Below are 115343 nucleotides of genomic sequence, written 5' to 3' on the forward strand. Positions count from 1 at the left end.
CTCAAAGCGAGCCCGCTGCCGTTCCAGATGCCGCAATTCGGCCTGATCAAGGATGAACACTACGCGCCGGCGTTTGCCGAAGGCATGAAGCGCCAGCTGGCCGAAGTCAACGCGATCGCCAGCAACCGCCAGCCGGCCACGTTCGAGAACACCATCGTGGCCCTGGAGCGCACGGGACAGCTGCTGCACCGCGTACAAAGCATCTTCAGCAACATGACGTCGACCAACACGAACAGCGTGCTGGAAGCGGTGGAAGTGGACGTGTCGCCGAAACTGGCCGCGCATGGCGATGCCATCACCCTGAACCCGAAATTGTTTACCCGCATCGACACCCTGTATGCCAAGCGCGACAAGCTGGGCCTCGATGCGGAATCCCTGCGCCTGCTCGAGCGCTATCACACGGATTTCGTGCGCGCCGGCGCCAAGCTGTCCGATGCGGACAAGGAAAAACTGAAAGCCTATAACGCCGAGCAGGCGGGCCTGGAAACGGCCTTCGCGCAAAACGTGCTGAAGGAAACGAATGCCAAGAGCATCATCGTCGACACGCGTGCCGAACTGGCGGGCATGACGGACAGCGATATCGATACGGCCGCCACGGCAGCCAAGGAACGGGGCTTGACGGGCAAGTTCGTCATTGCCCTGGTGAACACCAGCGGCCAGCCGCCATTGGCCGTATTGACGGATCGCAAGACGCGTCAGCGCCTGATGGATGCGTCGCTGAACCGCGGCAGCCAGGGCGGCGAGTTCGACAACCGCGCCATCGTGCTGAAGCTGGCCAAACTGCGCGCCGAACGGGCGACTTTGCTCGGTTACGCCAACTACGCCGCGTATTCGCTGGAAGACCAGACGGCCAAGACCACCACGGCCGTCAACACCCTGCTGTCGGAACTGGCGAAACCGGCCGTCGCCAACGCGCGCCGCGAAGCGGCCGACCTGCAGCAAGTGGTCGATGCGGAAAAAGGCGGTTTCCAGGTGGCGGCGGCCGACTGGGCCATCTACACGGACAAGCTGCGCAAGCAGCGTTTCAATTTCGATGAAAACGAGCTGAAACCGTACCTGGAACTGAATAGCGTGCTGAACAACGGCGTCTTCTTTGCCGCCAATAAACTGTATGGCATCAGCTTCAAGGAACGGAAGGACTTGCCGGTGTACAACCCGGACGTGCGCGTCTACGACGTTCTGGATGCCAACGGCAAGCCGCTGGCCCTGTTCATTGCCGATTTCTATGCGCGCGGCAACAAGCATGGCGGCGCGTGGATGAATGAATATGTGTCGCAATCGTCCTTGATGGGCACGCATCCCGTCGTCGCCAACCAATTGAACATTCCGAAGCCGCCCGCCGGCCAGCCGACCTTGCTGACGTTCGATGAAGTGACGACCATGTTCCACGAATTCGGCCATGCGCTGCACGGCATGTTTTCGAACGTGAAATATCCGCGCTTTGCCGGCACCAGCGTGCCGAGCGACTTCGTCGAGTATCCATCGCAAGTCAATGAAATGTGGGCCGTCTGGCCGGAAGTGCTGCAAAACTATGCCAAGCACTACCAGAGCGGTGCGGCCATGCCGCAGGAATTGCTCGACAAGGTCACTGCGGCGAAGAAATTCAACCAGGGCTTCATGACGACGGAATACCTGTCGGCGGCCCTGCTGGACCAGCGCTGGCACCAGTTGGCGCCGAGCCAGATTCCGACGGACGTGCTGGCCTTTGAAGCGGCATCGCTGAAAGATGCGGGCGTCGATTACGCGCCCGTGCCGCCGCGCTACCGCACCGCGTATTTCTCGCACAGCTTCTCGGGCGGCTACTCGGCGGCGTATTACGCCTACCTGTGGTCGGAAAAGCTGGACGCGGAATCGGTCAACTGGTTCAAGGAAAACGGCGGCCTGACGCGCAAGAATGGCGACTGGTTCCGCAGCAAATTGCTGTCGCGCGGCGGCAGCGTCGATGCGCTGCAGCTGTTCCGCGACTTCCGCGGCCGCGATGCTACCGTGGAACCGCTGCTGGAACGCCGCGGCTTGAACGCGAAGTAAGCCGTTCTCATCAGAAGCTTGCGTTGCGTTGACCTGGCGCACGCAAGCTTTCTGTGCCGGCGGCGTAGAATTGAGTAAGATGTAAATGAAGACGTAACCAAGGCAGTCGAAAGAGTATATGAGTCAGCAAGATTTGAATGGCATTACCCTGGAAGGTATCGTGACGCGCCTGCACGCCCACTACGGCTGGGACGGCCTGGCCAAGCATATCGATATCAATTGCTTCATCAGCGATCCCAGCATCAAGTCGAGCCTGAAGTTTTTGCGCAAGACCCCGTGGGCCAGGAGCAAGGTGGAACAATTGTTCCTGGACACGCAATTTACTGACTGACAGGAAAAAACATGGATAGCAAACTCAAGGAATCGCTGCAACAACTGCATTCGACCCTCGCAAGCAGCGGCCCCGTCGATGAAGAACTGCATGGTTTGCTGCAAAAACTCGATGTCGACATCAAGTTGCTGATGGAAAAGCGCGCCGCGCAGGAACAGGAAGAAGAGTCGACCACGTATGGACTGGCCGAGCGCAGCCAGGAATTGTCGGCCAAGTTTGCCGTCAAGCATCCGAAACTGGAGCCAGCGCTGCGCGAACTTGGCGAGATTTTGGCAAATATGGGGATCTGATGTAACCCGGGGAAAAGCTGGGGTCAGACCCCCGAAGGGTCTGACCCCAAGAGCCTTCTTTCCCCAAGTGTTTGAAAATTAAACGTTTTTTGTACTGAAATCCAACAGTAAAAAGCAGGCCGTCAGGTTGGAAATGGCCAATTCCGGTACAATCCGTACCCTATGAGCTCCCCTACCAATTTATTTGCGACCGTTCCCAAGCGGTCTGCCCGCGCTGCCGTGGCGCCTTTCCTGCCGATGTCGCGTGCCGAGATGGACGCGCTGGGCTGGGACCAGTGCGACGTCATCCTCGTCACGGGCGACGCCTACATCGACCATCCGAGCTTCGGCATGGCCCTGGTCGGCCGCCTGCTCGAAGCGCAAGGTTACCGCGTCGGCATCATCAGCCAGCCCGACTGGCTGTCGGCCGACGCCTTCCGTATCCTCGGCAAGCCGCGTTTGTACTACGGCATTACCGCCGGCAACATGGATTCCATGGTCAACCAGTACACGGCCGACCGCAAGATCCGCTCCGACGACGCCTACACGGCCAATGCCGAACCAAATAAACGCCCGGACCGCGCCGTCACCGTGTACGCCCAGCGCGCGCGCGAAGCGTATTCCGACGTGCCCATCGTTATCGGCAGCATCGAGGCGTCCTTGCGCCGCATCGCCCATTACGATTACTGGTCGGACAAGGTCCGCCGTTCCGTCTTGCCCGATTCCAAGGCCGATTTGTTGATTTTCGGCAATGCCGAGCGCGCGCTGGTCGACCTGACCCACCGTCTGGCCGCCGGCGAAAACATCAAGGATATCCGCGACTTGCGCGGCACGGCCTTCATGGTGCCGGCCGGCTGGCTGCCCGGCGACGACTGGGGCGTGCACAATTCCACCCGCGTCGACGTGCCCGGCAAGATCGATCCGCACTACAGCCCCTACGAAATGGTGCAGGAAGACAAGACCGCCTGCGCCACGGAAAATGCGTCGAAATCGGCCGAAGTCATCAAGCCGATCCGCATCATGAGCCGCGAAGAGCGCCTGGCCATGGCCAAGGAAAAGCACGACAAGACGGTGGTGCGCCTGCCCGCCTACGATGTCGTCAAGGATGACCCTGTCATGTATGCACACGCTTCGCGCGTGTTCCACCTGGAATCGAATCCCGGCAATGCGCGCGCCATGGTGCAGGCGCACGGCGAACGCGACGTGTGGCTCAACCCGCCGCCGCTGCCGCTGGCCATGGACGAGATGGATGGCGTGTACGACATGAACTACGCGCGCGCCCCGCATCCGAGCTATGGCAAGGCGCACATCCCCGCGTGGGAAATGATCCGCTTTTCCGTCAACATCATGCGCGGCTGCTTCGGCGGCTGCACCTTCTGCTCGATCACGGAGCATGAAGGACGCATCATCCAGAGCCGTTCGGAACCGTCGATCCTGCGCGAAATCGAGCATATCCGCGATAAAACCAAAGGCTTTACGGGCACCATTTCCGATATGGGCGGTCCGACGGCGAATATGTACCGCCTGGCCTGCAAGGAAAAAGAGATCGAAGTGTCGTGCCGCCGCCTGTCCTGCGTGTATCCGTCCATCTGCGTGAACCTGGGCACGGACCACAGCAAGCTTATTTCCCTGTACCGCAAGGCGCGCGCCATTCCCGGCATCAAGAAAGTCTTGATCAGCTCGGGCCTGCGCTACGATCTGGCCGTGCGTTCGCCCGAGTACGTCAAAGAGCTGGTGACGCACCACGTGGGCGGCTTGCTGAAGATCGCGCCCGAGCACACGGAAGAGGGGACGTTATCGAAGATGATGAAGCCTGGCATCGGCGCGTATGACGAATTCAAGGAAATGTTCGACCGTTTCTCGCTGGAAGCGGGCAAGAAGCAGTATTTGATCCCGTACTTCATCGCCGCCCATCCGGGTACGACGGACACGGACATGCTGAACCTGGCCCTGTGGCTGAAGAAAAACAATTTCAAGCTGGACCAGGTGCAAACCTTCATGCCCACGCCGATGGCGATGGCGACGACCATGTATCACACGCGCAAGAATCCTTTGCGCAAGGTCACGGCAGACTCGGAAGTGGTGGAAACGGCCCGCAGCGGCAAGATCCGCCGCACCCATAAAGCGTTCCTGCGCTACCAGGACCCGGCCAACTGGCCGATTTTGCGCGAAGCGCTGGTCAACATGGGCCGAGGCGACTTGATCGGCAATGGCGACAAGCATTTGATCCCCGCCTGGACGTCGTCCGAGTCGGGCGGCCTGGCCGCCGGCGAACGCAGCCGCCAGACGCATGGCGCCGGCACGCCGGACAAGTTCAAGGTCACGCCGGGCAAGAACCGTATCGCCCTGGGCGGCACGGCCGCGGCGCCGAAGGCGACGGCGGTCGAGTCGAAAGTGCGTCCGTCAATCTTGTCGACGATCAAGACCAAGGCCAAGCCGGCCGCCGTGCCGATGGGCCGTGGCGGCAAGCCGCCCGCCAAGGGCGGCCATGCCGCGCCGGCACGGGGCGGACGCAAGTAAACGGTCTTCGGCCCTCGGGCATAGCCTGAAAACCCGGCAACGCGCCCTGCGTTGCCGGGTTTTTTGTTATTTGCGCACCAACATGAGGCATGGCCCGCCATGGCGGCATAATTTTTACCAATATTTAAAAATTGAATAGAGCAAAAGGCAATTTTCCCTTGTGGCAACTTGGTGTTTGAAAATATACTCGTCGGATATTTAGCCGTACGGCAACAAAGCTGCCTTTCTGGCAATCGCCAGCGTACGCGACTCCCTGCGTTGATATGAAAAGAGATGCCAATTGAAATGCCTTTCCTGCCAGGCCGAGAATAAGCCGGGCGCCAAATTCTGTTCCTCCTGCGGCACCACGTTTGCTATTGCCCCTGCCGCCGCCCCGGTACCAGGCAAATCCTGCGGCCAGTGCGGCCATGATTGCAAGCCCGATGCCAGGTTCTGCCCCAAGTGCGCGTTCAGCTTTGCCGTGGCACCCCTTGCCGCAGCGGTGCCGCCGCCGCTGCCGGAGCCGGTTATCGAGTCGGTTATCGAGCCGATGATTGAGCCTGTCATTGAACCCGTGCCTGAGCCTGTCCCGGCACCGGTGGCGGAACCGGTCGCGCCACCTGCGCCGCCGCCCGTGCTGGAAAAGCGCCGTGCCGACCCCATCCCCGCGACAGCAGCGGCAGCAGAAACGTCACCCTCGCCCGATGTGCCGGCGGACAGCCAGCCGGCTGGCAGCCGCATGAAATTGATCGCCGCGGCCGTCGCGGCAGTAGTGGTAGTGGGTGCGGCAGGGGGATACTATTACCTGTCAGGCAAGCCTGCCGTGCCCGCGCCAGTCCCCGCACCGACGGTTCCTGCCGAGGAGACGGTTGCCGCCGAGCAGCCGCTGGCCATCAGCGACCCTGCGCTCGATGGCGGCACGTCGGCCGACCTGGCCGCGACACCTGCTGCCGAGCCTGAGCCTGAGCCAGTGCCAGCGGCAGCTCCTGCACCTGCGCCGGCACCGGCTCCTGCGCCGGCACCGGCACCTGTCGTGGAAAAACCCGCCAAGCCCGTCAAGGCGGCACCGCCGCCACCGGCGCCTGTCAAACAGACTACCGGCCTGGAAAGCGTGATCACGGAGAGCCTGTCGGAAGCGAGCCATTGCATGAGCCAGCGCAAATACGACTGCGCCATCGCCAACGCGAATGCCGTGTTGCGCATGGATACGGGCAACCGCCATGCGCAGGACATCAAGCGCAAGGCGAAGGAAGCGCAAGACAAGGCGCTGTCGCAAATCCAGATCGAGTAAGCCGCGCGGCTGGCCTTCCCCTTATTTTGATCTTCCTGGAGAATAACGTGAAAAAAATGAAACAAATTGCCAAGCCCATGGTGGCGCTGCTGGTCGTGTCCTCGATGCTGGCCGGCTGTGCCGCGCCGGGCGGCCCTGGCGCCACCGGCACCAATACCGCCGGCACGGAAGCGGCCAGCGGCGAATGCAACACGGCCATGCTGGCCGGCATTGGCGCCGTCGTCGGCGGCTTGCTGGGCGGCGGCAACAACACGGTGCGCGGCGCGGCCCTGGGCGCCAGCCTGGGCGCGCTCGCCTGCGTGGCCCTGAATTATCAAAGCCAGCAAGTCAAGACGGCGCAGCAGGTGCAGACCGACTACAAGGTGGCCAACAAGGGCAAGCTGCCCGAGCAGTCGACCCTGGTGAAATACGAGACGGGCTTTACGCCATCCTCCGTGCGTCCGGGCCAGAAGGCGCAGACCAATTCGTATATCGAAGTGGCGGCCGGCACGCGCGATCCGAACCCGCTGGTGGAAGAGGAATTGAGCCTGTACAAGCCGAATGGCGACTTGATCAAGACGGTGCGCAAGGTGGTCAGCAGCAATAACGGCAGCGGCGCCTACAAGGGCGGCTTCTCGATTCCCATGCCGGAAGGCGTGCCGCAGGGCATTTACCCGGTGCGCACGGCCCTGTACCTGAATAGCAAGCGCGTCGGCGGCCAGGACGTCAAGCTGCAGATCGTCCAGCGCCAGGCGCCCGCGTCCGACCTGCAGCTGGCCCGCGCTTACTGACATTGATTACCACGGGGCGGCCATGCCGGCCGTTCCGTTCCCCGATTTACCCCCATCCAGGCTAGACATGACCATTTCCACTGAAGCAGCAAAACCTCTTCCCTTTTCCTCCGCCGTGGGCTCGCTGATCGAAGCGACCGACGCCATCAGGAACTTCCGCGCGATTGCCCTGCTGGCCCTGACCTTCATCGGCGCCGTGCTCGTCGGCGGCGTGCTGACCGTGCTCGCCGGCAGCATGAAAAGTGTCGTGCTGGTCTTCCTGGGCGGCCTGATGGCCTTCCTCGTGATGTTTTACGGTTCCAACGCCGTGGGCATCATGCTGATGCGCGACGCGCAAGGCCAGCCTGGCATGAGTCTGGTTGATGCCGTGCTCGTTTCGCTGGTCACAAGCCACCGCCTGATCGCGGTGGTCTTCCTTGAATTTTTGATCGTGCTGGCGGCCATGATCGCCATCGCCATTATCTTGTTCGTCTGCAAGATTCCCGTGCTGGGCCCCGTGCTGTACACGGTGGTCTTCCCGCTCTCGGCCATCGTGCTGGGCGTGCTGGTGTTTGCGTTGTTTTACGTGATGCTGCCGCTGGCCGGCCCTGCCGCCTGGTCGGGCGCCACCGTGTTCCAGATCATTGCCCGCCTGAACCAGATCGTGCGCACCAAGCTGGTGTCGGTGATCCTGCTGGAAGTGCTGCTGTTCCTGATCACCGCGTTTGTGACGCTGCTGATCTTTGGCGTCGTCGGCACGGGCGTGTCGCTGACGACGGGCATGTCGGCCACCATACTCGGCCTGGGTAGCCAGCTGAACATGTATTCCCTGGCCTCGGGCCTGGGCGGCGGTTCCGGCTACATCATCGCTGCCGGCCTGGGCGGCGGCTTGCTGATGGCGGCCGCGGCCGTGGTGCCAAGTTTGATCTTTACCAAGGGCGTATGCATCATTTACCTGAACGCCACGCGCAACGTCGATTTCAGCGCGTCGGAAGCGAGCCTGAACGACGGCCTGGCTACGGTCAAGAAGAAAGCCGAAGAAGCGCGCGAACGCGCGCGTGCCTTGGCCGAGCAGGCGGCGGCACCCGCCGCTCCCGCCGCCCCGGCAGCGGCAGCTGAGAATCTGCACTGCCCCAGCTGCAAGGCACCGGTTGCGTCCGATGACGTGTTCTGCGGCGAATGCGCGCATAAACTCAAATAAGGCTGACCATGGCTCACTTCTGCACCCAATGCGGCACCGCCCATACGCCCGACGCGCGCTTCTGCGATGAATGCGGCAAGGCCGTGAACGCCGCGCCGGCACCGGCACCGGCACCGGCACCGGCCGCGGCGCCGGCGCTGTCCCGCGTGAAGCGGCGCCACGTCATCATCGCCGGCAGCGCGCTGGCGGTGCTCATCGTGGCAGGCGGCGCCCTGGCGTGGCTGCTGGCGCCAGAGGCGGCCTCGGCCAACAGTTTCAGCCGCGCCATCGATGCCCACCTGGCGGCCGACGAGGCGGCACGCGACAAGTTGCTCTGCTTGAGCAACTTGCCGTACCAGAAGGAAGAGATCCGCGTGGCCTCGTACGACAGTTCCACTCGGCAATGGCTGGATATCCTCGTGCGTAGCGGACTGTACGCCGCCCCCGTGGAACAAGGCAGCGGCGGTTGGGTTGCGCAATCGCAATTTGTCTACGCGCTGGCCGCGCCGGGCAAGGCAGCCTTGCGCGGCGACAAGCTGTGCGTGGCCACGGGCGTGAAAGTGGCCAAGGTCAGCGGCTACGATCAGGTGCGCGACCTGGGCGCACAGCAAGTGGCGATGGCCAAGGCTACCCTGACGCTGACCGATGAGGCGGCGTGGTTCGCCAAATCGCCGGACCGCGCGCTGATCCTGCAACGCTTGCCGGATGGCGACCTGGAAGTACGGCTGCCGCTGGCGCTGGTCGACAAGCGATGGCAAGTCATCGATCAAGAGCAGATGAGCCTGGGGGGCGTGGCCGCTGCGATGGGCAGATCGCCGGCCGTGCAGGGCGCGGGCCTGCTGGACAAGCTGAAAAGCGTGTTCAGCTTTGGCGGTCACCCGGCGATGGGGAAATGGCAGGCGGCGATGGGCAATGTCCTGGAATTTACACGCGACAGCGTGATCAATAACGGAACCTCGACCAAGGCCACCTTCACCACCAACGGCAATACCGTGACGATCGCGCCGGAAGGCGCGGGCGAAGCGGCCATGGACATTATCGTCAGCGATGATGGCAGCACGGCGCAGATCAGCATGGGCGGCATGCGGGTGACAACCCTGCGGCGCGTGCGCGATTAAGCATCCGGCAGGTGGCGCAGCTTGCCGCCTTGCCTCATTCCCGAAGCCCGGCCGTGCCGGGTTTTTTTACGCCCGCCCGCAGCGGCGCGTCCGCCAATTTATCTTGACATCAAGATAGTTCGCGCCCACACTGGAATTATCTTAACGTCGAGATAGTTCATGTCCACCTCCATTCTCCGTCCCGCCTGGGGCGATATCGTGCTCACGGCGCTGGCGCCCCTGATCTGGGGTTCCACCTACATCGTCACGTCCGAACTGCTGCCGCCGCACCGGCCCTACACGGCGGCCCTGATTCGCGTGCTGCCGGCCGGCCTGCTGTTGCTGCTGATCATGCGGCGCCTGCCCGCGCGGCGCGACTGGGGCCGCGTGCTGATTCTTTCCGCGCTGAATATCGGCGTGTTCCAGGCCCTGCTGTTCGTGGCCGCCTACCGTTTGCCGGGCGGCTTGGCGGCCGTGGTGGGCGCCATCCAGCCGCTCTTGGTGATGGGCCTGGCCTGGGGCGTGGAAGGGCGCCGTCCGGCCCGCCTGGCACTGGGTGCCAGCGTGCTGGGCGTGGCCGGCATGGGCGTGTTGCTGTTGTCGCCGCGCACCGTGTGGGAACCCGTCGGCATCGCGGCCGCGCTGGGCGGCACGGCCTGCATGGCGGCCGGCACCTACCTGACGCGGCGCTGGAAGCCGGACTTGCCCGTGCTGGCGCTGACGGGCTGGCAATTGCTGCTCGGCGGCCTGATGCTGGCGCCCGTCGCCTGGCTGGCCGACGCGCCGTTGCCGGCACTGTCCGTGCAGCAAGTATTGGCTTACGCCTACCTGTGCCTGGCAGGCGCCCTGCTCGCGTATGCCTTGTGGTTTCGCGGCATCAGCCGCCTGTCGCCCGTGGCCGTCTCCTCGCTGGGACTGCTCAGTCCCCTGATGGCCGTCGTCCTGGGCTGGGCCTTGCTGGGGCAAGCCATGACGGGCTGGTCGATGCTGGGCTTGCTGCTGGTGCTGGCCAGCGTGCTGGCCGTGCAGTGGGCCGTAACAAAGTCCTGACTTGCGCGTATTTCCCCTCGGCAGGCTGATCATACCGGCCTGCCCGTTTCCCTCTGGGCGTGCCCTTTTTGCTGCACCGCACATACAGTTTTGCTTGCACTGATATGGGGCATTGAGGCACTATTCGCTTCGCGCAAACGTTTGCGCGCAACGAATTTCCTAAAAAGCATGCAGTACACGTGCTTGACCAACCACTCTGGAGACGCCCATGACATCCCGTATTCGCCTGAAAATGATTGCCGCCGCTGTCCTCGCGTGTGCCTTGCCCGCCGTGCCGGCGATGGCGCAGACGCCAGCCAAACCAAAGGTGGCATTGGTGATGAAGTCGCTCGCTAATGAATTTTTCCTGACCATGGAAAATGGCGCCAAGGCGCATCAGAAGGCCAATGCCGCCAAGTACGACCTGCTGTCGAACGGCATCAAGGATGAAACGGATACGTCGAGCCAGATCAAGCTGGTCGAGCAAATGATCGTCTCGCGCGTCAACGCGCTGGTGATTGCCCCGGCCGACTCGAAGGCGCTGGTGCCGGTGCTGAAAAAAGCCATCGACGCGGGCATCATCGTCGTCAATATCGACAACAAGCTCGACGATGGCGCCCTGAAAGAGAAGGGCATCACCGTGCCCTTCGTCGGTCCGGACAACCGCAAGGGCGCCAAGGTCGTCGGCGACTTCCTGGCCAAGCAGATCAAGAAGGGCGACCCCGTCGGCATCATCGAAGGCGTGTCGACTACCTACAACGCGCAGCAGCGCACCCTGGGCTTCCAGGACGCCATGAGCGCGGCCGGTGCGAAAGTGGTCAGCGTACAGTCGGGCCAGTGGGAAATCGCCCCCGCCAATACGGTGGCGGCCGCCATGCTGAATGCCAACCCGAATATCAAGGCCTTGCTGTGCGGTAACGACAACATGGCCATCGGCGCCGTGTCCGCCATCAAGGCGGCCGGCAAGACGGGCAAAGTGCTCGTCGTCGGCTACGACAACATCAACGCCATCAAGCCGATGCTGGCCGATGGCCGCGTGCTGGCCACCGCCGACCAGTTCGGTTCGCAGCAAGCCGTGTTCGGCATCGAGACCGTGCTGAAAGCCCTGGCGCAGAAGAAGAAACAGGCCGATCTCGGCGGCGTCATCGAAACCAAGGTCGAACTGGTCGCCAAGGGCGCCAAGTCCTGATCGTCTGATCCCGCCGGGGCCAGCGTCCGCGTCTCTGCCTGAGACTGCGGCGCCGGCCCCGCCGCCTTTTTCCGCGGAGTTTTATCATGCCTAACGACATCCCCCCGGCGCCATCAGCCGCCATCCCTCTATTGACCCTGGACAACATCGGTAAGTCCTATGTCGGCCCCGTGCTGGGTGGCGTGGGCTTGCGCTTCGCCCCTGGCCAGGTGCTGGCGCTGACGGGAGAGAACGGCGCGGGCAAGAGTACCCTGTCGAAGATCATCTGCGGCCTGGAGCAAGCCACCACGGGCACGATGCTGCTTGACGGCAAGCCCTACCAGCCCGCCTCGCGCGGCGCCGCCGAGGCGTTGGGCATCCGCATGGTGATGCAGGAATTGAATTTGATTCCCACCCTGTCGATCGCGGAAAACCTGTATTTGAAAAATTTGCCGCAGCGCTTCGGCTTCATCGACCGCACCCGTCTCGAGCGCGATGCGCGCGAACAGATGGAGAAAGTGGGCCTGGGCGGCCTCGACCCGTGGACCCTGGTCGGCGAACTGGGCATCGGCCACCAGCAAATGATCGAAATCGCGCGCAACCTGATCGGCGCCTGCCGCCTGCTGGTGTTAGATGAGCCGACGGCCATGCTGACGCACCGCGAAGTGGAATTGCTGTTCCTGCAGATCGAACGCCTGAAAGCCGACGGCGTGTGCATCATCTATATTTCCCACCGCCTGGAAGAACTCAAGCGCGTGGCCGACCGCATCGCCGTGCTGCGCGACGGCCAGCTGGTGTGCGACGACGACATCGCGGGCCATTCCGCCGCCGACCTGGTCAGCCTGATGGTGGGCCGTTCGGCCGACGACGCCGTCGACCTGAGCGGGCGGACCATCGGCGCGCCGCTGCTGCGCGTGCGGGGCCTGGCGCGCGGCAAGGTGGTCAATCCGACCTCGTTTGACTTGCGCGCCGGCGAAATCCTCGGCATTGCCGGCCTGATCGGCTCGGGCCGCACGGAATTGCTGCGCCTGATCTTCGGCGCCGACCGCGCCGACGCCGGCGACGTGTTCCTCGGCGACAGCGAAATACCCGCCGCCTTGCACTCGCCGCAGGCAGCCGTGAAAGCGGGCATCGCCATGATCACGGAAGACCGCAAGGGACAAGGTTTGTTGTTGCGCCAGTCCATCGCCGTCAACACGACCCTGGCTTCGCTCGATACCGTCAGTGGCGCCGGCTGGCTCAACGACGCGGCCGAAGCGACGGTGGCCGACGATTACATTCAGCGCCTGGGCATCCGCTCGCGCAACAGCGCGCAAACGGTGGCGGAGTTGTCCGGCGGCAACCAGCAAAAGGTGGTGATCGCCCGCTGGCTGTACCGCGACTGCCCCGTGATGCTGTTCGACGAGCCCACGCGCGGCATCGATATCGGCGCCAAGTTTGATATTTATCAGGTGCTGGCCGAACAGGCACGCCAGGGCAAGGGCCTCGTCATCGTGTCGAGCGATTTGCGCGAACTGATGCTGATCTGCGACCGCATCGCCGTCATGAGCGCGGGCAGCATCGTCGACACCTTCGAGCGCGGCGCCTGGAGCCAGGACGCGCTGCTGTCGGCCGCCTTCTCCGGCTATTTGACCCCCAACTCCACTCCAGCTGCGGCCTGATCCGCCGGAAAGATTCCCATGACCTCCAACTCCTCTCCTTCGTATCTGCAGCGCAGCCTGGCCGACCTGAAAAACTATGCGGGCCTGATCGGCGCCTTGCTGGCCATGTGCGTGCTGTTCTCGTTTGCCAGCGAAAACTTTTTTACTTTGGCGACCTTGAGTACCCTGTCGAACAACATCCCGACCCTGGTCGTGATGGCCGTCGGCATGACGTTCGTGCTGATCATCGGCGGCATCGACCTGTCCGTCGGTTCCGTGATGGCGCTGGCCGCTTCCGTGCTGTCGCTGGCCGTCGTGCACTGGGGCTGGCCCGTGTGGAGCGCGGCCCTGCTGGGCATGTTCGTCGCCGCCCTGTGCGGCGCCACGACGGGCCTGATTTCCGTCGGCTGGCGCATTCCCTCGTTCATCGTGTCCTTGGGCGTGCTGGAAATGGCGCGCGGCATGGCGTATCAAGTGACGAACTCGCGCACGGAATACATCGGCAGCGCCGTGGACGGCATCAGCTCGCCCATCGCGTTTGGCCTGTCGCCCGCCTTCATCGCCTCGATCGCCATCGTCGTCATCGGCCACCTGGTACTCACGCGCACGGTGCTGGGACGCCACTGGATCGGCATCGGCACGAATGAAGAAGCCGTGCGTTTGTCCGGCATCAATACAAAACCGTCGAAAGTACTGGTGTTTGCCTTGATGGGCTTTCTGGCCGGCGTGGGCGCCCTGTTCCAGGTGTCACGCCTGGAAGCGGCCGACCCGAATGGCGGCGTGGGCATGGAGTTGCAAGTGATCGCCGCCGTCGTGATCGGCGGCACGAGCCTGATGGGCGGGCGCGGTTCCGTCATCAGCACGTTTATCGGCGTGTTGATCATTTCCGTGCTGGAAGCGGGCCTGGCGCAAGTGGGCGTGTCCGAACCCGTGAAACGCATCGTTACGGGCCTGGTGATCGTTGCCGCCGTCGTGCTCGACACCTACCGCCGCCGCGGCGAGCGTTCATAATACTGGCCCATGGCAACCATCAAGCAAGTGGCGCAGGCGGCGGGGGTATCGTTTACCACCGTGTCGCACGTCCTCAACAATACCCGCCCCGTCAGCGACGAGGCGCGCCGCGCCGTGCTGGCGGCGGCGGAGGCACTGCATTACGTGCCCAGCGCGCTGGCGCGTTCCTTGCGCAGCCGCAGCACGGGCACCATCGGCCTGATCATTCCGAACAATACGAACCCGTATTTCTCGGAAGTGGCGCGCGGCATCGAGGACAGCTGCTACGCGGCCGGCTACAGCGTGATTTTGTGCAACTCCGATGACGATCCCGTCAAGCAGCGCGATTACCTGAACGTGCTGCTGACCAAGCGCTGCGACGGCCTGATTTTGTCCGCGCTGGCCGACAGCGATGGCGAATTGCTGCGCAAGATGAAGGTGCCGGCCGTGCTGCTCGACCGCGCGCCCAGCGACCTGGCCATCGATGCGGTGGCCGTCGATAACCGCGCCGGCGGCGCCCTGGCCGCGCGCCATCTGCTGGGACTGGGACGCCGGCGCCTCGCCTGCATCGCCGGTCCCCGCGAAGTGAGCATTTCCAACGAGCGCATCGCCGGCGCGCGCAGCGCCATGGCGGACGCGGGCGTGACCCTGGCCGACGCCCTGTGCGTGCATGGCGATTTTACGAGCGCGGGCGGTTATGCGGCCGCGCTGGACTTGCTGGCGCTGCCCCAGGGCCAGCGTCCGGACGCCTTGTTCTGCTGCAATGATTTGATGGCTTTTGGCGCCCTGCGCGCCGCCGCCGAGCGCGGCATTGCCGTGCCGGGCGAACTGGCCGTCGTCGGCTTCGACGATATCGACCTGGCCAGCTTCGTGCATCCGGCCTTGAGCAGCGTGGCGCAAAATACGCGCGAGCTGGGCCGCATCACGGCCGCCTGCCTGCTGGCGCGCATCGCCGACCCCGCCTTGCCGCGCCAGCAGCGCAGCATCGCGCCCGAGCTGCACGTGCGCGGCTCCAGCGTGGCCGCCACCGTACCTCCTGCTGTACCTACTTCTTCTCCTGCAACTGAACTGATGGGAATGACATCATGATCGTGGTTATCGGCAGCATCAATATGGACCTGGTCTTGCGCGTGCCGCGCATGCCCCTCCCCGGCGAAACCCTGACGGGCGGCGCATTTAGAACTATTCCTGGCGGCAAGGGCGCCAACCAGGCTGTGGCCTGCGCGCGCCTGAGCGGCAAAGTGGCGGGCGCCCAGCAAGTGGCCATGGTCGGCTGCGTGGGCGACGACGCGTTCGGCGCCACCTTGCGCGCGGCGCTGGTGGGCGACGGCATCATCGACAGCCACATCACCACCTTGCCGGGCGTCGCGTCCGGCATCGCTTCCATCCTCGTCGACGACCATGGCCAGAACAGCATCGTGATCGCCGGCGGCGCCAACGATCTGTTGAGCCCCGCGCACATTGACGCTGCGCAAGGTTTGATCGAGCAGGCCGATATCGTCGTGCTGCAGCTGGAAACGCCGATGGCCACCGTCGTGCACGCGATTCAACTGGCCCGCTCGCTGGGCAAGACCGTGGTGCTGAACCCGGCGCCGGCCGCCAGCTTGCCGGAAGGCGTGCTGGAACTGGTCGACTACCTGATTCCGAATGAAATCGAAGCGGCCATGCTGGCCGGCGTCAGCCCGGAAGGCGCGGACGCCAAGGCGCTGGCGGCCGCGCTGCAAAAGCTGGGCAGCGACAACGTCATCATCACCCTCGGCTCCAAGGGCGTGCATGCGGCCCTGTATGGCGGCGATTACACGTTTCCGGCCGAAGCGGTGCAAGCGGTCGACACGACGGCGGCCGGCGACACTTTCATCGGCGGTTTTGTGGCGGGCCTGGCGTCCGGCATGGACGAGGCGGAAGCGATAGGTCAAGGCCAGCGCGCGGCTGCCTGGAGCGTCACCAAGCCCGGCGCGCAAACCTCGATCCCCCACTTGCACGAGTTGTTTTGAGACCATGAAAAAATCACCGCTGCTGAATATCGCACTGTCGCAACTGATCGCCTCGCTGGGCCATGGCGACATGCTCGTCATCGGCGACGCGGGCTTGCCGTCGCAGCCGGGCGTGCCCCTGATCGACCTGGCCCTGACGCGCGGCATTCCCGGCTTCATCGATACCGTGAACACGGTATTGAGCGAAATGCAGGTGGAATACCATTTGCTCGCCAGCGAGTTGCCGCAGCACAATCCGGCCATGGCGGCGCAGGTGGCGGCCCTGGCCTTGCCCGATGCGCGCCAGGTGACGCATGATGAGTTCAAGCAATTGAGCAAGGGCGCGCGCGCCATCGTGCGCACGGGCGAGTGCAGTCCGTATGCCAACATCATTTTGGTGGCCGGCGTCGTGTTCTAGCGCAAACAAACGCCAGATTGTTTGCCAAAAACATTAACGCTATTGTCCTCACTGAAATAGTTATCCTTCGGCAAAAGGGGCGGCTACAATAGCCGTATCCCTGCCAGCCCGGCAGCTTCCTGTGGTGTGCCGCCATGCCGATGAAAGCCCGCGACGCTTTCCGCTTTGTCTTGCCGCTCGCCGGCAGGCTGGCGCGCGGCTGGCGCGGCCTGTTCTTCCTGCTGCTGTGCCTGGCCACACAAGCCCGGGCGCTGGAGCCCGTCTCCCTGCAGCTCAATTTCACGCACCAGTTCCAGTTCGCCGGCTATTACGCGGCCATCGAGCAGGGTTATTACCGCGAGGCGGGCCTCGACGTGACGCTGCTCGAAGGCAGCGGCGCGCCGCGCGCCGAGGCGGCCGTGCTGGCGGGTCAGGCCGAGTATGGCGTGGGCAACAGCACCCTGCTGCTCAGCCGCCTGGCCGGCAAACCCCTGGTGGTACTGGCCGTCGTGTTCCAGCATTCGCCCAGCGTGCTGCTGATGCGCCAGCAAGGCGGCGCGCCCGACGTGCGCAAGCTGGTGGGGGCGCCCGTGATGATAGGCGCGCCCACCGACGTGGCGGCCGCATCCGATGAAGTGTCGCTGTTCCTGCGGAAAATGGGTGTCGCGCCGCAGCAGATGCGTCACTTGCCGCCCAGCTACAGAATCGAGGATTTGATCAATGGCAAGGTCGATGCGATTGCCGCGTATTCCACCAACGAACCCGATTACCTGGACCGGGCGGGATTTCCCTATTACCAGTTTACGCCGCGCACGGCCGGCATCGATTTTTACGGCGACAACCTGTTTACCAGCGAGCACGAACTGCGCCGCCATCCCGAGCGCGTGAAAGCATTCCGCGCTGCCAGCCTGCGCGGCTGGCAATACGCAATGGCGCACCGCGAGGAAATGGCGCAGCTGATCCACGTCAAATACAGCCAGCGCCACGACCATGCCCACCTGCTGTACGAGGCGCAGCAGATGGAGCTGCTGCTGCAGCCCACACTGGTGGAACCGGGCTACATGAATCCCCAGCGCTGGCAGCATATCGCCGATACCTATGCCGCCATGGGCGTGCTGCCGCGCAATGCCACGGACAGCCGCGCCTACCAGGGCTTTTTGTATCGCCCCGTGCCGGGCGCGGATCTCGGCTGGCTGTACCTGTCGCTGGGCGTGGCGGGCAGCTTGCTGGCCGTGTCGGCGGCCTTTCACTTCAGCAATCTGGCGCGCGAGCGCCGCCGCACGGAAGAAACCATCCGCCAGGGAGAACTGCGCTTTCGCACCATGTTCGAGGAAGCACCCATGGGCATCGCCCTGATCGATACCCTGAGCGGGCGTTTTCTCGATATCAATCCCCGCTACCTGGCCATCAGCGGCCGCAGCCTGGAGCACATGAAGCAATCGAGCTGGATGGAGATCAGCCATCCCGACGACGTGGCGGGCGAGCAGGAACAGGTGGCGCAATTGCTGGCGCGCAGCCTGCCCGGCTTTCGCCACTCGAAACGCATCGTGCGGCCCGATGGCGGCGTGGTGTGGGTCGATGCCTCGGTGACGGCCATCGACACGGCGCGCCACCGTGGCCCGCACCACCTGTGCATGCTGGAAGACGTGACGGACAAGCGGCAAACGGAAGCGCTGATCTGGCAGCAAGCCAATTTCGATACCCTGACGCAATTGCCGAACCGCCGCATGTTCCACGAGCGCCTGCGCCAGGCGCTGGCCCAGGGCCGGCGCGATACGAGCCGCGTAGCCATCCTGTTCATCGACCTCGACCATTTCAAGGAAGTCAACGACACCCTGGGCCACCACCAGGGTGATATCCTGCTGATCGAGGCGGCGCGGCGCATCCGCGTGGGCGTGCGCGAAACGGACACGGTGGCGCGCCTGGGCGGCGATGAATTCACGGTAATCCTGTCCGACCTTGATGATCTGCAGCAAGTCGACCGCATCGCGCGGCAGATACTCGACGGCTTGCTGGCGCCGTTCCTGCTGGGCCAGGAGCAGGCCTTCGTCTCCGCCTCGATCGGCATCACCCTGTACCCTGACGACGCGGGCAATATCGAAGACTTGCTCAAGCATGCGGACCAGGCCATGTATGTCTCGAAGGGCGCGGGGCGCAACCGCTACAGTTATTTCACGCCCGCCATGCAGGTGGCGGCCGTCAACCGCATGCGCATGGGGGCGGACTTGCGCACGGCCCTGCGCGAACAGCAGATGCGGCTGCATTACCAGCCCATCGTCGAGCTGCATAGCGGCAATATTGCCAAAGTGGAAGCCTTGCTGCGCTGGCACCATCCGCAGCGGGGCATCATCTGTCCATCCGATTTCCTGGCGCTGGCCGAAAGCAGCGGGCTGATCGTCGACATCGGCGACTGGGTGCTGCGCACGGCGGCCGCGCAATTGCTGCGCTGGCGCGCGCAGGGCCAGGCCATCGGCTTGCCGGGGCTGCAACTGTGCCTGAACCAGTCGCCGCTGGAGCTGCAGCGCGAAGCGGAGGCGCCCGGCACCTGGCTGCGCCAGCTGCTGGCGCTCGATGTGCCGCCTTCGGCCATCGTGCTCGACATGCGCGAAGATGTGCTTTTACCTAGCGGCAATAGCATGGCGCCACGCCTGCAGCACCTGCGCGAGGCGGGCTTGCAGATCGCCCTCGACGACTTTGGCAGCGGCCAGGCTTCGCTGACGCAATTGCAGCATTGCGGCATCGATTACCTGAAGCTCGACGGCGTGCTGGTGCGCAAGCTGGCCCCCGGCGCCAGCGAGCTGGCGCTGTGCGAAGCCATCGTCACCATGGCGCACAAGCTGGGTTTGCAGGTGATTGCCGAAGGGGTGGAGACGCCGGAGCAGCGCGTGCTGCTGCAGGACATCGGCTGCGATTTTGCGCAAGGCGATCTGTTTGCGCCCCCGCTGGCCATCGAAGCGTTCGATGCGCTGCTGCATGCCCGGCGGCCCTTGCACCCTTGAAACAGACGTAGCCCGCCACCAGATTTGACGCAAGCCTGCGGGACAGGGCTCCCGGCCCGAACGGGCTTATACTCGATGGGCTGGCGCCTGCGCCCGGCTCCAGCTGTCACCGGTTCGCGTCATGTGAACCGGGCGCGCAGGCAACTCTTCTTCCATTCACTCAACTCGAGGTGACCTCATGGGCATTTTCAGCAATATCTACAACAAGATCTTCCACCATTCGTCCGACGCTGCCCCGGCAGCCACGCCAGCTGCCGCCACCGACGCGCCAGCGGCAGCCGCACCGGCGGCCGCACCTGCCGCTGCCGTGCCGGTGGTGGACGTGGAAGTGGTGCTGGTCGACCTGGCCAGCAAAAACGCGGAAAAACTCAATTGGCGCACGTCCATCGTCGACCTGATGAAATTGCTTCAACTCGACAGCAGCCTGGCGTCGCGCAAGGAACTGGCGCAAGAGCTGCACTTCACGGGCGACACCAATGATTCGGCCAGCATGAATATCTGGCTGCATCGCCAGGTGATGATCAAGCTGGCGGAAAACGGCGGCAAAGTACCGGAAGAACTCAAAAATTAAAGACCCGGCGGCAGGAAGGGAAACCCTTGTTGTCGCTGTTCAATCCCGTGGGAACTGCCTATCATGGAGTTCCCATGGCGTCATGATAGTTAAAACCAATTGAAACTATTGTGACAATCAATTTTGCATATGGGTTAAAACCCCTTACACTAGAGTCTTACTGATTCACCACACGAGAGGAAATGACTATGTCGCTGATCAATACCCAAGTTAAACCATTCAAGGCAACCGCATACCACAATGGCAAATTCGTCGATCTGACGGAAGCGTCGCTGAAAGGCAAGTGGTCGGTATTCGTCTTCTACCCAGCCGACTTCACCTTCGTTTGCCCAACCGAACTGGAAGATCTGGCCGATCACCACGCCGAGTTCCAGAAGCTGGGCGTCGACGTGTACGGCATCTCGACCGATACCCACTTCGCGCACAAAGCATGGCACGACACCTCGGACGCGATCAAGAAAGTGCAATACGCACTGATCGGCGACCCGACGGGCGCCCTGTCGCGCAACTTCGAAGTCATGATCGAAGAAGAAGGCCTGGCACTGCGCGGCACCTTCGTCATCAATCCGGACGGCTTCATCAAAGTGCTGGAAGTGCATGACAACGGCATCGGCCGTGACGCCGCAGAACTGTTGCGCAAAGTCAAAGCCGCCCAGTACGTGGCTTCCCACCCAGGCGAAGTGTGCCCGGCAAAATGGACGGAAGGCGCAGCAACGCTGACCCCATCGCTGGACCTGGTCGGCAAGATCTAAGTCTCGATGCACGATGTAGCAAACAAGTAGTTACCGCGATGCCGGACCGGGCGTCCGGCCCGGCATTCGCCTAAATATTTGTAAAGGAAGAAAAAATCATGTTAGATGCAACCCTCAAAACCCAACTGAAATCCTACCTGGAAAAAGTGGTGTATCCGCTTGAGCTGGTCGCTTCTCTCGATGACAGCGCAAAAGCCCGCGAGATGAAGGAATTGCTCCAGGAGATAGTCCTGTTGAGCGACAAGATCACGCTGGTCGAGCGCCTTGACGCTGGCGTACGGGTTCCGTCGTTCAGCATCAACCGTACCGGCTCCGACATCGGCGTGCGTTTCGCCGGTGTGCCGCTGGGCCACGAATTTACCTCGCTGGTGCTGGCGCTGCTGCAAGTGGGCGGCCACACCATCAAGTTCGACGATGCCGTGATCGAGCAGATCCGCAACCTCGACGGCGATTACGAATTTGAAACGTTTATTTCTCTGAGTTGCCATAACTGCCCGGAAGTGGTGCAGGCCTTGAATGCCATGGCCGTGATCAACCCGCGCATCAAGGTCACCACCATCGATGGCGGCGTGTTCCCGAAGGAAGTGGAAGAACGCCAGATCATGGCCGTGCCGATGATGTTCCTGAATGGCCAACACTTTGGCCAGGGACGCACGAATGTCGAGGAAATCCTCGCCAAGCTCGACACCAACGCCGGCGCACGCCAGGCGGCAGCGTTGAACAAGAAAGACGTGTTTGATGTGCTGATCGTCGGCGGCGGCCCTGCCGGCGCGGCAGCAGCCATCTACGCGGCCCGCAAAGGCATCAACACGGGCGTGCTGGCCGAGCGTTTCGGCGGCCAGGTGCTCGATACCCTGGCCATCGAGAATTTTATTTCCGTCAAGGAAACCGATGGTCCGAAGTTCGCCGTGGCGCTGGAACAGCACGTCAAGGAATACGACGTCGACATCATGAACACGCAGCGCGCCGCGAAATTGACGCCAGGCAAGCTGATCGAGATTGAAACGGCGAATGGCGCCGTGCTGAAAGCCAAGACCGTCATCCTGGCCACCGGCGCCCGCTGGCGCGAAATCAACGTGCCGGGCGAGAAGGAATACCGCAACCACGGTGTCGCCTACTGCCCGCACTGCGACGGTCCTTTGTTCAAGGGCAAGCGCGTGGCCGTGATCGGCGGCGGCAACTCGGGTGTGGAAGCGGCGATCGACCTGGCCGGCCTCGTGAAACACGTGACCCTGATCGAGTTCGGCGCGGAATTGCGTGCCGATGCGGTGCTGCAGCGCAAGCTGCACAGTCTGCCTAACGTGACCGTGATTACGTCGGCGCAAACCACCGAGATCCACGGCGACGGCAAGATCGTCAATGGCCTTTCCTACACGGACCGGGTCAGCGGCGAGTCGAAGAAGGTCGAACTGGAAGGCGTTTTCGTGCAAATCGGCCTGGTGCCGAACACGGAATGGCTGAAAGGCACGGTAGCCCTGTCGCGCCACGGCGAAATCGAAGTGGACGCACGCGGCCAGACCTCGATCCCCGGCGTGTTTGCGGCCGGCGACGTCACCACGGTGCCGTACAAGCAGATCATCATCGCCACCGGCGAAGGCGCCAAGGCAGCCCTGTCCGCCTTTGACCACCTGATCCGCTCGGACGACGAGGAAGTGGTTGACGAGTCCGCAGCGAAAGAAGCACTGACGGCCTAACTATTGAGCCTTATCAAGAAAAAACCGGAACTGCCGCAAGGTGGTTCCGGTTTTTTTATGCGCGCAGGAAACTTAACTGCCCGCGTACAGGGGATTGGCGGCCACATACACTTGAATGCCGTCAACGGGCATGTCCTTCGGCGCGATGTCGCTCAGGGCAAAGGCGGTCCTGTTGTTAAAAGTCTGCACGTGCCACGTAAAACGCTGGCCGGCGCGCGCGATGGTGACGGTTTCACCGCGCGTGACGTTGATGTGGCGGGTATCGGCCTGCAGTTCGATGCTGCGCTGGGCGGCGGCGTGGGGCGCGCTGCTGCCATAGTCGGCGGCCGTGCCCGTGGGACCGGCGGCGAGGGCCGAGGCGGCACAGGTGGTGATAGCGGCGCACAGGATGGCCAGGGCGCTGCGGTGGGTGTTCAACATGATTTCTCCAAGAATAAGCCTGGCGCGCCGAATAAGCGCGCCGTGTTGTCGTCGTGGCTGCACCGGGATCGCCGGTTTTTGCAACACGGCATCGTAAGCTGTCCTTGGCCGATCTGCAAAGCTGTATTTCCTGTCTATATTTCCACCGTCGCCGCCAGCGGCACGTCCGGCGCCAGGTGGCTGGTCAGCACGATGCACTGGCGCGCCAGGCGGGATGGTTCGGCCAGTCGCTGGCGCAAGTACGCCATGGCGGCCGCGTCGAGGCCGTTGAGCGGCTCGTCGATCAGCAGCAGGCGCACGGGCAAGGCCAGTGCCAGTGCCAGTTGCAGTTTTTTATGCTGGCCCAGCGAGAGGGCGTTGATGCTTTGCTGCAAGGTTGGCAGCAGGGCAAACGCGCTCAGCTCATCGTTCAGCAGGGCTTCGTCGCTGCCCGGGTACAGGGCCAGGTGCAGGTCGAGAAATTCGTGCACCTGCAGCCAGGGCAGGGCGGGCGCATCGCCGCCGCAATAGAACGTGTGCGCGCGGTAGGCCAGCGGCATGCGAGCGCTGTCGATGTCGTCCAGGCGGATGCTGCCGCGCGCGGGCAGCAGGGCGCCGCCCGCCAGCTTCAGCAGGGTCGTCTTGCCGGCCCCGTTCGCGCCGCGCAGCCAGGTCACGCCGGGGCCGAATTGCTGCTTGAACCCCTGGAAGACGCTGTGCGTGGGGAAGTGAAAATCGAGGTGCTCGATGTGCAGGGTGGGGGAACAGGCATTCAATTCCATAATTCGCTTCCGATGGCGCTCAAGGCAAGGATGGACAGGACCACGAGGGCGACACGCCCGCGTGCCGTCAGGCGGGGCAGGCCGACGATGGCCAGCAGGGCGACGCTGGCCGTGATGGCGTACACCGTGGTCACGCGCTGCTGCAGGGCGGCGGGATCGGTGGCGTACAGCAAGGCGCCCGCGCCCAGCAGCACGGCAAACGCCGGCAGCAGGCTGGCCGCGCAGGCCAGGCGCAGCAAGGGCGCGCTGGCCAGGGGCCAGGCGTTCAGCACGGGGCGCAGCACGGCGATCTGCTCGCGCACGGCCTTGTCGCCGCGGTCCGTCACGATGACCAGGCTGGCGCTGGCCAGCAAGCCCAGCAGCGGCGCGGGCACGAGGGGCATGCGCAGCAGCCAGGCCAGCATGCTGGCGCCGGCCGTGGCCAGCAGCACGCTTTGCTGCAGGCCGATCACATTCTCGTTGCGCCAGAACGGCAGCCAGAACAGCTGGCGCCACAGGAAGACGCTGCGCCAGCGGGGGTGCTGCGGCACATAGGTGCTCATCGTGGCCGGGCGCGCCGTTTGTGCGGGGCGTGGCGCGCGCAGGCGCCGGGCCACGATGAGCGTCGTCAGCAGCCAGGCCAGCAGCCATGCGCCAATGGTGGCAATAGTGCCTGGCGCGGCAACCGGGCGCAGCCAGGGCGGCGACTGCAGCAGCCAGATGGCGGCCGAGACGGCATAGGCAAGGCCCAGCGGCAGCATCAGCAGGCCGGCCACGGCGATATCGGCTTGCCAGCGCAGGCGCGGCGGCAAGGGCAGCTGGCGCAGCCAGGCGGCGGTATGCGCCGGCAGCAATCGCTTGCGCAGCAGCCAGGCGGGCAGGCAGGTGAGCAGGGCTTGCGTGCCGATGATGGCCAGGGCGGCGGGCCAGGGCTGGTTCACGGCGAGAAAGCCGGGCAGGGCGATGACGCTGAGCAGGCCCAGCAGGACGGGACCGGCCAGGAAAAAGAAGATTTCCACGGAACTGGTCACGCTGGCGGCAAATTGCAGCAAAGCATGATGGGCCAGGCGCAAGCGCAGGGCGAGGTAGGGGGAAAAGCTGCGGGGCAGGCGCATCAAGGCGTGGACTGAGTCAGGGTAGCGCTGATTCTAGTGCATTTGCTGCCCGGAAATGGGAAAAGCCCTTCGGTTCCAGGAACCAAAGGGCTTTTCTTTTATTGGCGGAGCGGACGGGACTCGAACCCGCGACCCCCGACGTGACAGGCCGGTATTCTAACCAACTGAACTACCACTCCAAGCTCGTATGATCTGTGTTGCTGATCCATGAAGCACTGGATAATTTTCTGTTTGGTGGGTGCTGAGAGGCTCGAACTCCCGACCTACGCCTTGTAAGGGCGCCGCTCTACCAACTGAGCTAAGCACCCGCATACCCAGAAAACTATCCCGACGTTTGTCACCACGTCTGGAAGAGGCACTATTATAGGGGGCGCTTTCACGCTTGTGCAACTATTCTTATGGGATAAAAGCAGTTTTTTTGCTGAAAAGCGCAAAAATGCTCAAAGGAGGGGGGGCTGGCGTGTTTTTGGCTGCTGAAATGGGAAAAGCCCTTCGGTTCCAGGAACCAAAGGGCTTTTCTTTTATTGGCGGAGCGGACGGGACTCGAACCCGCGACCCCCGACGTGACAGGCCGGTATTCTAACCAACTGAACTACCACTCCAAGCTCGTATGATCTGTGTTGCTGATCCATGAAGCACTGGACAGTTTTCTGATTTGGTGGGTGCTGAGAGGCTCGAACTCCCGACCTACGCCTTGTAAGGGCGCCGCTCTACCAACTGAGCTAAGCACCCGTTGCTTGTCTCAGAAAACCATCCCGACGTTTGTCACCACGTCTGGAAGAGGCGCTATTATAAGATGGCTAAAATCCTTCTGCAAGCGCTTTTTCACATTATTCCGTGATATTCCACTGCGACAGCATCCACGCCATATTAAACGCGTTCTCGGCGATGGCGTTATAGCGGCCCGACGCGCCGCCGTGGCCGGCGCCCATATTCGTTTTCAGCAGCAAGGGATTGCCGTCCGTTTTATGCGCGCGCAGCTTGGCCACGTACTTGGCCGGTTCCCAGTACATGACCTGGCTGTCGTTCAGGCCCGTCGTCACCAGCATGGCAGGATAATTCTTGCGGGCAATGTTGTCGTAGGGCGAGTAGCTGAGCATGTAGTCGTAGGCCGCCTTCTGGTTCGGGTCGCCCCATTCCAGGTACTCTCCCGTGGTCAGCGGCAGGCTGGCGTCCATCATGGTGTTCATCACGTCGACAAAGGGCACGGCCGCGTGCACGGCGTGGAACAGCTCGGGGCGCATGTTGACGACGGCGCCCATCAGCAGGCCGCCCGCGCTGCCGCCTTGGATGATCAGGCGGTTCGGACTCGTCCATTTTTCGCGCACCAGGTAGTCGGCGCTGTCGATGAAGTCGTTGAAGGTGTTTTTCTTCTTCATCAGCATGCCGTCTTCATGCCACGCTTCGCCCATGTCCGTGCCGCCGCGGATGTGCGCCTGCGCGTAGATGACGCCCCGCTCCAGCAGGCTGATGCGGCTGATGGCAAAACTGGCTTCCGTCGAGATGCCGTAGGAACCATATGAATACAGCAGCAGCGGCGCGGAACCGTCGAGCTTGACGCCCTTCTTGTAGACGATCCACAGCGGCACTTGCACGCCGTCGCGCGCCTTCACCCACAGGCGCTGCGTCGTGTAGCGGCTGCCGTCAAAGCCGCCGACGATTTCCTGCTGCTTCAGCACCGTGCGCTTGCCATCCTGCATGCTGACGTCGATGACGGTGGGCGGCGTGACGGGCGACTGGTAGGACATGCGAAATTGTGTGGCGGAAAATTCCGGCGTACCGACGGATGTCGCCAGGTAGACGGGGTCGTCGAACTGCACGGTTTTCCAGTTCTTTTGCGCAAAATCAAGGATGCGCGCGCGGTTCAGGGCGCGGGCCTTTTCCATCACCACCAGGTAGCCCTGGAAGACGTCGATGGACTGGATCACGGCGTCCTTGTTGTGCGGCACGACGGGTTTCCAGTGCTTCGGCTGCGGCGCGGTGACCGGCGCGCTGACGACGCGGAAATTCTTCGCATCCTTGTTGGTCAGAATATACAGCTGGCCGTCGCGGTGCTCGATGCCGTAGCGGTGGCCCTTCTCGCGTGGCAGCACGCTTTGGAAACTGCCTTCCGGCTTGTTCGTTGGCAACAGCAGCACTTCGCTCGTGTCCGTGCTGCGCGCCGTGAGCACAAAGTAGCGCTGGTCGCGCGTGCGGCTCACGCCGATGGCGAATTGCTCCACCGGCTCGTGGTAGACCTGCTGCGGCGTGCCGCCCAGCGCCAGGCGGAACAAGCGGTCAGCGCGCTTGGTGGTGGCGTCTTCCTGCGTCAGCATCAGGGTGGCATTGTCCGCCGCCCAGGCCAGCGAGGTCACGCGCGGCATGCTGTCCGAGAGCAACTTGCCCGTCTTCAAATCCTTGACATGCAGCTCGTACTGGCGGAAACCCGTCGTGTCCGTGGTGTAGGCCAGCAATTGTTCATTCGGGCTGACGCTGAAGGCGCGCACGGCAAAGAATTTGTGGCCTTCGGCCAGTTGATTCTGGTCAAGCAAAATCTCTTCGACCGCCTGGGCGTCATACGCGCCCTTCGCGCCCACGGGGCGGCGGCAATGGATCGGATATTGCTTGCCCGCTTCCACGCGCGTGTAATAGTAGAAATTGCCCTGGCGCGCGGGAACGGACAGGTCCACTTCCTGCATGCGGCCCTTGATTTCCGCATACACCTTGTCGGCCAGCGGCTGGATCGGGGCCGTGACGGCGGCCGTGTAGGCGTTTTCCGCATTCAGGTAGTCGATCACGGCAGGGTCGGTCTTCTTTTGCAGCCAGCGGTAGTCGTCCGTGACGACCGTGCCGTGGCGCGTTTCCTGCCAGGCCGTCTTGGCGGCGACGGGCGCGGTGGCAGCGGTGGCGTCGGCGGCCAGCGCGGATGGCGCCAGCGTGGACAGCAGCAGGGCCGGCACGATGGATGAGCAGGCGGCAATGCGGCGCAAGGCGTGATGTGCTGTGGACAAGGCAACTCCTTCGGTTCGTTGTTGTGCAGCAATTCTATTCTTGCTAAATAGAAAAGCCAATCATGATTTCAGTCAACACGGCGCGGTACTTGCATCCACAGGCATTTCCAGCGATACTGTATATAACAACAGTATTTAACTGCATTCCGCCGCGAGGTGCCCTTGACCACATCTGCCTCCCCCCTTCTCGAGCCGCCCGCCCGCCGCTGGATAGCCCACCTGGACATGGACGCCTTCTTTGCCTCCGTGGAATTGCTGAAATATCCCGAATTGCGCGGCGAGCCGGTGGTGATCGGCGGCGGCCGGCTGCAGCAGCCCGTGCTGCAGGAAGACGGCACGCGGCAATTTGCGCGCATGCGCGACTACGTGGGGCGCGGCGTCGTCACCACCTCGACCTATGCGGCGCGCGCGTTCGGCGTGTTTTCCGCCATGGGCATCATGAAGGCGGCGAAACTGGCGCCCGACAGCATCCTGCTGCCCGCCGATTTCGAGGCTTACCGCGAGTATTCCGCCCGTTTCAAGCAAGCCGTGGCGCAGTTGTGTCCCATCATCCAGAACGTGGGCATCGATGAAATCTATGTCGACCTGACGGAATACGGCGAGCAGGCGCCTATCATGGCGGCGCGCCTGAAGGCGGCCGTGTCCGAGGCGACGGGCCTGTCGTGCTCGATCGGCCTGGCGCCGAACAAATTGCTGGCGAAAATTTGTTCCGACCTGGAAAAACCCGACGGTCTGACCATTTTGTCGCCCGAGGACATTGAAACGCGCGTGTGGCCCTTGCCGGCAAAAAAGATCAACGGCATCGGCCCGAAGGCGACGGCCAAGCTGGAAGCCTTGGGTGTCAATACCATCGGCGAGCTGGCGCGGGCCGACATGGCCATGCTGCGCACGCAGTTCGGCGACCTGTACACGGGCTGGCTGCGCCAGGCGGCGCTGGGCATCGACGAGCGGCCCGTACAGACGAGCCGGGAAACCAAGTCCGTCAGCCGCGAAACGACGTTCGAGCGCGACTTGCAGGTGGTGCGCGACCGCGCCACCCTGTCGGAAAAGCTGGAAAGCCTGTGCACGCGCGTGGCGGGCGACCTCGATAAACAGTCGCTGGCGGGGCGCACGGTGGGCATCAAGCTGCGCTTCGAGGATTTCAGCACCGTCACGCGCGACGTCACCCTGCCCAGCGCCACGGCGGACGCCGCCGCCATCCTGCGCGCCAGCCGCGACTGCTTGCGGCGCGTGCCGTTCGAGAAAAAAATCCGCCTGCTGGGCGTGCGCATCTCGACCTTGTCCGATCCGGCCGTCGTGACGCGGCAGATACCCGCCCAGGCGGAGCTGTTTCCCGCCCTGTAGCGGCGTTTCCTACAAGATACATACCGCGCCAGACCGCGCTTTTGACGGCATTTTCATGTCGAAAGTGTAGAATGGCGTTCCCCTGGCACTACTGAAACAAACGGAAGACAAAAACTATGTGGTTCAAGAATCTTCAGATTTACCGCCTGCCCGCACCATGGGCCTATACGCCAGAACAACTGGAAGAGGCCTTGTCCTCGAACAAATTTACGCCGGCGACCAGCATGGATCTGATGCGCCAGGGCTGGGATACGCCGCGCCCGAACGGCGGCCTGGTCCATGTTGTCAACAAGCAAATGCTGATCCTGCTGGGCACGGAAAAGAAATTGCTGCCAGCGACCGTCATCAACCAGGTGGCCAAGGCCCGCGCCGCCGAGATGGAAGAAGCGCAAGGCTTTGCGCCTGGTAAGAAGGCCATGAAGGAATTGAAGGAGCGCGTGGCCGACGAACTGCTGCCGCGCGCCTTCAGCATCCGCAGCAACGTCTGGACGTGGATCGATCCCGTCAATGGCTGGCTGGTGGTCGATGCCGCCAGCCCGGCGAAAGCCGATGAAGTGATCAAGCTGCTGCTCAAAGCCGTCGACAAATTGCCGCTGGAAAGCCTGCGCGTGCAGCGCTCGCCCGTGGCGGTGATGACGGAATGGCTGCAGGCCGACGATGCGCCGGCCGGCTTCACGGTCGACATGGACACGGAATTGCGCGCCACGGGCGAAAGCAAGGCCACCGTGCGCTACGTGCGCCACACGCTGGAAGCGGACGACGTGCGCCGCCACATTGCGGCCGGCAAGCAATGCACGCGCCTGGCCATGACGTGGAACGACAAGATCTCGTTCGTGCTGACGGAGTCCCTGGCCATCAAGAGTGTCAAGCCGCTGGACGTGATCAAGGAAACGGAATCGAGCACGAAGAACGACGAAGAGCGTTTCGACGGCGACGTGATGCTGATGACGGGCGAGCTCTCCAAGCTGATGGCCGACGTGGTCGAAGCATTGGGCGGCGAAGCGACTGCATAAAAGCAGATATATCGGTACGAAAAAGGAGCTGCGGCTCCTTTTTTTTCGTCCTTCGCCTGGCATGGCGGTCTTGGGACGAAAAAAAAGGGCCTTGCGTTTGCAAGGCCCTTGGTCGGCTCAGACTAGGTTGACGAGGTCAGCTTAGAACTTGTACTGGGCCGTGAAGTAGAACGAACGCATCATTGGGTCGGCGTAGCGTGGATCGTAGCCAACCTGGTGACCACGCGAGCTGCGCAGCGACAGCGGCGGTTCGCGGTCGAACAGGTTTTTGATACCTGCGCGCAAGGTCACTGCTTTGCTGTACGCATAGCGGCCCTGGAAGTCAACCGTCGTGTACGAAGGTACGTGCAGACGGATATTTTCCTTCGTGCTGGTGGCCAGGTTTACCACTTCGGCCGAAGCGTCGGTATAGCCATTACGGTAGCTTACGACGACAGTGTTGGTCAGCTTGCCCGATTCCAGGCTCATGTTGAGCTTCATCAGGTTACGGAACGTCACGGCATCGGAAATGCCGTAGAAGTTCATGTTGTTGGTCCACTGATCCTTGGTGCCTGGTACGGTGTAGTCGGCCTTGAGCATATGGGTGCCGCTCAGGTTAGCCGTGAAGTTACCGATATCAAACTTCTTGCGTGCCGTCATGTCCCAGTCGATACCGCGGTTGTGTGTCTGGCCGATGTTCATCGACAGCGACTTGAACGCAAAGTACGGCTTGCCGGTCGTCGGTTCGATATAGGTGCCGAACAGGTCGCGGTACATGCCTGGGTTGTTGAACGCTTGCGCTTCGCTCACGGCCGAAACCGCGTCGGTGATTTTCACGTCCCACAGATCGGCGCCGAACGAGAATGCCGAGCTAGGCTCGATACGGAAACCGACGGTGAACTGTTTCGATTTTTCCGGCTTCAGGTTTTCGTTACCGCCAGCCATTTTATTGTACTGGGTGTTAGGCGCACGGCACAGCGCATCGCCTGGGAATGGGCAATTCCAGTTAGCACCGGTAAAGCCGTTGTTGACCAGCGGCTGACCAATGCTCAGCATGTCCGGAGCCTTGAAGCCCGTGCCGTAGGAGCCGCGCAGCAGTACTTGCTGTATCGGCTGCCAGCGTGCCGTAACCTTGTAGGTATTGGCATTGGCATCTTTGCCGATGGTCTTGTTGATGACGCCATTGTCGATCGCCGATACGGAGTCATAGCGGCCAGCCAGGCTCACTTCCACCGTTTTGGTGATCGGTGCCAGCAATTCGGCGAAGACGCCGTAGGTTGAACGGCTCAGGTCGTAACGTGGCGAGGTGTTGAAACCGTAGATGGTGCTGGTGTTTGCACCCGCATCCGGCGTCTGGCCGTAGTTGTACTCGCGGTAGTCGGCGCCGATGCCGATGTTGGCTTTGCCGCCTGGCAAGGTGAACAGTTCGCGGGAGCCGTGCGCATCAATGCCGCGCATGGTGGTCGATGCCGTGCGGATCGAACCTGTGAATTGCGAATTGTTGATCAGTGCTTGCATTTCCGGCGATGGCGTGCCGGCCGGCAGGAACGGGTTGAACGCCGGATTTTTCAGCAGGGCCTTCATATCGGCCGTTTTCGCATAGCCACCGACGTAGTGTTCGTTGATGGCATTTTGCGACCAGGTCAGGCCCGCATCAATGTTCCACGCGCCAATTTCGCCTTCGACGCCGATGACGAAGTGCTTGGTCTCGGTGATGGTGTTGGTGTCGCGGGTACCCCAGTCGCTCATGCGATAGTTGGCTGACACGGAGGTGATGTCCTTGACTTGCTCTGGTGTCAGGTAAGGCAGGACATACTTGTTGTACTGCTCACCGTTAAGCGCAATCGGGATTGCCACCGGATTGGCCGAGATGCGCGCGGTCAGGTCATAACGCGAGTAGGCGACTTCGGCAAACGCATTCAGCGAATCGTTGAGTTTGTAGGTGGCGCGGGTAAACAGGCTGTCGCGCTTCGATTCAGGCACGATTTCCACCGTCGAACCGCCATCGTAGCCGCAAGCCAGCCGATTGGCTGCCAGTGGGGCATTGGTCACGGCGCCACAATTATTATTTTTCGCCAGGTATGGATTGAAGAGGTAATCGTCTTTGCCTTTGACGGACACGGTGGCGTTGGCTGGTGCCGTGCCTATGGCGGTCTTGTCGTAGACGTATTGTTTGCCGTTATGGCTCACTGGAATACGCGACGAACGGGCGAACGTGCGGTCGGTAGCGCGCAAGTTCGATTGCTCGTCATGGCGGTACGATACCAGCACGTTGAAACGGTCTTCGTCGATGTCGCCGAAGCCATAGGTCACGTTGGTGTTCCAGGCGTTGCCGCCCTTGTCTTCCGGACCGCCATAGGTGGCTTCCAGGGAGCCGCCTTGCTGGTTTTTCTTCAGAATGAAGTTAATCACGCCGGCGATGGCGTCCGAGCCGTACAGTGCCGAAGCGCCGTCGGTCAGCACTTCGACGCGTTCAACGGCGCTCATCGGAATGGCGTTCAGGTTGACGGAAGTGCCCGAGCCTTGTGGCGCGATGCGGCGGCCGTTCAGCAGGACCAGGGTGTAGTCTTCGCCGATATCGTGGATCGATGCGCTGGTGCGGCCGCCGGAGTTGGTGCCTGCCGCGGCGGCGCCGACGGTAAAGCCTTGCATGGCGGGCAGGGCCTGGAGCAGGTCGGCAACTGTGGTGGCGCCGGTCTTGGCAATTGCTTCTTGCGTCAGGCGCTGCACAGGCAGTGCGCCTTCGACAGCGATACGCTTGATACTCGAACCGGTAATTTCAACTTTTTGAATTGCTTCGTCCGCCATGGATTGGCCAGAGAACAAGACGCTGCCTGCCAGGACGGTCAGGGCCAGGCGTACGCTGCGCACGCCAATTTTTTCTTTAAATGCCATTGTAACAATTACTCCGTAGTAGTTTTAATAACGACAAGCGGTACACGAGCACCGATAAAGCCATCGGATAGACGGCTTGCGGTGCTCGTGTACGGTAGGCGGAACCACGTCGGTGGGAGGTGGAAGACTACTTAGCGCAATATTGTTATAAATGCACTTATAACTTGTCGAGGCGAACATTATGTCGTCTCAGCAAGAAAAAATGCATGTCAACCGTGTCGGATTTGGCAATAAATTGTAGATACAGAAGAATGTTTAAATTAATTGTTAAATTGCAGTTTTATATTCAATAATATCGGTGTTTTTAAAAATGATAGATGGCGTTTTTTTACAACATAAAATTATTCTATTGGCAATTCTATGTTTTACCTACAATAATTCGAGAAAAACTGTCGCTTTGCAGAATTTATGAAAGGTCAAAAAACGTAAAAAAAGCCCGCTAAAGCGGGCTGCTAGAATTGTGACAGAGTGTCAGTCGACCGCTTCCCGGTCTGTTGTGCGCACCCTGCCCGCCATCGGCGCCCTTACAAGGGCTGGAACACGCCGGCGGCGCGGTTCTTTTGCACATTGTCCCATGCAAAAATCTGGCCATTCATGGCCACGTACACGCCGGCTGGCAGGGTTTGCGCCACGCCGCAGGCAAAGCCCAGGTTGAACAGGGCGTCGGAGTTGTCGATTTCGTAGGGGATCATGGCGCCCGTGAGAATCACCGTTTGCTGCAGGTTCGCCGCGCCCAGCACTTGCGCCGTTTCGCGCATGGTGTCGGTGCCGTGGATGATGACGATGGCTTTTTCCTGTGCCGCGCGGCACGAGGCCAGCACGCGCTGGCGGTCCGCATCCTGCATGTCGAGCGAGTCGAGCAGGGGCAATTGCTCCAGCGCCACGGGCGCCGTCATGCGCGCGCGGGCAATCGCTGCCGGCAAATGACTGTCGGAAAAGCCCAGGGTACCGTTCAATTCGTTGTAGTGTTTGTCGAAAGTGCCGCCAGTGGCGAGTATGCGCAAAGTCATGATGTGGTCACGATGTCAGTGGAGAATGACGCGCATGATAGCGTGGATTGTGTGCCTTGCGTGAATGGCGGGCCCGCTGCGGGCCGTTGCGGATCGCATCTGGAAAATTTGGCCATCTGTGAGTACACTGGTTTCTTTGTTTGCCTGCCACCCCGACTCCGTATGAAAGCGCTCGCTCCCGGCACCGTCATTTTTCACCGCCACCGCGGTTACGGGGTGATCACGTCCGTCAATTTGCTGACGGGCTGGATCGCCGCCCGTTTCGGCAGCGAAGCGCGGACCCTGGACCTGAACCTGTCGACCGACGACGTGCAGTTTGCCGACGGCGAAGCGATCCTGTTTCGGCGCGCGCCGCCGGACCGCATGCCGCACGCGCGCCTGATGGCCATGGTGCGCGAGCTGCACCAGGCCGGCTATCAGAAACTGTATCTGTATTCCTGGCCGAAACCGTCCGGCCTGCACTGGCGCTGGCATTTGTTTACGGGACCGCGCGACTGGATGCAGCGGCCGTGGCGCGAAGGCTGGTACGGCTCGGGCGCCGATTACAACGTCAACCCGGTGATGGGCTGGGGCGACACGCCCGGCGCCACCACTGGCGAGCTGATCGATGCCCTGGCCCGTTTCGATCCGCAAGGCCTGGCGCAGGCGCTGGGACGCGACGACGACCACACCGACTGGTTTGGCCGCGTCTGCGACGCCTTGTTGCCCAATTACATGTACAGCCTGGACATGCCGCGCACCCCGGGCGAGCCCTTGCCCGACATGCCGCCCGTGCCGGTCGTGGCCGTGCGCGCTGGCGTGGCGCCGTATGCCGGCCAGGACATCGCCTGGCCGCCCGGCTGGGCCGGCCTGTGGCGCGGCCGGCACGTGCTGCCCGCGCCCGCCATCCGCCTCACGGGCGAGCCCGACCTGATCAAGGGCTTTCAGCGCTCCTGAGGGGCTTGGCGTGCATGCTGCAATGCCTCGGGATTGAGCAGGCGCGTGCATTGACCTTGCGCAAAATCAACGATGTTTTGCAAGGCGTAGCGGAAATACAGTTCATAGCTGTCACGCTCGACGTAGCCCAGGTGCGGCGTGGCCAGCACGTTCGGCAGCAGCAGCAATGGCGAGCCGGGCGGCAAGGGTTCATCCGTAAACACGTCCAGCGCCGCGGCGCCCGGGCGCCCCTGCGGCAGCGCCGCTTCCAGCGCGCCCTCGGCCACCAGTTCGGCGCGGCTGGTGTTGACGAACAGGGACGTTGGTTTCATGCGCGCCAGGTCTTCTGCCGTTACCAGGCCCCGCGTGGCGTCGGACAGACGCAGGTGCAAGGTCAGCACGTCGGCCTGTTCAAAGAAGGCTTCCCGCGACGTGGCCGCCGTATCGCCGGCCGCCACGGCCGCGGCGCGGCTCGCTTCGCTGCCCCACACGAGGATGGTCATGCCGAAGGCGCGGCCATAGCCGGCGATCAATTGGCCGATCTTGCCGTAGCCCCAGATCGCCAGGGTGCGCCCTTTCAATACCGTACCGAGCGTGTTGCGCGCCGGCTCGATTGACGACGTTTGCCACAGCCCTTCCTGTAAATGTTGCGCGTACGGCACGATCTTGCGTTGCGCCGCCATGATCAGCGCCCACGTCAGTTCGGCCGGCGCCGTGGGCGAGCCAATGCCTTCCGCGATGGCGATGCCCAGTTCCGTGGCGGCCGCCACATCGATGTGTCCGCTGACCTTGCCCGTTTGCGATATCAGTTTCAGGTTCGGCAGTTTCGACAGCAAGGCCCGGTTGAAACTGCTGCGTTCGCGGATCAGCACCAGCGCATCGAACGGCGCCAGGCGGATGGCCAGCTGGCCCAGTCCCCGCGCCGTATTGCTGAACACTTTGACCTCGTGGCCATCGAGCAATTTGAAGCAATCGAGGCCGCGCACGGCATCCTGGTAATCATCGAGTATGGCAATTTTCATGGTGGATGGCCGATTTTAGTGAAGATTTGGTAGGGAAATAACAGGATACGGGAAATGCTGAATAGCCTACTACATTAGTCAAGCTATTCTCCTACATTTTTGCGAGAATAGCCGTTAGGCGGGTGTACAATCGCCGGCACTTTTAAAGCTTCCTGATTATAGTTATAGCGCAAACTGTTCCTGCAGCCTGGGTGCATGATCCAGGTAAACGACGCCAGAGCCCTGCCCGCGTGAGCACCCCGCCCGCAGTGAGCCGCAGCCACCTCTCAACGATGCTGCCTGTCTTGCCGGAATGACCAGAATTTCTTTTATTGGTATTGGAGGTAATATGAATCAGCCCGTCATGGGTGGCGTCGCCGCACTCAACGTCCCAGCTTATATTAAACAACAGAAACTGATCAACTGGGTGGCCGATATTGCCGCGCTGACCAAGCCAGACCGCATCTACTGGTGCGATGGCTCGCAAGAAGAGTACGAGCGCCTGTGCGCTGAAATGGTTGCCAGCGGCACCATGAAAAAACTGAATGCCGAAAAGCGCCCGAATTCCTACCTGGCCTGCTCCGATCCGAGCGACGTGGCCCGCGTCGAAGACCGCACGTATATCTGCTCGGCAACGAAAGAAGCGGCCGGCCCGACGAATAACTGGACCGAGCCTGGCGAGATGCGCCACACCTTGAACGGTCTGTTCGACGGCTGCATGCGCGGCCGCACCATGTACGTGGTGCCATTCTCGATGGGTCCGCTGGGTTCGCCGATCGCGCACATCGGCGTGGAACTGTCCGATTCGCCGTATGTCGCCGTCAACATGAAGATCATGACCCGCATGGGCCGTGCCGTGTACGACGTGCTGGGCACCGATGGCGAGTTCGTGCCGTGCGTGCACAGCGTGGGCGCGCCGCTGGCCGCCGGCCAGCAAGATGTGAAATGGCCGTGCAACAGCACTAAATACATCGTGCATTTCCCGGAAACGCGCGAAATCTGGTCTTTCGGTTCCGGCTACGGCGGCAACGCCTTGCTGGGCAAGAAATGTTTCGCCCTGCGCATCGCCTCGAACATGGGCTACCAGGAAGCGCAAGCCTCGGACAACAACCCGGGCTGGCTGGCCGAACACATGCTGATCCTCGGCGTGGAATCTCCGGAAGGCAAGAAACACTACGTGGCGGCAGCGTTCCCGTCCGCTTGCGGCAAGACCAACTTCGCCATGCTGATCCCGCCAGCAAGTTTTAACGGCTGGAAAGTGACGACCATCGGCGACGATATCGCCTGGATCAAGCCCGGCGCCGACGGCCGTCTGTACGCCATCAACCCGGAAGCCGGTTATTTTGGCGTGGCGCCGGGCACCAACGAAAAAACCAATTACAACTGCATGGCGTCCATGCGCGACAACACGATCTTCACCAACGTGGCGCTGACGGACGACGGCGACGTCTGGTGGGAGGGCTTGACGAAAGAAGCGCCAAGCCACCTGATCGACTGGCAGGGCAAGGACTGGACGCCGGCGTCCGGCACCAAGGCGGCGCACCCGAATGCGCGCTTCACTGTTGCTGCAACGCAAAACCCCGTCATCGATGCGGCCTGGGACGATCCGGCCGGCGTGCCGATCTCGGCCTTCATCTTCGGCGGCCGCCGCTCGACCACCGTGCCGCTCGTCACCGAAGCGCGCAACTGGGTCGAAGGCGTCTACATGGCCGCCACCATGGGTTCCGAAACGACGGCCGCCGCCGTGGGCCAGATGGGCGTCGTGCGCCGCGATCCATTTGCCATGTTGCCGTTTATCGGCTATAACATGAGCGATTACTTCCAGCACTGGCTGGACATGGGCGTCAAGGTGGGCAAGGTCAACCCGGCTGCCCTGCCGAAGATCTATTGCGTCAACTGGTTCCGTACGGACGAGGCTGGCAAATTCGTCTGGCCTGGCTTTGGCGACAACATGCGCGTGCTCAAGTGGATGCTGGAGCGTATCGAAGGCAAGGCGGGCGGCGTGGAAAACCTGTTCGGCACGACGCCGCAGTATGGCGACCTGAACTGGGATGGCTTGCCATTCACACAAGAACAGTTCGACACCATCACCTCGATCGACAAGGCCGCGTGGGTGGAAGAATTGAAATTGCATACGGAGTTGTTTGAAAAACTCGCGTATCATCTGCCGCAGGAATTGGCAGGTCACAAGGCTGCGCTGGAAAAGCGGCTGAGTGCATAAGGTTTAGTAGTGGGGGAGAACACGCCGGCAAAGACTGGCGTGCGATAAATGACACGCCGGCAATGACTGGGGTGCTAGCAAAAAGAGAAACGGCGCGGATTGCATGAGCAATCCGCGCCGTTTTTTATGGCGAGTACGATATGTCTAGCCGGCCTTGGCCGGCACGACATAAATAGGGTAGACCCTGTCCATCATTTTGGGACATTGCCCAGGCTTTTCTGCGGGAAAGGTAATGGCCAGCGGCGCCGTCTCATGCAGGTTGTCTTCCACTTCCAGTACGCCTGCGTACGCCTTGACCTGGCGTGGTGCCGGCGCCTGGCAATCGCCGATCGCCAGTTCGCGTCCCTGGCCATGGAAACTGCTGCCATAGGGAATCTTGGTGCAGACTGTCGGCCAATAGCGGAATGCCGTAAAACCTTGTGTCGCAGAGAATTGCTGCTGGTCCCGCTGCTCCAGTTTTTCCTGCATGAAGTACATCAGCAGTGCTGGATAGGCCTCGTACGCCGGAGGCAGCGCCAGGCGCAATGGCTGGCTGGCCAGCGTGATCAGAATGTCGCAACTGCCGCCGCGGGCCATGCGGAGCTTTTCGCGCCTGGCGGCACCGTCCGCGCCGACCGTGAAGGGTGTCTGGCCGTCCAGATTCAGCGACGTTCTTGCCATGCGCAGCTCGGCCTTCACGCGCCGCCCGCCTTCGCGATAGACAATATCGTACACCTTGCCAGGCTTGAATCCTTCACGTGCCTCGATCCGGTACAGGCCGTAGGCTGCATCGACTTCTTCGCTGACATCGCGCAAGCCATTCTGTAAGGCAAATCGCTTCACCTTGTCGCTGGGGCCGTCCTGTTCCTGTTTTGACCAGTCCCATTTCAACGATATCAGGGTGCGGCAGAGTGGCGTGAGCGGCTGTTCTTGCTTTGCGCATTGTTGCATTTCGGTATTAGCCAGAAAGCTGGCCTTATCTTGCACGCCCATCTGCTTTTCCACATGCAGCCGCACCACTACCGGTGTCAGCTTGCGGCCCGTGCCGCGTTCCTGGATATGGAAGCGCTTCGCGGAGAGGGCGACAGGCGGAGCGACGATCGAATAGCCGTCCTCATCGCTGGCCAGGGTATCGGGATACTGCCCGGGAAGAAACAGGATGCCGCGTGCATTGGCGGGCAAGGTGACAGACGGCGGACGCTTGCCCTCGGCCTGCGCAAGGTGCAGGAATTCCCCGGATGCGTCTGGCGGGCAAAAACAGGCCCATGCGGGCAGCGTGGCGCCAGCCAATGCAATGGCGATGCTGCGGCGCGCCAATATTGCAAGTGATGATGCAAGCGACAAATGGCCCTCGGTATGAAAGTGGCCACAGGGCCGGGAGAACAGTTTCCCATAGAAAAATCCCCCGGGCAAGACAACTGGCCGGGGGATCGTGAGGGAAATTGGAACTTACTGCTTCAGCAGCGCTCCCAGGTACTTGCCTGTCACGCTGGTCGGGCTCAACACTACTTCTTTCGTCATCTGCCGCAAGAATTGGCAGACAACGAGGCTGCGCTGGAAAAGCGGCTGAGTGCATAAGTAAGTTAGCGTCAAGCAGCACCTGACCAGCGTAGCGCACCGCGCAGCAGCTTGTCAGGTGTGGAGAGTTGTAGTGGGGGAGAAACACGCCGGCAAAGACTGGCGTGCGATAAATGACACACCGGCAATGACTGGGGTGCTAGCAAAAAGAGAAACGGCGCGGATTGCATGAGCAATCCGCGCCGTTTTTTTTGTGGCTTTCTGGTTCAGCGAAACATGGTCGGCACGAAATAGCGCAGATTTACGTCATCTTTCACTTTCGGGCATTGACCAGGTTTTGCTGCCGGAAAGGATACCGGCAGTAGCGTCGTTTCGTGCAGGCGGTTCTCTACTTCAAGCACGCCGGCAAACGCTTTCACCTGGCGTGGCGCGGGCGACTGGCAATCACCGATTGCCAGTTCGCGTCCTTCGCCATGAAAGCTGCCACCATAGGCAATACTGGTGCACAGGGCCGGCCGATAATGAAATGGCGTAAATTGTCCTGCCGCCGCCATGTGTTGTTGATCTGCCTGCTGCAATTTTTGCTGCATGAAATATAGGAGGAGTGAGGCATGCCGCTCGTAGGACGGCGGCAGTGTCAGGCGCAATGGCTGGGTAGCTACCTTGATCCGCCTGCCGCAGCTGCCGTCGTTGCTCGCCATGGGCAGGATTTCACGCCCCGGTGGCCCATCCGGACTAATTGCAAACTGGTCTGGCCGGTCCAGGCGTAATGGTGTGGCTTCCATGCGCAATGCAAGTTTCAGGCGCCGTGGGCCATCGTGGTATTCAATATCATAGAGTTTGCCAGGCTTGAAACCCTCGCGGGCCTCGATCCGATACAAGCCGTAAGCGGCATCGACTTCTTCGCTGATGTCGCGCAAGCCCTGCTGCATGGCGAAGCGCTTGATCTTGTCGCCAGTTTGTTGTTGCTTCGGTGCGCTCCAGTCCGAGTCCACGGCGTTCAAGCTACGGCATATCGGCAGGGAAGCGTTTTTCTGGCCGGTGCATTGCTGCATTTCCGGGCTCGCCAGATAATAGCCTTGCAGTGGTTGCCCCATTTGCTTTTCCACGCGTAGCCTTACCACGACCGGTGTCAGTTTTCGACCCAAACCATGCTCCTGGATACGAAAATTCTTTGTGGACAGGGCGATTGGTTGCCTGACAATGCTATACCTTCCTTCATCCCTGAGCACGTATTCCGGATAAGTTTCAGGCAGAAACAGGACACCGCGCGCATTGGCCGGCAGGCTGATGGTCGCGGGGCCTGCGCTGCTCGCAGGTGTTGCATGCAGGAATTTTCCTGGCTCATCTTCCATGCAGGAACAGGCCAGTACACTGCCCGGTAGCAGCAAGCACGCCAGTGCCATGCAGCGGGTCCAGCTGAATCGCGATGGTCTGGTTTGCATGGTCTCTCGTGAAGAAACGGCTTGATTGCTGAGCAAGATAGTTTCCCATAGAAAAATCCCCCGGGCAAGACAACTGGCCGAGGGATTGAGAGGGAGACGCCGTTTATTGCTTCAGCAGCGGCCCCAGGTACTTGCCCGTCACGCTGGCCGGGTTGACGGCCACGTCTTCCGGCGTGCCCGTGGCGATGATCTGCCCGCCGCCGGCGCCGCCTTCGGGGCCCAGGTCGACGATCCAGTCGGCCGTCTTGATGACGTCCAGGTTGTGCTCGATGATGACGAGGGTGTTGCCCTGGTCGCGCAGGCGGTGGATGACTTTCAGCAGCAAGTCGATATCGTGGAAGTGTAAGCCCGTCGTCGGCTCGTCGAGGATGTACAGGGTGCGGCCCGTGTCGCGCTTGGACAATTCCAGCGACAATTTCACGCGCTGCGCCTCGCCGCCGGACAACGTGGTGGCGCTCTGGCCCAGCTTGATGTAGCCGAGGCCCACGTCGAGCAGGGTTTGCAGCTTGCGCGCGATCAAGGGGACGGGTTTGAAGAATTCATGCGCCTCTTCCACCGTCATGCCCAGCACTTCCGTGATGTTCTTGCCCTTGTATTGCACTTCCAGCGTTTCGCGGTTGTAGCGCTTGCCGTGGCAGACGTCGCACGGCACGTAGACGTCGGGCAGGAAATGCATTTCGACCTTGATCACGCCATCGCCCTGGCACGCCTCGCAGCGCCCGCCCTTCACGTTGAACGAGAAGCGCCCCGCGCTGTAGCCGCGTTCCTTGGCCGTCGGCACGGTGGAGAACAGGTCGCGGATCGGCGTAAACAAGCCGGTATAGGTGGCCGGATTCGAGCGCGGCGTGCGGCCGATCGGTGCCTGGTCGACGGAAATGACCTTGTCGAAATGCTCCAGGCCGCTGATCGATTCGTGCGGCGCCGGTTCCGTCTGCGAACCGTACAAATGGCGCGACAGGGCCGGATACAAAGTATCGTTGACGAGCGAGGACTTGCCCGAGCCGGACACGCCCGTCACGCACGTCATCAGGCCCACCGGCAAGCTCAGCGAGACCTTTTTGAGGTTGTTGCCCGTTGCGCCAGTAATCACCAGCTGCTTTTCCGGATTGCTGGCGTGGCGCTTGGCCGGCACGGCGATTTTCAGCTTGCCGTTCAGGTATTGCGCCGTCAGCGACTTCTTGTTTTTCAAAATGTCTTGCAGGCTGCCTTCGGCGATGATTTCGCCGCCGTGCACGCCCGCGCCGATACCCATGTCGACGATGTAGTCGGCCGTGCGGATCGCGTCTTCATCATGCTCGACGACCAGCACGCTGTTGCCGATGTCGCGCAAATGTTTCAAGGTTTCGATCAAGCGGTCATTATCGCGCTGATGCAAGCCGATCGACGGTTCATCGAGCACATACATGACGCCCGTCAAACCGGAGCCGATCTGCGATGCCAAACGGATGCGCTGTGCTTCGCCACCGGAGAGCGTATCGGCGCTGCGGTCCAGCGACAGGTAGTCGAGGCCCACGTTATTGAGGAATTTCAGGCGCGAAATGATTTCCTTGACGACCCTGTCGGCAATCTCTTTCTTGGCGCCCGTCAATTTCAGTTTTTCAAAGAATTCCAGCGTCTCGCGCAGCGGTTTTCCCGCCACTTCATAGATGGCGCGCTGCTGCTTGCCGGTGCCCACCTTGACGAAGCGCGCTTCCACGCGCAGGCGCGCGCCATCGCATGATGGACAGCATTTTTCATTGATGAACTTGGCCAGTTCTTCCTTGACGGCCATCGAGTCCGTCTCGCGGTAGCGGCGCTGCAGATTGTTGACCACGCCTTCGAACGTGTGTTCCTTGATGACGGTGCGGCCCCGTTCATTGACATAGCTAAACGGAATCACTTGCTTGCCGGAACCGTACAGCACGGCTTGCTGTGAATTCAGGTCCAGCTGCTCGAACGGCATGTCCAGGTCGAATTCGTAAAAGGCGGCCAGGTTCGACAGCATCTGGAAATAAAACTGGTTGCGGCGGTCCCAGCCCTTGACGGCGCCCGACGCCAGCGACAGATTGGGGAACGCGACGATGCGTTTCGGGTCAAAGAATTCAATGTGTCCCAGGCCGTCGCATTCGGGGCAGGCGCCCATGGGATTGTTGAACGAGAACAGACGCGGTTCCAGTTCCTGCAGGGAATAGCCACACACATTGCAGGCGAACTTGTTGGAGTACACGTGTTCCTGGGCGGTATCCATTTCGTAGGCGATGGCGCGGCCGTCGGCCAGGCGCAGGGCCGTCTCGAAACTTTCCGCCAGGCGCTGTTTGATGTCCTGGTTCACCTTGACCCGGTCGATGACGACGTCGATCGTGTGTTTTTCCGTTTTCTTTAATTTCGGGAGGTCATCGACTTCATAGATCTTGGCGGCATGCGTGCCGCTCTGCACGCGGAAGCGCACGAAGCCCTGCGCCTGCATCTGCTCGAACAGGTCGACGTGTTCGCCCTTGCGGTTGGCGACGACGGGCGCCAGTATCATCAGCTTGGTGTCTTCCGGCATGGCCAGCACGGCATCGACCATTTGCGACACGGATTGGGCGGCCAGCGCGTTTTCCGGATGGTCGGGGCAGTACGGGGTACCGACGCGCGCATACAGCAGGCGCAGATAATCGTGGATTTCCGTCACGGTGCCCACCGTCGAGCGCGGGTTGTGCGACGTTGCCTTCTGTTCGATGGAAATGGCGGGAGATAATCCCTCGATCAGGTCGACGTCGGGCTTTTCCATCAGCTGCAAAAACTGGCGTGCATACGCCGACAGCGACTCGACATAGCGGCGCTGGCCTTCCGCATACAGGGTGTCGAAGGCCAGCGACGACTTGCCGGAGCCGGACAGGCCGGTAATCACGATCAGCTTATTGCGCGGCAAATCGAGATTGATATTCTTGAGGTTATGCGTGCGAGCGCCGCGAATGCGGATCTGTTCCATGTGATTGCCTTGCTTTCAGTGAGTGGTGCGGCCGGCGCATTGCGGGAACTGCCAGATGAGGCAGCCACAACGGGTCAACCTGTTACTATAGCCGGGTTTTGCTCTGCATGCCTGAGGCAGTCATGGGCGGATTGCATCGCCCCGCGTAGGTGCCCCGGCAAAGTTTGATACAGATGCGTGCAGACGTTCAAACACTGTATATAATACCAGTATTCAAGTTTCTTGTTTTCTCTTGCCGTGAAAAAAATGTGCTGCCGCGCGGTAGCTGGCGTCCGTTAGAAAGCGGATGCTTTGCGCCGCATGGTCGCTTATAATCGTCGTTTGGTAAAAAATCTCACGCGCGGGGCTACCGGCTCCCGCAGCGATTCATCAGGAGTTATTCATGGCATCAGTCAACAAAGTCATCATCGTCGGCAATCTGGGCCGTGACCCGGAAATCCGCTACATGCCTAGCGGCGACGCGATCGCCAACATCGCCGTGGCCACTTCGTACAAATCGAAGGACCGCAACACGGGCGAACAAAAAGAATTGACAGAATGGCACCGTATCTCGTTCTTCGGCCGCCTGGCGGAAATCGTCGGCCAATACCTGAAAAAAGGTTCGTCCGTCTACGTCGAAGGCCGTCTGCAAACCCGTAAATACACGGACAAGGACGGCGTCGAGAAGTACGCAACCGACATCATCGCGGAACAGATGCAAATGCTGGGCGGCCGTTCCGGCATGGGCGGCGACACCGGCGGTGGCGATGACAGCTACGGCGGTGGCGGCGGCTACGAAGCCCCGGCCCCGCGCCAGGCACCAGCCCCGCGTCCAGCCCCGGCACCGGCGCCACGTCCGGCACCGAAGCCAGCACCGAACTTCTCGGATATGGATGACGACATCCCGTTCTGATCGGAATACATCATTTCATCAGCAATGCCCTGCACATCCTGGATGTGCAGGGCATTTTTCTTTTGCGGCGCCTGCGATGGACTGCCACGCCAAGAGGTGGGCATGTCCTGCGCGCAAGCTGCAGCGTAATATTTTCTAGGAGTAACAAAAGACCATTGCCGATACAGTTTACTGTCCAGTGGTGACAAAACGAGAGAATGTCGTAGATGAAACCTTATAAAATAATCTACGCCGCCCTTTGCCGGTGGCCGGAATTGTGTATTTTTTGCGGTTCCGAGCGCAGGTCCATCACTCAAGGAGAAACTTATGATTAGTAATACCCAAGTGGTTCATGGTACCGGTTCTTTCAACACCTCTGGCTATTCCCTGAAACGCGCCAACCGTGACATCGCTGCTGCCAGCAACGTCGCCGTGGCCGCGCTGGATATTGCCGCGCTGGAAAACAGCCGCATGCACGGCGCCGCTCCGAAATGCTCGCGCAATAACCTCGAGTGCATCGTCGGCCCGAGCACCGTGCTGTCGTCGATGTAATTACTGACTGTGCCCAAGGTGGTGCTAGCCCTAGCCCACCTTGGGCTTTATCCGAGGGAGGCTCAATGAATCGAGAATTAATTGTAGTAACGACCCATGGAACATCCAGTTTTGACATCGGCGAGGATGAGCGCGTGCTCGATGCCCTGGCGCGCAATCATGTGCCCTGGACGGCGGTGGCGACCTACCTGCGCGATCCATCTGGCGCCTATAGCCTTTTTCCTTGCTTGAGTGAAACAGGCAGCGCGATTCCGCCGGACCGGCAAGTTTATGCATTTTTTCAAAGAAATATTGATCCTTTCCTGCACACCAACAACACCTTGCAGGTTTCCCCGCCCGCCAACAATGAAGAAGCCGTTGCCGAATATATCTACGCCAACGGCGCGGCAAAGGGCGGTCCGAATATCCTGAAACGCCTCTCGTCGAACGAGTGCAAGCTGGCCGTGCGCGATGCCGTGGCACAAACGCTGCGCGACACCCTGTCGCCTGGCGACAAGCTGGTGGTCGGCGTGAGTGGCGGAGGCGACAGCAATGCCTTGCTGTATGCCTTGTCGCAATTTGACGAGTTCCCGATCGACATCCATCCAGTCATTATCGAAGGGCCGGGCGAGTGGAATTCCGGCGTTCCGCGCGCGCGCGAGCTGGCACAGGCCTACCATCTGCCGCTGACCGTGGTATCGGAAGAAGAATCGAAAGCGATACTCGGCGCCAGCGCTGGCGGCCTGGGCATCACCGACCGTTTTGCCCGGGAATTTCCCGACGATGACTTCGAATTCCTCGGCACCCTGATCATCCGGCGCGTACTGACGAGCGTGGCCAAATCGCTCGATGCGAAATTTATCGCCACCGGCCTGAATTTCGAAGACTTGCTGGGCGAGATGTTCGCGATCATGGCGACCGAGCGCCGATTATTGCCCCTGCCGGCCCGCCCGATCGGCGATGTCACCCTCGTCTATCCCCTGTGGATGACGCCCAAGAAAATTATCGATGGCTGCTTCCCCAAGTATTCGTTTTCGAATTACGCAGACCGTTATCCCGGCTATGCGGAGGGACGCAACGCATACTATTCGATGGCGTACTGGATGGCGTCGGCGTTTCCTGGCTTGCCCGAGAAAATGTTGCGCTGGGCGGCAAAGGAAGGTTCTGCCGGGGAGACGGTGTTCCCTGTGGATGAGGTGCTGGGCTATGAGACGCTCGAGCCCGTGAACTGGGCACTGAGGGAACGCTTCCTCAGGATGTTGCGCACCACCGCCTAGCCTGCCGGACAACCGCTGGCGCGCCTTGCCCTGGGCATCCTTCGCATTGCCGCGCGCCACGGTTGTTCCGATGCGGTTGATACTCCATTAGCTATCGTTGGGAATGATATGTCCGTCATCAAAGAACACACGGCACACCTGGCTGCTGCCGCCCACGCCCTTGAGGCCATCCGGAACGCTGCGGCGCACGCGTTGATTACGGAGCGCGAGGTGGCTGGCAAGATCGCGTGGTCCATGACCTTGCATGCGGCGCAGCAGGCACTGTCGACGGTACAGGATTGCTGCAGGAGCTTTGCCCTGGGCGAAGCGCCTGGCGCCCCGCCTTGCGCGGACGAGGGCGTGCACATCGACGCGCATTTCGCCACCCTCCGGCACAGCATGCAGGCGCTCGCCTCGTTCGGCTTGTGGGCCAAGAGCGAGCTGGCGGCACAGAAAGTGCTGTGGTTATTGCCTGCCATGCAGAGCGGCTGCCAGCGCCTCGAAGGGCAGGTGCTGCCGGCGCAGTGGGATTGTCCCGAGCTGCCCGGGCGCCCCGAGCAGCTGGAGATCGTCGACTACGTGCGCTATGAGCTGGACCGCGATTATCCGCGCAGGAAATTGCACCAGCAGATTTTTAATGTGGAAGTGTGCGCCGGCGAAGTGTGCGCCATGCTGGTGCTGCGATTCCCGGAGTTGCCGGGCGACGTGGCCGAATCGCTGACCTTGCAGTGCGCGGAAGAATTCCGCCACGCGCAGCTGCTGCTGGGCGCATTGGCGAACGAAGGGGGCCGCATCGGCGAAACGCCGGTGTCCCTGGGTATCTGGAAAAGTTGCCGGGCGGCGCAGAATGCGGCAGACTGCATCGGCCTCGAGCAAGTGATCGGCGAAGGCTTTTCGCTGGGCGCCGACCTGTACTATGCGGAGCTGTACCGTGCCATCGGGCGCGCTGATATTTCCCTGCTGCATGAATGCATTTATATCGACGAGGTCAACCACGTGAAGAATGGTCTGGCCAGTTTTCACACCCTGCTCGGCGCGCAAGCCGTGCAGCGCCTGCGCACGCTGGAAGAGTCTTCCAAGGTGAGCGTGGTCGGCGGGCGATTTTTCAATGCCGCCGCGCGCCAGTATGTCGGTTTCAGCGCGACGGAAATCGAACGCCAGCTGGGCCGTTCTCAACCGGTGGAGTTACCTGACCTGCAGGGGATGATGGAATGAATTTCGACGCAGCCCGCCAGTTGGTGGAACAACACATCCTGCCCGCCTATCCGCATGTCCTGGCAGCGATCATCGGCGGTTCCATCGCGCGCGGCCAGGGAACGGCCACCTCGGATATCGACCTTCTGCTCCTGTTCGAGAACGTGCCGCATGCCTGGCGCGAGACGCGCAAGCTGGGCCAGCAGACGGTGGAATTGTATGGCCATGACTTGCGCTCCTTCGATTACTTTTGCCGCAAGATGGACCGTCCCGGCGGCCGGATTCCGATGGCGATGATGGTTATCGAGGGCAGGAATCTCTTGCCACAGACAAACACATCCGTCGCCCTGTACCAGCTGGCGCAGGCGATCTACGACGCAGGTCCGCCGGCGCTGACAGGCGATGCCCTGGCCAGCCGCCGCTACGAGATCACGACCTTGCTGGAAGACCTGGTCGACAGCACGGTGGCCGAGGAAACACTGGCGATCGCCACCAAGCTGTATGACGTGCTGGCCAATTTCGTGCTGCGGGCCGGGGGGGCGTGGAGTGGCGTCGGCAAGCATCTGGCGCGCCGGCTCAGGGCACATAGCCCGTCGATTGCGGATGAGCTGCATGCCGCCATGCGCGCGATCCTGCTCGACCCACCCGCCGGCAAGCAGGCGTTTGGCGGCCTGGCCGCGCGTGCGCTGCAGCCGTATGGCGGGCCCTTGCTCGACGGGTATGCCCTGCATGCGCCGGCGGAATGGAAGAGTGACACGCCAGCGCTTGCCGCCTGAGACGGCTGGCACTGTGTTGATGCGCACGGTGCAGGGCCGGCCGGTACAGCTATTCGGTTTTCCGCTGGTCTTCATGACCGTCCTGATCGACGTCCTGTGCGCGGGACTGGTGGCCCCCGTCTTGCCGCGCTTGTTGCTGCAATTGACGGACAGTCCCGCCCAGCCCGTGCTATGGCTCGGTTATCTGGGGATGTTGTTTTCGCTGTCGCAAATGTTTGCCTTGCCACTGCTGGGGGCATTGTCGGACCGCTTTGGCCGGCGCCCCCTGCTGCTGCTGTCGAACCTGGGCGTGGCAGTGTATTTTTTCTGTCTGGCGGACACTGAAACGCTGGGCCAATTGGTGTTGGGGCGTATCTTGTGCGGCATCACCGCTTCCAGCTTTGGCATCGCCTATGCATTTATTGCAGACTGTTCCGAGGGGGCTGCGCGCAACCGCGCGTTTGCCTCGATGGGCGCGGCGTACAGCATGGGACTGGTGGCGGGGCCGGCTCTGGGCGGCTGGCTGGGCAATATCGACGTGCGTTTGCCCTTCTACCTTGCCGGCTATTTGTCGCTCGGCAATCTCCTGTACGGCGTACTGGTCTTGCCCGAATCTTTGCCGCCGGACAAGCGCGTCCCCGTCAGCTGGCGCATGAGCAATCCATTTGGCGCCGTGTTCGAGCTGGCCAGGCGCCCCGAACTGCGTTTCCTGACCCTCGCGTATCTGCTGGTGGCCAGCGCGCACTGGTCGATTTCCGTGGCGTTCGTGTTTTACACGCAACAGCGGTATGGCTGGGACTCCACCCAGGTCGGCTTGATGCTTGCCGTGCTGGCCGGCTGGGGCGGCGTGGCGCAGATGAAATGTGCACCGCTTCTGATGACACGATACGGCCCGCGGCGCACGGCCATGCTGGCCTATGCCGGCTGCTGTGCCGGCTTCTTGTGCCTTGCCCTGTCGCGCCAGTCGGCGGGGGCATATATGGCCATTTTTTTGCTCGGCGTGGGAGAAATGGCCAACCCGGCATTGCAGGGTCTGCTCACCAGCGCCGTATCGGCGCGGCAGCAGGGCTGGCTGCAGGGCGCCGTCAAGAGTGCCGGCAGCCTGGCGGGCCTGGCGACACCGGCACTGTTCGCCATGCTGGTCGCCGTTGATCCTGCCAGCCACGACAGCGGTGCGGCATTTATCCTGGCCGCCATGCTCTTGCTGGCCGCCTGCCTGGCGCTTGCCGCCAGCAAATACTCGGCTGGCAGCAAGCCGGCATGACGCGGATCAATGCGATGCGGCTTCTTTTATGCCCATCTCCAGGCTGTAATTCGCCACCGCATTTCGGCGCGCCGCGTTGCGCATCAGATACACCTGCACCGTGTACTCGCCATCGGCCGGCAGTGCCGCCTGGTAAGTGTTGCCGCTGGTCGAGCCGATGAACAGGGCTTCCTCCTGGCCGGCCTGGCGGATGTTGAAGTAATTTGACGTTTGATTGGTCTTGAGCTTGACGCTGAGGGTCTGGCCCGCCTTGCCCGTCAGCGTGTATTCGGCCGTGGCGTAACCCTTGATCTTGCCTTTGACCGTATGCGTGGCCTGGTTCGCCGTCAATGCCACGCTTTCCTTGTGGACGGGATCGGCGCTCCAGGCGGGCGTCGTGAAAACGAGGGCCGCCAGCAGCAGGCTGGCGCGGATGGGCAAGTGGCGATGCGGCATAGGAATTTTCCTTGGGAAGTAGATTGCAACGAGGCAATTGCGATGCCATCCATCTTACGCCAGCTGGCGCCAGGCGCCTGTACGGCAGCGCGCGCATGGCATGCTGAAACGCCATTTTTTCCGCCTTTCTTGACCTGCGCGCTTTTTCCGGGCACGCACGTTTCAGGATGCGGCGGATGAAAAATTTCAGGTAGGCTGCAGCTCCTCTCCCTGTACTGAAAGGAAAGCAACATGGGTATTTCCGGAAAAGTCGCGCTGGTCACGGGTGCCGCGCAAGGCATCGGCAAGGCCATCGCCTTGCGCCTGGCCAAGGATGGCGCCGATATCGCGCTGGTGGACCTGAACCAGGAGAAACTGGACGCCGTCGCCGCCGAAGTGCGCGCGCTGGGGCGCCGCGCCGTCACCTGCATTGCCGACGTGTCGCAATTGCAGCAAGTCACGGAGGCGGTGGCGTTTGCCGAGCGGGAACTGGGCGGCTTCGACATCATCGTCAACAACGCCGGCATCGCGCAGGTGCAGCCGCTGCTCGACGTGACGCCGGAAGAGGTCGACCGCATCATGCGCATCAATGTGCAAGGGACGCTCTGGGGCATCCAGGCGGCCGCCAAGACCTTCAAGCGGCGCCAGCAGAAGGGCAAGATCATCAATGCCTGCTCCATCGCCGGGCATGACGGCTTCGCCTTGCTGGGCGTGTACTCGGCCACCAAGTTCGCCGTGCGCGCGCTGACGCAGGCGGCGGCCAAGGAACTGGCGGCCGACGGCATCACCGTCAACGCGTATTGCCCCGGCGTCGTCGGCACCGACATGTGGGTCGAGATCGACAAGCGCATGGCCGAGGTGACGGGCGCCGAGCTGGGCGCGACATACAAGAAGTACGTGGACGGCATCGCGCTGGGACGTGCGGAGACGCCGGAAGATGTGGCGGGACTCGTCTCCTTCCTGGCGGGACCGGATGCCGATTACATGACGGGCCAGGCGCCCTTGATCGATGGTGGCCTCGTGTACCGTTGATGCATTGATCAGGCATAAAAAAACAGGCCACGCTGTCGGTGACAGCGTGGCCTGTTTGCGTTGCATCAAGGATTAATTGATGCTCACTTCCTTGCGGTTATCGCGCGAGACCCGGTCGATCATTTTGTTATACGGATCGACGCCCACTTCGAACGGTTTGTCCTTCACCGTGATGGTGAGCACCGGGTCGCTGCCCGACAGCATGCGCCTGGCGGTGTACAGGACTCGTTCATCCTTTTCCTTGCCGCCCGCGGGGCGCGCGAAGATGGCGATTTCCACCGGCTCGTCATAGGCGCGCGGGCTTTCCTTGCCCTTGCCGTCGGATTCGAGCTTGGCCAGGTGCAGCTGCATGGTGACATCCCACTGGCCATCCTTGCGCTGCACGGCCGACGCTTGCGTCACGCGGTTGTCGTAGAAGACGATTTTCTCGAACAGGTCGGTGATCAGCGCCTGCTTGTCCTGCGGCGCTTCGGCGCGGATGTAGGCCAGCAGTTCCAGGGTGGTGGTGAACGGCGCCTGCTGGTAGCCCTTGTCCTGCAGATAGCGTTTCAGGGCACGGTTCAGCGCTTCCTCGCCGATCTCGTCGCGCAGGCGGTAGAACACCAGGCTGCCCTTGTTGTAGTGGATGTATTGCTGTCCTTCCACGCGCGCCAGCGGCAATTCCTCGATGGCCTCGCCGCCGCGTCCGCTCAGGTAGCGGTCCAGCTCATAGCGCAGGAAGCGGCGCATTTTCTCGCGGCCGTATTCCTTTTCCATCACCATCAGGGCCGAGTACTGCGACAGCGATTCCATCAGCATGGTAGCGCCCTGCACATTCGCGCCGATCACCTGGTGGCCCCACCACTGGTGCGCCATTTCATGCGCCGTGACGTAAAACACATAGTCGATGTCATCCTTGTCGCGCAGGTCGGCGATGAAACCGATGTCTTCCGAATACGGGATCGTGTTGGCAAACGACTGCGCAAAGCTCTGGTAGCCGGGGAATTCCAGGATGCGCACCTGCTTGTGCTGGTAGGGCGTGAAGCGGGTGGTGTAATAGTCGAGCGACTTTTGCACGGAGGTAATCATGCGATCCGTGTTGTAGCCGTGCTTCTTGTCGACATAAATCTCGATCGGCACGCCGTGCCAGTCGCCCTTTTTGACGTCCCAGCGCGCCGACAGGTAGGCAAAGAACGGCATCATCGGCTGGTCCATCTTGTAGCGGTAATAGCGGCGGCCATCCTTTTCCCAGCTGGCCTGCAGGTAGCCGGGCGCCAGGGCGGTCTGCTCGCCGCTGGTGGAGACGGTGGTGTCGAAATGGATCCAATCGGCATCGCCGCCCAGCACCGTATTGCCATACGCGGAGCTGTCTTCCAGCTTGGCCATGCGCTGCGGTTCGCCCAGGCCACGCTTGCGGCGCTCATTGCGGTCCGTCAACTCCATGTGCTGCGCATAGCCGAAGTGGGGGAAGAAGCTCTGGTTGTTGAAGAAGCTGCCGTTCAGGTTGACCTGGTCCGGCGCGCCGCTGTTGGTGAAGCCCTCATGCGTGACGGCCACCGTGAAGTCCAGCGGCAGGGTGGCGCCCGGCGCCAGGGGCTGGGCCAGCTTGAGGATGCTGAAGCCGAGTTCCTTGTCATCGAGCACGATCTTGTGCGCCGGCAAGTTCAACCACCGTGTTTCCAGGTCCGGGTTAAGCTGGATGCGCAGGGTGTCGAGTGCTTGCGTGGTCTTGTTTTGCAGCACGTAGTGGCCCTTGATCAAGACTTTACGTTGCTCAGGATAAATATCCACATCGGCCTGGATGTCGGTGATCTTTGGCTGCGGCAAGTCCTTGTATTGTTTGTACAATTTCTCGTAGCGGGCTTGCTTGTCCATGCCGACGTCCGCCGTTTCGTACTGGTTCAGCACATTCGTGTTGTAGAAGATCCAGCCGCCCGTGCCCACCCAGCACAGCAGCACCACGGCCAGCGCGGCGCCGGCGCGGCCTTGCAGGCGCTGGCGGGCCAGGCGCAGGCGCGCACGCCCGCCGGCGGCCAGGCCGCGCACCCAGAACGCGCGGGCCAGCATGACGAGCGCCACGGTAAACAGGCTCCAGTACACGGCAAACCAGGCCCAGCCTGTCAGGAAGTGGCCATAGCCATTCATGTCCGAATACTTGATGGCTGGCGTGCCGCCGAAGGCATACAGATTGTGTTCCAGGTGCAGCATGCCCAGCACCATTTGCGCCACCATCAGCAGGATCACCAGCAGGTAGCCGATGAACTTGTTGTTGGACAACACTTGCAGGGTGAGGGCGCACAAGCCCATCAGCACGAAGAAGAGGGAACCGAGCAAGCTGCCCTTCAGGTACAGTCCCAGTTCCACGGGCGCGCCGCCCTTGTAGAGCTGGAAACCGATGGCCGCGAGGACGCCCACCAGCAGGTAGCCGGCGATGACGCCGACCAGGGCCGTGCACTTGGCCAGCAGGGGCACCCAGCCGGGCACGGGCATGGCGTCGCTGACGTCGGCGATCCTCACCTGGCGCTCCTTGAAGATCAGCTCACCCGCATAAAAGGTGACGATGATGATCAGCATGAAGCTGAAGCTGTTGTTGATACTTTGCAGCATCAAATGGGTCATCGGATACACGGCCGTGCCATACATGTTCTTGGCCATGCTGGAGCTGGCGAGCAGGTTGATGACGCCGAACAGCAGCATGACGAGGAAGGGCACGCTCTTGAAGACGCCGGCGGCGTCGAAGCGCAGGATTTGCCACCATTGGCGCCAGGCCGTCGCCGGGGTAAAGGTGGGAAGGGTGCGCGGCAGGTGCAGCGGCGCCGTCACGGCCGCTGCGGCTGCCTCGGCCTTGTGCTTGCCGAACAGGCGTTTTCCCGTGCCCGTGCGCTGCGGCTTGAACAGAACCACGGTGGCGGCGAACAGCAGGGCCGCAATGCCCAGCCACAGCAGGCGGTTGGCCAGCAGGAAGCCGGACAGGGGCGGCAGGCCCGCGTTCGCTTCGGCGGACGTGAAGTAGCGCGTCATGCGGCCCAGGGCGCGCATGCCGAAGGGGTCGAGCAGGACGGCGACCCATTCGTTGTTGATATCGCGCGTCAAGGCGCCAGCCATGCCCCACAGCACGAAAAAGCCCAGCACGCCCACGTAGACGAGCAGCATCGAGCGCGTGGTGGCCGCCAGCAGCATCAGCAGGGCGCCGATGAAGAGCAGGTTGGGGATCACCATCACGCCGAAGCTCCACGCATACGCATGCAGCGAGAACGCGCCGACGCGCTGCGGGTCGACCCAGGGCATGAGGGGGCCGAGCATGAGCGCCAGGGCAATGGCGGCAAAGATCACCAGGCAGGCGACGAAGCCGGCGGCGAAGCGGCCGAACAGGTAGTCCCACTTGCGCATGGGCGTGGCGAACAGCATGTCGGCCATGCCCACTTCGCTGTCGCGCAGCACGGCGCCCGCGATGAAGATGGTGATAAGCAACATCGACAGCAGGCTGAACATCGTCAGCAGCTGCGCCACCACGGTGGGCGCATTGCGGTTGATGTTGCCGATGGCGCCGCCGATCTGGATCGAATCGCTGCTGCTGGCGCCAAAGGCCATCAGGGCCAGGATGGCGGCAAATACCCACAGCAGCGGCTGTTTCAGCTGGTAGCCGAGGTCAAACTTGAAAAATTCCTTCCACATGGCGGCCCCTTACGCGGCGACGCCGCTGCGGGCGGCGTTGCGTACATGCAGGAAGTACACGTCTTCCAGGTCCGGCGCGATCTGCACGAAACCGCTGTCGGGCTGGCTGTCGGCAAACACATTGATCTGCGGCTTGCCGCCCACCAGGCGCGTCGACAGCACATTGTGCGACTGCTGGTACTGCGCCAGCTCGTCCATGCTGACGCTGCGGCGCCAGACCTTGCCGAGCAGGGTGTCGATGGCCGCCTGCGGTTCGCCCTGCACCAGCACTTGCCCCTTGACGATCATGGCCATGCGCGGGCACAGGTCCGTCACGTCGTCGACGATGTGGGTCGACAGGATCACCACCACCTGCTCGCCGATCTTCGCCAGCAGGTTCAGGAAGCGGTTGCGCTCGTCCGGGTCCAGGCCGGCCGTCGGTTCATCGACGATCACCAGGCGCGGCGCGCCCAGCAGCGCCTGGGCGATGCCGAAGCGCTGGCGCATGCCGCCCGAATACGTGCCCAGGTTGCGCTTGCGCGCTTCCCACAGATTGGTTTGCTGCAGCAAGGCTTCCACGGCTTCCTTGCGCGGGCCCTTCTCCGTCAAGCCTTTCAAGACGGCAAAGTGGTTGAGCAGGGTTTCCGCGCTCACTTTCGGGTACACGCCGAAATCCTGCGGCAGATAGCCGAGCTGGCGGCGCAGGCCGGCCTTGTCCTGCAGCACGTCGACGCCATCGAAATGGATGCTGCCGCTATCGGGATCTTGCAAGGTGGCAATGGTACGCATGAGTGAGGACTTGCCTGCGCCATTCGGACCCAGCAAGCCGAACATTCCGTTGGGAATCTCCAGGCTGACATTGTTGATGGCTTTGACGCCATTGGCATACGTTTTGTTCAGCTGTTTGATCGATAGCATGTGCAGCACTCTCCAGAGCTTGGGTATGAAAGCCGGCAGATTCCTGTCTGCCGGTCTGTGTCAGGGGATCACCCTTGTTTTATGACAACCGCGATGGCGGATGTTACTCAAAAACAATAATATATAGCCAATTGGAAGAAAATTAATGTTTTTGCGACCAGAGGTGGAAATGCGGGGCTGAAATGCGGGAGGGGAGGATGAACGACGTGGTGCTACACTCGCCAGTTTCAGCGACGCCAGGCGGCGGAAAGACGGGACCATGCCGGAAACACAGAACATGACATTGCGCGCCGTTGCGCCGGGCGAAGCAGGGGCGCTGGCGCGGCTGTTCCAGCTGTACTGCTACGAGAATACGGCCTGGAGCGGCGAAGACGTGCTGGCCGACGGCCGCTACGATGTGTGCGATGCCGGACTGGCCGAGTATGTGCATGCGCCCGGACATACGGCCGTCTGGATCGAGGTCGATGGCGCGCTGGCGGGCTTCTTCGTCACGGAACCCGGCATGGCGGGCGCGCTGCCGGTCCGGGAGTTCAGCGACTTGTTCATCTTGCAGAAATACCGGCGCCGGGGGCTGGCGCTGGAAGTGGTGCGGCGCGTGCTGCTCGATGGCGAGCAGACGTGGCTGGTGGCGACGTTCCGCGCCGATGCGCAGGCGAATGCGTTCTGGCGGCAGGCGTTTGCGCGCCTGCCGTTTGCCAGGGTCGAGGCGTATGACGATCCGGAATTGCCGCAGTTTCAGCTCTATTTGCTGAAACCGGCGGCGCTCGCTTAAAAGCGCACTTTTACATACGCCGACGGTCCCGTCAGGCGGATGTTCAGGTCGGCATCGCGTTCGCTGTCGCGGTGCAGCTTGATTTTCGAGATGCCGTAGTCGGCCACGAAACCGATATTCTTGAATGGAAACCATTCCACGCCGATATTGCCGCCGTAGATGTGGCCGTTGATGCGCCCGCCATTTTTCTTGATGCCCGACGCTTCCGCATACATGCGCAAGTCCGGCGTGAAGGCGTGGCGCCAGCCCACCTCCAGCAGCGGCGCGAACGCGTGCTCGCCGATGGAATCGCGTGCCGTGGCCGTCTCGCCATTGACGACGCCCGTGGCCGTGCCGTTCAGGCTGGCATGGTAGTAGGCGGCGCCCAGGCCGATGCCGAAGGTGTCGTTGCCGCTGCCCAGCCACCATTTATAGGCCAGCTTGGCCAGGTCCAGCTTCAGATCGGCATTCGCCGTCGCCGTGCCTGTGACGGGCTGGCCATTGATGATGGTGTCGCCCGTCAGGCTTGGCGTGTAGGATTTGTCGTAGCGGTAGTAGTCGAATGCCAGGCCGTGGCGGTCGCCGATCAGCAAGTCCGCTTTCACGCGCGGGATGGTGGTGTGGCTTGGCTTCGATTCGGGCGCGTCGATGCGGCCAAATTCGGTGTCGGCGCCGATATTGATGCGCGGATCGGCGGAAAAGGCGCCCAGCGAAATGCTGACGCGGTCCAGGGTGGGCGACGGTTCCGCCCGCGCCGCGGCGGCGGCCGTCGCAATGCCCAGTACGCCCAGCATCATGGCGCTGCGCAAGGCAAGATGGCGCAAACGGGGGGGCGACAGACGGGCGGGGACGGGCGTGGCAAACATGGGACTACTCCTCAAAATATAAGTGAAAACGGCCGCGACGTCGGGGTGGCTGGTGTCATGCGGCAATGCAATGAGGAAATGGTAGCAATTGTTACTTTTGGATTACGTAGCCGCACGGCGCAACTTACCGTCGGATTTGTCCTACCGTATGTAACAGCCGGTAGGCAGGCGGGTGTGCCGCCATTGCCTGCAACGGGACACGCGTGCAAAATGGTGCGCACGAGGAGGAAACACCGCATGAGAATCGCCGCCATTTCCGATATCCACGGCAACCTGGATGCGCTGGACGCCGTGCTGGCCGACATCGCCGGGCGTAACGTGGACGTGACCGTCAACCTGGGCGATATCGTTTCGGGCCATCTGCAGCCGCGCGCCACGGCGGCGCGCCTGATGGCGCTGAACCTGCCCACGATCCGCGGCAACCACGAGCGCCAATTGTTCGGCGACCCGGCCCGCATGGGCGTGTCGGACGCTTTTGCGCGCGCGCAACTGCTACCGGAGCAACTGGACTGGATAGCCGCGTTGCCCGCCACCTTGCGCTTGCGCAAGGACGTGCTGCTCGTGCATGGCACGCCGACAAGCGACCTCGTGTATTTTCTCGACAGCGTCACGCCGCAAGGCAGCCGCGCCGCCACGCCGGCTGAAGTGGCAGAACGGGCCGGGACGGCGGACGCGGCCCTGATCCTGTGCGGCCACACGCACATGCCGCGCCAGGTGCGCCTGGCCGATGGCCGGCTGATCGTCAATCCGGGCAGCGTGGGCTTGCAGGCGTACGACGATGACCACGGTTATCCGCACGTGATGGAAAACGGCACGCCGCATGCGCGCTATGCCATCGCGGAACAGGGCGCGGACGGCGCCTGGACGGCGCACTTTCACGCCGTCGCATACGACTGGGAAACGGCGGCCCGGCTGGCGCTGGCGAACGGGCGGCCCGACTGGGTCGCGCCCTTGCGCACGGGCCGGGTCGGCGTGCTTACCTGAACTCTTCGGCGACGAGGTTGTACTTCTGCATCTTGTGATACAGGGTTTGCTTCGGCAAACCGAGCACCGTGCTCACTTCGCTGACGTTACCCGAATATGTGCGCAGTTCCTGTTCGATCAGGGCGCGTTCGAAGCCGTTCACTTGCTCCGCCAGCGACAGCGGGCTGGCCAGTCCGGCCGCCAGCAGGCTCGAGGCGCCACCGGCGATACCGAGCACGAAGCGGTCGGCGATATTGCGCAATTCGCGCACATTGCCGGGCCAGGAATGGGCCATCAGGTTGCGCATCTGCGCGCTGGAGACCACGGGCGCGGCGCGGTTGTAGCGGGTGGCGGCGGCCAGCACGAAGTGTTCGAACAGGATGGGAATGTCTTCGCGCCGTTCGCGCAGCGGCGGCAGATGCAGCACGATCAGGTTCAGGCGGTAGTACAGGTCGCTGCGGAATTTCTGTTGCTGCGACAAATCCTCCAGGTCCAGCTTGGCCGCCGCGATGACGCGCACGTCGACGGGCGTGGGCACGTTCGAGCCCAGGCGCTCGATATAGCGTTCCTGCAGCACGCGCAGCAATTTGACTTGCAGCGACAAGGGCAGCGATTCGATTTCATCGAGGAAAAACGTGCCGTGGTCCGCATGCTCGATCTTGCCCACCTGCCGCTTGGCCGCGCCCGTGAATGCGCCCGGTTCATGGCCGAAGACTTCGCTTTCGAAGATGCTTTCGGGAATCGCGCCGCAGTTGACGGCGACAAAGTTATGCTTGCGGCGGTGGCTGAAGTCGTGCAGGCAGCGGGCCACCATTTCCTTGCCCGTGCCCGTATCGCCATAGATCAGCACGTCGGCGGGTTCGTCGGCTACGTCGAGTATCAAACGCCGTATGTCGCGCATCGCCACGGAATTGCCCAGTAGGCGCGCCTCGATGCCGCCGCCGTCCTCGAGCTGGCGGCGCAGGCTGTGCACTTCCAGCATGAGTCTGCGCGTTTCCAGCGCGCGCAGGATGACGTCGACCAGCTGGTCGGACGAATACGGCTTTTCGATGAAATCGTAGGCGCCCGTGCGCATGGCGTGCACGGCCATCGTGATGTCGCCATGGCCCGTGACGAGGATCACGGGCAGGTGCGGGTCCAGCGTCTTGACGGCTTGCAGCAGCTCCAGGCCGCTCATGCCGGGCAGGCGCACGTCGCTGACGATGATGCCGGGAAAGTCCGGCGTCAGCAGTTTATAGGCCAGTTCGGCCGAGTGAAACGCCAGCACGTCCAGGCCGGCCAGTTGCAATGCCTGCTCGCTGCCCTCGCGTACGGTGGGGTCGTCCTCGACCAGCAAGACCTTCAAGCCGTCAAACATGTTTTTCCTCCTGCGTTGCAATCTGTAGTTCGATGGTGAAGACGGCGCCGCCGCCGGGGGCGTTTTCGGCGCGCAGCACGCCGCCGAACTGGCGCGTGATCTGTTCGGAGATGGCCAGGCCCAGGCCCAGGCCCAGTCCTTGCGGTTTGGTCGTGAAGAACGGCTCGAACAGGTGTTCATACACTTCCGTCGACAGGCCGGGGCCCGTATCGGCCACGTGGATCAGCACGTGCTCCGGCGTGCATTCGACGGCCACGCGCAGGCTGCGCACGTCGCTGCCGTTCATGGCGTCGAGCGCATTCGCGTACAGGTTCACCAGCACCTGCTCCAGGCGGTTGCTTTCGCACATGGCGAAGATGTCGTCGGGCGGCAGTTGCAAAGTAAAACGCACATTTTCCACCTGCAGGCGGCGCTCGACCAGGAACAGGGCGTTGCTGATCGCCGTGGGGATCGAGACGGAAGTCAGGCTGGTCGTCGATTTGCGCGCAAAGATCTTCAATTGGCCCGTAATGGTTCCCATCCGGGCCGCAATTTGCGAGATCTTCGCCAGGTTGCGCCGCGCATCGTCGAGCCGTCCCCGTTCCAGCAGGATGACGGCATTGTCGGACATGGTGCGCAGCGCCGTCAGCGGCTGGTTCAGTTCATGCGTGATGCTGGCCGACATCTGTCCCAGCACGGCCATCTTGCCGGCTTGAAACAGTTCATTTTGCGTGATGTGCAGCTTTTGCTCGGCCTTGCTGCGCACCTCGATTTCCTGGCTCAGGCTTTGCGTCATGGCATTGAGTTCCGAGGTGCGTTCCTCGACCATGGCTTCCAGGTTGTCGTAGGCATGCTGCAGGTCTTCGCGGGCGCGCAGCTTTTGCGCCACGGCCGCGCGCCGCTGGCGCAGGTAAAAGAACAGCAGCATGAAAAAGCCCAGCAGCACGCAGGAGAAGGCGGCCGCCGCGCGCGCGCTGGCCTTCGCCTGCGCCAGGTCGGACAGGTAAATGAAAGTCCAGCCTTGCGGCGACTTGAGCTTGATCTGCGTCATCACGCTGGAGCTGATCTTCGGCGGCGTGTCGGCGTGTTCCTGTTCGCGCACGCTGATCACGCGCGCGCCATTGCCCAGCTGGCGGTCGGAGACGAAAGGGATGGCTTCCAGCTGCTTCGAATAATACTGGCGCGTGCGGTTGAGTTCTTCGACGATGGCGGGCGACAGGGGCGCCAGGGTCTTGTACTTCCAGTCCGCCATGGAACTGAGGAAGATCACGCCGTGCTCATCGGCCAGCATGACCTTGTCGGCGCCCTGCACCCAGCGTTTTTCCAGGGTTTCCAGGTTCACCTTGACCGTTGCCAGGCCCAGCATGTGGCCATTCTGGTAGATGCCGTGGGCAAAGAAATAGCCGGGCTCGAGCCGCGTCGTGCCGACGCCATAAAAACGCCCCGGCGTGCCGCGCAGCGCATCCTGGGCGTAGGGGCGGAATGAGATATTGTCGCCAATAAAGCTGTCCGGCCCCTGCCAGTTGCTGGCGGCCCGCGTGTTGCCGTCCAGGTTGCTGATGAAAATGGTCGACGATTTCGCCTGGGCGTTCATCTGCTCGAGGTAATGGTTGACCGTATCGACCAGCACCGGGTCTTCCGGGTGCTGCAGCAAACGGATGACGTCGCGGTTCAGCTCCAGCGTCTTGGGCAGGAAGTCATACTTTTCCAGCGCGTTTTCCAGGCTGCTGACATACACTTCGAGGCGCTGCGCGCCGCTGGCCTGCAGCTTGCCGATGGCGATGCGTTCGGTCCAGAAATACACGAGCCAGACGGTGGCCAGACAGGCGGCCAGCACCACGCCCCAGGCCAGCGTTTCGCGGCCCGACCGCTGCGACAGGCGCTGGCGCCAGGAAAGGGAGGGTTTGGTAGTACTGCTATTCATAAAATCAGCTGCCAACTTGCAAGAACCCACAGTATCGCATTTAAATATTGCGTAAAAAGAAAAAGCCGCCGGATATGCATCCGGCGGCTCACGCTTTTATGTCACGGACAGTTCAACGTCCTTAGAACGTGTGGCGCATGCCCAGGTTAAAGCCGCTGGTGCCGGTGCCGTCGTCGGTGGCATTGCCGACCTTGTAGGTCGCGCCGTTCTTGTTGCTGATGTGGCCGTAACCTGTGTACAGGTCGCTGCGCTTGGACAGCGCATAGAAGGCGCCGATGGCCCACTGCTGGGCGTCACGGTTTGCATTGCTCTTGTCGTTATGGCGGATGTACGACGCGACCAGCTTGGTGGCGCCGAACGGGGCGCTGAAGCCGACCAGGATGTCGTTGCTCTTGCTGTTGTCCAGGGCGCGGTTGTCGGCGTAGCCGAAGTTGCCTTGCACGACGCCAAAGTCGTAGCGCGTGGCCAGCAGGGTGTTGCGCGTTTGCTGGGTCGCCAGCGCATTTTCCTGGCGGTGGTGCGTCAGGGTCACGTTCAGCGGACCGTCGATGTAGTGCACGGCACCGCCCATGCTGCGGTTTTTCGCATTATCGCCGGCCACTTCGCCAAAGCCATACGCCAGGTCGGCCGACAGCTTGCTCCAGGTCGGCGTGCTGTATTGCACCATGTTGTCGATGCGATAATTCGGTGTCATGATGTTCGACGCCGTGCCGGCCAGGCCGATGACAAACGGATCGGCCACGTCGCGCAGGGCCAGGTAGTACGGCGTGTATTGGCGGCCCAGCGTGACGGCGCCGGCGCTGCCGGTCAGGCCCACGTACGACTGGCGGCCGAACAGCCGGCCGCCCTGGCCCGAGGTGCCGGTATCGATATTGAAACCACTTTCCAGCACGAAAATGGCGGCCAGGCCACCACCGAGGTCTTCCTTGCCCTTGAAGCCGATGCGCGAGCCCGAGGCGACGCCGGAAGCGACGCGGTTCAGGCGGTCTCCAGCCGCATCCTTGTCGAACACCAGTCCGGCGTCAGCCACGCCGTACATGGTGACGCTCGATTGGGCCATGGCGCCGGTGGAGGCTGCGCCGAGGGTCAGCAGGGTAAACAGGACTTTTTTCATGAAAATCTCTCTAATAAGTTGGAATGACTACTGATCGCACTACCTGACTGCTTGTTACTCAACATCGACAACAAATAAATGGCCCGCTTGTGGCGGGCCATGGCGCTATCAGGCTTTGCTAGCGTGATCCGCTTCGCCCCAATGGCTTTCCGTGTTCTGGTTGGCCGCATTGGCCGCGGCTGCTTCTTCCTCGGTGGCCAGGCCACCTTCCCACTTGGCGACGACGGCCGTGGCGACGGCATTGCCGACCGCGTTGGTGGCCGAACGGCCCATGTCGAGGAATTGGTCGACGCCCATCAGCAGCAGCAAGCCCGCTTCCGGAATATTGAACTGGTTCAGGGTAGCGGCAATCACTACCAGCGAGGCGCGCGGCACGCCGGCCATGCCTTTCGAGGTCAGCATCAGCAGCAGCAGCATGGTGATCTGCGTGCCGATCGACAGGTCGATGCCATAGGCTTGCGCGATGAACAGCACGGCAAAGGTGCAGTACATCATCGAGCCGTCGAGATTGAAGGAGTAGCCCATTGGCAACACAAAACTGGAAATCTTGCGGTCCACGCCGAACTGGTCGAGCGCCGTCAGCAGTTTTGGATACGCCGCTTCCGAGCTGGCCGTCGAAAATGCCAACAGGAATGGTTCGCGGATCAGGCCGACGAGTTTGAAGATGCGCGGGCCGATGACGACGAAGCCGGCGCCGATCAGCAGGGCCCACAGGCACAGCAGGCCCACGTAGAAGCCGCCCATGAACTTGGCAAACGTGACCAGCACGCCCAGGCCGTGGGTGGTGATGACGGAGGCCATCGCGGCGAACACGGCCAGCGGGGCCAGGTTCATGATGGTGCCGGTGATGCGCAGCATGACTTGTGCCAGCTGGTCGACGACGGCCGTCAGGGTCTTGCCCGATTCGCCCAGGCCGGCCAGTGCGCCGCCGAAGAAGATCGAGAACACCAGCACTTGCAGGATTTCATTGTTGGCCATGGCCTCGATCGGCGACTTCGGCACCAGGTGCGTGAAGAAATCTTTCAAGGTGAAGGCGGCCGTTTTCAGATTCGTCGAAGCGTGTATGTCCGGCAATGGCAAGCCGAGGTTGGTACCCAGCTGCATCAGGTTCGACAGCACCATGCCCAGCGCCAGCGAGACCAGCGAGGCGACGACGAACCAGCACATGGCTTTCAGGCCGATGCGGCCGGCCGTCTTGCCGTCGCCCATGTGGGCGATGCCGACCGTCAGGGTGGAGAACACCAGCAGCGCAATGATCATCTTGATCAGGCGCAGGAAGACGTCGGTGACGATGGAAATATTGCCAGCGATTTGCTTGCTCATGTCAGCATCGGGGAAAGCGGAATGGCATCCATAACCGACGGCAATGCCGAGGATCATGGCAATCAGGATGTACAGGGTTAATGGCCGTTTCTTTTTCATTATGACTCCTCCGGTGAAACGCCGCTGTGAGCGGATTATTGATTGCGAGCAACTCAAGCTTGGAGTCAATATTTCTCAAAAACAAGCCCTTGCGTGCCAGCGATTATTTGCAGCAAAACCTGTACATAGCAAAGGATATGCCTGAAATGGGAATTTGGGACTTAACTTCTTAAGTTGTTGATTTGAGGAAGCTTTTTTGTTGCTTAGATGTCGCAACTTTGCACGCTTGCGCGAAATATTGGACGCGGCAGGCCATCGCTGTATGACTTTTCATACGCTAGTCACGGCAGGGTGGCGGTACGCCAAAAAGGCAAGATTATCAGGACAATAAAAAAGCCCCTCCGAAGAGGGGCTTGATGTGGCGCAATGCGTGTTTAGAACTTGATATTCGCCGTCAGGCTGAACGAACGAGGCTGGCCCGGGGTGTAGCGGAAGCCGGATTTGTTGATGGCCGCCACATAGGTCTTGTCGGCCAGGTTGTAGGCGTTCAACTGCAAGTCGAGGTTCTTGTTGACGGTATAGGTTGCCATGGCGTCGAAGACCCAGTAGGCATCCACGCGGGCCGGCGTGCCGACGGCGCCATCGGTGCCGCGCAGCATTTCACCCACGTAACGCGCGCCGCCGCCGATCTTCAGGCCGAACGGCAGGGTGTACGAAGTCCAGCTGGTGAACGCCTGTTTTGGCGTGTAGGTGAGGCTCTTCTCGCCGCTGGCCGTGAAGACCTTGTTCGACTCGACCTTGGTATTCATGCGCGTATAGCCGGCGCTGACCAGCCAGTTCGGCATGATCTCGCCCACCACGCCCAGTTCCAGGCCTTGCACGCGCTTCTTGCCGGTCTGGTAATAAATGGTCGAGATGACAGGATCTTGCTCCACTTCATTCTTGACGGTGGTCTGGTAGACGGCGGCCGAGAGCGACAGTTTTTGCTTCAGGAAGTCCCACTTGGTGCCGATTTCCTTGGTGATGGTTTCCTGTGGGTCATAGTTCGGGTTTTGCGCGCTGCTGGCGGCGGTGCTCAGGCCGAAGTTGACGCCAGGCGGCGCTTTCGACGTGGCCAGCAAGGCGTACACGCTGCTGTCCGGCGTCGGCTTGTACATGGCCGAGATCTTGCCGTTGGCCAGGGTGTCGCTCAGGGTCAAATGGGTCGGAATCGGCGTGCCCACTGGCAATGGCTGTACCGCGGGCGCAGTCACGGCCCCTTGCAGGGCGACGGCGTCATACGTGGTGTTGAAATGGTCGAAACGCACGCCGCCGTTGAAGATCCACTTGTCGCCGAACTTGACGGTGTCGAACACATACAGGCTTTGCGTGTTGACTTCGCCTTCCGTGAAGGCGCCGCTGCGCACGGGATTGTGGCCGGTGACGGTGTCGCGCGGATTCGGGTGGTACAGGTTCGCTGCCGGCAAGGTGCCCAGGCTGGCTGGCACATAGCTGTAGTTGGTCTGTTTTTCGCTGGTGAATTCGGCGCCGGCCACCACGGAGTGCTTCAGCACGCCCGTGTCGAATTGCGCGCTGACGACGGTCTGGTTGGTCAGGATCGTGTTTTCCTGATCCTTGACGGTGCGCAGCGAGCGCGCCAGGGTCCAGGTCGACGGATCGGTGGGAACCGGTGTCTTCAGGTTGCCCATGCTGCCCATGAAGGCCGTCAGCAGGTAATCCTGCTGGGTCTTGCCGTAGCGCGTGGTGTTCTGGATCTGCACGTTGGGCGAGAAATCATGGTCGATGCGCAAGGTGCCCATGTCGGCCTTGACCTTGTCGTAGTCCGAGGTGGAGCCGTAGAAATTCTTCGGATCGACCCTGGCGGCGCCGTTCAGGAAGCTGCGGATGATTGGTTGGTCCTTCGTGGCGACGTCCGGCGTCGCGTAGCCTGGCAAGCCGATGGTCGGCACGCCGCCGTCGGGCACGTTGTTCTGGTCCACGTGCAGGTAGCTGGCCGTGATGCGCGTCGGTTTGCCGAGGCCGAAGGTGACGGTGGGCGCGAAGGCCCAGCGCTTGTTCTTGACTTCATCGCGCGCCGGGTTGCCGCTGTCCTGCGTCATCAGGTTCAGGCGCATTGCCGTGCCGGTATCGCTGTCGAGGATGCGGTTCCAGTCGGCCGTGGCGCGTTTCTGCTTGCCGCTGCCGGCCGTCAGCAGGGAATTGAATTTGTTTTCCATGGTGGCCGTCTTGCTGACCAGGTTGATCGAACCGGTGGGCGAGCCGCGGCCGCTGTCCGTGCCCGCCGGGCCCTTCAATACGTCGATCTGTTCGATGTTGAAGACGTCGCGCGAGATGGAACCCACGTCGCGCACGCCATCGACATAGATGCTGCCCGACGAATCGAAACCGCGCATGTAGACGGCGTCGCCCGTGTTCGTGTTGCCGTTTTCGCCGAGGAAGAAGGTACCGACGCCAGGCGTGTTGCGCAGCGCGTCCGTCAGGGTCAGCGCACCTTGCTGTTCGATCAATTCCTTCTTGATCACGACGATGGTTTGCGGCGTATTGACCAGTTCTTCCGTGTACTTCGGCGACGAGGCTTTTTCGGCCTTGAAATCATTTTCCTTCGAGCCCACGACCTTGATTTCGTTCAGGGTTTGCTGCGATGCCGGGGCGCTTTGGCCGGCCGGGTCGGCCGCCTGGGCGGCGACGGGCAGCAGCATCACGGCCAGGGCGGCGCCGATGTGCTGGTTGAAACGGGTTGGGGCGTGTTTGCGGCTCTTGATTGCCATCTTGCTCTCTCGATAAGGTCAGGGTAGTGGTTCCTGGCTGGCTCTGCCCCGCTGTGCGTTGGCACGCGGGCAAGTGGCTGGCGGTGGAGACGGAAGGCCGTATTGTAATTATTGGGCAGTAATCCGTAAATGAGAATCGTTATCAGTCTCGTTTACACAACGAATTAGGCGTATCGCAAAAAAAACACTGTCACGGCCCATGAATGCTTGCTTTGCGCTCCGCCCGCTGCTATGCGCGCAGGCGTCCGGCGGCGGGAGTATGATGAGCAACCTTTACAAATTTCCTCCAAGCATGCTGCACACACCCGCTGCCTTCGTCCCCCTGATCGATCCTCCCGAACCGGCCCCGGCCGCCACAGAGACGCTCACATTCGTCTTTCACCGCGGGCGCCTGCTGTTGCGTACGCCCGGGCTGACCCTGCCCACTGCCGCCGAGGTCGCCGCGCTCGATATCGACCTGAGCCGCGCCCAGCCCGTGGGGCTGTGGCAAGGCCGCTATTGCCAGACCGTCTGGGCCGACGAAGAGTTGCCACCGGGTGCAGGCCTGGCCTGGCACGGCATGCGCTCGCTGTTCAACGCCGTCGACGATGACTTTCTGGGCCTGGCCAGCCGCGCCGTACAGCTGGCCGAGTGGGCGCGCACGCACCGCCATTGCGGCGTGTGCGCCACGCCCATGCAGCGCACGCGCGGCGAACGCTGCTTTACCTGCGCCGCCTGCGGCATGCTCGCGTACCCGCGCATTTCGCCGGCCATGATGGTGCTGATACGCAAGGGCGAGCAGGTGCTGCTGGCCATGCATAAAAACTCGCCATCGCAGCGTTTCAGCCCGCTGGCCGGTTTCCTGGAAGCGGGCGAATCGATCGAGGAAGCCGTGCACCGCGAAGTGATGGAAGAGGTGGGCTTGCGCGTGCACAACCTGCAATACTTCATGAGCCAGTCCTGGCCGTTTCCCCATTCGCTGATGATCGCGTTTACGGCCGACTACCTCGATGGCGAAATTCGCCTCGACGAGAACGAGATCGCCGAGGCGCGCTGGTTCGGCCCCGGCGATGCGTGGCCGGAGGCGAGTTCGAGCGTGTCGATCTCCGCGTTGCTGGTCGGCGCGCACCGTCCGCCGGCGTAGCGGGAAAAGCAGGGGCTGCTCAGGCAGCTTGCCGCATTTTCTATATACTGGCGGCAATTGAAAATTTTAGGGTGGTTTAGCATGTCTCAAGAAGAATTCTCCGAAAACGACTGGCGCCGGCTGATCAGCAGCTTTGGCGAAGATCCGCAGCGTCCTGGCTTGCTGGAAACGCCGGCGCGCGTGGCCAAGGCGTGGAAGCACTGGACGTCGGGCTATGGCCAGGATCCGGTGGACTTGCTGAAAGCCTTTGAAGATGGCGCGGAACAGTACAACGAGCTGATCGTCGTGCGCGGCATCCCCGTCTACAGCCATTGCGAACACCACCTGGCGCCGTTCTTCGGCAAGGCCACCATCGGTTATGTGCCTAACGGCAAGATCGTCGGCCTGTCGAAACTGACGCGCCTCGTCGATTGCTTCTCCAAGCGCCTGCAAGTGCAGGAACGCATGACGATGCAGATCGCCAATGCCCTGATGGAAGTGCTGGAACCGAAGTCGGTGGGCGTGGTCGTGCGCTGCCGCCACCTGTGCATGGAAAGCCGCGGCATCCGCACGCCGGGCGAAGAAACCATCACTTCGGCCATGCTGGGCGAGATGCAGCCGAACCTGGCGCTGCGCACGGAATTTCTGGCCCTGGCGCGCGAAAGCTGATTTTTCGGCGACGATGCTGGATGAAGGCGGCATATGCCGCCTTTTTTAATGGGCTTCCCGTTCCGCCAGGTAGCGCGCCGGCGGCTTGCCCACCGCCTTGCGGAACATGGTGACAAAACCGCTGGTGTTTTCATAACCGAGTTCCAGCGCCACCGCTTTCACGCTGTGGCCTTGCGCCAGCCGTTGCAAGGCCAGGATGACGTGCAATTGCCGGCGCCAGCGGCCCACGCTCATGCCCATTTCCTCCAATGACAGCCGGGTCATGCTGCGCTCGCTCATGCCGATGCGGCTGGCCCATTCGGCCAGGGTGCTTTTATCGGCGGGCTGCGCCAGCAGCAGGGCGGCCAGGCGGCGCAGCCGTGCATCGCGCGGCATCGGCAGATGCAAGTCTTCCACGGGCGCGGCCGCCAATTCATCGAGCAGGGTGGCCACCAGGCGTTCCTGCGCGCCATGCAGCGCAGCCAGGGTGGGAAAACCGGCCGCCTTGGCGATCAGTTCGCGCAGCAGGGGCGAGACGGCAACGGTGCAGCAGACGGCGGGCAAGGCCGGCGCCATGGCCGGCTCGACAAACAGGCAATAGCACTCGGCCTCGCCCACGCCCTGGGCTGCATGCATCAGGCCGCCCGGTATCCACACGGCGCAATGGGGCGGCACGATCCACACGCCGCTTTCCACCTCGCAATGAATCACGCCCCGCGTGGCGTACAGCAGCTGCCCCTTGCGGTGCTGGTGCGGCGCCTGTTCCGCATCCTCGCGCACGCTGGCCAGGCCCACGGCCAGCAAGGGACGCAGCACGCCATCGACGTCGAAATCGAGGATGGAGGCGTCATCGTCCAGACCCAGGTGGGCCGTCAGCATGCTGGGCAAGAGGGGATGGGGCATGGAATGACTTTGGCTGGATTGAATAATATTGTGGCTATTGTATGCAATGACGCCGGGCGCCGTCATCGGTATCGTATGCTTATCCGCAGCCCCGCTTCAACGGCAACCGCCGCCGCCCGTGTTCTGATGAAGGCCAGGAGGAACGGCAACCCCCTTGAAGGAGTCTCCCATGCAACTCGATATCACCGATTTCCCCCTCGTCTGGATGCGCCGCGACAACGCCGCCAGCGGCCCCGACGATGCCTTGTTCGCCCAGTTCGAGGACTTGCTGGCGCGCCAGCAGGCGTTCGTCATCCTCAGCGAAGAAGGCCTGGACGAGGATGGGCATGAGCATCCGCAGGAGGCGCGCAAGCGCGCCGTGCTGTGGATGAAACGGCACAAGGCTGCCCTGCGCGCGTATATCCAGGGCATGGTGCTGGTCGAACCGAGCCCCGCCAGGCGCCTGGCCGGCAAAGCGTTCGCCGTCATGTTCGGCCAGTTCTGGGGCTACCCCCTGCATTTCGGCACCAGCCGCGACGACGCGCTCGACATCGCGCAGCATTTGATCAAGGTGTGGCTGCCGCCCCACAATGATCCGACAAGGCGTCACGACGCCTGACCAAACCAACGCGCAGCAGGTTGGGTCAGGTGGGACTAGTAGCGATAGTCGTTAATGAAGTGCTTGGTGAAGTTGTACTTGCTGCCGCCGTCGAGCAGGTCGACCAGGCGTTTCGGCGCCGAGGCCGACATGAAGGCGTCGGCCGCGCCGCCCGTGCTGCGGAACTTCATGCCCGGGCTGAGGATCTGGTTGGCGCCGATTTTCAGGTGCTGGAAGCTTTTCGTCTTTTCATTGTTGAGGATGAAGTGCAATTCCTGCTTGAAGGTCAGGAAGGGAATCTTCAGCCACCAGCCTTCGTCCGTGCCATAGCTGGCGACGCTGGCAAAGTGCGTGTTCTTGTCCGTCAGCGCGGGTTTGCCCAGGCGGTCGTTGATGCGTTTCATGGCTTCATTCTTGGTCATGCTGTTCTTTCGTGATTCATTCTATCCGGCGTGCATTTTGACACATGCCCGCCACCCCCGCCTGCCTTGCCACCGCCTATCTGCGTGCTTTTTTACTGCAATGCAGCATCAATTCTCATCAATTGTCGCAACGCATTAACAACACCGGGCAAAATTCATTGCTTTCCAGCATTGTAAATATCGGTCGTTCGAGCGTATGCTGGTGTCGTCTGAACGGTGCCGCCAGAGCACCGTCGCCGCCGCATTCCTGGCCTGCCGCGCTGGAAGCGGGACACGCCCCATCGCCGCACAATAGAGAGTTGGAGACACAGCATGAAGAAATTGACGTTCCAGCAGAAGTTATGGATTCCCCTGATTTGCAGCCTGTTGTGCATCACCGTTATTTTTGTCTATAACGCCCTGGAAATTCGCAAGATCCGCATCGAAGAGCGCAGCGCCGACCTGAGCAATGCCGCCGACCTGGGCCTGGGCGCCGTCAAGATGTTCGGCGAGCTGGCCGCCAGCGGCGCCCTGACGCAGGAAGAAGCGCAAAAGCAGGCCACGGCCGTCATCAAGAGCATGCGCTTCGGCGAGACCGGCTATTTGTCCATCATCAACCTCGATGCCGTTGTCGTGATGAATCCTGCCGCGCCGCAAACCAATGGCAAGAACATGTCGGATTTCAAGGATGCCAACGGCACCTATCTGTACCGCGACATCGTTGCCGTCGGCAAGAGCGATGCGGGCAAGGGTTTCGTCCATTATTATTTCCCCCGTCCCGGCCAGAAGAACGCCGAACCGAAGATGAGCCGCGTGGTCGCTTACAAGCCGTGGAGCTGGACCATCGTGGTGGGCGTGTACATGGACGATATCGACGCGGCTTTCCGCCAGTCGCTGATCACTTCGCTGGGCGTGCTGCTGCTGGTGTGCGGCTTGCTGGCCGCCGTCGTCGTGGCGATCAACCGCAGCTTGCGCCATGCGCTGGGCGGCGATCCCGAATATGCGGCCGACGTGGCTGCCCAGATCGCGAATAACGATCTGAGCGGCGCCGTGCGCACGCATGCCAACGACCGTCACAGCGTGCTGTACGCGATGAAGACCATGCAGACCAACCTGGTCGACGCGATCAGCGAAATCCGCCATAGCGCCGAGACGATCGCCACGGCGTCGAGCGAGATTGCCAGCGGCAATATGGACTTGTCGGCGCGCACGGAAATGCAAGCTAGCTCCCTGGAAGAAACGGCGGCATCGATGGAGGAATTGACCTCGACCGTGACGCAAAACGCGGGCAATGCCGTGCAGGCGAATGAACTGGCGCAATCCGCTTCCGCCGTGGCGCGCCAGGGCGGCGCCGTGGTGGCGCAAGTGATCGGCACCATGGACACCATCAACGCTTCGTCGCGCAAGATCGTCGACATCATCGGCGTCATCGACGGCATCGCCTTCCAGACGAATATCCTGGCATTGAACGCCGCCGTGGAAGCGGCGCGCGCGGGCGAGCAGGGACGCGGCTTTGCCGTCGTGGCGTCCGAAGTGCGCAATCTGGCGCAACGGTCCGCCGGCGCGGCGAAGGAAATCAAGGAACTGATCGGCGCCTCCGTCGACAGCATCGCGGCCGGCAGCACCCTCGTCGCACAGGCGGGCACGACCATGGATCAGGTGGTGGCCAGCGTGTCGCGCGTGACCGATATCATGGCCGACATCACGGCCGCCTCGCACGAGCAAAGCACGGGCATCGGCCACGTCAACCAGGCGATCACGGAGATGGATAGCGTGACGCAGCAAAATGCGGCCTTGGTGGAAGAGGCGGCGGCAGCGGCGTCGAGCATGCAGGACCAGGCGGCCGTGCTGGCGCAACTGGTCTCGCGCTTCAAACTGTCGGCGCAGGAACCGGGGGCGGCGCCGCGCCTGGCGCCAAGCTCGGCCGCGCCACGCGCCGTGGCGAAAAAGCCGCTGCGCAGCCTGGCGGCGCGCTGATTTACCGGGCTGGGGCCGCCGCTGGCGGCGCCGGCTCGAATTCCAGCTTGTCATCGACGACCACGAATTGCCCGATCGGCTGGCCCAGGTCGGCTTTCGGGTCGTTTTCCATTTCCGTCAGCTCATTGCAGGTATTCGTTTCCGCCTGCCACAACTGCTTGCCCATGCGGATATTCCATATGCCATCGCCGGCCGCGAACAGCTCGACGGTGATGTCGGCCGGCGCATCCGTCGACAGCGTATGCAGGCGCTGGCATTGCGGCAAATTGGTCGCCATCAGCTGCACTTCCACCGTATCTTGCCAAAAATAACGTTGCTGGCGGCGCACGGTCAGGGAATGGTCCTGGCCATCGAACATATAGATGGCGAAGTCCTGGACACAGCCTGACAACAGGACGGACAGCGTGACGATCAGGAGTTTGCGCATGGTCGGCTTTCTTTGATGGTTCTCGGGAATGGCGGAATTCGATTCTTGCGGCGAGAGTGGGTGCTTGCTTGCGTGGCAAGCGGGGCACGCGCCGTCTTGTTTTTCGCTTACGTGGCATTATATCCATGCACACCAGTTGCGGCGCGACAATAGTTACGCCCACCCATGCCAACGACCTGAAAGACGACGATGATCGACCTGTATTACTGGACCACGCCCAACGGGCACAAGGTGACAATGTTCCTGGAAGAAGCGGGCATTCCCTACAACATCATTCCCGTCCATATCGGCAAGGGCGAGCAGTTCCAGCCCGAATTTCTCGCCATCGCGCCGAACAACCGCATTCCCGCCATCGTCGACCAGGCGCCGGCAGATGGCGGTGAACCGCTGTCGCTGTTCGAGTCGGGCGCGATTCTGCAATACCTGGCCGAGAAAAGCGGGCAATTCCTGCCGGACGATGTGCGCGGGCGCGCCGAGGTGATGCAATGGCTGTTCTGGCAAATGGGGGGATTGGGCCCCATGGCCGGGCAAAACCACCATTTCGTGCAATACGCGCCCGAGCCCATCGATTACGCCATCACGCGCTACGTCAACGAAACCAACCGCTTATACGGCGTACTGAACAAGCGTCTGGCCGACCGCGCATTCGTTGCCGGCGACAACTATTCCATCGCCGACATGGCGATCTACCCGTGGATCGTGCCGCACGCGCGCCAGCGCCAGAAGCTGGAAGATTTCCCGCACCTGGCGCGCTGGTTCGCAGCCATCGCCGCCCGTCCCGCCACCGTGCGCGCGTATGCGCGGGCGGCCGAGATCAATGTGCAGCCTACCGTCAGCGGCGACGCGAAAAGCGTGCTGTTCGGGCAGACGGCGAAGACGCTCGGCTAAGCTTAGTTCCCCTCAGTTGCCCCGATACGTGGAGAAACCGAAAGGGCTGAGCAGCAGCGGTATGTGATAGTGCTGCTCGGTCTTTTCCACGTGGAATTGCACAGGAATTTCCGGGAAGAATGTTTCCTGTTTCAGCCGCGCATAGTGTTCGCCCGTTTTGAACACGATGCGGTAGTCGCCCGCCTGCAACGGTTGATTTTCCGGATACATGGCCGCGATGCGCCCCTGCGCATTCGTCACGGCGCTGCTTAATTGTTTCCAAGCGTCATCTTTTTTCTGCTCCAGCGTCACCGTCACGCCCGCCGTCGGCTGGCCGCTCTGCAAGTCGAGGATGTGCACGCTCAAGGGATTGGCGGCCAGGGCCATGCCAGACAGGCTGGCGAAGGCCAGGGCGGCAGCGGTTTTTTTCAAATAGCTCATCGTTGTTGCTTTCAAGGGGTGGGGGAATCGAGTTCGGGTACGGCCGCCAGGGCGGCCTGGGCGCAGGCGCGGTCTGGCAGGGCGCCGCCGCCGCCGGCCACGCCGATGGCGCCGACGACTTCGCCCCTGGCGCGCAAGGGCAGGCCGCCGCCCAGCAGCAACAGTTCCGGCACGGTGGCCAGGTTGCGCATGTCCGGGTTGGCGTTCGCTGCCACGGCCAGCGTGTAGGTGTCGCTTTTGGTGGACAAGGCCGTGTATGCCTTGCGCCGGCTCGCTTCCGTGTTGTGGGGGCCGACGCCATCGGCGCGCTGCAAGGCGACAATATTTCCGCCACGATCCAGCACAGTGACGACGATATGCCGCCCTTGCGCCTGGCACGCGGCCATGGCCGCATCGGCCAGCTTGTTGGCCGCCGCCAGCGACAGGTCATTGACCGTGCGCAATTGCGCGTGGGCGGGACTGGCCAGCAGGCACAGCAGGGCACTGCCGAACATCAGGGTTTTCATCTGGCCTCCATGGAAAAGAATGGCGCCAGTATGGCAAGTGTTGCCCTACGAGAAGATGATCGCCGCATGACATTTTTATCATCCGCGGCGCCCGGCGCGCGGCGTAAAATGACCTTATATTTCCCTTAGAAAGCCGCCATGCGCATCCTGGTAATCGAAGACGAACCGAAGACGGGCGACTATCTGTTGCGCGGCCTGGCCGAGTCCGGCTTTACGGTGAGCCTGGCGCGCAATGGTCGCGACGGCCTGCATATGGCCGGCACCGAAGCGCCCGATCTGATCGTGCTCGACGTCATGCTGCCCATCATGGATGGCTGGCAAGTCTTGCGCGCGCTGCGCCTGCAAGAGGGCGGCGCCGACGTGCCCGTGATTTTTCTGACGGCGCGCGACGAAGTGCAGGACCGCGTCAAAGGGCTGGAACTGGGTGCCGACGATTACCTGGTGAAACCGTTCGCCTTTGCCGAACTGGTGGCGCGCATCCGCACCCTGCTGCGGCGCGGGCCGCCCCGAGAAGACGACGTCATCCGCATCGGCGACATGGAAATCGATGTGATGAAACGCAAGGTCAGCCGGCAAGGCCAGCGCATCGCCCTGACGGCGAAGGAATTCGGCTTGCTGCATTTATTGGCGCGGCGCCAGGGCGAAGTGCTGTCGCGCTCCATCATCGCTTCGCAAGTGTGGGACATCAATTTCGAGAGCGACACCAACGTCATCGACGCGGCCATCCGCCGCCTGCGCAGCAAGCTCGACGATCCGTTCGAACCCAAGCTGATCCACACCTTGCGGGGCATGGGCTATGTCTGCGAATTGCGCGCGCCCAACGCTCCCGACAGCGGCGCCGTTCAATGAAACTGGCAGAACTGCGGCGCTCGCTGACCCTGCGCGTCACGCTCGTCTTCGTGCTGATCGTGGCGCTCGTCTCGGCCGGGCTGGGCATGCATCTGTACCGTTCATTTGTGGCGGAAATCGAGCGCCGCGACGATATTTTATTGCTGGGCAAATTGCGGCAGATCCAGCAGCTACTCGGCAATGCGGGCACCCTCGATATCATCCGCGAGCGGCCCCAGTATTTCCGCGACACCATGAGCGGACAGGAAAATTCCCTGGTGCGCATCGTGCGCGCCGATGGCACGCGTTTGATCGATGTCAACCCGCATGGCGAGAACGTCGTGCATGCTGTTCCCGTGGCCGTCGATGCGCCCGTGACGGCTGCCGCCATCGTCAGCTGGATCAGCCGCGACGGCTATCCGGCCAGGGTCGTGGCGGCCAGCGCACGCATCGGCGATCCCGCGCAGATGGCCGACATTGCCGTTGCCAGGGTCTACGGTGACCGCACGGCCATGTTCGCCGCCTACCGCTGGCAGATCGTCGTTTCCGTCGCCATCAGCGCGCTGGTGGCGGCCTTGCTTGCCAGCGTGATGTTGTTGCGGGGATTGCGGCCGCTGCGCAATATCGCCGCCCACGCGGCCTTGGTGCGGCCGGGCAAGCTGGGGCAGCAACTCGAGGCGCGCGGTGCGCCGACGGAATTGCTGCCCTTGATTCAGGCCTTGAACGCCATGCTGGCGCGCCTGCAGGAGGGATACGCGCGGCTGTCGCAGTTTTCCGCCGACCTGGCGCATGAATTCCGCACGCCCGTCACCAATCTGCTGGGACAAAGCCAGGTCATGCTGGCGCGTCCCCGCAGTGCGCACGAGTATGAACAGCTGGTGTCGTCGAATGTGGAAGAGCTGGAACGGCTGTCGCGCATGATCGACAGCATGCTGTTTCTGGCGCGGGCGCAGCAGGATGAAATGGTGCTCGTCAAGCAAGCCTTGCCCGTGCAGGATGAGTTTTTGCGCCTGGCCGATTTCTTTGAAGGCCTGGCCGAAGAACGGGGGCTGGCGCTGGCTTGCCACGGCAGCGGCACGGTGACGGCCGAGCCGCAACTGCTGCGCCGCGCGCTCGGTAACCTGCTGTCGAACGCCATCCGCCACGCGGCGCCGGGCAGCACGATTTTATTGCGCTCGCACGCGACGAACGAGGGCGTGGAACTGAGCGTAAGCAACCTGGGGCCCGCCATCCCCGCGCGCCACTTGCCCCACCTGTTCGAACGCTTTTACCGCGCCGACCCGGCCCGCAGCGACTCGGCCGCCTCCACGGGATTAGGGCTGGCTATCGTCACGGCCATCATGCAATTACACGGCGGCAGCGCGACGGTCGCGTCGGATGCGGCCGCCACGACGTTTACCCTCGTTTTTCCCATTTAGCCCATTTCCACCAAAAACTCATGCATGCCCGTATGCGCCAACTGCGCGCACGCTGGCGCAAAGTGCGGCAACTGTCCCCACAGCAGCGGATTGCCGACGACGTACACATAGTGCTGCGCGCGCGTCAGGGCCACGTTGAGCAGGTTCGGCGTACTTGCCGCCCATTGCGCGGCGCCGGCCGTGCTGTCGTCGGCACCGAGGACCAGCATCACCACGCTTTGCTCCTTGCCCTGGAAGGTGTGCACGGTGCCCACCATCTGGCTGCTCCATTGGCGCAATTCGCGCGCCGTCGGCGCCTTGCCATAGCCGAGGCGGCGGTCCCAGTCCATGTCGACGATGCGCGAACGTAATTCGTTGCGCACGGCCTTGAAGGGCGTGATCACATACATGTCCGGCAGCTTGCCGTCGCGGCGATATAGTTTCAATAACACTTCCAGCACGAAATCGAGCTGCAAGGGCACCACCTGCTTGTAGCTGACGGGGCCGACGGCGTCGATCCAGCGGCTGGGCCCCCGCGTCAGGCCCCGCGCGCCGGCCGGCGGCGTGCGCTCGGCCAGCCCGTAGACCATCTTGTCTTCGTAGGCGATGCTGTTGGCCAGCGAAAACATCGGTTCCACGCAGCGGCGGTGCACGCGCAGGGGGCTGCCGATCCACAAGGGCTGCGCGCTGCCGGCGCCGACGACGGCGCCATAGCGGTTGGCCTTGTCGGCCAGGGTCTGCACGGAAACGGAAGTCGGCGCGTAACTGCCATCCTGCGTATGCGGCGACAGGGCCGACAAGGTGTGCACCAGGCGGCCCGGCACCGTGAACACGGGTTCGATCTGCAGCGGGTCGCCCACGACGACGGCGCGTTTGGCGCGCCACAGGCTGCCCAGCGCCGCTTGCGGCACGGCCTGGCCCGCTTCATCGATGAACAGCCAGCCCAGCGATTCGGGACCCATGCCCTGGAACTGGCGCGCGAACGAGGCGAACGTGGTCGATACGACAGGCACGACCATGAACAGGCTGTGCCACACCATGGCGATATGCGACTGGTCGTAGGCGCGCTTGTTTTTGAGCAATTTCGACACGGCCAGCAAGTTGCCGCCAAAGCCGGGGCCGCCCTTCTTCGCCACTTCCGCCAGCCACGCTTCGTGCAGGGCCAGGGCCTTGGCGAACAGGCGCGAGCGCAGGCGCGCCAGCGCTGGTTCATGCCACAAGCCGCCGATTTGCAGGGCGTCGCCGTCCAGCTCGTCCAGGGCGGCCGGCGCGATGATGGTGGGGAAGCGCATGCGCGCACGGCGCAGCAATTCCGTGCTGTCATCCCATTCGCGCTGGCGCGATTGCGCCGTGCGCAGGGCGATGTGCAGGCCATGGCGGGCGCGTTCGCAGCGTGGCTCCAGTTCGCCCTTCAAGAGCAGCTTGATGGCGGAGATGTCGCGCGCCGCCTGGCGCTGCGCCTCGGCATTGGCGACGACGGCCTCCTTGTAGGCGCGCGCCGGGGCCGTGCGGAACAGCCGGGCAAAGAAACCGGGCTGCGTCAGCGCCACCAGGCGTTCCTCTTCCAGCAATTCCTTCTTGCTGGCGAGCAATGTGTCCTGCTGCGCCAGCGCGCCGGACAGGGCGCCGTTGGCCGCATCCATCTCTTGCTCAGCAGCAATCAGCGCCTGCTGGCTGGCTTGGATAAAATCGGCTTCCGTGCACGTGCCCACGGCTTGCCACAGGGCAGCATATTGCGCGTGCTCGGCCAGGGCCTTTTCCACCACGTGTTCCGTCTCGCGGAATTCGCGCGCCGCCTGGGCGAAGCTGACGCCCTGGTAGCTGGCCAGCCACTGGCGGATATTCTGTGCGTTCGGCGTCTTGCGCGCCGTCGTTTTATCCCAGTCGTCGTCATAAAAATTGCTGACGAAGCGGCGGCGGTTGGCGCTATTGCCCAGCGCACAGGACATCAAGCCCCACGGCGCTTCCGTTTCGGTCAAGGCGCGGTTGGCGCCATTGCCGTCGGCCACCACCCGGCGCGCCACGCTTTCAAAGTAACGCGTGCGCGCCCATTCCTTGCCCAGCTGTTTTGGTTTTGGGAGGTCGCCGGAAATGTTTTCCACCGCCGCATTGTTCGACGAGGCGACGACCATTTCAAAGCCCGTCAGTTCCGGCCGCAAGCGGGCAATCGTGATCGGGTCGCGCACGCCTTCGAAGGCCACGGCCACCTTGCCGATGAAGGCGTCGCCGGCGCGGTCCAGGCAGGACAGCACGGCCGCGCGGCGCACGATGTTGTCGGCGAACAATTCGCGCAATAACGTCGTCTTGCCCGTGCCCGGTGGGCCGTTGACGGAAAAGATGCCGCGCTCGCTCAAGCCCGTGCGCGCGCCGTGGATGGCAAATTGCTGCATCAGGCTCATGGCGTAGCTGGCGTCTTCCAGCCAGTGGCCCCGGTTCATATTGGCCGGATTGAGCATGGCGGCCAGCGCCTGGCGTCCGGCCGGGCTGTACAAGTCGATGCGCTCGTCCCGCGCCAGCGGCGTCAGGTAGGCGGCGACGGTGGCGGGCAACTTGCCGCCACGCAAGGCGCGGATGATCTGTTCCAGGTCATCGAGGTAAAAACTGTTGAGAATATCGATGCTGGGCTCCACCGCGTCGCCGAAGTCCAGGCTGCGGTTCTGGCTGGCCTCAGCCAGGTCGCCTGCCGCCACGGCCGCGCGTTTCTTGCGCGTACGCAATTCCAGCACGGCCAGCGGCTGGCCCGCGGACGGGCGGAAACCGGCCCAGTCGATGAGCAGGTCGGCCAGCGCCGCGATTTCCATGCCGGACAGGGGCGATGAGACATTGCCCGCTTCATCCGCTACTTGCTGCGGGGCGCGGCTGGCCGTGAAGTTGCGCAGGCTGTCTTGCAGCACCAGCTGGCTGTCGCTGAAGGCGTCCAGGCTCAGGCCCGACCAGTCCGGCGTGCGTGCGCGCCCCAGGGCCCACGGCAAGGTTGACACGGAGACAGGATCGAACTGCGGCTCGCCCAGCGCATTGAGGTTCAGGCGGGCAAAGCACGAGCGTCCCAGCAGTTCTGTTTTTTCTGTTTCGGCAATGTTTTCCGGGCCGTTGGCCGGCGGGCACGCCTTGTTGATTTCGGCCTTGTCGAAGACGCCGAGGAACAATGAGAAGCCGTCGATCTCGCGGTCGGAAGGCACTGGCCATTGCGTGGCGAACTGCAGCGGCAATTGCGCCAGCTGTTCGCGCTGAAGGAGACGCACGGTGGACTGGTCTTCAACGTCCGTGATTTGATTCAGGTCAAACGGGATAAAGAATTCGATCTTGTGCCAATACTCCAGGATAGCCAGGAGGCGCTGCTGTTCTGCCTGATTCATGATGACCAATATTTTGTAAAGCGAGCGAGGATTGTAAAGCGTATGCACGCTGCACGTTTTGCACTTTTGCCTATTGCGTGGGCTTTGCCGCAAAAAAAGTGGCGATGACGGACGAAAAAAAGCCAGGCAGCAACTTCCTGCCTGGCTTTCCCGTGGGGAGGACGTTGCTATTCGTTAAAACTCTTCCCATTCGCTTTCGGCAGCCGCATTGCTGCGGCGCGCCGGCGCGGCGGCCACGGCCTTGCGCGCTGGCGCGGGCCGGGCGGCGGGAGGAGCGATTTTTGCCGCGGCCGGTGCTGCACGCACAGGCGTCAGCTTGGCGGCGCTGGCGACATGGTTGCCGGTTTTAAAGAATCCCACCACGTGCGCCAGTTCGCCCGCCTGCTCCTGCATGCTTTGCGAGGCGGCGGCCGCTTCTTCCACCAGGGCCGCGTTTTGCTGCGTCACTTCATCCATCTGGGCAATGGCCATGTTGATCTGTTCGATGCCGATGGTCTGTTCGTGCGTGGCGGAGGTGATTTCTCCCATGATGTCGGTCACGCGCACGATGCTGTCGACGATGTCGCCCATGGTCTGGCCCGCTTCATTGACGAGGCGCGAACCCGTGTCCACGTTGGCGACCGAGGCGGCGATCAGTTCCTTGATTTCCTTGGCGGCCGAGGCTGAGCGGTGTGCCAGGTTGCGCACTTCCGTGGCGACGACGGCGAAGCCGCGGCCCTGTTCGCCCGCGCGCGCCGCTTCCACGGCCGCGTTCAGGGCAAGAATGTTGGTCTGGAAAGCGATGCCGTCGATGACGCCGATGATGTCGACGATTTTCTTCGACGACTCGTTGATGGTGCCCATGGTGTCAACCACTTGCGAGACGATGCTGCCGCCGCGCACGGCCACTTCCGACGCGCTTTTCGCCAGCTGGTTGGCCTGGCGCGCATTGTCCGCGTTCTGCTTCACGGTCGAGGTCAGCTCTTCCATGGCCGACGCTGTTTCTTCCAGCGAGCTGGCTTGCTCTTCCGTGCGGGACGACAGGTCGAGGTTGCCGGCGGCAATTTCGCTCGATGCCGTGGAAATTGCATCCGTGCCGTGGCGCACTTGCGCCACCACGCCCAGCAAGCTGGTGTTCATGGCTTTCAGGGCGCCCAGCAGGCGGCCCGTTTCATCGCTGGAATCGACGACGATGTGCGACGATAAATCGCCCGAGGCCACGGTTTCGGCCACGCCCACTGCCGCATTGATGGGGCGGGTGATCGAGCGCGTGATGATCCAGGCAACAAAAGCGCCCAGCAGCACGGCCACGCTGCCCAGGATGATCATGTAGGCGCGCGCGCTCGCGCTCAGCGTTTCGGCGTCCGTTGCCGCCTGCGCGGCCTGCTGCGCTTCATACGCGACCAGACTGTCGAGTGCGCCCAGCACGATCTTCAGGCTCGGTGCCGCCTGTTGCGTCAAAAAGGCGATCGCTTCTTCCGTCTGGCCTGCATTGCGCAGCTCGATGACCTTGTTGTTCAGCGGCGCGCCCGATTTCAGGGCCGCGTCCAGTTCGGCCATCAAGGCCGTTTCCTTGTCCGTCGAGATTTTCTTTTGCAAGGTTTCCTTGGCGGCGCCGTATTTCTTGCGCGCTTCGCCGATCTTTGCCAGTTCCGCCTGCACCAGCGCTTCCGTCGGCGCCACCACCACGCTGGTGATCGCCAGGGTAATGTTGCGCACGTTGTCGCTCATGGTGTTGGCGGCCGCCATTTTGACGTTCTTGTCGGCCACGATGTCGTGGGTGCGCGCACTCAGTTGCCCCATGGAATACAGGCCGACGAGCAAGACGGCCACCAGCAGGCCGAGGACGACAGCAAACCCGATCCCGAGCCGGGTGCCGATTTTGAATTGTGTGAGTGACATGATTGCTTTCGTATTGCGGTGTGGTGAGGAAACGTCGACAGGCCGGGGCTACGGGTTAATACGTAAGGGCGGCCAGCCTGTAATTGTTCCTCAAAATTCCGCACTGCAATACAAAAACTTGTATCAAGTCCGCGAAAAGTTTAAAAATTGGTAGCAAATTAAATAAGTTGTCGTGTGGAAACAACGAGCGCCATGCCGCAGGCGCCGTCAGCTTTCCGCAAACACGTGGACGGCCAGGAAATCGATGAAGGCGCGCAGTTTTGGCGTCAGGTGGCGGCTGCTGGGCCACAGGATGCGGAAGGCGCCGTCGTGCCGGCGGTGCGCGTCCAGCACGGGCTGCAAGCGGCCCGCCGCCAGCGCGGCGCGCACGGCAAAGTCGGGCAGGGCGGCGATGCCCAGGCCGCTTTCGGCAAAATGCAGCAGGGTCTCGACATTGTTGCAGTTGAGCACAGTCGGCAAACCTGCCGCGTGCAGGGCAGGCCAATCGGGCAGAGGCCAGGCCTCGACCTTGCCGCTGCTGGGAAACTTGTACAGCAGGCAAGTGTGGCGGGCCAGGTCGGCCGGCAGCGCGGGCGTGCCATGCTGCGCCAGATAGGCCGGTGCGGCCACCAACTGCAGCTGGAACTGGCCCAGCTGGCGGCTCATCAAACGGCTGTCGGCGCTTTCGCCCGCGCGCACGACGGCGTCGTAGCCCTCTTCGATGACGTCGACGCGGCGGTCGCTGAAATCGAGGTCGAGTTCCACCTGCGGATAGGCGCGCGCGAACGCGGCCAGCACGGGGTTGAGCAGGCTGCCCACCAGCGGCAGGCTGACGCGCAAGCGGCCCTGGGGCGCGCTCTTGCTGTTGGATAATTCCAGCTCGGCCGCTTCGATTTCTCCCAGGATGCGCCGGCAGCGTTCGAGAAACACCGTGCCTTCGCTGGTCAGCGCGATGCTGCGCGTGCTGCGGTGAAACAGGCGTACACCGAGGCGTTCTTCCAGCCGCGCGATGCTCTTGCCCACGGCCGAGGCTGAAATACCGAGCACCCGGCCCGCCGCCACGAAACTGCGCAGCTCCGCCGCTTGCACGAAGGCCGTGAATCCCGCCAGGTTATCCATGGTTTTCCTTTTGATTGCGGATGTCAACGTCCGCACAGACTGAAACTATAGCCTGTTTTTCTTTGATCGCGCCTGGCTTACCTTGGCAGCCTGATCATTTGAAAGGCTACGCCATGATGTACAACTTCTCTCCTGCGGCCTTGTCCGCCCGTATCGATCCATTGCTCGATGCCGTGCTGGAACAGCAGCGCCTGGCGGGCGCCGTGGTGCTGGTGCGCCAGCGTGGCCAGGACATCTATCGCCGCGCCGCCGGCCACCTGGACCGCGAGGCGGGCACGCCCATGGTGGAAGACGCCGTCTTCCGCCTGGCATCCGTCAGCAAACCCATCGTCTCCACGGCCGCGCTGGCGCTGGTGGGACAAAACCGTCTGGGGCTGGACGACCCGGTGGCGCGCTGGCTGCCGTATTTCACGCCGCGCCAGCCGGACGGCACGGTGGCGGCGATGACCGTGCGCCACTTGCTCACGCACACGGCCGGCCTCGACTACGGCTTTTTCCAGCCGCCGGGCGGCGCGTATGCGCAGGCGGGCGTGTCCGACGGCATGGATGCGTCCCGTATTTCCCTCGATGACAATCTGCGCCGCCTGGCCACGGTGCCGCTCGCGTATGCACCGGGCGAACGCTGGGCGTATTCGATCGCCACCGACGTGCTGGGCGCCGTGATCGAAGCGGTGACTGGTCTGCCGCTGGCGCACGCCGTGGCACAGCTGGTGACGGGGCCGCTGGCCATGCGCGACACGGGTTTTATCAGCACGGACGCGGCGCGCCTTGCCGTCGCCTATGCGGACCGTGCAGCGGGAGAGGCCCGGCCGCGGCGTTTGCTTGATGCGGGGGAAGACCATCTGCCGTTTCTCGAAGGCATGGCAGGGTTTGTGTTGTCGCCGGCGCGCGCGCTCGATGCGCAGGCGTACCCGTCCGGCGGCGCCGGCATGCTCGGCTCCGCCCCCGACTTCATGCGCCTGCTGGAAACCTTGCGCCTGGGCGGCGCGCCGCTGCTGCCGCCGGCGCTGGCGCGCCAGATGGGAGCAAACCAGACGGGCGGTTTTGATTTGCCGTTCTGGCCCGGTCGGGGCTTCGGCCTGGGTTTTACCGTCTTGACGGACCCGCTTGCCGCCGCCACGCCGGAATCCGTGGGCACGTGGCGCATGGGCGGCACGTATGGCCACTCGTGGTTTGTTGATCCTGCGCAAGAACTCTCCGTGGTGGCGTTCACGAATACGGCATTGGAGGGCATGGCGGGGCCGTTCGTGACGCAACTGTGCCAGGCCGTGTATGGCGGGGAGCAAGGGCAATGACGCGCCCGCACCCCATCGTCTTCCTCGCGCTGGGCCTGTTCGGCGTGTATTGCATCGAGTTTGGCGTGGTGGGCATCTTGCCGATGATCATGCAGCGCCATGGCGTGACGGCCGCGCAGGCGGGCTCATTGGTGAGCCTGTTCGCGCTCGTGATCGCCGTGGGCGGCCCCTTCCTCGTGCTGCTGGCCACGCGCTGGCGCCGCAAACCGGTGCTGATCGCCTCGCTGCTGGTGTTCGCGCTGGCCAGCGTGGCTTCGGCGTATGCACCGCGCTTCGGGCTGTTGCTGGCGCTGCGCGTGGTGCCGGCCCTGTTCCACCCCGTGTATTTCTCGCTGGCCATGGTGGCCGCCGCCGCCCTGTATCCGCCACGCGAGGCGGCAAAGGCCGGCGCGCATGCGTTCACGGGCACCAGCATGGGCATGGTGCTGGGCATCCCGCTGACCACGTGGATCGCCGCGCAAGTTGGCTATGAGGCGTCGTTCCTCGCCTGCGCCCTCGTCAATGCGCTGGCCGCGCTGGGGCTGTATCTGTTTCTGCCTGACACGCCGCGCGAGGCGCCGCTGGCGTATGGCCGCCAGCTGGCCGTGCTGCGCAAACCTGCCCTGTGGTTCACCATTGCCGCCGCCGTGCTGGTGTTTGCCGCCATGTTTGCCGTGTATGCGTATGCGGCCGCGTATCTGCAGCAGGTGGCGGGCTTGTCGGCGCGGCAGACGGGGCTGGCGCTGGTGGTGTTTGGCGTGGGCGGCGTGGCGGGCAATCTGTACGCGGGGCGCCAACTGGGCACGCACGTGTTGCGCACGGTGCTGCTGCAGCCCGTGCTGCTGGGGCTGGCGTACTGGCTGCTGTATGAGTATGCGGGCGGCGGCATCGGTTGGCTGGCGCTGGCCGTGTTGCTGCTGTTCTGGGGCGCCGCGCATACGAGCGGGCTGATCGTCACGCAAGTGTGGCTCAGCAGCGAAGCGCGCGAGGCGCCCGCGTTCGCCATCGGCGTGTATATCGCCGCCATCAACCTGGGCGTGACGCTGGGCGCGCTGGCCGGCGGCCTGGCCATCGAGTCCTATGGCATGCAGGGGGCGCTGGCTTGCGGCGCGCTGCTGGGGGCGCTGGCGCTGGCCTTGATCGGGATCAAGGCGTGGCGTTATCGCCTGCCGTCAGTCCTCGATATGGTTGGGGATGCGAAACAGTAAATCCGTGTCGCCGATGTCCACGCCCGCTTGCGACAGCAAGGTGCTGGCCTGGCCCCGGTGGTGCGTCTGGTGGTTGAAGAAATGCATGAGCAGGCTGAAGAACTCGCGCCGGTTCGGCCCCTTGCTGTTGCGGTAGTCGAGCAAATGGTCCAGGTCTTCTTCGCGGATGGAGGCGGCCCAGTCGACGATGAGCTGGTCCAGCCACAGCCGGTGCGCCTGCATGGCGGCAAAATCGTCGGCCGCGAACAGCGGCTGCGTCAGCGACGTGGGCGGCGTGATGGCGCGGATGGGGTCGAGCAGCGGGAAACCGGCCGGATGTTTCGCATAGCGCTGCAGCCACAAGGTGTCGCCCACCATCACGTGGTTCAGGGTGGCCAGCAGGGAGCCGAAGAAGGCGCCCCGCTCGCGCTGCAGCTCGCCGGGCGGCAGGCTGGCGGCCGCCGCGTAGACCTTGGCATTCATCCACTGGTTGTAATCGGCCATCAGGCATATGTGGGCGCAACGGCTCATGCTGGACTCCTTCAGTGGATGAATGACAATATTAAACGGACTTCAGGAACGCGCGTATGCCGGCCAGCAACATTTCAATGGCCATCGCCGTCAGGATCAAGCCCATCAGGCGTTCGAATGCCGTCATGACCCTTGGACCGAGCGCCCGCTGCAAGCGTTCGGCGCACAGGAAGACGGCCAGCCAGACAACGGCCACGGCCGTCAAGCCCGCCACGTGGGCGATGACTTCGTTCATTTCATGCGAGGAAAACAGCAGCACGGTGGCCAGGGCCGACGGGCCGGCCAGCGCGGGGATGGCCAGCGGCACGATGAACGGTTCGCCGCCCATTTCGTGGTCGCTATTGCCCGCGTTTGGCTGCGGAAACACCATGCGCATGGCGATCAGGAACAAAATCACGCCGCCGCCGATGCGCAGCGCCACTTCCGACAATTGCAAGGCGTTCAGGAAATGGCGGCCGAAGAACATAAACAGCAGCAAGATGCCGAAAGCGATCAGGCATTCGCGCACCACGACTTTCCAGCGCCGCTCGATGGGTACCCGTTTCAGGGCATTGACGAACAGGGAAACGTTGCCGAACGGATCGGTGACGAGCAAGAGCAGGATAAATGTCTGGAAGAAATTCTGTGTCATGGTGGTGTGATTGAGGTCAACACCGCTGCCAGGATGGGCGCGGTGCGATAAGGCTTGCGATGATAACAAGAGCGGCGGCGATCGCCCATGATTATTGATGCATAGCAGCATTTTTTTTACGCTGCGATGACTTTGGCCTGGTAAAACGCCGTCGGCGTGGTGCCGAAATGCTTTTTGAACATGGCGCTAAACGCGCTTTGGCTCGTGTAGCCATTGTCCATCGCCACGTTGATGACCTTGCCGCCGCGCGCCAGTTGTTCCAGCGCCCGCAGCAGCCGCGCCTGCTGGCGCCACTGGCCAAAGCGCATGCCCGTCTGTTTCTGGAACAAGCGGTGCAGGCTGCGCTCGGTGATCGCCAGTTCCCGCGCCCAGTGCGCCACCGTCAGCTGCTCGCCCGGTTGCGCCATCAGCCGCGCGCAAATGCCGCGCAGGCGCGCATCCACGGGCAACGGTAAATACAGGGGCAGCACGGGCAGGCTGCCCAGCTCGTGCAACAGCAATTGCAGCAGATGCCAGTCGCGGCTGCCTTCCGTGAAATCGGGCGCGATGTCGACGGCCGCCACGATCAGTTGCCGCAGCAGGGGGCTGATGTCGAGCACGCAGCTGTGGCCAGGCAGCAATGGAGAATTGGCGCAGTTGACAAACACCGTGCGCATTTTCACGGCGCCGCTCATGCGCACCTGGTGCGCGATGCCGGGCTGCAGCCATACGCCGCGCGTGGGCGGCACCACCCAGCGCCCGCCCTGCGCCTCGATGGTCATCACGCCTTCGATGGCATACAGCAATTGCGCATGCGTGTGGCGGTGCACGGAAATCACGTGGCCATGCGCATAGTCGACGGCCAGCGCCATGGCGCGTGCCGTGACGGGCAGCAATTCCTGAAAGGCGGGGGAGGAACAATCCATGAAAGCGGGTCAGTTTTGCGACAGGTATGGACATCTTAGCGCGAGAAGGCGCGGCGCGCCTGCGGCATGATGGTTTCCCGCAACTATTCCTGGAGTGACACATGCCTGTGCGCGCCTATCTGTATCCGTTCCTGGCCATGCTGCTGTGGGCCGGCAACGTCGTCGTCTCGAAGCTGGCCGCATCCAGCATCGCCCCCACGGCCATCACTTTTTACCGCCTGGTGCTCGTCTTGCTGGTGATGACGCCGTTTATCGCCCGTCCGCTGTGGCGCAACCGTCATGCGCTGCGGCGTCAGTGGTGGCAGCTGGCCCTGTGCGGCCTGATGTCGATGGCGCTGTTCCAGAGCCTGTCCTACCGCGCCGCCGAATCGACGACGGCGACGAATATGGCCATCGTCACGGCGCTGGCGCCGCTGATGACGGCCCTGCTCAGCGTGCTGCTGCTGGGCGAGCGATTAACTGTCGGCATGGCGGCCGGCGGCGTGCTGTCGTTCGGCGGCTTGCTGTACCTGGTGGGGCGCGGCGACGTGCTGGCCTTGCTGCAGCAGGGCGTGCATGCGGGCGATGCGCTGATGCTGCTGGCTTGCCTGATCTTCGCTTTGTATGGCGTGCTGCTGCGCCGCTGGCGTTTAACGATTCCCGCCTGGCAAGCCATATATTGCCAGGCGCTGGCGGCCCTGGCCTGCATGCTGCCGTTTTTCTTGCTGTTGCCGCCCGGCAGCACCAAGCTGGACGCCACCACCTTGCCCCTGATCGGCTATGCGGGCATCGGCTCGTCCATCGTGCTGTCCTACCTGTGGATCGAAGGCGTCAAACTGCTGGGGCCGAACCGCTGCAGCATCTACGTCAACCTGCTGCCCCTGCTGACGGCCTTGCTGGCCATCGTCTGGCTGCACGAAAGCATGCATATCTATCACCTGGTTGGCGGCGGCATCTCGCTGCTGGGCGTGCTGCTGGCGCAGACGGTGCAGCGGCCGCTGTTTGGCCGCTACCGTCCTGAGGTGTCCGGGATTGCCTGAATGGCCATGCATAATGGCGGTTTTCGGCAGTGGAGTTGACATGCGGCAAACATTTTGGATGAGCACGATGGCGGCGCTGCTGGCGTTCGCTACTCTGGCGCCGGCGCAGGCGGCGCGTTTCTATGAGGGCGTCCCGATGGCTACCGCCAAGGTTGTCGAGCGCCGCGACGGTGGCGTGGTGCTGGCTTTCCTGCGGGAAAATGGCGAGGTCAACGGCTACTATTGCCAGTGCAACGGCATCAGTGAAAAACGCATGAACCTGGACAGGTACGGCCAGGCCAGCATCGAGGCCGTGTTCCAGCTTGACCTCGACAGCGAAGGCGAAACCACGTTCGTGCTCAGCCGCAGTGCCAACAGTGGCGCAGCCTTTGGCCTGCACGCCTACCGCTACGAGCGCAGCGGCGGCAAGATGTTCAAGGTGGCGGCCGTGCAGCCTGCGCTGGATGCCATTGTGCGCGGCGCAACAACCATGGACAAGGCGCGGGTGCGCGCCGCGCTGGCCCGTTTGCAGCTGATCGACTACAGCATCGCCTACGCGCCCTCGGGCGTGGCCGAGTTCGACGCCATCGAGCATGCGCACGGTACCTTGGCCGGCTATTTCAATATCGACGGCGAGTTACTGCCAGGCAAACCGGCCGGCGCCCCCGCGTTTGCCTATAAAAAGACGTACCAGGAAAAGGATGGCCATTATCTGACCGTCACATATCTGCTGGGCAAGGGCTGGGAAGGGGGCTTCGCGCCCAGTTATCACGTCAAGTGGATCACCTGGGAAACGCAGCCGCAGCGCTTTGCCGCCAGTCAGGACGGGCCATTCATCGAATATGACGTCAATTGCTGCGTGGGCAGCGTTTATGCCCGCGGCCTGTATGCGCAGGGCAAGCGCACCGGCGTATGGCATTACGAAGAGCCGAATACCATCCGCTCGTTTGGCGCCTTTGTCGACGACAAGGCGGAGGGACCATGGACGTATGAAAGCGGCGATGAAACGACGACGGGCCAGATGCAGCGTGGCCAGCGCACGGGCCGCTGGGAAGTGAGTCCGGGTGTGGAGGAATGGCGCGCAGCGGACATGCACAGTTTCACCGGTTACGATCATTTTGTGAAAGACCGCCTGGACGGCCCCAGCGAACGCCGCGTTGGTGGCGTGGTGCAATGGCAGGGCAACTATGTGAATGGCAAGAAGCAGGGCCAGTGGGTCGAACCTGGCGGTGGCGGCAACTATGTAGATGACATCAAACAGGGGCCATGGAAGAAATCGACGCCGGACGGCGGCTGGCAAGTGTTGACCATGCTCAATGGCGAACCGGAAGGCAAGCTGGAACAATACGCGGCCGATGGCCAGCTGCAGCTGGTCGAACATTATCGTCTTGGCAAGCTCGAAGGGCCGATGGAAAGTTTTTATCCGGATGGCAAGCGGCGCTACCAGGGCAGCTTTGCCGACGGCAAGCGCGATGGCGCGGAAACCCTGTTTTATCCCGATGGCGAACTGCCGCAATTCCACCGCAACTGGAACCAGGGTGTGCTGCATGGCGTCAACATCGAGAATTTCCAGAACGGAAAACCGAAGCAGATAGGCGCCTACAACCTGGGCAGGAAAACGGGCCGCTTCCAGTATTTCCGCGACGATGGCCAGCTCATCGAAGAAACCATGTATTAACTAGTTGGCTAGCATAAATGGCATTCCCGCGCGACCGCGCACGGCAGCGGAATGCCAGTTCTGCGCAAAAAACATCATCCACTTGTTACAAATCGTGAAAATCCATACTGGATGTTGCTACTAGTAATCTTTCCCTGTATCTTGCAGTCAGGAAATTAAAAGTACAGGAAACCTCGACCTCGTTGCCCTGTCTTGCACTCCTGACGATATGCGCGGGCCGCCTTCCCCCCTGCTGCCGCACACGCCGTATCGACCTGCCCTGAACAATTCACGTGATCCGCCCATCTGGCGTTTGCCGCTACCCATCCGGCAGGCGGTGGCAAGGTCGCGCCCTTACCAAGGAAAACTGCATGCTGTCGAATATAACAATAAAAATGCGCCTGATCGCCACCATGAGCGTGCTGGGCGTGTTGATCGCCTTGCTGGGCGTGATGAGCATCATCAGCCTGAAATCGGCCAACAACAGCCTCAACGAGGTCTACAGCAACCAGCTGGCCTCGACGCAAGCGATCGGCGAATCGCAAATTGCCCTGGGCCGCGCCCGGTTTACGATGGACCGCGTGATGGTGCACCCGGATGCGCCTGATGCAAAGGATACCCTGGCGCGCTCGGAACAATTCCTGGAAGCGTCGAACAAGTCCTGGAAGGTGTACCTGGCCTTGCCGCAAAGCACGGACGAAAAGCGCCTGTCCGACGACATGGACAAGAAGCGCAGCGACTATATCAATAATGGCGTGCTGGCCATGGGCAAGGCTTTGCGCGAAAACAATATCGAGCAGGCGGACAAGCTGATGATGACGGGCCTGTCTCCGCTCTACCGCACCCTGGACCAGGCCGCCGAAACCTTGACGCAATACCAGGCCACTTCGGCCGCCAGGATGTATGCGGAAAGCCAGTCCAGCTTCCGCACCCAGGTGGCCATGGCCATCGCCGGCATGATCGTCGGCGCCTTGCTGACGATTATTTCCAGCTTCTTACTGCTGCGCGCCATCTTTAATCCGCTGGACCAGGCCTTGCGTCATTTCGGCGCCATTTCCGACGGCAACCTGGCCAACGACATCGTCATCACGCGCAACGACGAGATGGGCGCCTTGCTGACGGGCTTGCAGAAAATGCAGGAGCGCCTGTCGAACACCGTGCGCGGCGTGCGCGACGGCAGCGGCGCCATCGCCACGGCCAGCAACGAAATCGCCTCGGGCAACCTGGACTTATCCAGCCGCACGGAACAGCAGGCGTCCAGTCTGGAAGAAACGGCCTCGTCGCTGGAAGAGCTGACCTCGACCGTCAAGCAGAATTCCGACAATGCGCGCCAGGCCAACCAGCTGGCCGTTTCCGCTTCGGACGTGGCGGTGAAAGGTGGCGCACTGGTGGCGCAAGTGGTCGATACCATGGGCACTATCAGCGAATCGTCGAAAAAGATCGCCGACATCATCGGCGTGATCGACGGCATCGCCTTCCAGACGAATATTTTGGCCCTGAACGCGGCCGTGGAAGCGGCGCGTGCCGGTGAGCAAGGCCGTGGCTTTGCCGTCGTCGCCACGGAAGTGCGCAACCTGGCGCACCGCTCGGCTTCCGCCGCCAAGGATATCAAGGTGCTCATCGAAGCATCGGTGCAGAACGTGGGCGCCGGCAGCGCGCTGGTCAGCCAGACGGGCACGACGATGGACGAGATCGTTTCCAGCATCCGCCGCGTGACGGACATCATGGGCGAAATCAGCGCCGCCGGCCGCGAGCAGGAACTGGGCATCGGCCAGATCAACCAAGCCGTGGCGGAAATGGATACCGTGACGCAACAAAATGCGGCGCTGGTGGAAGAAGCGGCGGCTGCGTCGGAATCGATGCAGGAACAGGCGGCGGCGCTGGCCGAGATGGTCAGCATTTTTAAACTCGACGCCGCCCACAGCGGCCCGGCAGCGCCCAAGCCCGCCTTGCGCAAGCCTGTCGTGGCCGCCGCCAGCACGGCCTTGAAACGCCCGGCGCTGCGCCTGGCGCCTGGCCGCACCGCCTCGGCAGCCGCCCCGGCCCAGCCGCATACTGCCAAGCCCGCCGCGGACAACAGCGGCGAATGGGAAGAGTTTTAAGCTAGCGGGGTTCCAGGGCCACCTTGCTGCCCTGTTCCTGCAGTAGCGCCGCCTCGGCCAGGGCCTGGGCGCGCGCTTCTTCCGCCGCCTGTTCGGCTTTCTCCAGCGCATCATGGCGCGCCTGCAAGGCCGCCCGCGCGCGCACGAAGACGATCTTGATGGCCGCCATCACGGGCACGGACAGGAAGATGCCGACCACGCCCCCCAGCTGGTCGCCGGCCAGCAAGCCGACGATCACCATCAGCGGACTCACTTCCACGCCTTCGCTCATCAGATATGGGTTGACCACGTAATCCTGGAACAAACGGTAGGCGGCGATAAAGCCGATCAGCCAGAACACGTGCTCGAAACCGCTGAAACCGGCCACGACAACGGCAATGATGGCGGCCGCCAGCGGACCGGCAAACGGGATGAATTCCAGCAAGGCGGCGGCGCCGGCCAGCAGCAGGCTGTACGGCACGCCCATCAGCGAAAAGGCGATGCTGTAGGAGACAAACGTGGCGATCGACAACAGCAGCAGGGCGCGCACATAGCGCGACAGCAAGATGTCGAGGTCATCGATGATGGCGCCCCAGAGCTTCTTGTTCGGGCGGTTCAGCAGGGACAGCAAGCCGTCGCGCATGTCCGGGCCTTCCTTGATCAGCAAAAAGCTCAGCACGGGCACCAGCACCAGATAGATCAGGTTGCTGGCCGCATGCATGACGGTCAAGCCCAGTTCTTTTGCCAGCGGCATGGCTTGGCCCGTACCGCTGCTCAGCTGCGTCTGCAAGAACGACAGCAGGCGCGCGCGCAAGGGTTCCATGAATTCCGGCAAAGGTATGCGTTCGGCAAAGTTGTTGCCCTTGAGCAGGGTCGGCAATTGATCGCTGAGCTTGATCGCCTCTTCCTCGATGCGCGCGCCGAAGATGGAGCCCAGCACCGCCACCAGCAAGATCACCACCAGGAAGACGATGCCGATATTGGCCGTGCGCGGCAGGCGCTTCGGGCCATGGCGTTCCAGCAGCCCGATCAGTGGATACACGAGGTAGCTGAAGAAAATGGCAAAGACCACCACGATCAGGGTCGAGGAGACCTTGTAGGTGAGAAATAACAGGAAGGCGATGAGGAAAGCCGTCCATACCATCTTGGCAACGCGCAAGTTAAAACCGAACATATGACTCCTTAGGGCAGGATGCAACGCAAGCGTGGCTGGCTTGAAGGGCAGGGTGGGCGAGGCAGGGACCGGGCCGCGCCGCACGGCCGGAAATCATACCGCAAAATGTCAAAATGCCATGCTCTTGTGCGTAATGGCAATGCTTTCCCCTGTCCGAGCGCCTGTTTCTCCTATTTTGTCCGCCAGCTGGCCACGGTGATGAAGACGCCGTCCTCCCTGCCCTGTTCGCGCAAGGTCACCGTGTAGCGGCCGCTCGTATCGCTGCCGCTGAACACGACCTTCTCGTCATGGCCCTTCACTTGCGCGCCCTTGGCCAGTTTGGCATAGGTGTTGAGCACCCAGTGGAAATCGGCGTAGCTGTGCAGGGTGATGTGGGCGTCAGGCATGGGCTCGTCGCCGGCCTCGGCCGCTTCCGTCGGCGTGCGCATGGGCAAACCGGCCAGGACTTTTGGCTCGATGAGCTTGCCGCCGCTGGAGCTGCTGTTCAATTCCGCGGCCGGCAACAGCAGGTGCAGCAAGCTGGGAGGAAAACCGGGCGGCACGTCGCGCTGCTCCCAGCCGGGCTGGCCGGGGCGCGTGGTGATGTATTCCACCGCAGCAATGGTTTGCCGCTGTTCCGCTTCAGCGAAGGTGAGCTGGCGCGGCAACTGCCGTGCCCATACCAGCAATGGCGCGGCCACCTCGTCCTCGACGCCCGGTGGCAGGAACACCGTCAGCACGGCATGCGTGTCGGGCAAGCAGGCGGGCGCGGCGTCGCCGATGGCGGTCTGGCAATGGCCGTTGACCAGGCCCAGCGCCAGCAGCTTGCGTTGCGGATCGAACAGCAGGGCGGCGCGCTGCGCGCCACGTTCGGCGGGGTTGATGGATGCCAGCACCGAGCGTCCGTCGGGCAGCATGGTGCGCTGGATATCGTACAGCGAGCGCATGCTGTCGAGCACCTGGCGCGCGATCAGGCTATCCCCACGCGTATAGCTGCCACGCGCATAGCCGAGCAGCTTGAAGATGTCGGCGCGGATTTCCGGATGCTCGCTCAAGCGCAGCGGCGGCGACGGCACGGGCACGGTGGCAGCCACGAAGGCGGCGTCTTCAGTCGCTGGCGTTTGCGCCAGCGCAAACGGTGACGTACCCAGGGCCGCGCACAGCGGCAGCAGGGGCAGGATGAGGCGTAGGTTCAATGGTAATCCTTGTCGAGACGCCATGCCGATCCGCTTGCCGGCATGCGCGCGGGGCGATCTTAGCATTTCAGGAATGAAATGCTTTCTGCTAAGCTTGGCTATTGAATCACTGTCCCGCTTGCCATGGCCAAGATCACCATTTCCTGCAGTATTCCCGTTGACGATGAGGTCGTGACTGAGTTCTTGCACAAGTACGTGCTCCAATCGCGTGTCGGCGTGGCCAGGAAATTGCGCATGGGAGAGAAGGGCTGCTTCTATACCTGTTCTTTGTACCAGGAAGACCACGCCAAGGTGAGCCGTTTGATCCGCCGCATGCTGGCCTTCTTTGAGAGCAAGGACATTCCCTTGACCATCCTCAAGATCGGCGCGCAGGACAGCTGGTACGAGGTGGATCCCGGGCAGCGCGATCCGTGGAAGATTGCGCCGCAAGCCTTGCTGGCGCTGCTCGATGCGGCGCCGGACGGCGGCGTTCAGGCGGCGTTGAGCACGTAGCGGTTCTTGCCGTTTTTCTTGGCCTGGTACAAGGACTCGTCGGCGCGCCGGTAGCTGTGCGACAAGTCCGCTTCCTTGATCAGTTCCGCGACGCCGATGCTGACGGATACCTTGCGTTCCGGCACGAAAGCCGCCTCGACGGCATCGACCAGCTGCGCGGCAAAGGCGCAGGCCGCGTTCTTTTCACCCACGTAGATGACGGCGAACTCTTCGCCGCCCAGCCTGCCGCACAGGTGCTCGCCCGACAGCCCGGCGATCACCTCGGCCGTTTTTTTCAGCACTTCATCGCCCACGTCATGGCCATGCACGTCGTTGATCTGCTTGAAGTCGTCGATGTCGATCATCAGGAAATACGCGGGCGTGCGCGCCGTGCGCTGCAGGGCGCGCGCGCCTTGCGTGAACATGCGGCGATTGTTGAGCCCCGTCAAGCCATCCTTGTAGGCCATCGTCGCCAGCTCGCGCTGGGCGCGGTAGTTGTGGATGCGCAAGACGAGAAAATAGATGTTCAGCGCCAGGCCGATGATCACGCTGATGGTGACGGCCAGCACGGGCCAATGCTGGTCGGCCTGGCCCGCATGCACGGGAAACTGACCCAGTCCCAGGATGGCCCACACGCACAGCGATACGCCCAGGTAATACGCGATGCCGCTGAAGATGGGCGCCGTCGTCAGCGTGATCATCACGCCCAGCGGCAACACCCAAAAAGCGGGGTCTTCCGTACCCAGCATCAGCACGCGGAAGCTGAAAGCGATGAACAGCACGCTGATGGTGCCGCTGGCGATAATCGCCTGCAGCGACCTCGCATACACGGTCAGCAGCAGCCCGGCCAGCATGCCCGCCACGCCCAGCGCCGCCTGCGCATGATCGAGCGCGGCGCGCGGCAGGGTCAGGCTGAAGGTGACCAGCCAGCAAGTCAGGCCAAACGTCAGGATGGCTATCGAAATGAAACGCAGTTCCGTGAAAAAGCGCTGCTGCTGCTCCCGTTCTCCTGAAAAGAACAGGTAATAGAAGGCAGGCGACAGGCTGCGCGAAGTGAACATTGCATTTGTCCAGAGACAACACGCCTTGCGGCAGGGCCGCCTCCCGGCAACGGCAGGCGGCATGACGCGCGTACAAAATTAGTTGCGCTCAGGAACTAGTGTACTGGTTTCTTGGGGGCTGTGGGGAGACGGGCAGGGAAAACGGCGGCTACTGTTCTGTCGCCGCCACATTGTGTCGAGCGTGCCGGTACAAAAAGCAAATCCTGCGGCGCGCTTCGGACAAGCGAATCCATGGGAAAGTGGATCTCTATTGTTTGCCAATGCAGGTAGCCGCTTTTGCCTGGTAAGGTTACTAATATGTTCTGTTTAGGTTAAAGTTGTCTTATTGTGATGAAGGCCTAAATATGACACGAACGAGTAATTTCAGTTTTTTAGCGGAACATTCTCCTTTATTTGCGCAATTGGGCTATACCGCAGAGCAAACCTTCTCAAGCGACCCCAATACGACATTGATCAAACTGCGTCAGTTGGCGGAAGCATTGGCGCAGGATTTGGCTGTTCGTTTCGGTATCGATTTCAGCAGTGAAACAACTCAGGCTGACCTGTTATTCAAGCTGCAGCGGGATATGCAGCTCGCTCCGGAAATTCGTACGCTTTTTCATACTTTGCGTATCGAAGGTAACAAAGCTACGCATCAATTCCAGACGCGTCACCGCGATGCCATGGATGGCCTGAAAGTCGCCCGCTCTCTCGCCGTGTGGTATCACCAGTCGGTCAGCAAGCAAGGCGAGCATTTCAAGGCTGGCCCATTTATTTCGCCGCAAGATCCTAGTGCCGAGTTGCGGGAATTACAAACGCAAATTCAGCAACTTAAAGCGGAACTTGGCAGTACCACGCAGGCACTGGAAAACAATCAGCAGCTTGCGGCGCTAATGGCGCAGGAGCGCGAGCAATATTCTGTGCTTGCATTGCAGATGGACGCAGAGGCACGTATCTTCGAAGCGTTGGCGCTCGAGCATGAGGCTGAATTGAAACAAGCTCACGCGCAATTTGACATTCAACTTAAAGCCTTGCAGCAACAAATCGGCAGTCAGGCACGTGAGCAGGTTCAACAGCTGAAAAAGCGCACTCAAATTGCCACGAATCAGTTTTCTCCCAATGAAGAGCTGACGCGTATTTTGATCGATCAGCAATTAATTGAGACCGGCTGGGAGGCCGATACGCAGGCCTTGACCTACGCACTCGGTGCGCGGCCGGAAAAAGGCAAGAATAAGGCCATTGCAGAGTGGCCTGCAGCAGGAAAGCAGTCAGCGGACTATATTCTGTTTGCCGGCTTGACGCCGATTGCCGTTGTCGAAGCCAAGCGTGAAAATATCAATGTGGCCGGAAAAATACCACAGGCGCAACGCTATGCGCGCGGTTTTGTATTGGAAGAAAACCACAAACCGGCTTGGGAAATCGAGGGCCGGTGTGGCCCATGGGATGATGGCATGGGCGTGCCATTTTTTGTGCCGTTCGTCTATTCCTGCAACGGACGGCCTTTCTTGTCCCAACTCGCCGAGCAAAGTGGCACCTGGTTTCGCGATGTGCGCGCACCATCGAATGTATCGCGTCCCTTGCTGGCATTTCACACGCCGGATGGCTTGCTGGACCAATTGGCGCGCAGTCGGGAAAATGCGCAGGCGGTGCTGCAGCATGAAGGATTCAGCTATCTCGGTTTGCGCGATTATCAGGAAAACGCCATCAAGGCTGTCGAACTGGCGCTTGAGGCGAATCAACGTCAGTGCTTGCTGGCAATGGCGACGGGTACTGGAAAAACGCGCACCATTATCGGCCTGATGTACCGTTTTCTGAAAGCGGAACGCTTCCGGCGTATTTTGTTTCTAGTGGACCGTACGGCGCTCGGCGAACAGGCAACCGAAGCGTTCAACGAAGCGCTGCTTGAGCAAAACATGCCGCTATCGAAGCTGTATAACATTGCGGAATTGGGCGACATGGCGGCGGAGGCGGAGACGCGTATTCAGGTTGCCACGGTCCAGGCCATGGTACGGCGGATACTGCAATCGGATAATGCGCCTGGCATTGATGAATTTGATTGCATCATCGTCGATGAAGCTCACCGCGGCTATACCCTGGACCAGGAGATGACAGACGGCGAACTGGCCGTGCGTGACCAGAATCAGTACATTTCCTCGTACCGGCGCGCACTCGATTATTTTGATGCCGTCAAAATCGGCCTGACCGCTACACCGGCCAAGCATACGACGGAGATTTTTGGCAAACCCGTGTTCACGTATTCCTATCGCGAAGCAGTGGCCGACGATTGGCTGATCGACCATGAACCGCCGATTCGCTACGAAACATTGTTGACGCGTAATGGCATCACTTTCGACAAAGGCGCAGCCGTCGATGCCATTAATCTGGCTACCGGCGAGATCGAAGTGGCAGAGCTGGAGGATGAGCTAAGTTTTGGCGTGGAGAACTTCAATAAGCGGGTCATCACGGAAAATTTCAATAAAGTCATCTGCCAGCAGCTTGCGCAAGAAATCGATCCCTTGGGCGAAGAAAAGACGATGATTTTTTGCGCCACCGATTTGCATGCCGATATGGTCAAGCGCCTGCTCGATGCCGCCTTCCTTGAGTTGTACAAGGAGGATTATAACGAGGCGGCCGTGTGCAAGATCACCGGGGCATCGGACAAGGTTGGTCAACTGATCAAGTTTTACAAGAATGAGCGCTACCCGAATATTGCCATTACGGTGGACTTGCTGACGACCGGCATCGATGTACCGAAGATCTGTCATCTGGTCTTCATGCGGCGCGTGCGTTCGCGTATCTTGTACGAGCAGATGATAGGGCGTGCCACGCGCCGCTGCGATGACATCGGCAAGACCGTCTTCAAGATTTATGACCCGGTCGATATCTATGCGGCACTGCAGGATGTCAGCACCATGAAGCCGCTGGTGAAGGATCCAAATGTGACGCTGGATCAACTGGCTGACGAGCTGAATAACCCGGCCAGCTTCAGCATTGCAGGCAGCCAAGCTGGCCAAACGCATGCGCACGATGTGCTGGCCGCCTTCAGCCAGAAAGTCATGCGTGTGTTGCGCAAGGCGGCCAAGAAAGCAGAAAAAAATCCGGCCATCCAGGAGCGTCTCGACCAGCTGGAACAGCAATGGGGTGTCGAGCCCGCGACCTTGCACCGGCATTTGCATAAGCTTGGCCCAAATGGGGCAGCTGATTTTGTCCGTACGCATGGCAATTTGCTGCAACAAATTGCTGAAATAAAACAGTTAATTGGCAGTGATTACATGCCCATCATCGCCCGGCATGAAGATCAGCTCATGCAGCGCGTACAAAACTATGGCGCGTATAGCAAGCCCGAGGATTACCTGCAGAGCTTTAATGACTTTATCCGGCAACAGATCAATCAATCTGCGGCCCTGTCCGTGGTTGTCAATCGCCCCAAGGATCTGACGCGCGAGCAATTGAAGGAAGTGCGCTTATTGCTCGACCAACACAGCTATACCGAGGCCATGCTGCAAACAGCCTGGCGCAGCAAGACCAATCAGGATATCGCCGCCAGCATCATCGGCCATATCCGCCAGGCGGCACTGGGCGAAGCCTTGCTGCCCTTCCAGCAGCGGGTGGACAATGCCATGCAAGGCATTTATAGCCTGCACGCCTGGACGGCCGTGCAGCGCAAGTGGCTCGATCGCCTGGCAAGTCAGCTCAAGCATGAAGTCATCCTGGACCAGCAATTCGTCAATACCCGTTTCAGTACCGACGGCGGCGCCAAGCGTCTTAATGCGATGTTGGATGGCAAGTTGGAGCAAGTGCTGCAAACCTTTGGAGACGTACTGTGGCCGAAGGCGGCTTGATGGCGCCAAAATGAAATAAGGATTTCGTTATTTCATTTTTCTCTTTAAGTTAAAATAACGCCTCGATTCATTTTAACTTCAGCGAACCTATGCAACGCGGACTCACGGGGACCTACACATCGACCATTGCCGGCGGTGTGGCGTGCCAGGCCTTTGTGCCATTGCCACTGCCACCCATGCCGGCATTGGACTTGAACGGCAAGCTGCAAAACCGCCTGGATGAAGCCTTGATCGCACTGGGACGACTCGATGCGATCAGTACCCTCTTGCCCGATGCACGACTGTTTCTGTACAGCTACGTGCGCAAGGAAGCCGTCATGTCTTCGCAAATTGAGGGCACGCAATCGTCGCTCAGCGACCTGATGCTGTATGAGATAGAAGGACAGCCTGGCGTGCCGCTCGATGATGTGCAAGAGGTCTCGTGCTACGTCAAGGCGATGTCGCTGGGTGTGGAACGGATACGGCAAGGGCAGCCCATCAGTTTTCGATTACTGACGGAAATGCATCAAGTGCTGATGACGTCGGGCAGGGGCGTGCAGCGCAGCCCTGGCGAATTTCGCCGCAATCAGGTGTGGATCGGTGGCCATCGCGCCGACGAGGCAACGTTCGTGCCACCGCCTGCCAACCAGCTCGCTGACTGCTGGGCTGCACTGGAAAACTTCATCAATGACGTGCCGCAGCCGACTGCCGCCCTTATCAAGGCGGCATTGTCGCATGTGCAATTTGAAACCATTCATCCGTTTCTGGATGGCAATGGCCGTCTCGGCCGCATGCTGATACCGCTGATACTGGTGGAAGCCCGTATTTTGCAGGAACCGCTGCTGTATCTGTCCGTATTTTTCAAACAGCATCGTGCAACCTACTACAGTTTGCTGCAACAGGTACGCACTAGCGGCAATTGGGAAGCATGGCTGCTGTTCTTTGCCGATGCCATCGCCGCCACCGCCAATCAGGCCGTCAGCATGGCCCAGGCGCTGACGCAACTGTTGGCGCAAGACAAGGCAAGGCTGGCGGAACTGGGGCGCTTGGCGGGGTCGGCCAGGCAAATCCTTGATGCGCTGTTTGCGCATCCCATCTTGAATATTGCCGCCTTGAGCACGACCACCGGCTTGACCGCCGCGACGGTGGGCAAGGCGCTCGATGCCATGGCAGGTACGCTGGGCATGGTGCAGGAAGTAACCGGCCAAAAACGCAACCGCGTGTATGCCTACGGTGCTTACATTAACATTTTGAATCAGGAAACAAGCTAATGAACAACAACGATATTGTCCAGAAACTCTGGAACCTCTGCGACGTGCTGCGCGACGATGGCATCAACTATTCCGATTACGTGACGGAACTGGTGCTATTGCTGTTTATCAAGATGGAGCATGAAACCACGGAAAGCGGCATCTTGCAGCAGCATAAGCTGCCGGAATATGCACGCTGGCAAACGCTGTCGGGCTTGTCCGGCCTGAACCTGCTCAATCATTACCGCAAGACCTTGTTGGATTTGAGCGTCAGTACCGATCCCTTGATCTCGGCCATCTATGCCGATGCACAGACCCGCCTCAAGGAACCGCGTCACCTGGAGCAGCTGATCAAGAGCCTGGACGGCATCGACTGGTTCAGCGCCAAGCGCGATGGACTGGGTGACCTGTACGAGGGCTTGCTGGAAAAAAATGCCAGCGAAACCAAATCCGGCGCCGGCCAGTACTTTACGCCGCGCCCCTTGATTGACAGCATCATCCATTTGATCAAGCCCAAGGCCGGCGAAACCATCCAGGATCCCGCAGCCGGCACGGCCGGCTTCCTGATCGCGGCTGACGCGTATATCCGCAGCCAGACCGATGATTTGTATGACTTAACGGAAAAGCAACGTAACTTCCAGCGTAACAGGGCCTACGTGGGCATGGAACTGGTATCGGGCACGCGCCGCCTGGCCCTCATGAATTGCCTGTTGCATGGCATGGAAGGCGATGACGAAGGCGTGGTTCACCTTGGCAACACCTTGGGCAGCGCTGGCACGAGCTTGCCGAAAGTCGACGTCATCCTCAGTAATCCGCCCTTCGGCACGGCCAAGGGCGGCGGTGCCCCCACGCGCGAAGACTTGAGTTTTTCAACTGGCAACAAGCAACTGGCCTTTTTGCAACATATCTACCGTGGCTTGAAGGATGGTGGCCGGGCCGCAGTCGTCTTGCCCGACAACGTCTTGTTCGAAAGCGGCGTGGGCGCCGATATCCGGCGCGACCTGATGGACAAGTGCAATTTGCACACCATCTTGCGCCTGCCGACCGGCATCTTCTATGCGCAGGGCGTGAAGACCAATGTGCTGTTCTTTACCAAGATCAGTAACAACAACGTGGGCAGCACCAAGAACGTCTGGGTCTACGACATGCGCGCCAACATGCCGAAATTCGGCAAGCGCACGCCATTTACCCGCGCCCACTTCGCCGACTTCGAAGCCGCTTATGGCACCGACCCACATGCCATCGCCGCGCGGACGGATCAGGGAGAGAGCGGGCGTTTCCGCAGCTTTAGCCGCGCCGTGATTGCCGAGCGTAATGATAGTTTGGATATTATGTGGTTGAAGGATGACAGCATTGAAAGCACTGATGATTTGCCAGAACCATCAATGTTGGTCCGAGAGGCTATGGACGAATTGGAGGCTGTTTCCCTTGAGCTACAAGAAATTTTGCTCGCACTGGGCGAGGAGATAGTACAGTGAAAAAATTTCCAGGAAATTGGGTAGAGACAAAGCTAGAAAATGTACTCGAAAATATTGTAGGAGGTGGAACGCCATCAAAAGCGAATTCCTCTTTCTTTAAAGGTGACATACCATTCATGACTGTAAAAGATATGAAAAAACGTTTCCTCTCAGATACGATTGATCATATTTCAGAAGAAGCGATAACTGCTAGTGCGACTACTCTTGTGCCAGCGGATACCCTTATAGTTGCTACGCGTATGTCGCTTGGAAAGATTGTTCGAGCAACGGTTTCAACTGCGATTAATCAAGATTTGAAGGCTTTGTTTCCATTTGCTGATATAGATAAAACATATTTTGAGTATTTCTGGCGCTCAAAATCGAATGTTCTCATGGAGCTTGGGGCGGGAACAACGGTTAAGGGAATTCGACTTGATGATATTAAAAATATAAAAATTCCATTGGCCCCATCAAATGAGCAAAAACGCATTTCCGTCAAGCTTGATTCGGTACTCTCCCGTGTTGATATATGCCAAAAAAGGTTGAGCAACATCCAGAAAATTCTCAAACGCTTTCGGCAGTCGGTACTTGTCAGCGCCATTTCTGGTAGATTGACGTATGAATGGCGAATCAAACATTCGCAAACCCTAGTTGATGTAAATAATGTTATTGAGGAATTATTTATTGATGGAATAACTGCAGGAAATTTTGGGAAAAGAAATGATCGCGCACCTAAAATAACAGAAGAGGAGAAATTTATCGCAATCACTAATGATTGCGCCTGGCCAATAGTTCGCATTGGTTCCATTTGTGCCTGTATTGTTCCGAATCGTACTAAGCCTAAATCATTTGGCGGAAATTTTCATTGGCTATTGACGCAGCACGTTGATGATAATAGTATATTTATAAATTATGAAAATGTGGAAAGTGGTTTGACTGAAAGTGAAGCAAAAGAATTTTCTGCAAAGATTATCCCTGTTAATAGCGTTGTAATGACTTGTATCGGCAGACTTGGTCTTTCGGCGGTTCTCGATGAAGCGTCTATAATTAATCAGCAGCTCCACGCCTTTTTGCCAAACAGATATGTTCTTTCGAAGTTTTTGGCATATGTAATCCGAGCAAATAAAGAATATTACGATGATATTTCTACTTCTACGACAGTTTCATATTTAAATAAAACAGCATGTAATTCATTGCCAATTCCATTGCCACAAATTGATGAGCAAAGAGAATTAATACGTCGAATTGAAACACTTTTCGCCTTTGCCGATCGCCTTGAAGCCCGCCTGGCTACCGCTTGCACCGCCGTTGATCGCCTGACGCCAGCCCTGCTGGCCAAAGCCTTCCGCGGTGAACTTGTACCGCAAGATCCTGCCGACGAGCCGGCATCGGAATTGCTGGCACGTCTCGCTGCCAGCCGGGCGGCTGAAGTAGCCAAACCCCGCCGTGCCCGTACGGTAAAGGCTTGAAATAGCGCAGCAAGATGCAAAAAAGCCAGGCTGAGAAGCCTGGCTTTTTCATTTGATGCAAGCGTGACGCTTAAACGTCAATATTCCCCGCACGCAACGCATTATTCTCAATAAACGCCCTGCGTGGTTCCACGTCGTCGCCCATCAAGGTCGTGAAGATCTGATCCGCCGCAATCGCGTCTTCGATCTGCACTTTCAACAGGCGGCGCACGGTCGGGTCCATCGTGGTTTCCCACAGCTGCTCCGGGTTCATTTCGCCCAGACCTTTGTAGCGCTGTTTCGAGACGGTGCGTTCGGCTTCGTCGCGCAGCCATTGCATGGCCTGGTGGAAGTCGACCACGGCGATTTCCTTGACGCGCTCGCCTTCGCCGCGGCGCACGAACGCGCCTTCGCCGATCAAGCCTTCGAAGGTGGCGGCGCCGTTGCTCAGCACGGCGTAGTCCGGACCTTGCACGAAGTCGGCGTCGATGGCGCTGACTTTGACGTTGCCGTGGTGCATGCGCTCGATGCGCAGCATGTGTTTTTCCGACAGGTCGTCGGAACGCACGTGCACGTGCACGGCGGTATCGTTGATGGCCGTCTGCAGGGCCAGCGCGGATTTTTCCGCCTGTTCCAGGGTCGACAGGTCCAGCTGCGTGCCCGTCATGATGGCCGTCAGGGCGGCGCGGTCGATGACGCGGGTCAAACGCGTCATGATGGTGTTCGACAGGTTGAACTTGCGCACCAGTTCGGCCAATGTCTCGCCGGAAATGCCTTCCGCGCCTTCGCGCGGCACCAGCACGGCCGTGTTCAGCGCCACCGTCATCATGTAGCTCGCTTCTTCGGCGTCATCTTTCAGATAGCGCTCGTCGCGTCCCGCTTTCACCTTGTACAGCGGCGGTTGCGCGATGTAGATGTGGCCGCGCTCGACCAGTTGCGGCATCTGGCGGTAGAACAGGGTCAGCAGCAGGGTGCGGATGTGGGCGCCGTCGACGTCCGCATCGGTCATGATGATGATGCGGTGGTAGCGCAGTTTCTCGACGTTGAATTCGTCCGGTCCGATCGAGGTGCCCAGGGTGGCGATCAGGGTGGTGATCTGCTCGGACGACAACATTTTCTCGAAACGGGCTTTTTCCACGTTCAAGACTTTACCGCGCAGCGGCAAAATGGCCTGGAACTTGCGGTCGCGCCCCTGTTTTGCCGAGCCACCTGCCGAGTCACCCTCGACGATGTACAGTTCGGACAGGGCGGGGTCTTTTTCCTGGCAGTCGGCCAGCTTGGCCGACAGGCCCAGGCCGTCCATGATGCCTTTGCGGCGCGTCAAGTCGCGGGCCTTGCGGGCCGCTTCACGGGCGCGTGCCGCTTCGACGATCTTGCCGCAAATGATCTTGGCGTCGTTTGGTTTTTCTTGCAGGTAATCTGCCAGGGTCTTGGCGACGATCTCTTCGACGGGGCCGCGCACTTCGCTCGATACCAGCTTGTCTTTCGTCTGCGACGAGAATTTCGGTTCCGGCACTTTCACGGACAAGACGCAGGTCAGGCCTTCGCGCATGTCGTCGCCATTGATTTCCACTTTCGCCTTCTTGGCGAATTCCTGCTCGTCGATGTATTTATTGATCACGCGCGTCATGGCCGCGCGCAAGCCCGTCAGGTGGGTGCCGCCGTCGCGTTGCGGGATGTTATTCGTAAAGCACAGCACCTGTTCATTGTAGGCATCGTTCCACTGCATCGACACGTCAACCGTGATGTTCGTGCCCTGGTCCGACAGGCGCTCGCCCGTGGCCTGGAAAATGGTCGGGTGCAAGACCGACTTGGCCTTGTTGATGTATTCGACGAAGCCGCGCGTGCCGCCTTCGAAGGCGAAGACTTCTTCCTTGCCCGTGCGCTGGTCCGACAACTTGATGTTGACGCCGTTGTTCAGGAAGGACAGTTCGCGGATGCGCTTGGCCAGGATTTCGTAGTGGAATTCCACGTGCGTGAAAATCTCTTCGTCGGCCCAGAAGTGCACCTCCGTGCCGCGCTTGTCCGTCTCGCCGATGACCTTGATCGGCGACGTCGCGACGTCCCCCGCCATGACGATCTGGCGGTCTTGCGGCACGCCGCGCACGAATTCCATGTAATGGACCTTGCCGTCGCGGCGGATGGTCAGTTTCAGCAATTTCGACAGGCCATTGACGCAGGACACACCCACGCCGTGCAAACCGCCCGATACTTTATACGAGTTCTGGTCGAACTTGCCGCCCGCGTGCAGCTCGGTCATGACGATTTCGGCCGCCGAACGCTTCGGATCGTGCTTGTCGTCCATTTTCAGGCCGGTCGGCACGCCGCGGCCATTGTCGGTGATCGAGATCGAATTGTCGCTGTGGATGGTGACGTGGATTTCCGTGCAATGGCCGGCCAGCGATTCATCGATCGAGTTGTCCAGCACTTCGAATACCAGATGGTGCAGGCCGGTGCCGTCCGAGGTGTCGCCAATGTACATGCCCGGGCGTTTGCGTACGGCTTCCAGGCCTTCCAGGATCTGGATGGAGGAGGCGCCGTATTCTTCCGTTTTGGCCTGGATCGGGGTGTCTTGTGGATTCTCGGACATGGACTGCTTTCTCAATTAACTAGTACTGTTCCGGGGTCAGACCCTGTTGGGTCTGACCCCAGCTTTTCATTGGGTTTCTTGATTGCGTGATATCGCATTTCAACCCAACGGCGAAATGCCGGGGTCAGACCCAGAGGGTCCGACCCCGTTCTTAAATGCGCATCGGCATGACGACATACTTGAAGTCGGCATTGTCCGGGATGGAGATCAGGGCGGACGAGTTCGAGTCGCCCAGGGCGATGTTGACGTATTCGCATTTCAGGTTGTTCAGCACGTCCAGCAGATACGTCACGTTGAAGCCGATGTCGACGGAATCGCCGCCGTAGTCGATTTCCAGCTCTTCGACGGCTTCTTCCTGGTCCGCATTGGTCGAACTGATCTTCATGCTGCCCGGGGTGATGATGCAGCGCACGCCCTTGAACTTGTCGCTGGTCATGATGGCGGCACGTTGCAGCGAGCGCAGCAGTTCATCGCGGCCGATGGTGAAGTCGTTCTTGTAGCCTTTGGGAATCACGCGCGTGTAGTCGGGGAACTTGCCTTCCACCAGCTTCGAGATCAGCTCGATGTCGGCAAAGGTCAGTTTCACCTGGTTGGCGGCGATGTCCAGCTGCACCGGCTCATCGTTCTCTTCCAGCAGGCGCTGCAGTTCGATGATGGTCTTGCGCGGAATAATCACTTCCTGGCGCGCAAACGTCTGCTCGGTAGCCACTTGGCAAAACGCCAGGCGGTGGCCGTCGGTGGCCACGGCGATGACATTATTTCCATCCAGAACCAGCAGCAAGCCGTTCAGGTAATAGCGGATGTCTTGCTGCGCCATCGAGAAATGCACCATGTTGAACAGGTGCTTCAGGGTTTTCTGGGGCAGGGTGACGGACGCGTTGTAGCTTTCCGCTTGTTGCACGGTTGGAAACTCTTCCGCCGCCAGGGTTTGCAGCGCGAAGCGCGACTTGCCCGTTTGCACGGTCAGGCGCTTGTTGAGCAGGGTCATCGTGACGTCGCCCGATTCGGGCAGGGCGCGCAAAATGTCCAGCAGCTTGCGCGCGGCCACGGTGGTGCCGGTGACGTCCGCGCCGGAACCGATTTCCGCGTGCGTGGTGATCTGCACTTCGGTGTCGGTCGACAGGAAGGAGACATTTTCACCGTCTTTGCGGATGAGGATATTGGCCAGAATCGGCATAGTGTGCCGACGCTCGACAATACCGCTCACGATCTGCAGTGGCCGGAGAAGGGTATCTCGGGTGGTTTTGACCAATTGCATATTTATCCTCAATGTATAAGTTGAACAGTACGACGTTTAACGTATTAATTTAACAATTCTTGCCATAGGGAGCCCCGACAGACCGGCTGCGGCGCCCTCCCAGATAATAAGGGTAAAGCACGTTTTGAGCCAGCCTTGCCCAGTCGTGCTTGCAACGCCTGACAAAACCGTAGCGAGCGGCAGTGAGTTGTGGCCGAGACGCGGAGCTGTGCTTTAGCACAGTGAGCATCGGAGGCCGCAAAGCGCGACGCGCAGCAGGTTTGGTCAGGTGTTCTTAACCCTTCAAGGTTTGTTCCAGCACATGCAATTCATGGTTGCATTCCGGATTCTTGGTGCGGTCCAGCGCGATCTTGCGCACGGCATGCAGCACCGTGGTGTGGTCGCGACCGCCGAACAGCTCGCCGATTTCCGGCAGGCTCTTCTGCGTCAATTCCTTGGCCAGGTACATGGCGATCTGGCGCGGCCGGGCGATATTCGCGGGGCGGCGCTTCGAATACATGTCGGCAACCTTGATATTGAAGAAGTCGGCCACCGTTTTCTGGATGTTTTCCACGGAAATCTGGCGGTTTTGCACCGACAGCAAGTCCTTCAAGGCTTCCTTGACGATATCGATCGTTATATCTTTGCCATGGAAACGCGAGTACGCCAGAATTTTGCGCAGCGCGCCTTCCAGCTCGCGCACGTTCGAACGCAAGTGCTTGGCGACAAAGAAGGCCACGTCGTCGGAGAAGGTCACGCCTTCCTGCTTGGCTTTTTTCAACAGAATCGCCACGCGCATTTCCAGTTCCGGCGGTTCGATGGCCACCGTCAGGCCCGAGTCGAAGCGCGAGATCAAACGGTCGTCCATGCCCGTGATTTCCTTCGGATAGGTATCCGAGGTGATGATGATCTGTTTCTTCGCGGCAATTAATGCCTCGAACGCATAGAAAAACTCTTCCTGCGTGCGGCTCTTGCCGCCAAAGAACTGGATATCATCGATCAGCAGCATGTCGAGCGAGTGATAGTAGTGCTTGAAATCGTCGAAACCCTTGCGCTGGTAAGCGGTCACTACGTCGCGGACGTACTGTTCCGCGTGGATGTAGCGGATTTTTGCGCCCGGATTGTCGGCCATCACCTGATTGCCGATGGCGTGGATCAAGTGGGTTTTACCGAGGCCGACGCCGCCGTAGAAGAACAGCGGGTTATACGACACGCCCGGATTGTTCGCCACCTGGATGGCGGCGGCGCGCGCCAGCTGGTTGGCCTTGCCGGTCACGAAACTGTCGAAGGTCAGGTCGGTGTTGATGCGGCTCTGCTCGCGGCGCGGCGCGGCGCCGATGCTCAGTTCCGGCACGCTCGGCTGCGGCTCCGCCGGGCGCGCGCTGGGCGCGCCGCCATTCGGATCGCTGGCCGGGGTGCTGGCGGTGACGGGTTTCTTCGGCAGGGCCAGGCGCGGGTCGAGCACGAACTGCACTTCCGTGGGCGCTTCGAAGTACTGAATGGCCAGGGCAGTAATGCGGCTGGCGAACTGGGTCTTGACCCAATCGAGCTTGAAGCGATTGGGCGCAGCAATGCGCAGCTTGCCCTCTTCGTAATCGAGAGGGATAAGCGGTTTGATCCACGCACTGAATTGTTGCGGTGTCAGCTCCAGTTCCAACTGCGCGGAACAGGCCTGCCAGAAATTATCCATGTATGTCTATGTGAAAAGGTGTGGGAGGGCGTATCGATTCTGCCCTGCGTTCACCGTGTTGCAAGGCCGGCGTCGCGCGAGGGCTCGCCACACGTAACGCGCTATTCTACTCCCGACTGACAAAGTTATCCACAGGCACGACGCTTATTTTTGTGTGGCGGGGTGGGGCGCCATGTGCATAAGAGGCGACTTATCCCCCGGTTATCCCGTGACAGGCAGTGCTGGCGCGGGCTTGGCGGCAGATGGGGAGCGGCGCGCAAATTTCCAGGCGATCACGGCAATCCTTGACAAGAGGGGGGCATATGCTGAATAATTCAGGGTTCCCCGCCCGTATTCCGTGTTTATTCATTTGGAACGACAATATGGACTAAGCGTGGATTAAGCGGGCGATGAGATTGGCCAGCTTGTGCCTTGGCATAAGTGCGCGATTGTCATTGGCACCAAAAACTGACGGGACGTCAGACCCGATTTTGCATTTTTTTTGTTTTTAGCGAGACCAACATGAAACGTACTTACCAACCTTCCGTCGTTCGCCGCAAGCGTACGCACGGCTTCCGCGCTCGTATGGCTACCCGTGGTGGCCGTGATGTGCTCAACGCACGTCGCGCAAAGGGCCGCAAACGTCTGGCCGTCTAGGCTTGTCGTTGACAGCTGATCGCGTGGCTAGCTGTACTCCAGTCGGCAATCAACGCGAAGGTTCACACGACTTCGCGCGCTTTCGGCGTATCGTTAAAACGGATGAATTTTCATCCGTTTTTCGTTTGCGCCCTTCGCAAAAAACAGCGCATTTTGTGCTGTACACCCGACACAATCAATTGCCGCATGCGCGGCTGGGCGTCGTTGTGGCCAAGCGTTTCGCGCCGCGCGCGGCGACCCGCAACACGATCAAGCGCGTCACGCGCGAGCTGTTTCGCAACAGCGCGATGCCGCCGGTCGATTGCGTGGTGCGTTTGTCGCGCGCCGTCAACAGCAAGGATGGCCCGGCCACCACGAGCAAGCTCAAAGCCGAGCTGCGTGAAGAGTTGAGCCGCCTGTTCGCGGCGCAAATCGCCGCCCAGGCCCGTTCTGTTGCTGCGCCACCACCATCCGCGCCATGAAAACCCTGCTGCTGTTCCTGCTGCGCGCTTATCAGTTGCTGATCAGCCCCATGCTGGGACAGAATTGCCGTTTCTATCCGAGCTGTTCGCATTACGCGATGGAAGCGCTGCGCGTGCACGGTACGGCCAAGGGCAGCCTGCTGGCTGCCAAGCGCCTGTGCCGTTGCCACCCCTGGAATGAAGGGGGCGTCGACCCGGTGCCGCCGGCCGATGGCAAACAATCTTCAACGACCGCTTGCGGTTGCAACCACTCCTGACAAATACCCTAATGGATATCAATAAACGTACCATCCTGTGGATCGTGTTTTCCGTCTCGCTGGTAATCCTCTGGAACGAATGGATGATCTCGAACGGCAAGCCGTCGATGTTCTCCGCGAACACGGAACAAACCGCCAAGGCGCCTGCGACCCCTGCCAAGACGGCTGCCCTGCCAGCTGCGGCAGGCGTGCCTGCCCTGCCGGGTGAAGCGGTCGATCCCGCCGCGTTCAAGCGCGAAGTGATTACCATCACCACCGACGTCATCAAGGTCGACATCGACACCCTGGGCGGCCAGGTCAAGCGTCTGGAATTGCTGAAGTTCAAGGGCGCGGGCAATCCGGGCTGGTTTGGCGGCTGCTTCGGCCTGTTCAAATGGTGCCAGCCTGACGACGGCAAGCAAAACGAAGTGCTGTTCGACGAAGGCGCGAACCACACTTACCTGGCGCAATCGGGCCTGGTCGGCGGTCCCTTCCCTACCCATGCGAGCGGTTTCACCGTACAGCCTGGCGTACGCACCCTGACCGATGGCAAGCAGATTCAACTGGTGATGGAAGCGGTCGAAGGCGGCGTCAAGCTGACCAAGACGTTTACCTTCAAGCGCGGCGACTACGTCATCGACGTGCGCCACGACGTGGCCAACGTGGGCGCGGCCCCTGTCACGCCGCAGCTGTACCTGCAACTGACGCATGACGGCAACAAGCCGGTCGGCGATTCGTTCTTCAACAGCAGCTTTACGGGCCCGACCCTGTACACGCCGCAAGACAAGTACCAGAAGCTGACGTTCGAGAAAATCGAAAAAGCGGCGGCAGAAGACGAGAAGAAGGGCAACGACAACGCCATGAAGGGCCTGCACCCGGCCACGGCGAATGGCGGCTGGTTTGCGATTTCGCAACACTTCTTCGTGTCGGCTTTCGTGCCGCCTGAGAACGCCAAGCGCGACATCTTCACGAAGAAGGTCGGCCCCAACCTGTACGCCATCGGCAACGTGCTGCCATTGCCGACCCTGGCGCCAGGCGCCTCGGCCAGCATGGACAGCAAGCTGTACTCGGGTCCGCAAATCGCGCACCTGCTGGAAAACGTCTCGCCTGGCCTGGAACTGGTCAAGGATTATGGCTGGCTGACCATCATCGCCAAGCCGATGTTCTGGGTCATGGAACAGATCCACAGCGTGCTCGGTAACTGGGGCTGGACCATCATCGCCTTCACGATCCTGATCAAGCTGCTGTTCTTCCCGCTGTCGGCCGCCGGCTACCGCAGCATGGCCAAGATGAAACTGGTCACGCCGAAGATGCAGGCGATCCGCGAACGCTTCAAAGGCGATCCGCAAAAGATGAACCAGGCGACGATGGAGCTGTACAAGACGGAAAAGATCAATCCGCTGGGCGGCTGCCTGCCGATTTTGATCCAGATGCCCGTGTTTATCGCCCTGTACTGGGTGCTGAACGCGTCCGTGGAAATCCGCGGCGCGCCATGGATCGGCTGGATCACCGATCTGGCCCAGCATGACCCATGGTGCATCCTGCCCGTGCTGTACGCGATCTCGATGTTCATCACGACCAAGCTGAACCCGGCCCCGGCCGATCCGATGCAAGCGAAGATGATGCTGTTCATGCCATTGGCATTCTCGGTGATGTTCTTCTTCTTCCCGTCTGGCTTGGTACTCTACTGGGTCGTCAACAACGTCCTGTCGATCGGCCAGCAATGGGTGATCACCAAGAAATACGCGCCAGCCGTCAAGTAATTCCGGCCAGCGAACAGAAAGCCCGCCGAGCGCGGGCTTTTTTTTGACATCGGACCCAGTGGGTCCGATGTCAAAAAAAAGTGGGTTTTGTCGGATTTCCACTGAGCGCCCCCTTCATGTGCACCGGTTTGTCGCTGACAATAGCGTAGCCCCTGCAGCCTTCCCCGAATACACTACAATTACGCCATGAAACTCGACTCTTCCCCTATCGCCGCCATCGCCACTGCCCCCGGGCGCGGCGGCATCGGCGTGGTACGCGCCTCCGGCAAAAACCTCGCTCCTTTGATGACGGCCCTGTTCGGCGCGCAGCAGCTGAAACCGCGCCACGCCACCTATCTGCCGTTTACGGAAGCCGATGGCAGCATCATCGACCAGGGCATCGCCATCCACTTCAAGGGCCCGCATTCGTACACGGGCGAAGACGTGCTGGAATTGCAGGGCCATGGCGGCCCCATCGTGCTGCAGCTGCTGCTGGCGCGCGTGCTCGAAGCGGGCAAGGACAGCGGCTTGCGCCTGGCAGAACCGGGCGAATTCACGCGCCGCGCGTTTTTGAATGACAAGCTTGATCTGGCGCAAGCCGAAGCCGTGGCCGACCTGATCGACGCCTCGACGGAAGCGGCCGCCAAGTCCGCTTCGCAATCGCTGTCGGGCGCGTTTTCGAACACCATCCACGCGCTGGTGGAGCAGGTGACGGGTTTAAGGATGCTGGTTGAGGCGACCCTGGACTTTCCGGAAGAAGAGATCGATTTCCTGGAAAAATCGAATGCGCGCGGTCAATTAAAAGCCGTTATCGAAGCGTTAAATAAAGTGTTTGCCCAAGCGGCGCAGGGCGCGCTGCTGCGCGAAGGCCTGAACGTGGTGCTGGCGGGCCAGCCGAACGTGGGCAAATCGTCGCTGCTGAACGCGCTGGCGGGCGCCGATGTGGCGATTGTGACGCCGATCGCCGGCACCACGCGCGACAAGGTCAGCGAAACCATCCAGATCGAGGGCATTCCGCTCAACATCATCGATACGGCCGGCATCCGCAGCGCCGGCGACACCATCGACGCCGTCGAGCGCATCGGCATCGAGCGCACGTGGGGCGAGATCGGCAAGGCCGACGTGATCCTGCACCTGCTTGACGCAGATCATGGCCCGACTTTGGCCGATGAAACCATCGTCGCCGCCTTCCCGGAAGGCGTGCCCGTGGTGCGCGTGTGGAACAAGATTGACCTGTCGGGCCACAAGCCCGGCGTGGATAGCCTGCCCGATGCCACCCACGTGTACCTGTCCGCCCACGAGCACATCGGCATCGACCTGCTGCGCGCCGAGCTGCTGCGCATCGCCGGCTGGCAGCAGACGGGCGAATCGCTGTACCTGGCGCGCGAGCGCCATTTGATCGCGCTTAAGTCGGCTGGCAAGCACCTGGACATCGCCGCCGAACACGCGGCGCAGGACGACCAGTCGCTCGATCTGTTTGCCGAAGAACTGCGCCTGGCGCAGGTACAGCTGTCGAGCATCACGGGCGAGTTCTCGCCTGACGATCTGCTGGGCGTGATCTTCAGCCGTTTCTGCATCGGCAAATAAGGAGAATCGGATGAAGCTGCTGTTTGCCGTCATGTTCGCCTGCCTGCTCCTGCTGGCTGGCGCGCAGGAAAAGTTGCCGCAAGACGTGGCGAAATTCGTCGAAAATGCGCAGATGTGCGAGCACTTCGCCGGCGAATGGGATGACAACGACAAGGCGCGCCAGCGCGAGATCACGCAAGCCGTCGAGCAATCGTGCGGCCAGGCGCAGCGGCAGTGGAAACGGCTGTCAGTCAAATATGGCAAGCAGCCGGCAATCAAAAGAGTCATCGACGAGCATGCGAATGATGCCGTCAGGAGCTTTCGGAAATAAGTATCAGAGGTGTTTTTTTGCATACACCTCGAACGGCGAAAAGACCGGCGCTCGATCTGTTCACCGAAGAGCTGCGCCTGGCGCAGGTGCAACAGTCGAGCATCGCGGGCGAATTTTCGCCTGATGATTTATTGGATGTGGTTTTCAGCCAGCTCTGTATCCGCAAGCAAATTCATATTGATTGCGGAAAAGCAATAG

Annotated in this window: 93 protein-coding genes, 4 tRNA genes and 1 pseudogene (2 of these 98 cut by a window edge); 58 read left to right on the forward strand and 40 right to left on the reverse strand. The window is 61.4% G+C overall.

Going from position 1 to position 115343, the window contains the following annotated elements; all coding sequences use genetic code 11:
• The 20 genes and pseudogenes from AC07X6_RS14165 to ahpF all read left to right on the forward strand — a co-directional run.
• On the forward strand, positions 1-2028 hold the 3' portion of the coding sequence (locus AC07X6_RS14165) for a M3 family metallopeptidase (RefSeq protein WP_494791377.1). 126 nt of this gene lie to the left of the window's left edge; only the last 2028 of its 2154 coding nucleotides appear in the window; the start codon falls outside the window, past its left edge; its stop codon occupies positions 2026-2028.
• Positions 2029-2146: 118 nt separating this feature from the next.
• Positions 2147-2359, forward strand: a complete 213-nt coding sequence (locus tag AC07X6_RS14170; protein ID WP_070219603.1) for a VF530 family protein — start codon at positions 2147-2149, stop codon at positions 2357-2359.
• An 11-nt stretch (positions 2360-2370) separates the two neighbouring features.
• Positions 2371-2649: a DUF4404 family protein gene (locus tag AC07X6_RS14175; protein ID WP_070219601.1), complete on the forward strand. Its 279-nt coding sequence runs from the start codon at positions 2371-2373 to the stop codon at positions 2647-2649.
• A 237-nt stretch (positions 2650-2886) separates the two neighbouring features.
• The gene (locus AC07X6_RS14180; protein ID WP_442908101.1) at positions 2887-5148 is read left to right on the forward strand and encodes a YgiQ family radical SAM protein; all 2262 of its coding nucleotides are present in this window, start codon (positions 2887-2889) and stop codon (positions 5146-5148) included.
• 280 nt (positions 5149-5428) lie between these two features.
• A pseudogene (locus AC07X6_RS14185) lies at positions 5429-5533 on the forward strand (zinc-ribbon domain-containing protein); the annotation flags it as partial.
• Between the two features lie 168 nt (positions 5534-5701).
• Positions 5702-6418: a hypothetical protein gene (locus AC07X6_RS14190; protein WP_494791450.1), complete on the forward strand. Its 717-nt coding sequence runs from the start codon at positions 5702-5704 to the stop codon at positions 6416-6418.
• Positions 6419-6465: 47 nt separating this feature from the next.
• Positions 6466-7188, forward strand: a complete 723-nt coding sequence (locus tag AC07X6_RS14195) for a hypothetical protein (RefSeq protein ID WP_268994046.1) — start codon at positions 6466-6468, stop codon at positions 7186-7188.
• Between the two features lie 67 nt (positions 7189-7255).
• Positions 7256-8368 (forward strand): zinc ribbon domain-containing protein, encoded by a 1113-nt coding sequence (locus tag AC07X6_RS14200; protein WP_230541998.1) that lies wholly within the window; start codon positions 7256-7258, stop codon positions 8366-8368.
• Positions 8369-8376: 8 nt separating this feature from the next.
• Positions 8377-9465 (forward strand): zinc-ribbon domain-containing protein, encoded by a 1089-nt coding sequence (locus tag AC07X6_RS14205; protein ID WP_494791378.1) that lies wholly within the window; start codon positions 8377-8379, stop codon positions 9463-9465.
• Between the two features lie 159 nt (positions 9466-9624).
• Positions 9625-10494: an EamA family transporter gene (locus AC07X6_RS14210; protein ID WP_494791379.1), complete on the forward strand. Its 870-nt coding sequence runs from the start codon at positions 9625-9627 to the stop codon at positions 10492-10494.
• A 208-nt stretch (positions 10495-10702) separates the two neighbouring features.
• Positions 10703-11662 carry a sugar ABC transporter substrate-binding protein gene (locus AC07X6_RS14215; protein WP_442908099.1) on the forward strand — a complete coding sequence of 320 codons (960 nt, stop codon included), beginning with the start codon at positions 10703-10705 and terminating at the stop codon, positions 11660-11662.
• An 86-nt stretch (positions 11663-11748) separates the two neighbouring features.
• A complete protein-coding gene (locus tag AC07X6_RS14220; protein ID WP_494791380.1) occupies positions 11749-13302 on the forward strand; it encodes a sugar ABC transporter ATP-binding protein in 1554 nt (517 codons plus the stop codon).
• A gap of 18 nt (positions 13303-13320) precedes the next feature.
• Positions 13321-14292: an ABC transporter permease gene (locus AC07X6_RS14225; protein ID WP_070312235.1), complete on the forward strand. Its 972-nt coding sequence runs from the start codon at positions 13321-13323 to the stop codon at positions 14290-14292.
• A gap of 9 nt (positions 14293-14301) precedes the next feature.
• Positions 14302-15360 carry a LacI family DNA-binding transcriptional regulator gene (locus tag AC07X6_RS14230; RefSeq protein ID WP_494791381.1) on the forward strand — a complete coding sequence of 353 codons (1059 nt, stop codon included), beginning with the start codon at positions 14302-14304 and terminating at the stop codon, positions 15358-15360.
• A complete protein-coding gene (rbsK, locus tag AC07X6_RS14235) occupies positions 15357-16265 on the forward strand; it encodes a ribokinase (RefSeq protein ID WP_494791382.1) in 909 nt (302 codons plus the stop codon). Before AC07X6_RS14230 ends, rbsK begins: the two co-directional genes overlap by 4 nt.
• A gap of 4 nt (positions 16266-16269) precedes the next feature.
• Positions 16270-16662 (forward strand): D-ribose pyranase, encoded by a 393-nt coding sequence (gene rbsD / locus AC07X6_RS14240; RefSeq protein WP_034753900.1) that lies wholly within the window; start codon positions 16270-16272, stop codon positions 16660-16662.
• 134 nt (positions 16663-16796) lie between these two features.
• Positions 16797-19640, forward strand: coding sequence for an EAL domain-containing protein (locus tag AC07X6_RS14245; RefSeq protein WP_494791383.1), 2844 nt, complete (start codon positions 16797-16799; stop codon positions 19638-19640).
• Positions 19641-19818: 178 nt separating this feature from the next.
• Positions 19819-20211 carry a DUF3597 domain-containing protein gene (locus tag AC07X6_RS14250; protein WP_099666109.1) on the forward strand — a complete coding sequence of 131 codons (393 nt, stop codon included), beginning with the start codon at positions 19819-19821 and terminating at the stop codon, positions 20209-20211.
• Between the two features lie 188 nt (positions 20212-20399).
• Entirely contained in the window at positions 20400-20963 is a 564-nt protein-coding gene (ahpC, locus tag AC07X6_RS14255) for an alkyl hydroperoxide reductase subunit C (RefSeq protein WP_071326099.1), read from the forward strand.
• Positions 20964-21061: 98 nt separating this feature from the next.
• The gene (gene ahpF / locus AC07X6_RS14260) at positions 21062-22657 is read left to right on the forward strand and encodes an alkyl hydroperoxide reductase subunit F (protein ID WP_230541991.1); all 1596 of its coding nucleotides are present in this window, start codon (positions 21062-21064) and stop codon (positions 22655-22657) included.
• Between the two features lie 72 nt (positions 22658-22729).
• Here the strand turns inward: ahpF and AC07X6_RS14265 are convergent, their stop codons facing one another.
• The 8 genes from AC07X6_RS14265 to AC07X6_RS14300 form a co-directional block, all read right to left on the reverse strand.
• Positions 22730-23077, reverse strand: coding sequence for a CzcE family metal-binding protein (locus AC07X6_RS14265; RefSeq protein ID WP_230541990.1), 348 nt, complete (start codon positions 23075-23077; stop codon positions 22730-22732).
• 134 nt (positions 23078-23211) lie between these two features.
• The gene (locus AC07X6_RS14270; protein ID WP_494791384.1) at positions 23212-23838 is read right to left on the reverse strand and encodes an ATP-binding cassette domain-containing protein; all 627 of its coding nucleotides are present in this window, start codon (positions 23836-23838) and stop codon (positions 23212-23214) included.
• Positions 23829-24932, reverse strand: coding sequence for a hypothetical protein (locus AC07X6_RS14275; RefSeq protein ID WP_494791445.1), 1104 nt, complete (start codon positions 24930-24932; stop codon positions 23829-23831). Before AC07X6_RS14275 ends, AC07X6_RS14270 begins: the two co-directional genes overlap by 10 nt.
• 102 nt (positions 24933-25034) lie before the next feature.
• A tRNA-Asp gene (locus tag AC07X6_RS14280) sits at positions 25035-25111 on the reverse strand.
• 53 nt (positions 25112-25164) lie between these two features.
• Positions 25165-25240 (reverse strand) — tRNA-Val (locus tag AC07X6_RS14285).
• 217 nt (positions 25241-25457) lie between these two features.
• Positions 25458-25534: transfer RNA gene (locus AC07X6_RS14290), tRNA-Asp, on the reverse strand.
• A gap of 54 nt (positions 25535-25588) precedes the next feature.
• Positions 25589-25664 (reverse strand) — tRNA-Val (locus AC07X6_RS14295).
• 98 nt (positions 25665-25762) lie between these two features.
• On the reverse strand, positions 25763-27922 hold the full coding sequence (locus AC07X6_RS14300; protein WP_494791385.1) for a S9 family peptidase: 2160 nt from the start codon (positions 27920-27922) through the stop codon (positions 25763-25765).
• Between the two features lie 162 nt (positions 27923-28084).
• Here AC07X6_RS14300 and dinB point away from each other — a divergent pair, with 162 nt between their 5' ends.
• Both dinB and AC07X6_RS14310 read left to right on the forward strand, forming a co-directional pair.
• Positions 28085-29266, forward strand: coding sequence for a DNA polymerase IV (gene dinB / locus AC07X6_RS14305; protein ID WP_494791386.1), 1182 nt, complete (start codon positions 28085-28087; stop codon positions 29264-29266).
• Between the two features lie 116 nt (positions 29267-29382).
• On the forward strand, positions 29383-30279 hold the full coding sequence (locus AC07X6_RS14310; protein ID WP_034754435.1) for a recombination-associated protein RdgC: 897 nt from the start codon (positions 29383-29385) through the stop codon (positions 30277-30279).
• 141 nt (positions 30280-30420) lie between these two features.
• On the opposite strand, the gene AC07X6_RS14315 is transcribed toward AC07X6_RS14310, so the two are convergent.
• A complete protein-coding gene (locus AC07X6_RS14315; RefSeq protein ID WP_494791387.1) occupies positions 30421-33153 on the reverse strand; it encodes a TonB-dependent receptor in 2733 nt (910 codons plus the stop codon).
• Positions 33154-33677: 524 nt separating this feature from the next.
• On the reverse strand, positions 33678-34163 hold the full coding sequence (locus tag AC07X6_RS14320) for an asparaginase domain-containing protein (RefSeq protein ID WP_034781194.1): 486 nt from the start codon (positions 34161-34163) through the stop codon (positions 33678-33680).
• A 162-nt stretch (positions 34164-34325) separates the two neighbouring features.
• Between AC07X6_RS14320 and AC07X6_RS14325 the strand changes: the two genes are divergently transcribed.
• Complete coding sequence (locus tag AC07X6_RS14325; protein WP_230542133.1) at positions 34326-35099, forward strand: L-asparaginase; 774 nt, start codon at positions 34326-34328, stop codon at positions 35097-35099.
• Here AC07X6_RS14325 and AC07X6_RS14330 read toward each other — a convergent pair.
• On the reverse strand, positions 35087-36100 hold the full coding sequence (locus AC07X6_RS14330) for a D-2-hydroxyacid dehydrogenase family protein (protein ID WP_494791388.1): 1014 nt from the start codon (positions 36098-36100) through the stop codon (positions 35087-35089). The genes AC07X6_RS14325 and AC07X6_RS14330 overlap by 13 nt on opposite strands.
• Positions 36101-36428: 328 nt before the next feature.
• Between AC07X6_RS14330 and AC07X6_RS14335 the strand changes: the two genes are divergently transcribed.
• Positions 36429-38300, forward strand: coding sequence for a phosphoenolpyruvate carboxykinase (GTP) (locus tag AC07X6_RS14335; RefSeq protein ID WP_494791389.1), 1872 nt, complete (start codon positions 36429-36431; stop codon positions 38298-38300).
• 144 nt (positions 38301-38444) lie between these two features.
• Here the strand turns inward: AC07X6_RS14335 and AC07X6_RS14340 are convergent, their stop codons facing one another.
• The 3 genes from AC07X6_RS14340 to uvrA all read right to left on the reverse strand — a co-directional run bounded on the left by AC07X6_RS14340 (position 38445) and on the right by uvrA (position 44195).
• Positions 38445-39623, reverse strand: a complete 1179-nt coding sequence (locus AC07X6_RS14340) for a hypothetical protein (RefSeq protein WP_494791390.1) — start codon at positions 39621-39623, stop codon at positions 38445-38447.
• Between the two features lie 440 nt (positions 39624-40063).
• A complete protein-coding gene (locus AC07X6_RS14345) occupies positions 40064-41242 on the reverse strand; it encodes a hypothetical protein (RefSeq protein ID WP_494791391.1) in 1179 nt (392 codons plus the stop codon).
• Between the two features lie 103 nt (positions 41243-41345).
• Positions 41346-44195, reverse strand: coding sequence for an excinuclease ABC subunit UvrA (gene uvrA, locus AC07X6_RS14350; protein WP_494791392.1), 2850 nt, complete (start codon positions 44193-44195; stop codon positions 41346-41348).
• Positions 44196-44577: 382 nt separating this feature from the next.
• Here uvrA and ssb point away from each other — a divergent pair, with 382 nt between their 5' ends.
• The 6 genes from ssb to AC07X6_RS14380 all read left to right on the forward strand — a co-directional run bounded on the left by ssb (position 44578) and on the right by AC07X6_RS14380 (position 50066).
• Positions 44578-45087: a single-stranded DNA-binding protein gene (gene ssb / locus AC07X6_RS14355; protein ID WP_494791393.1), complete on the forward strand. Its 510-nt coding sequence runs from the start codon at positions 44578-44580 to the stop codon at positions 45085-45087.
• Between the two features lie 306 nt (positions 45088-45393).
• Positions 45394-45618: a hypothetical protein gene (locus AC07X6_RS14360; protein WP_230542128.1), complete on the forward strand. Its 225-nt coding sequence runs from the start codon at positions 45394-45396 to the stop codon at positions 45616-45618.
• Between the two features lie 65 nt (positions 45619-45683).
• Positions 45684-46874: a tRNA lysidine(34) synthetase gene (locus AC07X6_RS14365; protein ID WP_230542127.1), complete on the forward strand. Its 1191-nt coding sequence runs from the start codon at positions 45684-45686 to the stop codon at positions 46872-46874.
• A 108-nt stretch (positions 46875-46982) separates the two neighbouring features.
• Positions 46983-48068, forward strand: coding sequence for a DUF455 family protein (locus AC07X6_RS14370; protein ID WP_494791394.1), 1086 nt, complete (start codon positions 46983-46985; stop codon positions 48066-48068).
• A complete protein-coding gene (locus tag AC07X6_RS14375; RefSeq protein WP_494791395.1) occupies positions 48065-48823 on the forward strand; it encodes a nucleotidyltransferase family protein in 759 nt (252 codons plus the stop codon). Before AC07X6_RS14370 ends, AC07X6_RS14375 begins: the two co-directional genes overlap by 4 nt.
• Positions 48798-50066, forward strand: coding sequence for an MFS transporter (locus AC07X6_RS14380; protein ID WP_494791396.1), 1269 nt, complete (start codon positions 48798-48800; stop codon positions 50064-50066). The genes AC07X6_RS14375 and AC07X6_RS14380 overlap by 26 nt, the downstream gene beginning before the upstream one ends.
• Before the next feature lie 6 nt (positions 50067-50072).
• On the opposite strand, the gene AC07X6_RS14385 is transcribed toward AC07X6_RS14380, so the two are convergent.
• The gene (locus AC07X6_RS14385) at positions 50073-50501 is read right to left on the reverse strand and encodes a hypothetical protein (RefSeq protein WP_230542123.1); all 429 of its coding nucleotides are present in this window, start codon (positions 50499-50501) and stop codon (positions 50073-50075) included.
• A 231-nt stretch (positions 50502-50732) separates the two neighbouring features.
• On the opposite strand from AC07X6_RS14385, the gene AC07X6_RS14390 reads away from it, so the two are divergent.
• Positions 50733-51512 carry an acetoin reductase gene (locus tag AC07X6_RS14390; protein WP_494791397.1) on the forward strand — a complete coding sequence of 260 codons (780 nt, stop codon included), beginning with the start codon at positions 50733-50735 and terminating at the stop codon, positions 51510-51512.
• Between the two features lie 72 nt (positions 51513-51584).
• Here the strand turns inward: AC07X6_RS14390 and AC07X6_RS14395 are convergent, their stop codons facing one another.
• Together AC07X6_RS14395 and AC07X6_RS14400 are read right to left on the reverse strand one after the other, a co-directional pair.
• Positions 51585-55166 (reverse strand): M1 family aminopeptidase, encoded by a 3582-nt coding sequence (locus AC07X6_RS14395; protein WP_494791398.1) that lies wholly within the window; start codon positions 55164-55166, stop codon positions 51585-51587.
• A 9-nt stretch (positions 55167-55175) separates the two neighbouring features.
• Entirely contained in the window at positions 55176-56063 is an 888-nt protein-coding gene (locus tag AC07X6_RS14400) for an ABC transporter ATP-binding protein (protein WP_230542120.1), read from the reverse strand.
• Positions 56064-56340: 277 nt separating this feature from the next.
• On the opposite strand from AC07X6_RS14400, the gene AC07X6_RS14405 reads away from it, so the two are divergent.
• Positions 56341-56835, forward strand: coding sequence for a GNAT family N-acetyltransferase (locus AC07X6_RS14405; protein WP_494791399.1), 495 nt, complete (start codon positions 56341-56343; stop codon positions 56833-56835).
• On the opposite strand, the gene AC07X6_RS14410 is transcribed toward AC07X6_RS14405, so the two are convergent.
• Positions 56832-57680: a porin family protein gene (locus tag AC07X6_RS14410; RefSeq protein ID WP_494791400.1), complete on the reverse strand. Its 849-nt coding sequence runs from the start codon at positions 57678-57680 to the stop codon at positions 56832-56834. The genes AC07X6_RS14405 and AC07X6_RS14410 overlap by 4 nt on opposite strands.
• Positions 57681-57917: 237 nt before the next feature.
• Between AC07X6_RS14410 and AC07X6_RS14415 the strand changes: the two genes are divergently transcribed.
• Positions 57918-58664 carry a metallophosphoesterase family protein gene (locus AC07X6_RS14415; protein ID WP_494791401.1) on the forward strand — a complete coding sequence of 249 codons (747 nt, stop codon included), beginning with the start codon at positions 57918-57920 and terminating at the stop codon, positions 58662-58664.
• On the opposite strand, the gene AC07X6_RS14420 is transcribed toward AC07X6_RS14415, so the two are convergent.
• The 5 genes from AC07X6_RS14420 to AC07X6_RS14440 form a co-directional block, all read right to left on the reverse strand.
• The gene (locus AC07X6_RS14420) at positions 58657-60000 is read right to left on the reverse strand and encodes a sigma-54-dependent transcriptional regulator (RefSeq protein WP_230542116.1); all 1344 of its coding nucleotides are present in this window, start codon (positions 59998-60000) and stop codon (positions 58657-58659) included. The two genes, AC07X6_RS14415 and AC07X6_RS14420, sit on opposite strands and share 8 nt — an antisense overlap.
• Positions 59993-61903 carry a sensor histidine kinase gene (locus AC07X6_RS14425; RefSeq protein WP_230542115.1) on the reverse strand — a complete coding sequence of 637 codons (1911 nt, stop codon included), beginning with the start codon at positions 61901-61903 and terminating at the stop codon, positions 59993-59995. The genes AC07X6_RS14420 and AC07X6_RS14425 overlap by 8 nt, the downstream gene beginning before the upstream one ends.
• 121 nt (positions 61904-62024) lie before the next feature.
• Positions 62025-63017, reverse strand: coding sequence for a porin (locus AC07X6_RS14430; RefSeq protein WP_494791402.1), 993 nt, complete (start codon positions 63015-63017; stop codon positions 62025-62027).
• A 108-nt stretch (positions 63018-63125) separates the two neighbouring features.
• Positions 63126-64439, reverse strand: coding sequence for a dicarboxylate/amino acid:cation symporter (locus tag AC07X6_RS14435; protein ID WP_494791403.1), 1314 nt, complete (start codon positions 64437-64439; stop codon positions 63126-63128).
• A 374-nt stretch (positions 64440-64813) separates the two neighbouring features.
• Positions 64814-67147, reverse strand: coding sequence for a catecholate siderophore receptor Fiu (locus AC07X6_RS14440; RefSeq protein ID WP_494791404.1), 2334 nt, complete (start codon positions 67145-67147; stop codon positions 64814-64816).
• A gap of 292 nt (positions 67148-67439) precedes the next feature.
• Here AC07X6_RS14440 and nudC point away from each other — a divergent pair, with 292 nt between their 5' ends.
• Together nudC and folE are read left to right on the forward strand one after the other, a co-directional pair.
• Entirely contained in the window at positions 67440-68270 is an 831-nt protein-coding gene (gene nudC, locus AC07X6_RS14445) for an NAD(+) diphosphatase (protein ID WP_494791446.1), read from the forward strand.
• 81 nt (positions 68271-68351) lie between these two features.
• On the forward strand, positions 68352-68918 hold the full coding sequence (gene folE, locus AC07X6_RS14450) for a GTP cyclohydrolase I FolE (RefSeq protein WP_034754386.1): 567 nt from the start codon (positions 68352-68354) through the stop codon (positions 68916-68918).
• Positions 68919-68963: 45 nt separating this feature from the next.
• Here the strand turns inward: folE and AC07X6_RS14455 are convergent, their stop codons facing one another.
• Positions 68964-69776 (reverse strand): AraC family transcriptional regulator, encoded by an 813-nt coding sequence (locus AC07X6_RS14455; protein WP_442908105.1) that lies wholly within the window; start codon positions 69774-69776, stop codon positions 68964-68966.
• 193 nt (positions 69777-69969) lie between these two features.
• Here AC07X6_RS14455 and AC07X6_RS14460 point away from each other — a divergent pair, with 193 nt between their 5' ends.
• Positions 69970-70398 carry a hypothetical protein gene (locus tag AC07X6_RS14460; RefSeq protein WP_494791405.1) on the forward strand — a complete coding sequence of 143 codons (429 nt, stop codon included), beginning with the start codon at positions 69970-69972 and terminating at the stop codon, positions 70396-70398.
• Between the two features lie 35 nt (positions 70399-70433).
• On the opposite strand, the gene AC07X6_RS14465 is transcribed toward AC07X6_RS14460, so the two are convergent.
• On the reverse strand, positions 70434-70799 hold the full coding sequence (locus tag AC07X6_RS14465; RefSeq protein WP_494791406.1) for a hypothetical protein: 366 nt from the start codon (positions 70797-70799) through the stop codon (positions 70434-70436).
• Positions 70800-70843: 44 nt separating this feature from the next.
• On the opposite strand from AC07X6_RS14465, the gene AC07X6_RS14470 reads away from it, so the two are divergent.
• Both AC07X6_RS14470 and AC07X6_RS14475 read left to right on the forward strand, forming a co-directional pair.
• Positions 70844-71194 carry a hypothetical protein gene (locus AC07X6_RS14470; protein WP_230542109.1) on the forward strand — a complete coding sequence of 117 codons (351 nt, stop codon included), beginning with the start codon at positions 70844-70846 and terminating at the stop codon, positions 71192-71194.
• Positions 71112-72755 (forward strand): methyl-accepting chemotaxis protein, encoded by a 1644-nt coding sequence (locus AC07X6_RS14475; protein ID WP_474293485.1) that lies wholly within the window; start codon positions 71112-71114, stop codon positions 72753-72755. The genes AC07X6_RS14470 and AC07X6_RS14475 overlap by 83 nt, the downstream gene beginning before the upstream one ends.
• Position 72756: 1 nt before the next feature.
• On the opposite strand, the gene AC07X6_RS14480 is transcribed toward AC07X6_RS14475, so the two are convergent.
• The gene (locus AC07X6_RS14480) at positions 72757-73182 is read right to left on the reverse strand and encodes a hypothetical protein (RefSeq protein WP_230542107.1); all 426 of its coding nucleotides are present in this window, start codon (positions 73180-73182) and stop codon (positions 72757-72759) included.
• 189 nt (positions 73183-73371) lie between these two features.
• Here AC07X6_RS14480 and AC07X6_RS14485 point away from each other — a divergent pair, with 189 nt between their 5' ends.
• Complete coding sequence (locus tag AC07X6_RS14485; protein ID WP_494791407.1) at positions 73372-74070, forward strand: glutathione binding-like protein; 699 nt, start codon at positions 73372-73374, stop codon at positions 74068-74070.
• A gap of 12 nt (positions 74071-74082) precedes the next feature.
• On the opposite strand, the gene uraH is transcribed toward AC07X6_RS14485, so the two are convergent.
• Both uraH and AC07X6_RS14495 read right to left on the reverse strand, forming a co-directional pair.
• On the reverse strand, positions 74083-74490 hold the full coding sequence (uraH, locus tag AC07X6_RS14490) for a hydroxyisourate hydrolase (RefSeq protein WP_474293481.1): 408 nt from the start codon (positions 74488-74490) through the stop codon (positions 74083-74085).
• Positions 74491-74501: 11 nt separating this feature from the next.
• Positions 74502-74996 carry a GlcG/HbpS family heme-binding protein gene (locus tag AC07X6_RS14495; protein ID WP_494791408.1) on the reverse strand — a complete coding sequence of 165 codons (495 nt, stop codon included), beginning with the start codon at positions 74994-74996 and terminating at the stop codon, positions 74502-74504.
• A 138-nt stretch (positions 74997-75134) separates the two neighbouring features.
• Here AC07X6_RS14495 and AC07X6_RS14500 point away from each other — a divergent pair, with 138 nt between their 5' ends.
• Positions 75135-75845, forward strand: coding sequence for a heavy metal response regulator transcription factor (locus tag AC07X6_RS14500; protein ID WP_494791409.1), 711 nt, complete (start codon positions 75135-75137; stop codon positions 75843-75845).
• Positions 75842-77242 carry a heavy metal sensor histidine kinase gene (locus AC07X6_RS14505; protein WP_494791410.1) on the forward strand — a complete coding sequence of 467 codons (1401 nt, stop codon included), beginning with the start codon at positions 75842-75844 and terminating at the stop codon, positions 77240-77242. Before AC07X6_RS14500 ends, AC07X6_RS14505 begins: the two co-directional genes overlap by 4 nt.
• Here the strand turns inward: AC07X6_RS14505 and AC07X6_RS14510 are convergent.
• The 3 genes from AC07X6_RS14510 to AC07X6_RS14520 all read right to left on the reverse strand — a co-directional run bounded on the left by AC07X6_RS14510 (position 77239) and on the right by AC07X6_RS14520 (position 83556).
• Positions 77239-80577, reverse strand: a complete 3339-nt coding sequence (locus AC07X6_RS14510; RefSeq protein WP_494791411.1) for a DEAD/DEAH box helicase — start codon at positions 80575-80577, stop codon at positions 77239-77241. The two genes, AC07X6_RS14505 and AC07X6_RS14510, sit on opposite strands and share 4 nt — an antisense overlap.
• A 174-nt stretch (positions 80578-80751) precedes the next feature.
• Complete coding sequence (locus AC07X6_RS14515; protein ID WP_494791412.1) at positions 80752-82458, reverse strand: methyl-accepting chemotaxis protein; 1707 nt, start codon at positions 82456-82458, stop codon at positions 80752-80754.
• A 207-nt stretch (positions 82459-82665) separates the two neighbouring features.
• Positions 82666-83556 carry a LysR family transcriptional regulator gene (locus tag AC07X6_RS14520; RefSeq protein ID WP_494791413.1) on the reverse strand — a complete coding sequence of 297 codons (891 nt, stop codon included), beginning with the start codon at positions 83554-83556 and terminating at the stop codon, positions 82666-82668.
• Between the two features lie 113 nt (positions 83557-83669).
• On the opposite strand from AC07X6_RS14520, the gene AC07X6_RS14525 reads away from it, so the two are divergent.
• Together AC07X6_RS14525 and AC07X6_RS14530 are read left to right on the forward strand one after the other, a co-directional pair.
• Complete coding sequence (locus AC07X6_RS14525; protein ID WP_494791414.1) at positions 83670-84851, forward strand: serine hydrolase domain-containing protein; 1182 nt, start codon at positions 83670-83672, stop codon at positions 84849-84851.
• Positions 84848-86038: an MFS transporter gene (locus AC07X6_RS14530; RefSeq protein WP_494791415.1), complete on the forward strand. Its 1191-nt coding sequence runs from the start codon at positions 84848-84850 to the stop codon at positions 86036-86038. The genes AC07X6_RS14525 and AC07X6_RS14530 overlap by 4 nt, the downstream gene beginning before the upstream one ends.
• Here the strand turns inward: AC07X6_RS14530 and AC07X6_RS14535 are convergent.
• From AC07X6_RS14535 to AC07X6_RS14545, 3 genes are all read right to left on the reverse strand, one after another.
• The gene (locus tag AC07X6_RS14535; protein WP_230542097.1) at positions 86003-86548 is read right to left on the reverse strand and encodes a DinB family protein; all 546 of its coding nucleotides are present in this window, start codon (positions 86546-86548) and stop codon (positions 86003-86005) included. The two genes, AC07X6_RS14530 and AC07X6_RS14535, sit on opposite strands and share 36 nt — an antisense overlap.
• A 31-nt stretch (positions 86549-86579) precedes the next feature.
• Positions 86580-87179 carry a MarC family protein gene (locus tag AC07X6_RS14540; RefSeq protein ID WP_034781292.1) on the reverse strand — a complete coding sequence of 200 codons (600 nt, stop codon included), beginning with the start codon at positions 87177-87179 and terminating at the stop codon, positions 86580-86582.
• Positions 87180-87295: 116 nt separating this feature from the next.
• Positions 87296-88084, reverse strand: coding sequence for an AraC family transcriptional regulator (locus AC07X6_RS14545; RefSeq protein WP_494791416.1), 789 nt, complete (start codon positions 88082-88084; stop codon positions 87296-87298).
• Positions 88085-88185: 101 nt separating this feature from the next.
• Between AC07X6_RS14545 and AC07X6_RS14550 the strand changes: the two genes are divergently transcribed.
• The 3 genes from AC07X6_RS14550 (at position 88186) to AC07X6_RS14560 (ending at position 92841) form a co-directional block, all read left to right on the forward strand.
• The gene (locus AC07X6_RS14550; protein ID WP_494791417.1) at positions 88186-89103 is read left to right on the forward strand and encodes a DMT family transporter; all 918 of its coding nucleotides are present in this window, start codon (positions 88186-88188) and stop codon (positions 89101-89103) included.
• Positions 89104-89143: 40 nt separating this feature from the next.
• A complete protein-coding gene (locus AC07X6_RS14555) occupies positions 89144-90760 on the forward strand; it encodes a toxin-antitoxin system YwqK family antitoxin (RefSeq protein WP_494791418.1) in 1617 nt (538 codons plus the stop codon).
• A 350-nt stretch (positions 90761-91110) separates the two neighbouring features.
• On the forward strand, positions 91111-92841 hold the full coding sequence (locus AC07X6_RS14560; protein ID WP_494791419.1) for a methyl-accepting chemotaxis protein: 1731 nt from the start codon (positions 91111-91113) through the stop codon (positions 92839-92841).
• A 1-nt stretch (position 92842) separates the two neighbouring features.
• On the opposite strand, the gene AC07X6_RS14565 is transcribed toward AC07X6_RS14560, so the two are convergent.
• Together AC07X6_RS14565 and AC07X6_RS14570 are read right to left on the reverse strand one after the other, a co-directional pair.
• Positions 92843-93994, reverse strand: coding sequence for an AI-2E family transporter (locus tag AC07X6_RS14565; protein WP_494791420.1), 1152 nt, complete (start codon positions 93992-93994; stop codon positions 92843-92845).
• A 170-nt stretch (positions 93995-94164) separates the two neighbouring features.
• The gene (locus AC07X6_RS14570) at positions 94165-95169 is read right to left on the reverse strand and encodes a hypothetical protein (protein ID WP_494791421.1); all 1005 of its coding nucleotides are present in this window, start codon (positions 95167-95169) and stop codon (positions 94165-94167) included.
• Positions 95170-95340: 171 nt separating this feature from the next.
• On the opposite strand from AC07X6_RS14570, the gene AC07X6_RS14575 reads away from it, so the two are divergent.
• Positions 95341-95661 carry a hypothetical protein gene (locus tag AC07X6_RS14575; protein ID WP_494791422.1) on the forward strand — a complete coding sequence of 107 codons (321 nt, stop codon included), beginning with the start codon at positions 95341-95343 and terminating at the stop codon, positions 95659-95661.
• Here the strand turns inward: AC07X6_RS14575 and AC07X6_RS14580 are convergent.
• Positions 95640-96701 carry a GGDEF domain-containing protein gene (locus AC07X6_RS14580; protein ID WP_230542089.1) on the reverse strand — a complete coding sequence of 354 codons (1062 nt, stop codon included), beginning with the start codon at positions 96699-96701 and terminating at the stop codon, positions 95640-95642. The two genes, AC07X6_RS14575 and AC07X6_RS14580, sit on opposite strands and share 22 nt — an antisense overlap.
• Positions 96702-97045: 344 nt before the next feature.
• On the opposite strand from AC07X6_RS14580, the gene hsdR reads away from it, so the two are divergent.
• From hsdR to AC07X6_RS14600, 4 genes are all read left to right on the forward strand, one after another.
• Positions 97046-100522 carry a type I restriction-modification system endonuclease gene (gene hsdR, locus AC07X6_RS14585; RefSeq protein ID WP_494791423.1) on the forward strand — a complete coding sequence of 1159 codons (3477 nt, stop codon included), beginning with the start codon at positions 97046-97048 and terminating at the stop codon, positions 100520-100522.
• A gap of 176 nt (positions 100523-100698) precedes the next feature.
• Positions 100699-101772 (forward strand): Fic family protein, encoded by a 1074-nt coding sequence (locus tag AC07X6_RS14590; RefSeq protein WP_494791424.1) that lies wholly within the window; start codon positions 100699-100701, stop codon positions 101770-101772.
• Positions 101772-103229 carry a class I SAM-dependent DNA methyltransferase gene (locus AC07X6_RS14595; protein WP_494791425.1) on the forward strand — a complete coding sequence of 486 codons (1458 nt, stop codon included), beginning with the start codon at positions 101772-101774 and terminating at the stop codon, positions 103227-103229. The genes AC07X6_RS14590 and AC07X6_RS14595 overlap by 1 nt, the downstream gene beginning before the upstream one ends.
• Positions 103226-104677 carry a restriction endonuclease subunit S gene (locus AC07X6_RS14600; protein ID WP_494791426.1) on the forward strand — a complete coding sequence of 484 codons (1452 nt, stop codon included), beginning with the start codon at positions 103226-103228 and terminating at the stop codon, positions 104675-104677. The genes AC07X6_RS14595 and AC07X6_RS14600 overlap by 4 nt, the downstream gene beginning before the upstream one ends.
• A 70-nt stretch (positions 104678-104747) precedes the next feature.
• Here the strand turns inward: AC07X6_RS14600 and gyrB are convergent, their stop codons facing one another.
• The 3 genes from gyrB to dnaA form a co-directional block, all read right to left on the reverse strand.
• The gene (gene gyrB / locus AC07X6_RS14605) at positions 104748-107246 is read right to left on the reverse strand and encodes a DNA topoisomerase (ATP-hydrolyzing) subunit B (protein ID WP_494791427.1); all 2499 of its coding nucleotides are present in this window, start codon (positions 107244-107246) and stop codon (positions 104748-104750) included.
• 151 nt (positions 107247-107397) lie between these two features.
• Entirely contained in the window at positions 107398-108504 is a 1107-nt protein-coding gene (gene dnaN, locus AC07X6_RS14610; protein WP_034754341.1) for a DNA polymerase III subunit beta, read from the reverse strand.
• A 274-nt stretch (positions 108505-108778) separates the two neighbouring features.
• Positions 108779-110173 (reverse strand): chromosomal replication initiator protein DnaA, encoded by a 1395-nt coding sequence (dnaA, locus tag AC07X6_RS14615; protein ID WP_070224767.1) that lies wholly within the window; start codon positions 110171-110173, stop codon positions 108779-108781.
• A gap of 501 nt (positions 110174-110674) precedes the next feature.
• Here dnaA and rpmH point away from each other — a divergent pair.
• The 7 genes from rpmH to AC07X6_RS14650 form a co-directional block, all read left to right on the forward strand.
• Positions 110675-110809 carry a 50S ribosomal protein L34 gene (gene rpmH / locus AC07X6_RS14620; protein ID WP_010401996.1) on the forward strand — a complete coding sequence of 45 codons (135 nt, stop codon included), beginning with the start codon at positions 110675-110677 and terminating at the stop codon, positions 110807-110809.
• Positions 110810-110832: 23 nt separating this feature from the next.
• A complete protein-coding gene (gene rnpA, locus AC07X6_RS14625; protein WP_071650299.1) occupies positions 110833-111270 on the forward strand; it encodes a ribonuclease P protein component in 438 nt (145 codons plus the stop codon).
• Entirely contained in the window at positions 111267-111527 is a 261-nt protein-coding gene (gene yidD, locus AC07X6_RS14630) for a membrane protein insertion efficiency factor YidD (RefSeq protein WP_034754335.1), read from the forward strand. The genes rnpA and yidD overlap by 4 nt, the downstream gene beginning before the upstream one ends.
• A gap of 11 nt (positions 111528-111538) precedes the next feature.
• Positions 111539-113269 carry a membrane protein insertase YidC gene (yidC, locus tag AC07X6_RS14635; protein ID WP_230542084.1) on the forward strand — a complete coding sequence of 577 codons (1731 nt, stop codon included), beginning with the start codon at positions 111539-111541 and terminating at the stop codon, positions 113267-113269.
• Positions 113270-113455: 186 nt separating this feature from the next.
• Positions 113456-114835, forward strand: coding sequence for a tRNA uridine-5-carboxymethylaminomethyl(34) synthesis GTPase MnmE (mnmE, locus tag AC07X6_RS14640; protein WP_494791428.1), 1380 nt, complete (start codon positions 113456-113458; stop codon positions 114833-114835).
• Between the two features lie 10 nt (positions 114836-114845).
• Positions 114846-115145 (forward strand): hypothetical protein, encoded by a 300-nt coding sequence (locus tag AC07X6_RS14645; RefSeq protein WP_494791429.1) that lies wholly within the window; start codon positions 114846-114848, stop codon positions 115143-115145.
• Positions 115146-115162: 17 nt separating this feature from the next.
• Positions 115163-115343: the 5' portion of a hypothetical protein gene (locus AC07X6_RS14650; RefSeq protein ID WP_494791430.1), read on the forward strand. The gene runs 23 nt beyond the window's last position; only the first 181 of its 204 coding nucleotides appear in the window; it begins with the start codon at positions 115163-115165; its stop codon lies beyond the right edge, outside the window.

Source organism: Janthinobacterium sp. GW460-12-1-14-LB5, from assembly GCF_059423585.1.

What these genes read in the sequence shown, in the direction of transcription:
- dnaN (WP_034754341.1), bottom strand. Translation starts at nt 108,504, where the DNA reads ATGCAATTGGTCAAAACCACCCGAGATACCCTTCTCCGGCCACTGCAG.
- AC07X6_RS14220 (WP_494791380.1), top strand. Translation starts at nt 11,749, where the DNA reads ATGCCTAACGACATCCCCCCGGCGCCATCAGCCGCCATCCCTCTATTG.
- AC07X6_RS14520 (WP_494791413.1), bottom strand. Translation starts at nt 83,556, where the DNA reads ATGGATAACCTGGCGGGATTCACGGCCTTCGTGCAAGCGGCGGAGCTG.
- AC07X6_RS14540 (WP_034781292.1), bottom strand. Translation starts at nt 87,179, where the DNA reads ATGACACAGAATTTCTTCCAGACATTTATCCTGCTCTTGCTCGTCACC.
- rpmH (WP_010401996.1), top strand. Translation starts at nt 110,675, where the DNA reads ATGAAACGTACTTACCAACCTTCCGTCGTTCGCCGCAAGCGTACGCAC.
- AC07X6_RS14495 (WP_494791408.1), bottom strand. Translation starts at nt 74,996, where the DNA reads ATGAAAACCCTGATGTTCGGCAGTGCCCTGCTGTGCCTGCTGGCCAGT.
- AC07X6_RS14265 (WP_230541990.1), bottom strand. Translation starts at nt 23,077, where the DNA reads ATGTTGAACACCCACCGCAGCGCCCTGGCCATCCTGTGCGCCGCTATC.
- AC07X6_RS14535 (WP_230542097.1), bottom strand. Translation starts at nt 86,548, where the DNA reads ATGAGCCGTTGCGCCCACATATGCCTGATGGCCGATTACAACCAGTGG.
- AC07X6_RS14330 (WP_494791388.1), bottom strand. Translation starts at nt 36,100, where the DNA reads ATGAAAATTGCCATACTCGATGATTACCAGGATGCCGTGCGCGGCCTC.
- AC07X6_RS14175 (WP_070219601.1), top strand. Translation starts at nt 2,371, where the DNA reads ATGGATAGCAAACTCAAGGAATCGCTGCAACAACTGCATTCGACCCTC.
- AC07X6_RS14595 (WP_494791425.1), top strand. Translation starts at nt 101,772, where the DNA reads ATGAACAACAACGATATTGTCCAGAAACTCTGGAACCTCTGCGACGTG.
- AC07X6_RS14325 (WP_230542133.1), top strand. Translation starts at nt 34,326, where the DNA reads ATGAAAGCGCTCGCTCCCGGCACCGTCATTTTTCACCGCCACCGCGGT.
- uvrA (WP_494791392.1), bottom strand. Translation starts at nt 44,195, where the DNA reads ATGGAACAGATCCGCATTCGCGGCGCTCGCACGCATAACCTCAAGAAT.
- AC07X6_RS14345 (WP_494791391.1), bottom strand. Translation starts at nt 41,242, where the DNA reads ATGCAAACCAGACCATCGCGATTCAGCTGGACCCGCTGCATGGCACTG.
- AC07X6_RS14395 (WP_494791398.1), bottom strand. Translation starts at nt 55,166, where the DNA reads ATGTGGAAGGAATTTTTCAAGTTTGACCTCGGCTACCAGCTGAAACAG.
- AC07X6_RS14545 (WP_494791416.1), bottom strand. Translation starts at nt 88,084, where the DNA reads ATGGATTGTTCCTCCCCCGCCTTTCAGGAATTGCTGCCCGTCACGGCA.
- yidC (WP_230542084.1), top strand. Translation starts at nt 111,539, where the DNA reads ATGGATATCAATAAACGTACCATCCTGTGGATCGTGTTTTCCGTCTCG.
- AC07X6_RS14170 (WP_070219603.1), top strand. Translation starts at nt 2,147, where the DNA reads ATGAGTCAGCAAGATTTGAATGGCATTACCCTGGAAGGTATCGTGACG.
- AC07X6_RS14460 (WP_494791405.1), top strand. Translation starts at nt 69,970, where the DNA reads ATGCAACTCGATATCACCGATTTCCCCCTCGTCTGGATGCGCCGCGAC.
- AC07X6_RS14485 (WP_494791407.1), top strand. Translation starts at nt 73,372, where the DNA reads ATGATCGACCTGTATTACTGGACCACGCCCAACGGGCACAAGGTGACA.
- ssb (WP_494791393.1), top strand. Translation starts at nt 44,578, where the DNA reads ATGGCATCAGTCAACAAAGTCATCATCGTCGGCAATCTGGGCCGTGAC.
- AC07X6_RS14435 (WP_494791403.1), bottom strand. Translation starts at nt 64,439, where the DNA reads ATGAAAAAGAAACGGCCATTAACCCTGTACATCCTGATTGCCATGATC.
- ahpF (WP_230541991.1), top strand. Translation starts at nt 21,062, where the DNA reads ATGTTAGATGCAACCCTCAAAACCCAACTGAAATCCTACCTGGAAAAA.
- AC07X6_RS14480 (WP_230542107.1), bottom strand. Translation starts at nt 73,182, where the DNA reads ATGCGCAAACTCCTGATCGTCACGCTGTCCGTCCTGTTGTCAGGCTGT.
- AC07X6_RS14320 (WP_034781194.1), bottom strand. Translation starts at nt 34,163, where the DNA reads ATGACTTTGCGCATACTCGCCACTGGCGGCACTTTCGACAAACACTAC.
- dnaA (WP_070224767.1), bottom strand. Translation starts at nt 110,173, where the DNA reads ATGGATAATTTCTGGCAGGCCTGTTCCGCGCAGTTGGAACTGGAGCTG.
- AC07X6_RS14215 (WP_442908099.1), top strand. Translation starts at nt 10,703, where the DNA reads ATGACATCCCGTATTCGCCTGAAAATGATTGCCGCCGCTGTCCTCGCG.
- AC07X6_RS14530 (WP_494791415.1), top strand. Translation starts at nt 84,848, where the DNA reads ATGACGCGCCCGCACCCCATCGTCTTCCTCGCGCTGGGCCTGTTCGGC.
- AC07X6_RS14365 (WP_230542127.1), top strand. Translation starts at nt 45,684, where the DNA reads ATGAATCGAGAATTAATTGTAGTAACGACCCATGGAACATCCAGTTTT.
- uraH (WP_474293481.1), bottom strand. Translation starts at nt 74,490, where the DNA reads ATGAGCTATTTGAAAAAAACCGCTGCCGCCCTGGCCTTCGCCAGCCTG.
- rbsD (WP_034753900.1), top strand. Translation starts at nt 16,270, where the DNA reads ATGAAAAAATCACCGCTGCTGAATATCGCACTGTCGCAACTGATCGCC.
- folE (WP_034754386.1), top strand. Translation starts at nt 68,352, where the DNA reads ATGTCTCAAGAAGAATTCTCCGAAAACGACTGGCGCCGGCTGATCAGC.
- AC07X6_RS14500 (WP_494791409.1), top strand. Translation starts at nt 75,135, where the DNA reads ATGCGCATCCTGGTAATCGAAGACGAACCGAAGACGGGCGACTATCTG.
- AC07X6_RS14550 (WP_494791417.1), top strand. Translation starts at nt 88,186, where the DNA reads ATGCCTGTGCGCGCCTATCTGTATCCGTTCCTGGCCATGCTGCTGTGG.
- AC07X6_RS14515 (WP_494791412.1), bottom strand. Translation starts at nt 82,458, where the DNA reads ATGTCACTCACACAATTCAAAATCGGCACCCGGCTCGGGATCGGGTTT.
- AC07X6_RS14385 (WP_230542123.1), bottom strand. Translation starts at nt 50,501, where the DNA reads ATGCCGCATCGCCACTTGCCCATCCGCGCCAGCCTGCTGCTGGCGGCC.
- AC07X6_RS14205 (WP_494791378.1), top strand. Translation starts at nt 8,377, where the DNA reads ATGGCTCACTTCTGCACCCAATGCGGCACCGCCCATACGCCCGACGCG.
- AC07X6_RS14270 (WP_494791384.1), bottom strand. Translation starts at nt 23,838, where the DNA reads ATGGAATTGAATGCCTGTTCCCCCACCCTGCACATCGAGCACCTCGAT.
- AC07X6_RS14475 (WP_474293485.1), top strand. Translation starts at nt 71,112, where the DNA reads ATGAAGAAATTGACGTTCCAGCAGAAGTTATGGATTCCCCTGATTTGC.
- AC07X6_RS14310 (WP_034754435.1), top strand. Translation starts at nt 29,383, where the DNA reads ATGTGGTTCAAGAATCTTCAGATTTACCGCCTGCCCGCACCATGGGCC.
- AC07X6_RS14645 (WP_494791429.1), top strand. Translation starts at nt 114,846, where the DNA reads ATGAAGCTGCTGTTTGCCGTCATGTTCGCCTGCCTGCTCCTGCTGGCT.
- gyrB (WP_494791427.1), bottom strand. Translation starts at nt 107,246, where the DNA reads ATGTCCGAGAATCCACAAGACACCCCGATCCAGGCCAAAACGGAAGAA.
- nudC (WP_494791446.1), top strand. Translation starts at nt 67,440, where the DNA reads ATGCTGCACACACCCGCTGCCTTCGTCCCCCTGATCGATCCTCCCGAA.
- AC07X6_RS14400 (WP_230542120.1), bottom strand. Translation starts at nt 56,063, where the DNA reads ATGCTATCGATCAAACAGCTGAACAAAACGTATGCCAATGGCGTCAAA.
- AC07X6_RS14210 (WP_494791379.1), top strand. Translation starts at nt 9,625, where the DNA reads ATGTCCACCTCCATTCTCCGTCCCGCCTGGGGCGATATCGTGCTCACG.
- AC07X6_RS14245 (WP_494791383.1), top strand. Translation starts at nt 16,797, where the DNA reads ATGCCGATGAAAGCCCGCGACGCTTTCCGCTTTGTCTTGCCGCTCGCC.
- AC07X6_RS14250 (WP_099666109.1), top strand. Translation starts at nt 19,819, where the DNA reads ATGGGCATTTTCAGCAATATCTACAACAAGATCTTCCACCATTCGTCC.
- AC07X6_RS14440 (WP_494791404.1), bottom strand. Translation starts at nt 67,147, where the DNA reads ATGGCAATCAAGAGCCGCAAACACGCCCCAACCCGTTTCAACCAGCAC.
- AC07X6_RS14370 (WP_494791394.1), top strand. Translation starts at nt 46,983, where the DNA reads ATGTCCGTCATCAAAGAACACACGGCACACCTGGCTGCTGCCGCCCAC.
- AC07X6_RS14415 (WP_494791401.1), top strand. Translation starts at nt 57,918, where the DNA reads ATGAGAATCGCCGCCATTTCCGATATCCACGGCAACCTGGATGCGCTG.
- AC07X6_RS14410 (WP_494791400.1), bottom strand. Translation starts at nt 57,680, where the DNA reads ATGTTTGCCACGCCCGTCCCCGCCCGTCTGTCGCCCCCCCGTTTGCGC.
- AC07X6_RS14510 (WP_494791411.1), bottom strand. Translation starts at nt 80,577, where the DNA reads ATGAATCAGGCAGAACAGCAGCGCCTCCTGGCTATCCTGGAGTATTGG.
- rbsK (WP_494791382.1), top strand. Translation starts at nt 15,357, where the DNA reads ATGATCGTGGTTATCGGCAGCATCAATATGGACCTGGTCTTGCGCGTG.
- AC07X6_RS14555 (WP_494791418.1), top strand. Translation starts at nt 89,144, where the DNA reads ATGCGGCAAACATTTTGGATGAGCACGATGGCGGCGCTGCTGGCGTTC.
- AC07X6_RS14390 (WP_494791397.1), top strand. Translation starts at nt 50,733, where the DNA reads ATGGGTATTTCCGGAAAAGTCGCGCTGGTCACGGGTGCCGCGCAAGGC.
- AC07X6_RS14275 (WP_494791445.1), bottom strand. Translation starts at nt 24,932, where the DNA reads ATGCGCCTGCCCCGCAGCTTTTCCCCCTACCTCGCCCTGCGCTTGCGC.
- AC07X6_RS14430 (WP_494791402.1), bottom strand. Translation starts at nt 63,017, where the DNA reads ATGAAAAAAGTCCTGTTTACCCTGCTGACCCTCGGCGCAGCCTCCACC.
- AC07X6_RS14505 (WP_494791410.1), top strand. Translation starts at nt 75,842, where the DNA reads ATGAAACTGGCAGAACTGCGGCGCTCGCTGACCCTGCGCGTCACGCTC.
- yidD (WP_034754335.1), top strand. Translation starts at nt 111,267, where the DNA reads ATGAAAACCCTGCTGCTGTTCCTGCTGCGCGCTTATCAGTTGCTGATC.
- AC07X6_RS14560 (WP_494791419.1), top strand. Translation starts at nt 91,111, where the DNA reads ATGCTGTCGAATATAACAATAAAAATGCGCCTGATCGCCACCATGAGC.
- AC07X6_RS14180 (WP_442908101.1), top strand. Translation starts at nt 2,887, where the DNA reads ATGTCGCGTGCCGAGATGGACGCGCTGGGCTGGGACCAGTGCGACGTC.
- AC07X6_RS14225 (WP_070312235.1), top strand. Translation starts at nt 13,321, where the DNA reads ATGACCTCCAACTCCTCTCCTTCGTATCTGCAGCGCAGCCTGGCCGAC.
- hsdR (WP_494791423.1), top strand. Translation starts at nt 97,046, where the DNA reads ATGACACGAACGAGTAATTTCAGTTTTTTAGCGGAACATTCTCCTTTA.
- AC07X6_RS14230 (WP_494791381.1), top strand. Translation starts at nt 14,302, where the DNA reads ATGGCAACCATCAAGCAAGTGGCGCAGGCGGCGGGGGTATCGTTTACC.
- AC07X6_RS14315 (WP_494791387.1), bottom strand. Translation starts at nt 33,153, where the DNA reads ATGGCATTTAAAGAAAAAATTGGCGTGCGCAGCGTACGCCTGGCCCTG.
- AC07X6_RS14580 (WP_230542089.1), bottom strand. Translation starts at nt 96,701, where the DNA reads ATGTTCACTTCGCGCAGCCTGTCGCCTGCCTTCTATTACCTGTTCTTT.
- AC07X6_RS14405 (WP_494791399.1), top strand. Translation starts at nt 56,341, where the DNA reads ATGACATTGCGCGCCGTTGCGCCGGGCGAAGCAGGGGCGCTGGCGCGG.
- ahpC (WP_071326099.1), top strand. Translation starts at nt 20,400, where the DNA reads ATGTCGCTGATCAATACCCAAGTTAAACCATTCAAGGCAACCGCATAC.
- AC07X6_RS14470 (WP_230542109.1), top strand. Translation starts at nt 70,844, where the DNA reads ATGCCCGCCACCCCCGCCTGCCTTGCCACCGCCTATCTGCGTGCTTTT.
- AC07X6_RS14200 (WP_230541998.1), top strand. Translation starts at nt 7,256, where the DNA reads ATGACCATTTCCACTGAAGCAGCAAAACCTCTTCCCTTTTCCTCCGCC.
- AC07X6_RS14455 (WP_442908105.1), bottom strand. Translation starts at nt 69,776, where the DNA reads ATGCTGACGGCCCACCTGGGTCTGGACGATGACGCCTCCATCCTCGAT.
- AC07X6_RS14335 (WP_494791389.1), top strand. Translation starts at nt 36,429, where the DNA reads ATGAATCAGCCCGTCATGGGTGGCGTCGCCGCACTCAACGTCCCAGCT.
- AC07X6_RS14420 (WP_230542116.1), bottom strand. Translation starts at nt 60,000, where the DNA reads ATGTTTGACGGCTTGAAGGTCTTGCTGGTCGAGGACGACCCCACCGTA.
- AC07X6_RS14590 (WP_494791424.1), top strand. Translation starts at nt 100,699, where the DNA reads ATGCCGGCATTGGACTTGAACGGCAAGCTGCAAAACCGCCTGGATGAA.
- AC07X6_RS14465 (WP_494791406.1), bottom strand. Translation starts at nt 70,799, where the DNA reads ATGACCAAGAATGAAGCCATGAAACGCATCAACGACCGCCTGGGCAAA.
- mnmE (WP_494791428.1), top strand. Translation starts at nt 113,456, where the DNA reads ATGAAACTCGACTCTTCCCCTATCGCCGCCATCGCCACTGCCCCCGGG.
- AC07X6_RS14525 (WP_494791414.1), top strand. Translation starts at nt 83,670, where the DNA reads ATGATGTACAACTTCTCTCCTGCGGCCTTGTCCGCCCGTATCGATCCA.
- AC07X6_RS14565 (WP_494791420.1), bottom strand. Translation starts at nt 93,994, where the DNA reads ATGTTCGGTTTTAACTTGCGCGTTGCCAAGATGGTATGGACGGCTTTC.
- AC07X6_RS14375 (WP_494791395.1), top strand. Translation starts at nt 48,065, where the DNA reads ATGAATTTCGACGCAGCCCGCCAGTTGGTGGAACAACACATCCTGCCC.
- AC07X6_RS14425 (WP_230542115.1), bottom strand. Translation starts at nt 61,903, where the DNA reads ATGAATAGCAGTACTACCAAACCCTCCCTTTCCTGGCGCCAGCGCCTG.
- AC07X6_RS14360 (WP_230542128.1), top strand. Translation starts at nt 45,394, where the DNA reads ATGATTAGTAATACCCAAGTGGTTCATGGTACCGGTTCTTTCAACACC.